Origin of the sequence: Methyloversatilis sp. XJ19-13, from assembly GCF_024580155.1 — a bacterium.
Lineage (GTDB): Bacteria > Pseudomonadota > Gammaproteobacteria > Burkholderiales > Rhodocyclaceae > Methyloversatilis.
Map to the genome: position 1 here is coordinate 251,039 of NZ_JANINH010000004.1, position 100,687 is coordinate 351,725.

General features: G+C 65.3%; 97 protein-coding genes. 41 read left to right on the forward strand and 56 right to left on the reverse strand.

Translation table 11 applies throughout. The features are described 5' to 3' along the window. Positions 1–327: 327 nt before the first annotated feature. A complete protein-coding gene (ylqF, locus tag NMQ14_RS07615; RefSeq protein WP_257094895.1) occupies positions 328–1,248 on the reverse strand; it encodes a ribosome biogenesis GTPase YlqF in 921 nt (306 codons plus the stop codon). Between the two features lie 127 nt (positions 1,249–1,375). Between ylqF and NMQ14_RS07620 the strand changes: the two genes are divergently transcribed. Then, positions 1,376–1,801, forward strand: coding sequence for a BLUF domain-containing protein (locus NMQ14_RS07620; protein ID WP_257094896.1), 426 nt, complete (start codon positions 1,376–1,378; stop codon positions 1,799–1,801). On the opposite strand, the gene NMQ14_RS07625 is transcribed toward NMQ14_RS07620, so the two are convergent. Both NMQ14_RS07625 and NMQ14_RS07630 read right to left on the reverse strand, forming a co-directional pair. Next, positions 1,767–2,573 (reverse strand): thioredoxin family protein, encoded by an 807-nt coding sequence (locus tag NMQ14_RS07625; protein ID WP_257094897.1) that lies wholly within the window; start codon positions 2,571–2,573, stop codon positions 1,767–1,769. The two genes, NMQ14_RS07620 and NMQ14_RS07625, sit on opposite strands and share 35 nt — an antisense overlap. A gap of 67 nt (positions 2,574–2,640) precedes the next feature. Then, complete coding sequence (locus NMQ14_RS07630) at positions 2,641–4,227, reverse strand: gamma-glutamyltransferase family protein (protein ID WP_257094898.1); 1,587 nt, start codon at positions 4,225–4,227, stop codon at positions 2,641–2,643. A 220-nt stretch (positions 4,228–4,447) separates the two neighbouring features. Between NMQ14_RS07630 and NMQ14_RS07635 the strand changes: the two genes are divergently transcribed. Further along, positions 4,448–5,836 carry a chloride channel protein gene (locus NMQ14_RS07635; protein WP_257094899.1) on the forward strand — a complete coding sequence of 463 codons (1,389 nt, stop codon included), beginning with the start codon at positions 4,448–4,450 and terminating at the stop codon, positions 5,834–5,836. 14 nt (positions 5,837–5,850) lie between these two features. Here NMQ14_RS07635 and NMQ14_RS07640 read toward each other — a convergent pair whose 3' ends face one another. The 9 genes from NMQ14_RS07640 to NMQ14_RS07680 form a co-directional block, all read right to left on the reverse strand. Further along, a complete protein-coding gene (locus NMQ14_RS07640) occupies positions 5,851–6,051 on the reverse strand; it encodes a hypothetical protein (RefSeq protein WP_257094900.1) in 201 nt (66 codons plus the stop codon). Positions 6,052–6,378: 327 nt separating this feature from the next. Then, complete coding sequence (locus NMQ14_RS07645; RefSeq protein ID WP_257094901.1) at positions 6,379–7,089, reverse strand: glutathione S-transferase family protein; 711 nt, start codon at positions 7,087–7,089, stop codon at positions 6,379–6,381. A 163-nt stretch (positions 7,090–7,252) separates the two neighbouring features. Continuing rightward, entirely contained in the window at positions 7,253–7,762 is a 510-nt protein-coding gene (gene fae / locus NMQ14_RS07650; RefSeq protein WP_257078844.1) for a formaldehyde-activating enzyme, read from the reverse strand. A 152-nt stretch (positions 7,763–7,914) separates the two neighbouring features. Further along, complete coding sequence (locus NMQ14_RS07655) at positions 7,915–8,799, reverse strand: triphosphoribosyl-dephospho-CoA synthase (RefSeq protein WP_257094904.1); 885 nt, start codon at positions 8,797–8,799, stop codon at positions 7,915–7,917. Continuing rightward, positions 8,793–9,719 (reverse strand): RimK family alpha-L-glutamate ligase, encoded by a 927-nt coding sequence (locus NMQ14_RS07660; protein ID WP_257094906.1) that lies wholly within the window; start codon positions 9,717–9,719, stop codon positions 8,793–8,795. The genes NMQ14_RS07655 and NMQ14_RS07660 overlap by 7 nt, the downstream gene beginning before the upstream one ends. Before the next feature lie 5 nt (positions 9,720–9,724). Beyond that, the gene (mch, locus tag NMQ14_RS07665; RefSeq protein WP_257094908.1) at positions 9,725–10,723 is read right to left on the reverse strand and encodes a methenyltetrahydromethanopterin cyclohydrolase; all 999 of its coding nucleotides are present in this window, start codon (positions 10,721–10,723) and stop codon (positions 9,725–9,727) included. Next, positions 10,720–11,883, reverse strand: a complete 1,164-nt coding sequence (locus NMQ14_RS07670) for an ATP-grasp domain-containing protein (RefSeq protein ID WP_257094910.1) — start codon at positions 11,881–11,883, stop codon at positions 10,720–10,722. Before NMQ14_RS07670 ends, mch begins: the two co-directional genes overlap by 4 nt. Before the next feature lie 25 nt (positions 11,884–11,908). Then, positions 11,909–12,811, reverse strand: a complete 903-nt coding sequence (locus tag NMQ14_RS07675) for an NAD(P)-dependent methylenetetrahydromethanopterin dehydrogenase (protein ID WP_257094913.1) — start codon at positions 12,809–12,811, stop codon at positions 11,909–11,911. Positions 12,812–12,903: 92 nt separating this feature from the next. Next, on the reverse strand, positions 12,904–13,905 hold the full coding sequence (locus NMQ14_RS07680; protein ID WP_257094915.1) for a beta-ribofuranosylaminobenzene 5'-phosphate synthase family protein: 1,002 nt from the start codon (positions 13,903–13,905) through the stop codon (positions 12,904–12,906). A 273-nt stretch (positions 13,906–14,178) separates the two neighbouring features. On the opposite strand from NMQ14_RS07680, the gene NMQ14_RS07685 reads away from it, so the two are divergent. The 9 genes from NMQ14_RS07685 (at position 14,179) to NMQ14_RS07725 (ending at position 27,107) form a co-directional block, all read left to right on the forward strand. After that, a complete protein-coding gene (locus tag NMQ14_RS07685; RefSeq protein ID WP_257094917.1) occupies positions 14,179–15,477 on the forward strand; it encodes a formyltransferase in 1,299 nt (432 codons plus the stop codon). After that, the gene (locus NMQ14_RS07690; protein WP_257094919.1) at positions 15,474–17,144 is read left to right on the forward strand and encodes a formylmethanofuran dehydrogenase subunit A; all 1,671 of its coding nucleotides are present in this window, start codon (positions 15,474–15,476) and stop codon (positions 17,142–17,144) included. The genes NMQ14_RS07685 and NMQ14_RS07690 overlap by 4 nt, the downstream gene beginning before the upstream one ends. A gap of 4 nt (positions 17,145–17,148) precedes the next feature. Beyond that, entirely contained in the window at positions 17,149–18,045 is an 897-nt protein-coding gene (fhcD, locus tag NMQ14_RS07695; protein WP_257078916.1) for a formylmethanofuran--tetrahydromethanopterin N-formyltransferase, read from the forward strand. Further along, on the forward strand, positions 18,042–18,857 hold the full coding sequence (locus NMQ14_RS07700) for a formylmethanofuran dehydrogenase subunit C (protein WP_257094921.1): 816 nt from the start codon (positions 18,042–18,044) through the stop codon (positions 18,855–18,857). Before fhcD ends, NMQ14_RS07700 begins: the two co-directional genes overlap by 4 nt. Continuing rightward, a complete protein-coding gene (locus NMQ14_RS07705) occupies positions 18,857–19,894 on the forward strand; it encodes a DUF6352 family protein (protein ID WP_257094924.1) in 1,038 nt (345 codons plus the stop codon). Before NMQ14_RS07700 ends, NMQ14_RS07705 begins: the two co-directional genes overlap by 1 nt. Before the next feature lie 160 nt (positions 19,895–20,054). Next, entirely contained in the window at positions 20,055–22,787 is a 2,733-nt protein-coding gene (locus NMQ14_RS07710) for a cation-transporting P-type ATPase (protein ID WP_257094926.1), read from the forward strand. Between the two features lie 4 nt (positions 22,788–22,791). Next, entirely contained in the window at positions 22,792–24,432 is a 1,641-nt protein-coding gene (locus NMQ14_RS07715) for a Na/Pi cotransporter family protein (protein ID WP_257094927.1), read from the forward strand. Positions 24,433–24,499: 67 nt separating this feature from the next. Further along, the gene (locus NMQ14_RS07720; RefSeq protein ID WP_257094928.1) at positions 24,500–26,227 is read left to right on the forward strand and encodes a cation:proton antiporter; all 1,728 of its coding nucleotides are present in this window, start codon (positions 24,500–24,502) and stop codon (positions 26,225–26,227) included. Further along, positions 26,211–27,107 (forward strand): universal stress protein, encoded by an 897-nt coding sequence (locus tag NMQ14_RS07725; protein ID WP_257094929.1) that lies wholly within the window; start codon positions 26,211–26,213, stop codon positions 27,105–27,107. Before NMQ14_RS07720 ends, NMQ14_RS07725 begins: the two co-directional genes overlap by 17 nt. Positions 27,108–27,200: 93 nt before the next feature. Here the strand turns inward: NMQ14_RS07725 and NMQ14_RS07730 are convergent, their stop codons facing one another. From NMQ14_RS07730 to NMQ14_RS07745, 4 genes are read right to left on the reverse strand one after another with little or no spacing between them, the layout of a single operon-like run. Then, positions 27,201–29,279: a tetratricopeptide repeat protein gene (locus NMQ14_RS07730; protein WP_257094930.1), complete on the reverse strand. Its 2,079-nt coding sequence runs from the start codon at positions 29,277–29,279 to the stop codon at positions 27,201–27,203. Positions 29,280–29,317: 38 nt separating this feature from the next. After that, positions 29,318–30,589 (reverse strand): glycosyltransferase, encoded by a 1,272-nt coding sequence (locus NMQ14_RS07735; protein ID WP_257094931.1) that lies wholly within the window; start codon positions 30,587–30,589, stop codon positions 29,318–29,320. Between the two features lie 9 nt (positions 30,590–30,598). Beyond that, positions 30,599–31,012 carry a hypothetical protein gene (locus NMQ14_RS07740; RefSeq protein WP_257094932.1) on the reverse strand — a complete coding sequence of 138 codons (414 nt, stop codon included), beginning with the start codon at positions 31,010–31,012 and terminating at the stop codon, positions 30,599–30,601. Next, positions 31,012–31,824: a PEPxxWA-CTERM sorting domain-containing protein gene (locus tag NMQ14_RS07745; protein WP_257094933.1), complete on the reverse strand. Its 813-nt coding sequence runs from the start codon at positions 31,822–31,824 to the stop codon at positions 31,012–31,014. Before NMQ14_RS07745 ends, NMQ14_RS07740 begins: the two co-directional genes overlap by 1 nt. Positions 31,825–32,223: 399 nt before the next feature. Between NMQ14_RS07745 and NMQ14_RS07750 the strand changes: the two genes are divergently transcribed. Continuing rightward, positions 32,224–33,390: a phosphoserine transaminase gene (locus NMQ14_RS07750; RefSeq protein ID WP_257094934.1), complete on the forward strand. Its 1,167-nt coding sequence runs from the start codon at positions 32,224–32,226 to the stop codon at positions 33,388–33,390. Beyond that, entirely contained in the window at positions 33,387–34,064 is a 678-nt protein-coding gene (locus NMQ14_RS07755) for an HAD-IB family phosphatase (RefSeq protein ID WP_257094936.1), read from the forward strand. The genes NMQ14_RS07750 and NMQ14_RS07755 overlap by 4 nt, the downstream gene beginning before the upstream one ends. A gap of 3 nt (positions 34,065–34,067) precedes the next feature. Here NMQ14_RS07755 and NMQ14_RS07760 read toward each other — a convergent pair whose 3' ends face one another. Next, on the reverse strand, positions 34,068–34,520 hold the full coding sequence (locus NMQ14_RS07760; protein ID WP_257094938.1) for a hypothetical protein: 453 nt from the start codon (positions 34,518–34,520) through the stop codon (positions 34,068–34,070). Positions 34,521–34,723: 203 nt separating this feature from the next. On the opposite strand from NMQ14_RS07760, the gene NMQ14_RS07765 reads away from it, so the two are divergent. Further along, the gene (locus NMQ14_RS07765; RefSeq protein ID WP_257094940.1) at positions 34,724–35,275 is read left to right on the forward strand and encodes a hypothetical protein; all 552 of its coding nucleotides are present in this window, start codon (positions 34,724–34,726) and stop codon (positions 35,273–35,275) included. A gap of 16 nt (positions 35,276–35,291) precedes the next feature. Here the strand turns inward: NMQ14_RS07765 and NMQ14_RS07770 are convergent, their stop codons facing one another. After that, entirely contained in the window at positions 35,292–39,227 is a 3,936-nt protein-coding gene (locus NMQ14_RS07770) for an FAD/FMN-binding oxidoreductase (RefSeq protein ID WP_257094941.1), read from the reverse strand. 164 nt (positions 39,228–39,391) lie between these two features. On the opposite strand from NMQ14_RS07770, the gene NMQ14_RS07775 reads away from it, so the two are divergent. Beyond that, positions 39,392–40,468, forward strand: a complete 1,077-nt coding sequence (locus NMQ14_RS07775; RefSeq protein ID WP_257094943.1) for a metal-dependent hydrolase — start codon at positions 39,392–39,394, stop codon at positions 40,466–40,468. A gap of 63 nt (positions 40,469–40,531) precedes the next feature. Here the strand turns inward: NMQ14_RS07775 and NMQ14_RS07780 are convergent, their stop codons facing one another. Next, positions 40,532–42,751, reverse strand: a complete 2,220-nt coding sequence (locus NMQ14_RS07780; RefSeq protein ID WP_257094944.1) for a TonB-dependent siderophore receptor — start codon at positions 42,749–42,751, stop codon at positions 40,532–40,534. Between the two features lie 320 nt (positions 42,752–43,071). Here NMQ14_RS07780 and NMQ14_RS07785 point away from each other — a divergent pair, with 320 nt between their 5' ends. From NMQ14_RS07785 to NMQ14_RS07795, 3 genes are read left to right on the forward strand one after another with little or no spacing between them, the layout of a single operon-like run. Beyond that, positions 43,072–43,338, forward strand: a complete 267-nt coding sequence (locus NMQ14_RS07785; RefSeq protein ID WP_257094945.1) for a FeoA family protein — start codon at positions 43,072–43,074, stop codon at positions 43,336–43,338. Beyond that, positions 43,338–45,206 carry a ferrous iron transporter B gene (locus NMQ14_RS07790; RefSeq protein ID WP_257094946.1) on the forward strand — a complete coding sequence of 623 codons (1,869 nt, stop codon included), beginning with the start codon at positions 43,338–43,340 and terminating at the stop codon, positions 45,204–45,206. The genes NMQ14_RS07785 and NMQ14_RS07790 overlap by 1 nt, the downstream gene beginning before the upstream one ends. Then, positions 45,203–45,400, forward strand: a complete 198-nt coding sequence (locus NMQ14_RS07795; protein ID WP_257094947.1) for a hypothetical protein — start codon at positions 45,203–45,205, stop codon at positions 45,398–45,400. The genes NMQ14_RS07790 and NMQ14_RS07795 overlap by 4 nt, the downstream gene beginning before the upstream one ends. Positions 45,401–45,414: 14 nt before the next feature. Here the strand turns inward: NMQ14_RS07795 and NMQ14_RS07800 are convergent, their stop codons facing one another. The 17 genes from NMQ14_RS07800 to hemP all read right to left on the reverse strand — a co-directional run bounded on the left by NMQ14_RS07800 (position 45,415) and on the right by hemP (position 58,938). Next, on the reverse strand, positions 45,415–46,257 hold the full coding sequence (locus tag NMQ14_RS07800; protein WP_373457184.1) for a heme ABC transporter ATP-binding protein: 843 nt from the start codon (positions 46,255–46,257) through the stop codon (positions 45,415–45,417). Next, positions 46,205–47,254: an iron ABC transporter permease gene (locus NMQ14_RS07805; RefSeq protein WP_257094949.1), complete on the reverse strand. Its 1,050-nt coding sequence runs from the start codon at positions 47,252–47,254 to the stop codon at positions 46,205–46,207. The genes NMQ14_RS07800 and NMQ14_RS07805 overlap by 53 nt, the downstream gene beginning before the upstream one ends. After that, the gene (locus NMQ14_RS07810; RefSeq protein WP_257094950.1) at positions 47,251–48,090 is read right to left on the reverse strand and encodes a hemin ABC transporter substrate-binding protein; all 840 of its coding nucleotides are present in this window, start codon (positions 48,088–48,090) and stop codon (positions 47,251–47,253) included. Before NMQ14_RS07810 ends, NMQ14_RS07805 begins: the two co-directional genes overlap by 4 nt. Further along, positions 48,087–49,151: a hemin-degrading factor gene (locus tag NMQ14_RS07815; RefSeq protein ID WP_257094951.1), complete on the reverse strand. Its 1,065-nt coding sequence runs from the start codon at positions 49,149–49,151 to the stop codon at positions 48,087–48,089. The genes NMQ14_RS07810 and NMQ14_RS07815 overlap by 4 nt, the downstream gene beginning before the upstream one ends. A 35-nt stretch (positions 49,152–49,186) precedes the next feature. Beyond that, positions 49,187–49,834: a PEP-CTERM sorting domain-containing protein gene (locus NMQ14_RS07820; protein ID WP_257094953.1), complete on the reverse strand. Its 648-nt coding sequence runs from the start codon at positions 49,832–49,834 to the stop codon at positions 49,187–49,189. 121 nt (positions 49,835–49,955) lie between these two features. Further along, positions 49,956–50,147 carry a hypothetical protein gene (locus NMQ14_RS07825; RefSeq protein WP_306441147.1) on the reverse strand — a complete coding sequence of 64 codons (192 nt, stop codon included), beginning with the start codon at positions 50,145–50,147 and terminating at the stop codon, positions 49,956–49,958. Positions 50,148–50,294: 147 nt separating this feature from the next. Further along, positions 50,295–50,579, reverse strand: coding sequence for a DUF779 domain-containing protein (locus tag NMQ14_RS07830; protein WP_257094956.1), 285 nt, complete (start codon positions 50,577–50,579; stop codon positions 50,295–50,297). 410 nt (positions 50,580–50,989) lie between these two features. After that, positions 50,990–53,290, reverse strand: coding sequence for a TonB-dependent receptor domain-containing protein (locus tag NMQ14_RS07835; RefSeq protein ID WP_257094958.1), 2,301 nt, complete (start codon positions 53,288–53,290; stop codon positions 50,990–50,992). Positions 53,291–53,515: 225 nt separating this feature from the next. After that, positions 53,516–54,271 (reverse strand): PEP-CTERM sorting domain-containing protein, encoded by a 756-nt coding sequence (locus NMQ14_RS07840; protein ID WP_257094960.1) that lies wholly within the window; start codon positions 54,269–54,271, stop codon positions 53,516–53,518. A gap of 295 nt (positions 54,272–54,566) precedes the next feature. Beyond that, a complete protein-coding gene (gene rpsD / locus NMQ14_RS07845) occupies positions 54,567–55,181 on the reverse strand; it encodes a 30S ribosomal protein S4 (RefSeq protein WP_257094962.1) in 615 nt (204 codons plus the stop codon). A 17-nt stretch (positions 55,182–55,198) separates the two neighbouring features. Then, complete coding sequence (locus NMQ14_RS07850; RefSeq protein ID WP_257094964.1) at positions 55,199–55,444, reverse strand: hypothetical protein; 246 nt, start codon at positions 55,442–55,444, stop codon at positions 55,199–55,201. A 243-nt stretch (positions 55,445–55,687) separates the two neighbouring features. Beyond that, positions 55,688–56,107 (reverse strand): biopolymer transporter ExbD, encoded by a 420-nt coding sequence (locus NMQ14_RS07855; RefSeq protein ID WP_257094966.1) that lies wholly within the window; start codon positions 56,105–56,107, stop codon positions 55,688–55,690. 14 nt (positions 56,108–56,121) lie between these two features. Then, positions 56,122–56,892 carry a MotA/TolQ/ExbB proton channel family protein gene (locus tag NMQ14_RS07860; protein ID WP_069040107.1) on the reverse strand — a complete coding sequence of 257 codons (771 nt, stop codon included), beginning with the start codon at positions 56,890–56,892 and terminating at the stop codon, positions 56,122–56,124. Positions 56,893–56,978: 86 nt separating this feature from the next. Further along, positions 56,979–57,785: an energy transducer TonB gene (locus NMQ14_RS07865; protein WP_257094968.1), complete on the reverse strand. Its 807-nt coding sequence runs from the start codon at positions 57,783–57,785 to the stop codon at positions 56,979–56,981. Between the two features lie 176 nt (positions 57,786–57,961). After that, the gene (bfr, locus tag NMQ14_RS07870) at positions 57,962–58,441 is read right to left on the reverse strand and encodes a bacterioferritin (RefSeq protein ID WP_257094970.1); all 480 of its coding nucleotides are present in this window, start codon (positions 58,439–58,441) and stop codon (positions 57,962–57,964) included. A gap of 88 nt (positions 58,442–58,529) precedes the next feature. Continuing rightward, positions 58,530–58,745 carry a (2Fe-2S)-binding protein gene (locus NMQ14_RS07875; protein WP_257094972.1) on the reverse strand — a complete coding sequence of 72 codons (216 nt, stop codon included), beginning with the start codon at positions 58,743–58,745 and terminating at the stop codon, positions 58,530–58,532. A 7-nt stretch (positions 58,746–58,752) separates the two neighbouring features. Next, positions 58,753–58,938 carry a hemin uptake protein HemP gene (hemP, locus tag NMQ14_RS07880; protein WP_069040110.1) on the reverse strand — a complete coding sequence of 62 codons (186 nt, stop codon included), beginning with the start codon at positions 58,936–58,938 and terminating at the stop codon, positions 58,753–58,755. A 187-nt stretch (positions 58,939–59,125) separates the two neighbouring features. On the opposite strand from hemP, the gene dmeF reads away from it, so the two are divergent. Together dmeF and ppa are read left to right on the forward strand one after the other, a co-directional pair. Then, positions 59,126–60,103, forward strand: a complete 978-nt coding sequence (gene dmeF / locus NMQ14_RS07885) for a CDF family Co(II)/Ni(II) efflux transporter DmeF (protein ID WP_257094977.1) — start codon at positions 59,126–59,128, stop codon at positions 60,101–60,103. A 27-nt stretch (positions 60,104–60,130) separates the two neighbouring features. Continuing rightward, the gene (ppa, locus tag NMQ14_RS07890; protein ID WP_257094979.1) at positions 60,131–60,679 is read left to right on the forward strand and encodes an inorganic diphosphatase; all 549 of its coding nucleotides are present in this window, start codon (positions 60,131–60,133) and stop codon (positions 60,677–60,679) included. Positions 60,680–60,694: 15 nt separating this feature from the next. Here the strand turns inward: ppa and NMQ14_RS07895 are convergent, their stop codons facing one another. From NMQ14_RS07895 to xseA, 4 genes are all read right to left on the reverse strand, one after another. After that, on the reverse strand, positions 60,695–61,885 hold the full coding sequence (locus NMQ14_RS07895; protein ID WP_257094981.1) for a GNAT family N-acetyltransferase: 1,191 nt from the start codon (positions 61,883–61,885) through the stop codon (positions 60,695–60,697). Next, positions 61,886–62,275, reverse strand: coding sequence for a 4a-hydroxytetrahydrobiopterin dehydratase (locus NMQ14_RS07900; protein ID WP_257094983.1), 390 nt, complete (start codon positions 62,273–62,275; stop codon positions 61,886–61,888). A 118-nt stretch (positions 62,276–62,393) separates the two neighbouring features. Further along, positions 62,394–62,981, reverse strand: a complete 588-nt coding sequence (locus NMQ14_RS07905) for a superoxide dismutase (RefSeq protein ID WP_257078774.1) — start codon at positions 62,979–62,981, stop codon at positions 62,394–62,396. A 96-nt stretch (positions 62,982–63,077) separates the two neighbouring features. Beyond that, complete coding sequence (gene xseA, locus NMQ14_RS07910; RefSeq protein WP_257094985.1) at positions 63,078–64,427, reverse strand: exodeoxyribonuclease VII large subunit; 1,350 nt, start codon at positions 64,425–64,427, stop codon at positions 63,078–63,080. Between the two features lie 245 nt (positions 64,428–64,672). On the opposite strand from xseA, the gene NMQ14_RS07915 reads away from it, so the two are divergent. The 9 genes from NMQ14_RS07915 to NMQ14_RS07955 all read left to right on the forward strand — a co-directional run bounded on the left by NMQ14_RS07915 (position 64,673) and on the right by NMQ14_RS07955 (position 72,714). Further along, positions 64,673–65,284 (forward strand): MotA/TolQ/ExbB proton channel family protein, encoded by a 612-nt coding sequence (locus NMQ14_RS07915; RefSeq protein ID WP_257078772.1) that lies wholly within the window; start codon positions 64,673–64,675, stop codon positions 65,282–65,284. 9 nt (positions 65,285–65,293) lie between these two features. Beyond that, complete coding sequence (locus tag NMQ14_RS07920) at positions 65,294–65,722, forward strand: biopolymer transporter ExbD (protein ID WP_257094987.1); 429 nt, start codon at positions 65,294–65,296, stop codon at positions 65,720–65,722. Continuing rightward, a complete protein-coding gene (lpxK, locus tag NMQ14_RS07925; RefSeq protein ID WP_257094988.1) occupies positions 65,719–66,735 on the forward strand; it encodes a tetraacyldisaccharide 4'-kinase in 1,017 nt (338 codons plus the stop codon). Before NMQ14_RS07920 ends, lpxK begins: the two co-directional genes overlap by 4 nt. After that, positions 66,716–66,937, forward strand: a complete 222-nt coding sequence (locus NMQ14_RS07930) for a Trm112 family protein (RefSeq protein ID WP_257094991.1) — start codon at positions 66,716–66,718, stop codon at positions 66,935–66,937. Before lpxK ends, NMQ14_RS07930 begins: the two co-directional genes overlap by 20 nt. A gap of 10 nt (positions 66,938–66,947) precedes the next feature. Then, positions 66,948–67,712: a 3-deoxy-manno-octulosonate cytidylyltransferase gene (gene kdsB, locus NMQ14_RS07935; protein WP_257094992.1), complete on the forward strand. Its 765-nt coding sequence runs from the start codon at positions 66,948–66,950 to the stop codon at positions 67,710–67,712. A 142-nt stretch (positions 67,713–67,854) separates the two neighbouring features. Next, on the forward strand, positions 67,855–68,508 hold the full coding sequence (gene adk / locus NMQ14_RS07940; RefSeq protein WP_257094995.1) for an adenylate kinase: 654 nt from the start codon (positions 67,855–67,857) through the stop codon (positions 68,506–68,508). Positions 68,509–68,513: 5 nt separating this feature from the next. Continuing rightward, a complete protein-coding gene (locus NMQ14_RS07945) occupies positions 68,514–69,770 on the forward strand; it encodes a 6-phosphofructokinase (RefSeq protein WP_257094997.1) in 1,257 nt (418 codons plus the stop codon). A gap of 171 nt (positions 69,771–69,941) precedes the next feature. Continuing rightward, entirely contained in the window at positions 69,942–72,113 is a 2,172-nt protein-coding gene (locus NMQ14_RS07950; protein ID WP_257094999.1) for a sodium-translocating pyrophosphatase, read from the forward strand. Positions 72,114–72,318: 205 nt separating this feature from the next. Further along, positions 72,319–72,714: a DNA-binding transcriptional regulator gene (locus NMQ14_RS07955; RefSeq protein WP_257095001.1), complete on the forward strand. Its 396-nt coding sequence runs from the start codon at positions 72,319–72,321 to the stop codon at positions 72,712–72,714. A 45-nt stretch (positions 72,715–72,759) separates the two neighbouring features. Here NMQ14_RS07955 and NMQ14_RS07960 read toward each other — a convergent pair whose 3' ends face one another. From NMQ14_RS07960 to pip, 5 genes are all read right to left on the reverse strand, one after another. Then, positions 72,760–72,999, reverse strand: coding sequence for a hypothetical protein (locus tag NMQ14_RS07960; RefSeq protein ID WP_257095003.1), 240 nt, complete (start codon positions 72,997–72,999; stop codon positions 72,760–72,762). Between the two features lie 66 nt (positions 73,000–73,065). Next, positions 73,066–73,872 (reverse strand): serine protease, encoded by an 807-nt coding sequence (locus NMQ14_RS07965; RefSeq protein ID WP_257078766.1) that lies wholly within the window; start codon positions 73,870–73,872, stop codon positions 73,066–73,068. 420 nt (positions 73,873–74,292) lie between these two features. Next, positions 74,293–74,931, reverse strand: a complete 639-nt coding sequence (locus NMQ14_RS07970) for a response regulator transcription factor (protein ID WP_257078765.1) — start codon at positions 74,929–74,931, stop codon at positions 74,293–74,295. A gap of 18 nt (positions 74,932–74,949) precedes the next feature. After that, positions 74,950–76,296 carry an ATP-binding protein gene (locus NMQ14_RS07975; protein ID WP_257095005.1) on the reverse strand — a complete coding sequence of 449 codons (1,347 nt, stop codon included), beginning with the start codon at positions 76,294–76,296 and terminating at the stop codon, positions 74,950–74,952. Next, complete coding sequence (gene pip / locus NMQ14_RS07980; RefSeq protein ID WP_257095007.1) at positions 76,293–77,264, reverse strand: prolyl aminopeptidase; 972 nt, start codon at positions 77,262–77,264, stop codon at positions 76,293–76,295. Before pip ends, NMQ14_RS07975 begins: the two co-directional genes overlap by 4 nt. Positions 77,265–77,350: 86 nt before the next feature. Here pip and NMQ14_RS07985 point away from each other — a divergent pair, with 86 nt between their 5' ends. Together NMQ14_RS07985 and pqqA are read left to right on the forward strand one after the other, a co-directional pair. Beyond that, a complete protein-coding gene (locus tag NMQ14_RS07985; protein WP_257095009.1) occupies positions 77,351–78,628 on the forward strand; it encodes a class I SAM-dependent methyltransferase in 1,278 nt (425 codons plus the stop codon). Between the two features lie 80 nt (positions 78,629–78,708). After that, positions 78,709–78,783: a pyrroloquinoline quinone precursor peptide PqqA gene (gene pqqA / locus NMQ14_RS07990; RefSeq protein WP_083224124.1), complete on the forward strand. Its 75-nt coding sequence runs from the start codon at positions 78,709–78,711 to the stop codon at positions 78,781–78,783. A gap of 105 nt (positions 78,784–78,888) precedes the next feature. On the opposite strand, the gene NMQ14_RS07995 is transcribed toward pqqA, so the two are convergent. Beyond that, positions 78,889–79,710: an AraC family transcriptional regulator gene (locus NMQ14_RS07995; protein WP_257095011.1), complete on the reverse strand. Its 822-nt coding sequence runs from the start codon at positions 79,708–79,710 to the stop codon at positions 78,889–78,891. A gap of 123 nt (positions 79,711–79,833) precedes the next feature. Between NMQ14_RS07995 and NMQ14_RS08000 the strand changes: the two genes are divergently transcribed. Then, on the forward strand, positions 79,834–80,262 hold the full coding sequence (locus NMQ14_RS08000) for an organic hydroperoxide resistance protein (RefSeq protein WP_257095013.1): 429 nt from the start codon (positions 79,834–79,836) through the stop codon (positions 80,260–80,262). 44 nt (positions 80,263–80,306) lie between these two features. Continuing rightward, complete coding sequence (locus NMQ14_RS08005; protein ID WP_257095015.1) at positions 80,307–81,257, forward strand: alpha/beta fold hydrolase; 951 nt, start codon at positions 80,307–80,309, stop codon at positions 81,255–81,257. A 179-nt stretch (positions 81,258–81,436) separates the two neighbouring features. Here the strand turns inward: NMQ14_RS08005 and NMQ14_RS08010 are convergent, their stop codons facing one another. Together NMQ14_RS08010 and NMQ14_RS08015 are read right to left on the reverse strand one after the other, a co-directional pair. After that, entirely contained in the window at positions 81,437–82,741 is a 1,305-nt protein-coding gene (locus tag NMQ14_RS08010; RefSeq protein ID WP_257095017.1) for a type II toxin-antitoxin system HipA family toxin, read from the reverse strand. Further along, positions 82,741–83,064 (reverse strand): helix-turn-helix transcriptional regulator, encoded by a 324-nt coding sequence (locus NMQ14_RS08015; RefSeq protein ID WP_257095018.1) that lies wholly within the window; start codon positions 83,062–83,064, stop codon positions 82,741–82,743. The genes NMQ14_RS08010 and NMQ14_RS08015 overlap by 1 nt, the downstream gene beginning before the upstream one ends. A gap of 662 nt (positions 83,065–83,726) precedes the next feature. Between NMQ14_RS08015 and NMQ14_RS08020 the strand changes: the two genes are divergently transcribed. The 5 genes from NMQ14_RS08020 to NMQ14_RS08040 all read left to right on the forward strand — a co-directional run bounded on the left by NMQ14_RS08020 (position 83,727) and on the right by NMQ14_RS08040 (position 92,510). Next, positions 83,727–86,810, forward strand: coding sequence for a S8 family serine peptidase (locus NMQ14_RS08020; protein ID WP_257095019.1), 3,084 nt, complete (start codon positions 83,727–83,729; stop codon positions 86,808–86,810). A 221-nt stretch (positions 86,811–87,031) separates the two neighbouring features. Next, positions 87,032–87,454, forward strand: coding sequence for a hypothetical protein (locus NMQ14_RS08025; protein WP_257095020.1), 423 nt, complete (start codon positions 87,032–87,034; stop codon positions 87,452–87,454). A 123-nt stretch (positions 87,455–87,577) separates the two neighbouring features. Further along, entirely contained in the window at positions 87,578–88,663 is a 1,086-nt protein-coding gene (locus NMQ14_RS08030; RefSeq protein ID WP_257095021.1) for an HlyD family secretion protein, read from the forward strand. Beyond that, a complete protein-coding gene (rbbA, locus tag NMQ14_RS08035; protein ID WP_257095056.1) occupies positions 88,660–91,383 on the forward strand; it encodes a ribosome-associated ATPase/putative transporter RbbA in 2,724 nt (907 codons plus the stop codon). The genes NMQ14_RS08030 and rbbA overlap by 4 nt, the downstream gene beginning before the upstream one ends. Continuing rightward, positions 91,383–92,510, forward strand: a complete 1,128-nt coding sequence (locus tag NMQ14_RS08040; protein ID WP_257095022.1) for an ABC transporter permease — start codon at positions 91,383–91,385, stop codon at positions 92,508–92,510. The genes rbbA and NMQ14_RS08040 overlap by 1 nt, the downstream gene beginning before the upstream one ends. 227 nt (positions 92,511–92,737) lie before the next feature. Here the strand turns inward: NMQ14_RS08040 and NMQ14_RS08045 are convergent, their stop codons facing one another. The 3 genes from NMQ14_RS08045 to NMQ14_RS08055 form a co-directional block, all read right to left on the reverse strand. After that, positions 92,738–93,193, reverse strand: coding sequence for a VOC family protein (locus tag NMQ14_RS08045; protein ID WP_257095023.1), 456 nt, complete (start codon positions 93,191–93,193; stop codon positions 92,738–92,740). Positions 93,194–93,305: 112 nt separating this feature from the next. After that, the gene (locus NMQ14_RS08050) at positions 93,306–94,145 is read right to left on the reverse strand and encodes an SPFH domain-containing protein (protein WP_257095024.1); all 840 of its coding nucleotides are present in this window, start codon (positions 94,143–94,145) and stop codon (positions 93,306–93,308) included. Positions 94,146–94,381: 236 nt separating this feature from the next. Continuing rightward, complete coding sequence (locus NMQ14_RS08055; protein WP_257095025.1) at positions 94,382–94,639, reverse strand: BrnA antitoxin family protein; 258 nt, start codon at positions 94,637–94,639, stop codon at positions 94,382–94,384. Positions 94,640–94,908: 269 nt separating this feature from the next. On the opposite strand from NMQ14_RS08055, the gene NMQ14_RS08060 reads away from it, so the two are divergent. Both NMQ14_RS08060 and NMQ14_RS08065 read left to right on the forward strand, forming a co-directional pair. Continuing rightward, complete coding sequence (locus NMQ14_RS08060) at positions 94,909–95,154, forward strand: Arc family DNA-binding protein (RefSeq protein WP_257095027.1); 246 nt, start codon at positions 94,909–94,911, stop codon at positions 95,152–95,154. Beyond that, positions 95,151–95,546: a type II toxin-antitoxin system VapC family toxin gene (locus tag NMQ14_RS08065; RefSeq protein ID WP_257095029.1), complete on the forward strand. Its 396-nt coding sequence runs from the start codon at positions 95,151–95,153 to the stop codon at positions 95,544–95,546. Before NMQ14_RS08060 ends, NMQ14_RS08065 begins: the two co-directional genes overlap by 4 nt. A 119-nt stretch (positions 95,547–95,665) precedes the next feature. Here the strand turns inward: NMQ14_RS08065 and NMQ14_RS08070 are convergent, their stop codons facing one another. From NMQ14_RS08070 to NMQ14_RS08090, 5 genes are all read right to left on the reverse strand, one after another. Continuing rightward, positions 95,666–96,583: a transposase gene (locus NMQ14_RS08070; RefSeq protein WP_257095031.1), complete on the reverse strand. Its 918-nt coding sequence runs from the start codon at positions 96,581–96,583 to the stop codon at positions 95,666–95,668. A gap of 84 nt (positions 96,584–96,667) precedes the next feature. Next, on the reverse strand, positions 96,668–97,378 hold the full coding sequence (locus NMQ14_RS08075; RefSeq protein WP_257095033.1) for a hypothetical protein: 711 nt from the start codon (positions 97,376–97,378) through the stop codon (positions 96,668–96,670). Positions 97,379–97,398: 20 nt separating this feature from the next. Continuing rightward, on the reverse strand, positions 97,399–98,070 hold the full coding sequence (locus tag NMQ14_RS08080; protein ID WP_257095058.1) for a class I SAM-dependent methyltransferase: 672 nt from the start codon (positions 98,068–98,070) through the stop codon (positions 97,399–97,401). A 2-nt stretch (positions 98,071–98,072) separates the two neighbouring features. Then, positions 98,073–98,693, reverse strand: coding sequence for a hypothetical protein (locus NMQ14_RS08085; protein WP_257095035.1), 621 nt, complete (start codon positions 98,691–98,693; stop codon positions 98,073–98,075). A gap of 122 nt (positions 98,694–98,815) precedes the next feature. Next, on the reverse strand, positions 98,816–99,466 hold the full coding sequence (locus NMQ14_RS08090) for a hypothetical protein (RefSeq protein WP_257095037.1): 651 nt from the start codon (positions 99,464–99,466) through the stop codon (positions 98,816–98,818). Between the two features lie 138 nt (positions 99,467–99,604). On the opposite strand from NMQ14_RS08090, the gene NMQ14_RS08095 reads away from it, so the two are divergent. Then, a complete protein-coding gene (locus tag NMQ14_RS08095; RefSeq protein ID WP_257095039.1) occupies positions 99,605–100,615 on the forward strand; it encodes an integron integrase in 1,011 nt (336 codons plus the stop codon). Positions 100,616–100,687 lie beyond the last annotated feature (72 nt).

Genomic DNA, 100,687 nt, shown 5'->3' on the forward strand with positions numbered 1-100,687 from the left:
GCGTATCGCGGCGAGGCCGCCGCTCCCACAGCAGGCTCCCACAGCAGGCTCCCACAGCAGGCTCCCACAGCAGGCTCCCACAGCAGGCTCCCACAACCCAGGCTCCCACAACCCAGGCTCCCACAGCCCAGGCCCCACGACCCGTGTTCCGAGAACCCGGCATGGCCGCCGGCTGCCAGAGCGGGCGTACTACTGACCGAGCACCTTCTGCACCAGCGGATGCTGCACGCGGCGCTCGGCGGAAATGGCGTAGAAGTGCTCGACCACCTCATCGCNTCAGGAGCACAGCCCGGAACCCTGCAGTACCCTTCGCAGCCCCGGTTCCCGTCAGTCCGCCGACGTGGTGTCGTCGACCGGTGCTTTCTGCATCGCCTTTTCTGCCTTGGCCGCGCGATCGGCGGCCAGCATCCGGGCGCGCGATTCCGGGGTTTCGAGGCTGACGCGGCCGATGGCGCCGTCGCGATAGTCCTGCAGCAGGGTGAACGATGCCTTTTCGTAATCCGGCGCACCGCCCTTGATGCGGTAGCCGCGCCGCGCGGCAATGTGCTGGATGACCGACACGCCGTCCATGTCCGGCGTGCAGCCGTAGCGGGCGGTCATCAGTGCCGGGTACTTCGCCTGCAGCAGGTTGCCGAGAAAGGTCGCGACCTCTTCGTCGATGATGGCGTTGCGGCCGATGGCATGGCTGGCCGCCAGCATCAGGCCGTCGCTTTCATGCTCGATCTTCGGCCACATCAGGCCCGGCGTGTCGTACAGCGTGAGCCGCGGCGTCAGGTGGATGCGCTGGATGCTCTTGGTGATCGCCGGCTCGTCGCCGGTCGCGGCGACATGCTTCTTCACCAGCGCATTCATCAGCGTCGATTTGCCGACGTTGGGGATACCCATGATGATGAGGCGCAGCGGTTTGAGGTTGTCGTCACGATGCGGTGCGAGCGACTGCGCAAGCTGCTCGATGCGTTTTGCGTCGCCCGGCTTGCGCGCCGAAATCGACACCGCCTTCGTGTTCGGCTGGGCGTTGAAATGCTTCAGCCAGGCTGCCGTCGCTTCCGGGTCGGCCAGATCGGCCTTGTTCAGCAATTTCAGGCAGGGCCGGTTGCGATGCGTGCGGATGGCGTGGATCAGCGGATTGCTGCTCGCGTCGGGTAGACGTGCGTCGAGCACCTCGACCACCACGTCGACCGACTTCATCGCGTCGGTCGCGTGCTTGCGCGCGGCGGTCATGTGACCGGGGAACCACTGGATGGACATGTGGGACGGACAGCTGGATAAGGCCGTCATTCTACCGGTCGACCGGCAGCCGGCGCGCCGCTGCACAATCCCCTGTTCCAGCGGCAGGGCGACCGCGATTGAATGACGACGGAACGAGGAGACAACGATGCTAGTCCGACTGATCTACGCCAGCCGCGTCCAGCCCGACGTCGGGCCGGGCGATATCGACCAGATCCTGCAGGTTTCGCAGGCGAACAATGCGCGGGACGGCATCACCGGCGCCCTGTGCTACACCGGCAGCGTGTTCCTGCAATGCCTGGAAGGTGGCCGCGATCAGGTGAATGCTGCCTATCACCGCATCGTGGCCGATGCGCGGCACCGCGATCCGCTGCTGCTGGAGCTCAAGGAAATCGCGCAGCGCGACTTCACCGACTGGGGCATGGGGTACGTCGGCTATACCGCCGAGAACCGGGCGCTCTTCCTGAAGTACTGTCCGCGCCCGGAATTCGATCCCTACACGATGTCGGCCGCGTCGGTCGAGGCGCTGTTTCAGGCGCTCATCGGCGTGGCGCGCTGGAAGTCAGCGCGCTGAGGCGCTCGGGTGCGGCGCACAGTGCCAGGGATGCGCCGAGCCGCGCGGCGCCCGAATCGGCATCGGCCTGCAGCAGTGCCACGCCGAGATCGGCGCGTTTCCACGACGGGTCGAGCGCAATGTCGCGCATCAGGTTGAACCGCCCCTGTGCGTCGGGCGTGAACGGGCCGATCAGGGTGCGCACGACGAAGTCGTGCTGCAAGGTGCGCCCTGCGTTTTCGCCACCCGAAATCTTCGACCCCAGCATGCGTTCATATACGGCGACGTAACCCACCGAGTCGCCCGGCAGCGTGGTGCGCGCATCGACCTTGAGCACCTGGCCGCGCAGATCAAGCGACAGCGTTACGTCGGCGGCCGGTTCCGGCGACTTGCGCGCCAGCATCGAACGCACCGTGTCGGCCGAACGCCAGCCACGGAAGTCGTCTCCAGACAGCCTGACCTGCGGCGTGTAGACCACGCTGCCCCCCTCGGCGCGTGCCAGCCGGCGCTGTCGTGCGGAATGGGCGCCGGATGAGTACGGGTCACGCCAGCCCAGGTAATCCCAGTAATCGACATGGAAAGCCAGCGGCACGACCTGCTGCGCGTCGGCCGCCTGTTTCAGCGAACGCAGCCAGTCGTCGGCCGGCGGGCAACTGCTGCAGCCCTGCGACGTGTAGAGCTCGACCACCGGGACCCAGCTGCGGGTGGCCTGGCAGGGTGGTGCGCTCTGCGCGAGCACGAAGGGAGAAAGCGCGGCAGCCAGCAGGCCGGGCAGGACAGGACGCAGTGACATGGACGGTCTCCGGCAATGAGTATGTGCAGATGACCGGTGTCGGTCCGCTGTCCTTACGGACATACCGTCAGGCGTACTCGACCGAACCATCCGAACGCGGGTCGGCGGCGCCTTCGATGCGGCCGTCGGGGTGGCGCACGATGAGGCCGGCGTGGCCGGCGCTTTCGTCGAATTCGAGCAGAGATTCGACGACATGACCCCGCTGGCGCAGCGCGTCGAACACTTCGGGCGCAAAGCGCGACTCCAGTTTGAGGGTGTCGCTGTCCGAGCCCCAGGTGCGGCCGAGCAGCCAGCGCGGCGCCGCGACGGCGGCCGTCACGTCGTCGCCGAACAGCAGGTGGCGCAGCAGCACGGCGGCCTGGAACTGCGGCTGTCCGTCGCCACCCATCGAACCATAGACGACCGTGCGCCCGTCAGTCAGCTGGGCGATCGGCGGGTTGAGCGTATGGAACGGCTTGCGGCAGGGTTCCAGTGCGTTGAGCGCGCCGGTCGCCAGCGAAAAGCTGATGCCGCGGTTCTGCCACAGCACGCCGGTGTCGCCGGCGATCACGCCACTTCCGAACTCGTGGTAGATGCTCTGGATGAAGCTCACAGCGCGGCCTTCGGCGTCGACCACACCCATCCACACCGTATCGCCCGGCGCGCCGCTGACCCAGCCACCGGCGCGCTGCAAGTCGATGCTGTCGGCCAGCATGTCGAGGCAGTCGTCCGACAGCAGCGACTGCGCGTCCGTGCGCATGCGTGCCGGATCGGTCAGGTGACGGTCGCGGATCACGAAGGCCTGGCGCGTCGCCTCGACCACGCGATGGATGAATTCGGCAGACTGGCCATGCAGTCCGTCGAGCCCGAGGCGGTCGAGCTGACCGAGTATCAGCAGCGACAGCAGACCCTGGGTGGGTGGTGGTGTGTTGTACACATGGCCAAGGCTGTGCGCGAGCTTCAACGGCGTGCGCCATTGCGCGCGATGCGTCAGGAAGTCGGACAGCCGCAACGGGCTGCCTGCGGCGCCCAGCGCGGAGGCCATGCGGCGCGCCAGGTCGCCGCGGTAGAAATCTTCGAGCCCGGCGCGCGCCAGCTGGGCGAGCGTGTCGGCCAGACGTGGCTGGCACAGCACGTCGCCGGCCTGCGGTACCGTTTTGTCCGGCATGAAATGCGCGGCGAAGCCGGGCTGATGGCGCAGTTCGTCCTGCTTCGCGCGCAGGCCGCGTGCCAGGCTGCGCGAAACCGGCGTGCCGGTCCGCGCATGGTGTTCGGCATCGCGCAGCAGGCGCGACAGCGGCAGGTGCCCACCCGCCTGAGCCGCCGCTTCAAGCGCCAGTTGCCAGCCCGACACCGTGCCGGCCATCGTCAGTGCGGCCAGCGGACCGCGTGTCGGCAGGCGGTTGCGCACGTCGTGGTCGGCATACCAGGTACGACTGGCGATCACCGCCGCGGCGCCGCAGGCGTCGATCGCGCGCGGCGGCTGGCCCGGTTCGGCGATCAGCCAGAAGCCGTCGCCGCCGAGCGCGTTCATGTGCGGGTAGACGACGGCGATCGTCGCGGCCGCGGCGATCATGGCTTCGATCGCGTTGCCGCCTTCGCGCAGCACGTCGCGCGCCGATTCGCTGGCCAGGTGATGGGGGGCGACCGCGATGCCGCGGGCAGTGGGTTTCATCGGGGCATCTCCATGGGCGGCCGCGCAGGCGGGTTCTAGTGCCCCCGTATGGTGCATCAAGCGGCATCGCCTGCGCGGTTTTCAATGAATTTCCCAGGCAAACGGCCGCCTGAACACGGTTACAGTCTGCATGCGGGCATCGCGGCTGGCGGCATGCATCTTGCGTCCTGCAATCATCTTCGACGGCGTACTGCGCCATATCTGCATACGGAAAGTATCGATGCGTCACAAGTATTCGCTGTCTGCCTGGCGTAACCGACTGCGGCTTGCCTGGTTCGATTTCAAGTCACCGACCCTGCGCCGGCGCAATCAGGCCTATTTCAAGGTATGGCTCGGCCGTCTCGTGCTGTGGGGCGGTGCGGTCGTGGTGGGCATGCTGGCGGTCGGCTTCGCACAGTTGTCCGACCTGGCCATTCACCACTTCCGTGCCATGGCAAGCGAGAACCCGTGGTGGCCCTTCCTGCTGACGCCGCTCGGCGGCGCGCTGTGCGTGTGGGCGACGCGGCGCTGGTTTCCGGGTGCCGAGGGCAGCGGTATTCCGCAGACCATCGCAGAAATGTCACGACCGGAAGACCGCAGCTGGAAGCCGCTGCTGTCGCTGCGCATCATCGTCGGCAAGATCGTCATCGGCACAGCGGCCGTCGGCAGCGGGTTTTCGCTTGGCCGCGAAGGTCCCACCGTGCAGATCGGTGCATCGATGCTCAATGCGTTGCACCGTCTGTTGCCGGGCGGCCTGCACATTCCGCGCACCCACATGCTGGTCGCCGGCGGCGCCGCCGGCATTGCTGCGGCCTTCAACACACCGCTGGCGGGCATTGTGTTCGCCATTGAAACGCTTTCGCGCAATGTCGAGTCGCGCATGAGCGGTCTCATCATCACTGCCATCGTGCTGGCCGGCATCGTGTCACAGGCCTTTCTCGGCAAGGCAAGTTACTTCGGCCAGATCGCCATCGCCGGTACCGACCGCGAAATGGCGCTTGCCGTGGCCATCACCGCGCTGGTGTGCGGCGTCGCGGGCGGCCTGTTCTCGCGCATGCTCATCATCAGTTCCACGTCGTGGAAGGGACGGATGGCGGAGTATCGACGCGACCATCCGATCCGCTTTGCCGCCGCCTGCGGCGTGCTGGTCGCCGCACTCGGCTACGTCACCGGCGGCAGCAGCTTCGGCAGCGGCTATGGCGAAACCCGTGCGCTGCTCGAAGGCGACACGTCGCTCGAGTGGTACTACGGCCCGGCCAAGTTCCTCGCCACGCTGATTGCCTACCTGTCCGGCCTGCCGGGCGGCATCTTTGCGCCCAGCCTGGCGATCGGTGCCGGCATCGGTCACGATCTCGCGCCGCTGATCGGCCAGCAGGACGCGCCGGGCATGCTGCTGGTGCTGTGCATGGCCGGCTTTCTCGCCGCGGTGACCCAGTCGCCGATCACCTCCTTCATCATCGTGATGGAAATGGTCGACGGCTATTCGGTGGTGATCGGCCTGATGGCGGTATCGCTGCTGTCATCGGGGGTATCGCGCATCTTCAGCCAGCCGCTGTATGAAACGGTGGCGCGGCACATGGTGGCGCGTAACGGCGGACCGATCGTGGCGCCGCGGGAGGAAAAGCCGTAAATGACCTGTCCGGGTCAGTGCGCGGCGTTATCGAACGCGCGTGCCCCGAAAGCGCGCCACCCTGCGGGAACGATGGAACACAGCGCAAAACGCTGTCCGTTGGTCACGATGATCAGGTGCTCCTGGCGGGCTGCGGACATGACGTCGACAACGCGGTCATCGACCGAGATGCTGCGCAGGCGGATGGCTGCAATGGGTTGGATGGCCGGCATCATGTCAGTGGCGGTAGTGCGCCCGCCTGTCTTGCGCCGGTTGCGTCCGGGCTTTTCGATATTTCGTATTGCGCGTTGTGCCGGATGGCGACGTGTTGCCTGGCTCATGCTCGACCCCGCTCAAGTCAGGCCCCGGGCGGATGCCCGGTGAATCCGGACCCGCCGGATCAGGGTGGGCCTGCTTCAGTTAGCGGTCGCCGTGCGCAAAGCCTGAGCGCCGATCTGCATCAATCGACGCTTCGTGACGCATGTTTACATGTCCTCGAACAGAGGTTGCCGGCAACGCTGCGCACGACCGGCCAACTCGCGAGGCAGGCTCAACGCCGTGCGTCAGACGCCGCCCTTGTTCGATCCGCCGGTCTCCACCATCTTCTGCGCGCCGGCCACGAAGGCCCGGGCCTTGTCGTCTTCAGGCTTGGCGAGATCGATGTCGGATGGCGGAATGACCACGCCGCGCCGTGCGGCGGGACGCGCGTCGATGACGTCGATCCAGCGCTTCAGATGCGGCAGTTCGTCGATGTTCAGGCCGGACCACGGATAGGTGCGCACCCACGCCCAGTTCGCGATGTCGGCGATCGAATAGTCGCCGGCGAGGAATTCGTGTTCCTTCAGATGGCTGTCGAGCACGCGGAACAGCCGCATCGACTCGCCCTGATAGCGGTCGATGACCGGTTGCAGCTTCTCCGGGAAGTAGCGGAAGAACACATTGGCCTGACCCATCATCGGGCCGACGCCGCCCATCTGGAACATCAGCCACTGCAGCACGCGCGAGCGGCCCTTCATGTCCGACGGCATCAAGCGGCCGGTTTTTTCCCCCAGATAGATCAGGATGGCGCCTGATTCGAATACCGCGAAGTCGTCCTCCGCGCGATCGATGATGGCCGGAATGCGACCGTTCGGATTGATCGCGAGGAACCACGGTTCCTTCTGGTCGCGCGCCGACAGCGACAGCGCATGCACCGTGTAGGGCAGCGCAAGTTCCTCCAGCGCGATGGAAACCTTGTGGCCGTTGGGTGTGGCGGCGGTATAGAGATCGATCATGATGCTCCCTTCGTTGGAATGGCCGACCTGCGGGTGGTCTCTGCGCCGCAGTGTAGCCTCCACCTTGCAGCGGAGCGAATTGACGGACGCGCTTGTGCGCCGGACAAAAAAAACGCCCCCGGCCAGACGGCCGGGGGCGTTTATCGCAACGAGGCCGTGAGGCTTAGTTTGCGGCGAACGGGTGCGTGGCCGAACCCTTCTTGGCAACCACTTCAGCAGCGGTCGGGGTGCCGGCGACTGCGCGAGCGATCGATTCCTTGACCGCGCGGTAGTTGAAGTCCTGGATCTTTGCGTCGTCTTCGGCCATCCAGTGGATGAACACGCCGACGCAGATGAACAGGTTGTCGGCTTCGTCAGCCGGGATCGTGCCGTCAGCGACGCTGTCGGCAACGGCCATCGCGACGCCGCGCTGTGCCGGGCCGAACATCTGGACAGCCTGCTTGGCGCCCTTGATGGTGACCTTGTTGAACATGACCGTAGCCGGCTTGCACAGCAGGTTCGGTGCAACGACGGCCAGCAGGGACGTGAAACCATCCTTGTTGTTGACCAGGGCGTTGGCGAAAGCGGCTTCTGCAGCGCTGCCACGCGGGCCCATGATCAGGTCGATGTGAGCGACTTCATTGCCGTCACCAACCAGGGATTCACCAACACACAGACCATTAATCTTCGCCATATCGAATCTCCTCATTACTAGGCAAGTTATAGGGGGTTACCCCCTGTGGTAGCCCGCGTTCCGGGGTACGAAACACAGGATAAAAACTTCGTTGTGGTGCGCTTCTGGTGCCTTTGTGATGCTTTCTTGCTTTTGGTTGCATCCTGGCGCCGTCATGCGCCGGCAATTACCAGCGCGCCGGCCAGGAAGGCTGTCACAACCGTCAGGTCTGCGCTCGTTCCGGGATTGATGCCCGCCGTTTTCAGGCGTTCGTCCCATCCCCTCAGTGTGTCTTGCATCATAACCGGATCATCCGCCCGTTCAAACCCGCCCAGCAGACGTATCGCCGTGTTGCGCACCGATAGCGCCGTTTCCGGACCATGTTTGCGCATGATGTGGGTGTCGGGAATCAATGCGAGACAGAACATGAACACTTTGGCCGCCGCCCATGCTTCACTGCACCATCGATCACGCGCCGCCAGATGGACCGGCAACAGGTGGTGGTGCACCAGTTCGTAGCCACTTGCGTACAGCGCGGCGATGCTGTCGCGGTGCGCGGCGAGCTGCATGGCCTGCAGCAGCGTGATCCGTGCTTCGCCCGCCACGTCGTGATCGTCGCGCCGACCCAGCCCGGCCGGCTGCGCCAGACGGATTGCCTCATAGGCGTGTGACGCGTCGGTGACAGTGAGTTCGGCCAGCGTGCGCCGCAGCGAGACGTACAGGCTTTCCTCCGGCTGGCGATGCAGCGCAGCATGGGCGATCGGCGCGCAGCCCAGTACGATGCCCAGATTGGTGTTGCATCCGACCGCCTGCCAGGTGGCGCGCATCGCCCCTTCGATGCGTTCGCCGACTGTCGCGTCCGCGCGACAGATCGGCCCGGCGGCTGCGTCGGCGCTGGCAAGGAAATCGGCCACCTGCATGCGATGACCGGCGCCATGACGGCCGACATTGCCCGGTTTCAGCGCCTCGACGTCGAGCCGGCACGCGTGCAGGAAGGCGCTTTCCAGCGCAGCCTGACGCGCGATCCGGCCGGTGTCGGGCGGCAGCGTCATCAACATGCGATCTCGCCCGCTGCCGGGCAGCGGCGCAGCAGGTCGTCGGCCAGCGCTTGCGCGATGTTCAGGCTGGTGACGCCCTGCAGGCCCTTCCAGGCCGGAATGCTGTTGACTTCAAGTACGGTGAGCCGGCCGTGATCGTCGCGCAGGATGTCGACGCCGGCGTAGTCCATGCCGGTGGCGCGGGCCGCATCGACCGCCAGCCGGGTGAGCGCCTCGTCGGGCGGAATGGCTTCGCAGCGTCCGCCCTGTGACACATTGTTCAGCCAGCTGCGGCCCTTGCGCAGCATGCCGGCCACCGGCTTGCCATCGATCACCATGATGCGCCAGTCGCTCCATTCGCCCAGCGCATCGCGCGAGCGGGCGCTGTAGCGCTGCATGTACCAGACGTGGCCGACGCTCTCTGCGTCGGGCAGCGCATCGCCAGCCGTCAGGCGCACGATACCTTCGCCCTGCGAGCCGAACAGCGGCTTGACCAGCACGTCGTGGCCGGCGGCGAATTCGCGCATCAGCACCGCGCGCGCCTCGCTTTCACCCTCGGCCACCCAGGTCGGCGGCGTCGGAATGCCGGCGTGGTGCAGCAGCACGCTGGTCATCGCCTTGTCCACGCTCTTTTCGATGGCGCGGGCGTGGTTGTAGACCGGAATGCCCAGCTCGCCCAGGTAGTGCAGGAAATCCATGCGCAGCACCACCTGCTGCAGCGTGCCGCCGGCCACGCCGCGCACGAACACGGCCTGTGGCAACGTCTGTTCGAAGCCGGGCATGACGACACCCGACACGCCGCGCTGCAGGTCGATGTGGCACGCGCCCAGACTGACATAGCGCGCCAGCAGGCCGCGCGCCCGGAAAGCCTCGACCAGGCGCTTGCCGTGCCAGCCCGGCTCGTCGGTGACGATGGCGATGTCGGCCTGCTGCGCACCCATGGCGCTTACTTGCCCTCGCCGAACGAACGGCCGAGCAGTTCGGCATTGATCTGGCCGGCACGGAAGCTCTTGCCGGTGCGCAGATTGCTGACGATGACGCGTGCCGGGGCGAACAGCATCGGGTCGATCTTGTAGAAGTCGTACTTCACTTCCTTGAACACCTCGGCGAACGGACGGCCATAGTCGCGCGACGAGGATGACGGCAGTTTCTGCGCCAGATCGGCCGCCGAATCGTCGTCGCTGTCCACATAGAGTTGTGCCACGCCGCCGAACAGGATGGCGTCGTTGGTGCGACCCATGGCGTTCAGGAAGTCGGGCGCCGGCGGCGCGACCGGCGCGCTGGCGGCCCCGTCGACCACCTGGGTCAGAGGAAAGCCCAGCGCATGCACCTTGTGCAGCGCGACTTCGAGTACGCGGCCGACCACCTGCACGGTACCGGCCAGGCTGCGCGTCGGCGTCAGGATCAGCGTCACGGCGTCGTCGGCAACAGCGCAGTCGCGGCGGATCTTGGCCAGCACTTCGGCCGGCGGCTGACGATCGACTTCAAGTACCAGCACGGCGTGCTTCGCATCGTCCTTGTAGCCGAGTTCTGCAAACAGCGGCTCCTTGACGGCCAGCGCACGGCCCGGACCGGACCCGAGCGCATGAAACGCCTCCTTGCCTTCGCCGTGCGACAGGCTCCAGCCGGCGTACTGGCTGGCCAGGCAGGCGACGACCGGATGGGTCGAGTGCACGTTGATGGTCAGCGGCCAGTGTGCATCACGGGTATTGAAAGTTGCGGTGCCCAGACCGCCCATGCAGATTTCGGTGATGCGGCGACCGGCTTCGATGCCGCCGTGGCAGTGGATGCCGGCGTCGATGACGCGGCCGCCGCCGGGCAGGGCATCAACCTTGACGCGCAGCGCATCGGCGTCGCGTACCAGGCCCTCGACCAGATCCATGACGTATCGGCCCACGCTGGGCTGGGCACCGGTCAGGACCGGTCCGTGTTCTGCAGTGCTCATGCGCTTCTCCTCGGAATGACAAGATCGTTGTTATGGTCTGTTGCAACTGCTCCGGCGGACGGTGCGATCCGGTGCAGCACTTCTTCATGGCGTTGCTGCAACTGCGTGCGAACGCTGTTTTCATCATGGCCTGCGGCGTGCGCAGTGCAGACTGGTGTTGCCTTTGCGACCAGGCTGCCGGCAGCCGGCAGATCGGTGCAGCCGCCGGGCCACCGGACGCCGTCGCCGATGACCAGGTCGTGCGGTGCATAGACCACGCGCAGGCCGAGCAGCGTGCGCGACGGTGACAGCACCACATCGTTCAGTTGCCCGGCACAGGCGGCCACATGGGCTGCGAACAGGCCGCCTTCAACCCGGTTCTCGTACAGCGCGAGTGTTGCGGTCGGCCGCGGGTTGATTTCCAGCAGCACGTGACGGCCGCCCCGCAGCACCAGATCGGCACCGTTCAGTCCGCGCAGTCCGAACGCCTGCACGATGGCGTTGACATCGCGCTCCAGCGCGGCCAGCTGCGCGTCGTCGAGCGGCAGGTCACTCACCGCTTCGCACCAGGCGTACGGCCCGGCAATCGCCCCCGGAAACTGCCGGCTGACGCCGACGATGCGGCCGCGGTGGCCATCGGCGAGGAACAGCACCGAAGCTGGAACGCCCGCCGCGTGCGCCTGCGCGTGCCAGCCCGCCGGTATCGCTTCGCCGCCGCGCGCTGGTCGCACATGTGCGCCGCCGCAGGCACCGGTCTGTTTCATCAGCCAGCCCTCGGGCGCCCGACCTTCACTGCGCATCGCCGCAAAGCGCACGCCCGCCCGCTGCAGGCCGGCGGCCAGCGTGTCCGGCGCCTTGCAGTGCTGTACGGTCACCGCAGCGTTGCCGATGCGCGGGGCTGATGCGTGGCGTGCGAGGTCCAGCGCGGAAAGCAGATCAGGCCGTCGCTCGAAGCCCGACCCGGCGACGATGCCGTCGCAGTCTCCGGCCAGTCCGGCGATCAGCGCAGGCAAATCGTCGCCGAAGGCGCCATCGCGAAAATCCGCCCTGACGGTACGTCGGGCCAGCGCCCGTGTGTCGGTGTCGGCGAACGGATCAATCACGTCGCAGGTCCAGCCTGCCGAGACGCACGAGTGCGCCAGCGCGCGTGCGCTGCCCGAAACGATGAGCCAGTGCGGCACCGGCGTGGTTTCCAGCCCGGTACGGTCAGGCCACCAGTTCGCGGGCGGTGGCGAAGGCGTCGCGGAAGTCGAGATAGACCGGCTTGTCGGTATTGATCATGCGCTGGAACAATCCGCGCTGGCACAGGTACTTCACGTTGCCGATGGCCAGTGCGCCGATGCCGACCGCCTTGCCCGAACCGGATTCCAGCGGCTTGCCGTCGTCCATCACGCCCAGACCTTCGACGCCGGCAGGCGGCACCGCGTTGACGTCGGCAGCCACCAGCAGCGAGGTCGCGGACATCAGCTGCGCCTTGCTCAGCACCTGGATGCCGGCCTTTGCCGTGCACAGGATGATGTTGGCCTGCGGCATCAGGTTTTCCTTCTGTTCGTTTGATCCGGCCTCGACCGGCAGCACCGACGAGCCGTAGCGCGTATTCACCACCTCGGAGGCGACGCGGGCGCGCATGGCGCTCGAATGGCTGCCGACCAGCACCTTGGCGCCGGCGCTCGAGGCGAGTACGGCTGCGGCGGTACCCACCGGTCCCGTTCCGCCGAGGACCAGCACGGTCTTGCCTTCGAGTTCGGTGTTGTGCGCCTTGCGCAGCTGGCGTTCGACACAGGCAACCAGCGCGGCCGCGGTGGTGAAGGCGCCGCTCGGATCAGCGAACACCGACACTTCGAACGGCGGCACCATCGCGTTGCGGCAGGCGTCGAGCATGTCGGCCGCCAGACCGATGTCGCGGCCTCCGATGAACAAGCCGGTGCGCTTCACGCCATTGGGGCCGCGCGAAAAGATCGCGTCCTGCGTCAGGCCGTAGATCTGGTCGAGTCCGACGCCGGAATACGGCATCAGAACCTGGTAGCCCGCATCACACGCCATGTTCACGTCGAACGGGCTGATGTTGTTGGTCGGGCTGAACATGTGAAGGATGTAGGGGTTTTCCATGGTCTGTCTCACTCTTTCCGCCCGAAGGCTGCGTACTCTGGTTACGTCGTTGTCAGGTGCGTGCTTGCATGGGCCACAGGGGGGCCCGGTACTTATTCACGGCTGGTTGCGGCAGCAATTGAAGTCTGTCGCGAGGTCCAATGCGCACCTTCATTGCGGGCAGCACAAATCATCAATTCGAGTCCGGCTGCATCCGCGTAGCGTTCGCGCACCGCCCCGACCATGGCCTGCGCATCGGCCTCCGATGCGGCCAGCGCGAAGCCGGTCGGCCCCCAAGAGCTTTGGCCGATGCAGGCTGCGCCCAGTTCCTGCAGGGTCAGCGCGACCTCGCCCACCCGCTTGCTGGTGTAGCGGCCACCCTGTGCCGGCGAAAAATAATCGCCGACGCAATGCTGCAGTTCGTTGATCGCAGCGCCGAACAGGTCGATGTCTTCCTCGGCCAGCGCCGGCAATGCGCGCATCAGTACCAGCCGGCTGAGCCGGTCGGCCACACCCGACGCATAGGGCGGCAGCACGCGGAATGCTTCCTTCTCGGCGCTGCCGTGCAGGCCGCGGCACGCGTGATCGAAAATCAGCACCATGCGCCAGGCAGCCGGAAAACGCATCTGCGCGATGATCGGGGGCGGTGCGTCGACCGCGCCGCGACCGCCATCGACGATGAAGCCGCCGCCATCGAAACTGCCGATGCCGATGCCGGAGCGGGCACCCCGGTCAAGCAGGCTGGCGACTTCGCGTGAATCCAGATTGAGTCCGTACAACCGGGCCAGCGCCATGCCGACCGCGAGGGCGAGCTGGGTACCGGAGCCCAGACCTGAATGCGATGGAATGGCATCGGTCAATGTGATGCGGGCCGGTGGCAGGTCGAAGCGCGTGCTCAGGTCAAGGGCGTAACGATGGGCGCGTTCGGCGTCGTGGCCGGTCACCTGTAGCGTGTCGGAGGGCTCGATCTCGACCACGGTGTTCAGCCCGTTCAACGTCAGGCCGACGCTGCCAAAGCGCCGCCCCATGCTGCCGTCGAGATCGATGAAGCCCAGGTGCAGACGCGCGGGGGCCCGGACGGTCAGGGCAGCGGCGGTTGCGTGTCTTGGGTTCATCGCGTCAATCATGGTCCGAAGAGCGCTGATTATCCCAAATTCGCCCGCTACACAGGGAAGGCTTGGATGTTGTGGTGCAGCGGCGGAGTCCGGTGTTGCCGGGTGACGTCGTTTTCGGATCGTGCTGTATCGCATGTGAAACAGACTGATCTCACGCGTTCGTCGTGACTTCGATGCTGCACTGCGGCACTCGAACGTCAGTCCGCACCCGCTTTTTGCATGTTGTATCGTGGCGAGTGCTGAGTGTGACCCAACTGATGAAACGGATGATTCATGACCCATGAAGCGACTTCGACTGTCGTCACCGAGGTGGCCTGTCCGCTGTGCGGCCACGCCTGCGACGATCTGAGCGTCGATACCGCCGGCGCTGCATTGGCGGTGGTGGCCCATGGCTGCGATCGGGCGGTCAGTGGATTTGCCCGCCTGGGCGCCGGTTCGACTGCCGCGACGCCGCGCATCGCCGGCCGTCCGGCTACGCTGGACGAAGCCTGTGCCGAAGCGGCCCGGCTGCTCGCCGCGTCGGCCCAGCCGGTGTTCGGCGGCATGGCGCTCGATGTGAGTGGCGCACGCGGTGCGATGGAACTGGTCGATCGGGCCGGCGGAGTCATCGACCACATGAACAACGAGTTCGGCTGGCGCGCCAGTCGCGTGGTCCAGGACGGCGGCGGCATCAACACCACGCTGGCCGAAGTGAAGAATCGCGCCGACCTGATCCTGCTGGTCGGCACCGATGCGGTCAGCGCGCAGCCACGCTTCTTCGAACGCTGCGTGTGGGTGAAGGAAACGATGTTCGACCTGCAACCGGCCAGCCGGCGCATCGTCTATCTTGGCGGCGGACTGGACACGCAGCCGGGCCACTCGCCGGACGGGCGTGCGCCCGACGTGTTCGACTTCGAGCGCAGCCGCATGCCCGAAGCGCTGTCGGTGCTCAACGCGCTGGTGGCGCAGCAGCCGGTGGCCGGCGATGCGCCGCTGGGCATTGCGCTGGCGCGCTGGCAGGCACTGGCCGACGCGCTGCTTGGCGCGAAGTACAGCGTGGTCGTGTGGGCCGGACCGGCATTCGAGGTGTCGCAGCTCGACCTGAATGTCGGCGCCATCGTGTCGCTGGTGCGTCGGCTCAATGTAACCACCCGCTGCAACAGCCTGCCGCTTGCCGGCAACGACGGCGACCTGTCGATGGGCGCCGTGCACACCTGGCAGACCGGCTATCCGATGCGTACCAGTTATGCCAGCGGCGCACCGAAGTTCGACCCGCTGCACAACGGCATCGACCGCCTGCTCGCGAATGGTGAAGCGGATGCGCTGGTGTGGATGTCCAGCCTGAACGACCTGCAGTCGCCGCCGGCCACCGGCGTGCCCACCATCGTGATCGCACCGCCGTCGCTGAAGCTGGCCGCCGAGCCGCAGGTCTACATTCCGGTCGCGACGCCTGGCATGCATCACACCGGTCACTTCGTGCGTACCGACAAGGTCGTGACGCTGCCGCTGCAGGCCTTGCGCAGGAGCGCGCTGCCGGCGGCCGGCGAGGTGGCGGTCGCCATCGCCACCCGTTTGAAGGAGGTGCAGTCGTGAGCGTCATCAAGCTGACCGGCGGCCGGGTGATCGATCCGGCAAATGGCGTCGATGATCAGGTACGCGACCTCTATATCCGCGATGGCCGGCTGATCGCCGCGCCGGACGCGAATGACAGGATCAGCGCCGAGTACAACATTTCCGGCCGCATCGTCATGTCGGGCGCGATCGACATGCACAGCCACATCGGCGGCGGCAAGGTGAACATCGCGCGCGAAATGCTGCCGGAAGACCATCGCGGCGATCCGGTCGAGCGCACCGAACTGACGCGTTCCAGCTGCGGTCACGCCGCGCCCGGCACCCTGGCGGCCGGCTACCGTTACGCCGAAATGGGCTACACCGCGGCGTTCGAGCCGGCGCTGCTGCCGGTCAACGCGCGCCAGGCCCACATGGAAATGGGCGACACGCCGATGCTGGACACCGGCGGCTACGCCATGCTCGGCAGCGATGATTTCCTGCTGCGCATGCTGGCGGCGAAGGAAGACCAGCAGGCGATCAACGATTACGTGGCGTGGACGCTGCACGCGACGCAGACGGTCGGCATCAAGGTGGTGAACCCGGGTGCGATTTCCGCCTTCAAGTTCAACCAGCGCAAGCTCGACCTCGACGAGCAGAACGCCTTCTACGGCATCACGCCGCGCGAGATCGTCAAGGTGCTGTCGCGTGCCGTACATGACCTGGGGGTGGCCAAGCCGCTGCACGTGCATGCCAGCAATCTGGGCGTGCCGGGCAATGTGGACACCACGCTGGGCACGATGGATGCGGCCGAAGGCCTGCCGGTCCACCTGACGCACATCCAGTTCCACAGCTACGGCACCGAGGGCGAGCGCAAGTTTTCGAGTGCTGCCGCCCGCATTGCCGAGGCGATCAACCAGAAGAAGAACGTGTCGGCCGACGTCGGGCAGATCCTGTTCGGCCAGACGGTGACCGCGTCCGGCGACAACATGGTGCAGTACCGCAACGCCGGTCACGGCTCGCCGAAGAAGTCGGTCATCATGGACATCGAGTGCGACGCCGGCTGCGGTGTGGTGCCGTTCAAGTACAAGGACCAGAACTTCGTCAATGCGCTGCAGTGGGCCATCGGCCTGGAAATCTTCCTGATGGTCGATGACCCGTGGCGCATCTTCCTGACCACCGACCACCCGAACGGCGCGCCGTTCACGACCTATCCGCACCTGATCAAGCTGCTGATGGACCGCAGCTTCCGCAACGCGATGCTCGACACGATCAACCCGGATGCGCGCGCGATGAGCAACCTGGCGGGTCTCGACCGCGAATACTCGCTGTACGAAATCGCGATCATGACGCGCGCCGGTCCGGCCAAGCTGATCGGCCTCGCCGATCGCGGTCATCTGGCGCCGGGCGCGGCGGCCGACATCGTGGTCTACAAGGAAGATGCCGACCGCGAGCGCATGTTCGAAAAGCCGGAACTGGTGTTCAAGGACGGCGAACTGGTGGTGCGCGACGGGCGCATCGTCAAGGTGGTGCGCGGCGGCACGCATGCCGTGAAGCCCGAATTCGACATCGGCATCGAAAAGAAGATCAAACCCTATTTCGAACGTTTCCATTCGGTGCGCATGAACAATTTCAAGATCAGTGACGACGAACTGTGCGAGTGCGGTGGCGGCTCGAAGCTGATCGCCCATGCCTGCCGGAAGCGGGGTTGAACCGATGATCATCAATGGCGTTGCAATCGACGACACCTTTGCCGAAGCATTCGGCATGCGGGGCATCCGCCTCATCATCACGGCCTATAACGAAACCTGGGCCCTGCATTCGGCCAATGCGCTGACCGGATTCGCGACCTCGGTCATCGCCTGCGGTGCCGAGGCGGGCATCGAACGCATGATGTCGCCCGACGAAACGCCGGACGGCCGTCCGGGCGTGTCGGTGCTGCTGTTTGCCGTGTCGAGCAAGGAACTGATCAAGCAGATCGAACGGCGGGTCGGCCAGTGCGTGCTGACGAGCCCGACCAGCGCCATCTTCGCCGGGCTGGACGAAGGCGACCCGGTGCCGCTGGGCAAGACGCTGCGCTACTTCGGCGACGGTTTCCAGACTTCGAAGCAGATCGCCGGCAAGCGCTACTGGCGCATTCCGGTGATGGATGGCGAATTCCTCGTGCAGGACACGGCGCGCATGGTGAAGGCGGTCGGCGGCGGCAACTTCCTGGTGCTCGCAGATACCCAGGTGCAGGCGCTCGAAGCATGCGAGGCGGCCATCGTCGACATGCGCAAGCTGCGCGAAATCGTCATGCCCTTCCCGGGCGGCGTCGTGCGTTCCGGCTCCAAGGTGGGCTCCAAGTACAAGGCGCTGTCGGCCTCGACCAATGACGCCTTCTGCCCGACGCTGCGCGGCGCGACCAAATCCGAACTCGACGAGCGCATCGGCGCGGTACTCGAAATCGTCATCGACGGTCTGACCGACGCGTCGGTGAAAAAGGCGATGGAGGTCGGCATGCGCGCGGTGTGCCGGATCGGTGCCGCCGGCGGCATCCGCCGCCTGTCGGCCGGCAATTACGGCGGCAAGCTCGGCCAGTTCCAGTACCACCTGCGGGAGATCCTGAAATGAGCGCCCTGACATTCACGCTGCGCAGCGCACCGGCCCAGCGCGTCGATGTCGGCATGCTGACGCCCACCGCACTGGCGGGGCAGCCGGTGTCCGACATCGCGGCCATCATGCTGAAGCTCGGCAAGCGGGCGCTGCGCGCGGACGAGCTGTTCGACATCGCCGGCGACGACGCGACCGACATCGTGTTCCGCGGTGACTGCAGCAAGCTCGAACGCATCGGCGCCGGCATGAAGTCCGGCCACGTCACCGTCGCCGGCGACGCCGGGCCTTACGTCGGCCAGGGACTGCTTGGCGGCACGATCACCGTCTCCGGTTCGGCCGGGGCCTTCTGCGCGACCGGCATGAAGGGCGGTCGCATCGACATCGCCGGCGACGTCGGCGAATCGGCTGGCGGTGCCATTCCGGGCGAGATGAAAGGCATGGCCGGCGGCCTGCTGCTGGTCGGCGGACATGCCGGCGACCGGTTGGGCGACCGCATGCGGCGCGGCCAGATACTGGTCGGCGGCAATGCGGGCGACTACTGCGGCACCCGCATGATCGCCGGCACCATTGCGGTGGCCGGCGCGCTGGGCGCCTATCCGGCGTACGGCATGAAGCGCGGAACGCTCATCCTCAACGCGCTGCCGTCGCAGATGCTGCCCACCATCGTCGATTGCGGTGCGCACCGGCTCGGTTTCCTCAGCCTGCTGTATGCGAGCTGGAAAGGGCTGCCCGGACCGTTCGGCACGCTCGACGCCGGTGCGTGCACGGTGCGTCGCTACATGGGCGACATGGCGGTCGGCGGACGCGGCGAACTGCTCGTACGCGGCTGATGACGGCGGCGGGTTGGTGGCCTGACTCGGCCTTCGGGCGGGTCAGGCGCAACGCAGCCGGGCGTCTGGTCGTGACGGACGCGCTGCTGCGCGAATGGCTGGCAAGGCCCGAACTGGCGCTCGTGGCGGACAGCTGTGACGCCGAACGCGCGCTGCTTTCCAGCCTGCTCGAAGTGCCGGCGCGCATCGTTGATCACGCCGAGATCGCTTCGATTGCCGACGCGGACGCGCGCGACAACTGGTTCGCCTTCATCGCCTTCCGCGACCGCGTGCTCGCCCGGCCGGACATCGAATCGGCGTGGCTCGAACTGTTTCTCGACGGTCTGAGCGGCATCGCGCCACTGTTCGTGCCGCAGCTCACCCAGCTCATCCTGCACGGCCTGCTCGAAGACTGCACCGGCAATGACGGCGCGCTGATGTGGCGCGCCGCCGAATTGTTCTTCCGCAGCCAGCGCGCAACACCGCACGCCGGACGCATCCTGATGGCCGATGCCGAAACGCTGGGCGACTACGCCGAAACCGGCGGCTTCGGCAACATCGGCCGCCTGATCCGGCAGGCCGGGGCGATTCCGCGCGCGGCCGAGCTCGACGTGCTCGACGCCGGCAACGCCGCCGAACTGTATGCGCGCGCCGGGCGCCGCGCCGTGCTGCCGCTGAATTTCGGCCAGCCTGCGCTGGACGCGCTGTGTCGCGTGATGGAGCGCTGGATCGCCCACTTCTACGGTGCTGCCGTCCGCATCACGCCGCAGCCGGACATCCGCGACGAACACTGGGCCTGGCACATCGGACTTGACCGCGAAGCGATGGACCTGCTCAACACGCTGTACGAAGGCGGTGAGCTGGCGCCCGACCGCCTGTCGCGCATCGTCGCGCTGTTCCGCCTCGACTTCCTCGATGCCCGCGACATGCGCGCCGAACTGCGCCGTGACGGCGCGGCGCGCCCGGTCTGGCTGGCACTGGCCATGGATGAAGACAGTCTGGTACAGATGAAGCCGCAGAATCTGCTGCTCAACCTGCCGCTGACAGGCACACACTGACGTCCATCGGGCGTGAGCCGACGCCCTGTTTGTTCCCTCATCCCCACGGGTTTTCAGCTTTTCTTGATCGCCCTCAAGCTTGCCTGCATTTGCTGAGTGCGCAAATGAAATCGTCGCGCAGCGCGTTTAGGATTGTGTCGAAACCCGAAGGAGCCTTGAAATGCGGCAGCCGACAGACACGCCTGCGCGGCCGGAAAACTGGCACGCGCTCACCGGCGCAGCCACCCTGACTTCGGTCGGCAGCGCGCGCGAGGCCGGACTGACCACCGACGAGGCGGCGCGCCGACTCGTGGCGGATGGCGCCAACAGCCTGCCCGTGCCGGCCGGGCGCAGCGTTGTGCAACGCCTGCTTGCACAGTTCGAAAACGTGCTCATCCGTGTGCTGATCGGTGCTGCCGTGGTGACGACGCTGCTCGGGCACCTGCTGGACAGCGCAATCATTGCCGGCGTGGTGCTCATCAATGCATTGATCGGCTTTCTGCAGGAGGGCAAGGCCGAAGCGGCCCTCGATGCCATCCGGAAGATGCTTTCGCCGCGCGCGCAGGTGCTGCGCGGCGGACGCCGGATGGATCTGCCCGCCGCGGAACTGGTCCGGGGCGACATCGTGTTTCTCGCGTCCGGCGATCGTGTTCCCGCCGATCTGAGGCTGCTCGACGTGCGCAGCCTGCGTATCGACGAGTCCGCGCTGACCGGTGAGTCGGTGGCGATCGACAAGCACACCGAGGTGTGCGCGGATGACGCGGCGCTCGGCGATCGCCGATCGATGGCTTTTTCCGGCACGCTGGTGACCTATGGTCAGGGGACGGGGGTTGTCGTCGCGACCGGTGCAAGCACCCAGATCGGCCACATCAGCACGCTTCTCGCCGGCGTGCAGGAACTGGCCACACCGCTGACGCGCAGGATGGCGGCCTTCAGTGCATGGCTGACCTGGACCATCCTCGGGGTTGCCGCACTGGCCTTCGGCTTCGGCATACTCGTCCGTGACTATTCGGTGGCGGACATGTTTCTCGCCGCGGTCGGTCTGGCCGTGGCGGCCATTCCGGAGGGGCTGCCCGCGATCATGACCGTGACGCTGGCCATCGGCGTCCAGCGCATGGCGAAGCGGCACGCGATCATCCGGCGCCTGCCGGCGGTCGAGGCGCTGGGATCGGTCACGGTCATCTGTTCGGACAAGACAGGCACGCTGACGCGCAATGAAATGACGGTGCAGCGTGTCGTCACGGCGCGCGACACCTTCCGGGTGAGTGGTGCGGGCTACGCGCCGCAAGGCGGGTTTGCACGCGGCGACGGTGAATGCGAACTGACCGACTGTCCCGAACTGGTCGAGATCGGCCGCACCGCGCTGCTGTGCAATGACGCCGCGCTGAACCCGGATGGCGAGGGCAGATGGGTACTTGCAGGCGATCCGACCGAAGGTGCGCTGATCACGCTGGCACTCAAGTCCGGCCTCGATGCGCGCCACGAATCGGACAGGCTGCCGCGCATCGACACCATCCCGTTCGAATCCGAACACCGCTTCATGGCAACCCTGCATCACGATCATCAGGGTCATGCCTTCATGCTGCTGAAGGGCGCGCCCGAGCGCGTGTTCGAACTGTGTCGCGAACAGCGCGAGGGCGGTGATGCGCAGCCGATTCAACTGCGCTACTGGCTCGCCAGCAGCGAGTCCGTCGCGGCCGAGGGCATGCGCCTGCTGGCGCTGGCCATCAAGCCGATGGACGCATCGGTGGGCACGCTGACGTTCGCCGACGTCGAATCCGGCGGCTTCACATTGCTTGCGCTGCTCGGACTCGCCGATCCGCCACGCGAGGAGGCGGTTGCCGCGGTGGCGCGCTGCCGCGGTGCCGGCATCGCCGTGCGCATGATCACCGGCGATCATGCCGTCACGGCCCGTGCGATCGGCGAACAGCTGGGTCTGGGCGACACGGTGCGCGTGCTCTCCGGCCCGCAGATCGAACAGATGGATGACGGGCACCTGCGCGCCGCGGTCGGTGGCACCGAAATATTTGCCCGTGCCAGCCCGGAACACAAGCTGCGCATCGTTCAGGCGCTGCAGGCGAACGGCGACGTGGTGGCGATGACCGGCGACGGCGTCAATGACGCGCCCGCCCTGAAACGCGCCGATGTCGGCGTGGCCATGGGTGACAAGGGCACCGAAGCTGCCAAGGAGGCGGCAGAGATGGTGCTGGCCGACGACAATTTCGCGTCGATTGCCGCCGCGGTGGAAGAGGGCCGCACCGTGTTCGACAATATCCGCAAGTCGGTCATCTTCATCCTGCCGACCGGCGGCGGCGAAGCCGGCATCCTGGTCGCGGCCATCCTGCTCGGCCTGACGCTGCCGATCACGCCGGCGCAGATCCTGTGGGTGAACATGGTGACCGCCGTCACCCTGTCGCTCGCGCTCGCATTCGAAACACCGGAAGCAGACATCATGCAGCGTCCGCCGAGAAATCCGGACGAACCGCTGCTGACCGGATTCCTGCTGTGGCGCATCGTGTTCGTGTCGCTGCTGCTGGTGACCGGCGGTCTGTTCCTGTTCCTGCGAATCCTTGATGAGGGTGGATCGCTCGAACTGGCGCGCACGGTCGTCGTGAATACGCTGGTGTTCGGCGAGATCGTGTATCTGTTCAATGTGCGCCACCTCACCGCAAGTTCGCTGACCTTCGAGGGTGTCACGGGCAACCGCTATGTGCTGCTCGCCATTCTCGTGCTGCTGGTGCTGCAGGGGCTGTTCAACTATTTGCCGGCGGCACAGATGCTGTTCGGCACCGCCCCGCCGCAGATGAGCGACTGGTGGCCGGTCCTGGTGTTCGGCGCACTGCTGATGGTCATCATCGAACTGGAGAAACTGGCGGTTCGCTCCTGGGCACGCCGCGGGCGGCAGAGCGGCTGACCTCATGGAATCGCTCTTCCACCTCCTTGGCGGGCTCGGCCTGTTCCTGCTCGGCATGGGGTTCATGACGGACGGACTCAAACTGGCTGCCGGCCCCGCGCTGGAGCGCATCTTGGCCGAATGGACGCGCAACCGGCTGCGCGCACTGCTGTCCGGCGTGCTGGTGACCGGTCTGGTGCAATCGTCGAGTGCGGTGACGGTCGCCACCATCGGCTTCGTCAATGCGGGCCTGCTGACGCTGGGTCAGTCGATGTGGGTGATCTTCGGCAGCAATGTGGGTACCACGATGACCGGCTGGCTGGTTGCGCTGGTCGGCTTCAAGCTGCCGATCGAGCTGTTCGCGTTGCCGCTGATCGGTGTCGGCATGCTGCTGCGTCTGACCGGTGAAGGGTCGCGCCGGGGAGCGATCGGCATGACGGTCGCCGGCTTCGGTGCGCTGTTCCTGGGTATCGATGTGTTGCGGGAGGCATTCGGAGGTCTCGGGTCCGCTGTCAGTTTCGACGCCTGGGCAGCCGGTGGAGCCGGCGGAGTGCTGTCCGCCGTACTCGTCGGGATCGTATTGACCACGCTCATGCAGTCTTCGAGTGCCGCGATGGCCGTCGTGCTGACCGCCGTGGCGGGTGGCGTGGTGCCCTTGTCGGTGGCCGCTGCCGGCGTGATAGGCGTGAACCTGGGTACCACCATCACCGCGATCATCGCCGCACTGGGCGCGACACCGAATGCGCGACGCACGGCTGCGGCGCACGTGGCGTTCAATCTGATCACCGCGCTCGTTGCCCTGCTGTGTCTTCCGGTCTTGCTTGCGCTGGTCGCATGGATGACGGATGTGCTGGAACTCGAGCCGACGGCGACCACCGTTCTCGCGACGTTTCACACCACGTTCAATGTGCTCGGCGTGCTGCTGATGTGGCCCCTTTCCATGCGGCTGGAGCGGGCCCTGTCGGCGCGCTTCGTTACTCCCGACGAAGACGCCGGACATCCGCAGCACCTCGACTCGAACGTGCTTTCTGTGCCTACGCTGGCACTGGATGCACTGGCGCTGGAGGCGCGCCGGGTCGGCGCGATGGCAAGGGGAATGGTGCTGTCGGCACTGGATGGCGCAGCGCCAGCATCGATCGCCCATCAGCGTGATTCATTCGACCGGCTCACCCGGGCAGTCGCCGGATTCGTCGTCAGCATCCACCGCAGCACGATGAGTGCAGCCAGTGGCGAGCGCCTGCCCCGCGTCCTGCGCGAGTTGCGGTACTACGAAACGGTCGCCCGTATGGCATCCCTGATGGCTGAACCGGTTCCTTCGGGACCGCTTCCGGACGACGTGGTGAGTTGCGAGACGCGATTTCGCACGCACGTTCGCGAATGGCTCGCGTTGGTGCTGCCAGCCGGGGATGCGGTAGCTCTGCCGGCTGCCGCAGTGCTGCCCGATGCGCTGGTTACCGCGTATGCCGCCCTGAAGGACGCGATTCTGCGCGCCGCCGCTGCCGACGCACTGGATATCGCGCGCATGGATGCGCTGCTGGAGCGGGCGCGCGCGATGCGTCTTGCTGCAGAGCAGGCCGGGAAGGTGCTGCAACTGCTGCACCGGATCGAAATGAATGACGATGCGATGAGTCCGGATGAAAGCCGGATGCATCTGATTGCAGAGTGAGGCCTTATGTACGCGGCGTCGCGGCGGGGCGACGACGGTCGTTTCCGTCGGCGACCCCCTGTGCCGGATGCGGAATCGACAGGGCGGCAAGGATGCGGGAGAAGAACGCTTCATGGTGACCGAGGGGATGCAACCCAGCGTGTTTTCCGAAATGGCGCTGCTGCTCGGCCTGACCACGGTCGCCGGCGCGCTGGCCGTGCGTCTGCGCCAGCCGGTGCTGATCGCCTATATCGTGGTCGGCATACTGGCCGGGCCGGCGGCATTCGGTTTTGTCCAGGCGCATGACCAGATCGACCTGCTGGCGCAGATCGGCGTCGCGGTGCTGCTGTTCGTGGTCGGGCTCAAACTGGACCTTTCGCACGTCCGGCGCATCGGACCCGTTGCACTGGCAACCGGTCTGGGCCAGCTGTGCTTCACGATACTGTTCGGTTTCATCCTGGTGCTGCTGCTCGGCAGAGGCGCGATGGAAGCGCTTTATGTCGCGGTTGCGCTGACCTTCTCCAGCACCATCATCATCGTCAAGCTGCTGTCCGACAAACGTGAACTCGATTCGCTGCACGGGCGCATTGCGGTCGGCTTCCTGATCGTTCAGGACATCGCGGTCGTGCTCGCCATGATGGCCATGAGTGCGCTGCGCGGCGCCGGCGATGCGGGCGCCACCGAGGTCGTTCTTTCGCTGCTCGCGCGGGTGTCGGGCGCCGCGCTGATGATCTTCGTGCTGATGCGCTACATCCTGCCGCCGCTGGTGCGCACCATGGCGCGCTCGCAGGAACTGCTGCTGCTGTTTGCGATTGCCTGGGGAACCGGCCTTGCCGCACTGGGCGAGTGGGCCGGCTTCTCGAAGGAAGCCGGCGCCTTCGTGGCGGGTTTTTCGCTGGCATCGACCCCTTACCGTGAAGCCATGAGCGCCCGCCTGACCGGCGTGCGCGACTTCCTGCTGCTGTTCTTCTTCATCGACCTCGGCGCCCGGCTCGATCTGTCGACATTGGGGGATGAAGTCGTGCCGGCGATCGTGCTCAGCGCCTTCGTGCTGATCGGCAACCCGCTGATCGTGATGGCCATCATGGGGTATATGGGCTATCGCAAGCGCACCGGCTTCCTGGCCGGTCTGACCGTCGCGCAGATCAGCGAATTCTCCATCGTGTTCGTTGCCATGGGCATTACGCTGGGCCACATCGGCCGCGAGGCGCTGGGGCTGACGACGCTGGTCGGACTCGTCACCATTGCGCTGTCCACCTACATGATCATTCATGCACAGCCGCTGTTCGAGAGGCTGTCGCCCTGGCTGTCGATGTTCGAGCGCACGCATCCGTACCGCGAGGAGAGGGTGGAGAGCGGGGTAGAACCTTCCGGTGCGACCGACGTGATGGTGTTCGGGCTCGGGCGGTACGGGAAACGGCTTGCGCTGCAACTTGCCGACGCCGGGTTGACCGTGCGCGGCATCGACTTCGATCCGGAGGTGGTGCTCGAGTTGCGCGCGCGCGGCGTACAGGTGGATTTCGGCGATGCCCAGGATCCGCACTTCCTCGACAGCCTGCCGCTCGATACCGTCCAGTGGGCCATCAGCACCCTGCCTGACCTCGAGTCGAACCGGGAGTGGCTGGCGGCGCTGAAGGCGCGCAACTTTACCGGCGAGGTCGCGATCGTGGCCCGTGACGATGTGCAGGGTGAGCAGCTCAAGCGCGCGGGTGCTCCGATCGTGCTGTATCCGTTCCGCAACGCGGTGGATTACGTTGTGGAACACCTGTTCGATTTGATACGCAAGAGGGAGGAGCGACATGAAGCCAATCCGTAACATTCTCGCGGCGACCGATCTGTCTGCGCCGGCCCGGGACGCGCTTGCGCGCGCATTTCAGCTCGCTGGGGAAACGGGTGCACAGCTGACGCTGATGCATGCGGTGAGCATCGGCGTGATGGCGGCGTTGCATGAAATGCTCGGCACCGGCGCGCCGACGGTCGAGCAGCGTATCGTCGATGATGCCTGCCGAACGCTGCGTGAGCTCGCCGACGAACTGGGGCAGACGCACGGAGTATCCGCTGCAGTGCGCGTGTTGACCGGTGCGGTCGTACAGGAAATCGTTGACCAGACCGTTCAGCTCGATGCCGATCTGCTGGTGGTGGGCGCGCGCGGAGAGGGTTTCATGCGCCACCTGATGCTGGGCTCAACGGCAGAGCGCATGCTCGGCGTGATGAAGAGGCCGGTGCTGGTGGTACGCCAGCCGCCTGATGCACCCTACCGTCGCGTGCTCGTGCCTATTGATTTCTCGATGGCGTCGGAACCGTCGCTGCAGACCTTACGCGTGCTCGCTCCGCGCGCCGAAATCATTCTGCTGCACGCCTTCGAACTGCCGTTCGAAGGCAAACTGCGCTACGCAGGCATCGACGACGCGGCAATACACGCGCTGCGGATTGCCGAACGCAGCTCGGCTTTCCAGCAGATGGAAGCACTGCAGGCGAGCGCCGGCATTGCCGACCAGTCGCGCATCATCGTTCGCCACGGAGATGCGTGTTCGCTGATCCGCGAGGTGCAGCAGCAGGAGCGCTGCGATCTGATCGCGCTCGGCAAGCACGGTCGCAACCGCATCAAGGAAATGCTGCTCGGCAGCGTGACCCGACATGTACTGTCGGAGTCCGACTGCGACGTGCTGGTCGTCGGTGATTCGATCTCTGGGTGAGCGTCATTCGACACCGGGCGACGCAGCGGCCCACTGATGAAAGCGTGTTGCCATCCTTGCGATCCAGTAGAACACGCGAACGTCGCGTTCCGGTCAGAACCAGGCGTTCAGTGTGATGCTGCCGAAACGGCGCCAGTAGCCGCTGCCGCCACCCGGCGATCCGGCCTCGCTGTCGGACATGCCGGCGGCTGCGCGCAGCTGCCAGCCGGGCCCGAGGTCGTAGGCGACCCAGCCTTCGAGCAGGTAGTTGCGACCGGACGCGCCGTTGCCGTCGCCATCGGTCTCGTCGTAGCGACCGAACGCCGCCTTGGCGTAATAGCTCCACGGGCGGACGTCGTCGTAGATCGACATGAAGGCCCGGTATTCGAGATAGCGGTCAGGATTGTAGTAACCACGGTTGGCACGGTTGACGTCCCACGGCCGGCTGTTTTCGAAGCGGTTGCCCTCGATGCCCAGCCGGATCTGCGGGCGCGTCCACAGCGCATAATCGCCGCGCCAGGCGATGCGGTTGCGCTGGTTGTCGTCGTCGAATTCGAGCCGCGCGACGCTGCCGGCGAAGCTCCAGCGCGGCGTCGGCGTATAGGTCGCACCGATCGACACGTCGCGGAAATTCACTTCGTTGCGCAGCGCACTGATGGTGTCGATGATGCCGCTGCCGGTTTCCGCGTCGATGCGCCAAAGATCGGCCGGGACGTAGCGCAGGCGCGCACGCCACACCGTGCTCTGCCAGCCGTCGTAATCGCGTCGGCCGAGCGTGAAGCTGGGCCACAGCGTGCCGCGGCTGCCCCGCACCTCGCCCATACGCAATCCCCAGGTCGCGCTGATTTCGCGGCCACTGATCCTGCGGCGCGGCGAACGTGTTCCGGTTTCGTAGCCGCTGATCTGCGGCAGACGCACGCCGACCTCAAAAAGTTCTGTCGGCGAACGTCGCCAGCCGGCCAGCGCGAACGGCGTGACGATGCGCAACCGGTCGGCGTCGTCCGACCAGTCGATGCCGGCCGAAGCGTAGTGCTGCGTGTCGCGCCGGATGCGGAAATCGCGCAGCCACAGCGCGCCTTCGTCGGTGACATCGACCAGCAGCGGCAGGGCGTCGTCGGCGTAGCCAGCCCAGTAGAGGGCGCGCGCCTTCGCGACGTTCAGACCGGGGTCCGCAGAGGTGCCCAGCCGGTCGAACTCACCGACTGCGACGCGGTGCCGACCGGAGAAATTCTCCGCCTGCGCAAGACCAAGCTGTGCATCGGCGTCGTCCGGATCGGCCTGCAGCAGGGCGGCGTAGATCGCCCGCGCACCAGCCGGATCGTCCGACCACACCAAGGCGCGCGCCAGGCCGCGTTGCGCCGTGCGGTCGTCCGGCCGGGCGGCGAGCAGCTTGCGCCACGCCTCGGCCGCACAGGGGTGACGGTCCAGCGCGGCGCAGGCCTGAGCAAGGCCGCGCCAGGTTTCAGGCAAGCCGATTCCTTCGGCGTGCGCTTCCGAGAACAGCGTACGGGCCCCCGCGGCATCGCCAGACCACAAGGTCTGCCAGGCCAGCGGCAGCAACCAGTCGGTGCGCCGCTCCGGCGCGAGTTGAAGCGCCTGTCGCCAGGTGAGTGCCGACTCGGCGTTGCGGTCGGCGTAACCCAGCACGCGCGCCACCTCGGCCGTGCGTGCCGCATCCGCGCGGTCGACCTGTGCCAGTTGTGCATAGATGTCCAGCGCACCGGCGTAGTCCTGCGTTGCGGTGCGCGAACGTGCCAGGCCGATCAGGGATTCGATCAGGCCGCGCCGGCTGTCGCTGACCGAGGCTGCGTCGGACCAGCCATTCATCCGCTGCTGGAACAGCGCCGCGGCACGTTCGAAACGACCGGCCCAGAGCGACTGCCAGGCGAGTGAAGGGAGAATGTCTGCCTGCCGGGCAGGTGCCACGTGCAGGGCGCGCTCATACAGGTCGGCGGCGGCCTCGTTGCGGTCGGCAAATCCTTCGACCCGGGCGGCTTCGATGAGCAGATCGGTGTCGCCCGGAAACTGGCTCACCAGCCCGCGGTAGAGCTCGATCGCCGGTGCGTACTCTCGCGCGTCGACCAGCCTGCGCGCTTCCTCTCGCTGCGGGTGAGCGGCGAAAGCGGGCTTCGCTGCGGGCAGCGAAAGCAACAGGGTCAGGGCGAGCGTCAGGGCGGGCAGTGCGCGCGTCATGGAGCGGGACGTTGCGGGCGAGTCGTATAACAAAAGTATCAGGCCTCGCGCCCGGTGCGCGGCGTGTTCCACGTGATGGACTGTCGCGCAGGCGCAACAAACAGGTGGTGCAGCGACATACAGGTGGTGATCGCAAGGAAGGCCCAGTAAACAAGCGGATAGAACACGGCGTACGGAAAATAGCGCCAGATTCCGCGGTCATACCGATGGTCGATCAGCGTGCCCAGGGCGAGCTGCACCAGACACAGGGTGGCGATCACCATGCCCCACAGATTGGGCAATGGGGAAGCGCCGACCGGCGGGAAGCCGATCGCCCACGACGCGATCCACAGGGCAGTCATTGCGACGAATACGATGGCCCAGCAGATCGACAGCACCGATTCGATCAACATCGGCCACATGCGGCGGTAACGCCAGTGCAGGATGACGTCGCGGTGGCGGCGCAGCACCTGCATCAGGCCGCGTGCCCAGCGCAGCCGCTGCCGGAACAGCGCCCGGAAGTGCGTCGGCACGGTCATCCATACGATGGCGTGCGGCTCGTAGCGGATGTCGTGAAAGTGGCGCTGCAGCTTCCAGGTCAGTTCGATGTCTTCGGTCGGCATGTCGGGCGAAAAGCCGCCGACCGACTGCACGGCGCTCTTGCGGAAGGCGGCCACCACGCCCGACACCGTCACGATGCGGCCCCAGATGCGCTGCGAGCGCCGCAGCAGGCTGACGATGGACGTGAATTCGATCGCCTGCAGCCGGCTCAGGAAATTGTCGACGTTGCGCACCCGCGGGTTGCCGGTGACCGCAGCGACGCGGGCGCTCTGGAAGTGCGGGACCAGATGCCACAGGATGTCGGGCTCGGGCTCCGCATCGGCATCCATGATGAGCACGATGTCGCCGCGCAGCATCGGCAACGCATCGTTCAGCGCCATCGCCTTGCCTTCGTTGATGCGCTTGTCGATCAGGCGCACCCGGCCGGTCTGCACGAAGGGCAGCACCTGGCGCACGGTACCGTCGCTGGAGCCGTCATTCACAACCACGATTTCGTAGTCCGGATATTCGACGGCGCACACCGCGACCAGCGAGCGCGCGATCACCGCGTCTTCGTTGTGCGCCGGAATGAGGATGCTGACCGGCGGAGCGAAGCTGCGGTCGGGCGCCGCCGCACCCGGCTCGTCACGTTCCCAGCGAAACACGAAGAACAACGAGGTGGTGATCCACACCAGGCTGGAAATGATGGGGTAGGCAGCAAAGAAAAACAGCGCCACCGCGTAGGTCCCGGTGTACTGAAAGCTGATCAGCAGGCCTTCAATTGCTTGCATGACCGCGGGTCAGCCCTTGCCGAACAGTCGCGACACTCCTGGATCGACGCTGCGCTGCGCGAGACAGCGGTACAGCTTTCGGGAATTGACGACGCCGATAACCGTGATGCGCGCGGTGCGCAGCATCTCCCAGTCGGCCACCACCGGGCGCCCGGCCCAGTCCTGCACGTATTCGGCCTTCGTGTCCGGCAACTGGCGCCGGGGGCCCTTGAGCTTGAAAATCGCCAGATTGTGCAGTACCCAGTACAGCGTCACCGCCGGGCTGATGATCAGTGTAGCAACGATCATCCAGGCCAGTACGCCATAGTCAGGCAGGTCGCGACCGACCAGCAGCCAGGCCCAGCCGAACAGGAGCCACCCCGCGACGACGACGGCGACATGCACCAGCCGCTGGCCCGCGCCGCGCAGCGGTTCACGGCGCATCAGGCACGTCGCCGGGCGGCGACGGCGATCAGGCCCAGCCCGCCCAGCAGCATCCACCAGGTCGCAGGTTCGGGTACCGGCAGCGGCTGTGTCAGGCTGAGCAGGTTCTCGGTCGGCACGAGCGTCCAGTCGGCGGCACCCTCGCGCGACCAGCGCAGGTCGACGACGCCTGCTTCCAGCCGGTTGTAGGCGCCCAGCTGGAAGCGGTACAGGCCGACGTCGAGCAGGATGTCCTGCTCGAAGCCGAGCCGGTCTCGCGGATTCACGCCGTCCTTGACCAGCGACAGCATCGCGCCGTCTGCGCCGTAAAGATTGAAGAAGAAGCCGTCGTCATACAGTACGCCGAAGTTGTAGTGGCTCTTCTCCGTGATGCGGATGTAGCCGTCGAAGCGCGACAGCCAGTTGGTCTCTGACTCGCTCAGCGGCAGCGGCAATGTGCTGCCCCACTGAGACGAATACATGTCGTTGTAGAGCGTGTTGCCGAAATTCACCTGGCTCGCGATGCCGGTCCAGCGTTCGACGATGCCGGACTGGCCCGCCGGCTGGTCGATCAGCGCATGCCAGTCGGCGATGCCCCAGATGCCGGTGCCCCAGGCAAAGTCGGATATCGGTTGTCCGCTGCCATAGGAGAGCGTGGCTTCATCCCACAGGACCGTGCTGCCCTGCCAGTTGTCATCGATCTTGACGAAAAGCGCATCGGCGCCGCCGCCTGTGCCATAGCTTCCAGGCAGTGCAGGCGCAAGGTCGACGGCAAGGGCACCAAGTGGAGCCGACATGACCATTACCAGCAAGGTCGAAAGTGAGTTTTTCATGACTTTGATATCCGAATCGAGCGAAGTCCTGCAGCATCGGACGCATGCGTTACTGCGCCATGACTGCGTTTCAGGGCGATTATGTAATACAACCTAGGTTGTGTGTCTGCCGACAGGCATGACACCTGTCACGGCCTTTTTCATGCAGGCCTCCGGGAATGCCAATTATTGTTACAACCGGCCTTCCGGCGCACCTTGAGGCGCTCCAGGCCCCTGCATGCAGCGCATGCTCGCACGCCCCGTCCGTATCGCACGTTGCGCCTGCCAGGTCCGTTCTGCGCCTCAGCATCGCTGCCGCTATACTTCGCCGCGATTTGCGCTCGTCCGGCGCAGCCAGGCACCGGGCCGGCTCATGTGTCGGTGCCAGTTTTTCGTTCAATGACCAGTGACCGTCACGCCATGACCGCCAAGAAGCCCCTGATCCATCCGTTGCGGCCGTCTTTTTCTTCCGGACCGTGCGTGAAGCGCCCAGGCTGGACGCTGGCGGCGCTGGGCGAGGCATTCATCGGTCGATCGCACCGCGCACCGCAGGGCCTGGCCAGGCTGAAAGAGGTCATCGACCTCAGCCGCGCCGTGCTCGGCGTGCCCGATGACTACCGTATCGCCATCGTGCCAGGCTCGGATACCGGGGCGGTCGAAATGGCGCTGTGGTCGCTGCTCGGCGAGCGCGACGTCGACTGTCTTGCCTGGGAAACCTTCGGTCACAGCTGGGTGACCGACGTCGACAGCGTGCTGAAACTGGCCGCTGCCCGCACATTTGCAGCGCCGTTCGGCTGCCTGCCTGACCTGAGTGCCGTCAGCTGGACGCACGACGTGGTGTTTACCTGGAACGGCACGACCGGTGGTGTGCGCGTGCCGGACGGTGACTGGATTGCCGACGACCGCAGCGGCCTGTCGATCTGCGACGCCACGTCGGCCGCCTTCGCGATGGAATTGCCGTGGCCGAAACTCGACGTGACCACCTGGTCATGGCAGAAGGTTCTCGGCGGCGAGGCGGCGCACGGCATGATCGTGCTCAGCCCGCGCGCGGTCGAGCGGCTCGAACGCCATGTGCCTGCGTGGCCGGTGCCGAAGCTGTTCCGCATGACCAACAAGGCGGGCCTGATCGAAGACCTGTTTGCCGGCAGCACGATCAATACGCCGTCGATGCTGTGTGTCGAGGACCAGATCGATGCGCTGCGCTGGGCTGCATCCATCGGCGGTCTGCCCGGCCTGATTGCGCGCAGCATGGCCAGCTTCGACGTACTGGCGCGCTGGATCGAACGCAGTCACTGGGCGGCCTTCCTGGCTGAAGACCCGGCGACCCGCTCCAACACCTCGGTCTGTCTGAAGATTGTCGATCCGTGGTTCACCGCGCAGCCACAGGCCATGCAATGGGCGCGGGTGCGCCGCATGTGCGCGCTGCTCGAGCTGGAAGAGGCCGCCTTCGACGTTGCGGCCTACCGCGATGCGCCACCCGGCTTCCGCATCTGGTGCGGCGCCACGGTCGATGCCGCAGATGTCGTCGCCCTGACGCCCTGGCTGGATTGGGCCTATGAAACCGTTAAGCAGGAATCCTCCGAATGAACCGTGCCATCCTGTTCGACTGCGACAGCACGCTGTCGACGATTGAAGGCATCGACGTGCTGGCCGAACAGGCCGGCGTGGTCGATCAGGTCGTGCCGCTGACCACCGCGGCGATGGACGGCCGGCTGAAACTCGAAGACGCCTACGCCGCGCGGCTGGACCTGATCCGGCCGGACGCTGCCGCCATCGAGGCGCTCGGCCAGCGCTACATCGATACGCGGGTGGCGGGCGCGTGCAAGGCGGTCGCCGCTCTGCGTGCGCTGGGCTGGCAGGTGCATGTGGTCAGCGGCGGCATCCGGCAGGCGGTGCTGGCGCTGGCACGCCACCTCGGTGTGCCGGACGAGCGCGTGCATGCGGTCGACCTGCAGTTCGACGACGCCGGTGCCTATGCCGGCTTCGACCGCGCATCGCCGCTGGCGCGCAGCGGCGGCAAGGCCGAAGTGTGCAGGGCGGTGCTGGGCGAGGTGGACAGCGTCGTCATGGTGGGCGACGGCATCACCGATCTGGAAGCCGGCGACGCCGGTGCGACGGTGATCGGCTTCGGCGGTGTCGTGCGGCGCGACATCGTGGCGCGTCGCGCGCATCACTTCATCGATCGTGCCGACCTGCGTGAAGTCGTGAAGCTGGTCGCCACGCCGGAAGAATACGACCGCGTCGACCTGCTGCTTCGCTGAGCGTCAGCGCGCCGCGCCGGTGCGGCGCAGCGGCCCGAAGCACTGCTTCACCTCCGGCGCCACGCACACGATGTGCTGGTCGCCTTCAGCGTTGAACTTCACGTACACGGTGTAGAGCCTGTTCGTGTCGTCCTCCTTCGAGCCGGCGCAGTCGGTGCCGCCGTGGTCCTTCAGGATGGTCGCCTCCAGCTTGTAGAAGCCCGTGTCCGATCCCTTCGGATCGAATACATAGGCCATTTCGCTGCGCTCTTCGCCACTCTGCACCGAACCGCTGCCGTCCAGGCGGTACTCGTAGGTTTCGCTGCACTGCGCCGGATCTGTCCAGCTCCATGCACCGGTGAGCTGCGGCATCGGCGATGCTGCGCGCTCGGCATCGGCCGGGACGGCCAGGGCGGTCTGCGCGGCAAGCAGGCCGAAGGACAGCAGGCAGACGAGCTTCAGGGAGGGTGAGGGCATGACGGACTCCGGTGCGGGGCGTGTGAGGGACGGGCTGGATGGCGCATTCTGGCAATGACCGCACATTCCGACACGGGCGCCGTGCCCGAGTTCGTCCGGAGCGGAACGATTTCGCGCGGCGCTGTCGAAATGCGCGGACATCTTTCCACACATGGCGCTGACTGCCCGTATCGGGCATCCCCCGAGCCCCGAAGGACGCACACATGGTTGACAGCGCAATCATCGCCCACCTGTTCAGCGTGGCGGCAGCCCTCTCGGGCTACCCGGCGATAGCCGAACCGGATCGACCGCTGCTGAGGCTGCTGACGCCCGCGGCGCTGGTCGAGGAAGTCTGCCCGGACGCGCCGTCGGACTGCGACAAGCTGGTCGCGCTGTACGATCACGAACGCCATCAGGTGCTGATGAGTTCCGATCTCGACCTGGAGGACGCGGCCGACAATTCCTTCCTGGTGCACGAGTTCGTCCATGTGCTCGAAGCGCGTCAGAAGGGCGCGGCGTATCAGCAGGACTGCGCCGCGACGCTGCGCTCGGAGCGCGAAGCCTACCGCGTGCAGAACCTCTATCTTGGTCGCGAAGGACGCCAGGAGCGGCATGGCGGCATGCTCGCCCACCGCGTCTGTTCGGCCGACCAGCCGGGCGGCAGCGGCACCATGAAACTCGAAATGGCGCCCGCCGGCCCGCGCGACGAGCAGGCGCTCGAAGCCTTCATGCAGGACCTGAACCGGCGCGACGCGTCACCGGCGCGCCGCCGGTGACGGTCGGCCGGCGGCGTTACAGCAGCACGCGCTCGATACCGCCGTTGTTGGCCTGGTCGATGTAGCGCTCCGCCCAGTCGGCGCCGAGCAGGTGGCGCGCCATCTCGACCACGATGTAGTCGGCCTGCGTGGCGCTGTCGTTGTCGTAGCGCGACAGGCCCTGCAGGCAGGACGGGCAGGACGTCAGGATCTTCACGTCCCCCTTGAAACCGTCCGCGCGCTGCACGTCGGCGCCCTTGCGCATCTCTTCTTCCTTGCGGAAGCGCACCTGGGTGGAAATGTCCGGCCGGCTGACCGCCAGCGTGCCACTTTCGCCGCAGCAGCGGTCGTTCAGCGTCACCTTCGAACCGTCCGCCGTGCCGATGAGCTGATTGACCACCTTCAGTGGCGCATGCGTCTTCATCGGCGTGTGGCAGGGGTCGTGATACATGTAGCGCACGCCTTCGACGCCTTCGAGCTTCAGGCCCTTTTCCATCAGGTATTCATGGATGTCGAGCAGCCGGCAGCCGGGGAAGATCTTGTCGAATTCGTACTTCTGCAACTGATCCATGCAGGTGCCGCAGGACACGATGACCGTCTTGATGTCGAGATAATTCAGCGTGTTGGCCACACGGTGGAACAGCACGCGATTCGACGTGCTGATCTGCTGGCCCTTTTCGGCGTCGCCGCCGGCGGTCTGCGGATAGCCGCAGCACAGATAGCCCGGCGGCAGCACGGTCTGCGCGCCGACGTGGTAGAGCATCGCCTGTGTGGCCAGCCCGACCTGCGAAAACAGCCGTTCCGAACCGCAGCCCGGGAAGTAGAACACCGCTTCCTGTTCTTCCGACGCGCGCTTCGGATTGCGGATGACCGGCACGATGGCCGCGTCCTCGATGTCGAGCAGCGCGCGCGAGGTGCGTTTCGGCAACTTGCCCGGCATCGGCTTGTTGATGAAGTGGATCACCTGCGCCTTGATCGGCGGTCGACCGAGTGTCGGCGGCGGATTCTTCGTCTGTCGGTCGATCAGGCCGAGCGCCTTGCCCACCGTGTGGCCGAGCCGCTGCGCCTTGTAGCCGATACCCATCATCGCCACGCGCAGTGCCTTGATGGTGGCCGGATCGGTCGCGTTCAGGAAGGCCATCGACGCGGCCGTGCCCGGGTTGAACTTGCGCTTGCCCTGCTTGCGCAAGGCGTTGCGCATGGCAATCGACACGTCGCCGAAGTCGATGTCGACCGGACAGGGATTGGCGCACTTGTGGCACACGGTGCAATGGTCGGCGACGTCGCTGAATTCGTCGAAGTGGCGCAGCGACACGCCGCGCCGCGTCTGTTCCTCGTACAGGAAGGCCTCGATCAGCAGCGACGTGGCGAGGATCTTGTTGCGCGGCGAGTACAGCAGGTTGGCGCGCGGCACATGGGTCGAACATACCGGCTTGCACTTGCCGCAGCGCAGGCAGTCCTTGATCGACGTGGCGATCTGGCCGACGTCGCTCATTTCCATGATCAGCGATTCGGTGCCGAGCAGCGAGAAAGACGGCGTGTAGGCGCGCGACAGGTCACCGCCCGGCAGCAGCTTGCCGGCGTTGAAATGGCCATCCGGATCGACGCGCCGCTTGTAGTCGATGAAAGGTGCCAGTTCGTCGTCGGTCAGGAATTCCAGCTTGGTGATGCCGATGCCGTGCTCGCCCGAAATGACGCCGCCGAGCGAACGCGCCAGCGCCATGATGCGGGCGACCGCCGCATTGGCTTCCTGCAGCATGTCGTAGTTGTCGGAGTTCACCGGAATGTTGGTGTGCACATTGCCGTCGCCGGCATGCATGTGCAGCGCCACGAACACCCGGCTGCGCAGAACGGTTTTCTGCTCGGCCTCGATGCGTTCCAGGATGGGCCGGTACATCGCGCCGTCGAAAATCTCTTCCAGCAGCGGCTTCAGTTCGCGCTTCCACGACACGCGCACGGAATAGTCCTGCAGCCGGTGGAACAGCGTCGGCGACGCCGCGCGGTTGAGCAGCGGACCGACTTCGACGCCGAGCGAGCGGGCGATCGCTTCGGCCCGCTCCAGCGGCATGTCGAGGTTGTCGCGCAGCCACTGCCAGCGTCCGCGCACCGCGGCCACCTGCTGCAGCGCCTGCGTGCGGCGGTCGCCGAGCAGCTGGTCGGCGTCGATGTTGGCATCACCCGCGTGCAGCGGCAGCTCGCCGCGCAGCAGCGTCACCAGCGCATCGCAGAAGCGCAGCTTGCTGGCGATCGACAGTTCGATGTTGATGCGTTCGATGCCGTCGCAGTAGTCGCCCATGCGCGGCAGCGGAATCACCACGTCTTCGTTGATCTTGAATGCGTTGGTGTGGCGCGCGATGGCGGCGGTGCGTGCGCGGTCGAGCCAGAAGGTCTTGCGCGATTCGGCCGACACCGCGATGAAGCCTTCGGCGCCGCGCTGGTTGCACAGGCGCACGACTTCCGACGCGGCGGCCATCACGGTCGTTTCGTCGTCGCCGACGATGTCGCCGATCAGCACCATCTTCGGCCGGCCGTGGCGGCGCGCCTTGGTGGCGTAACCGACGGCACGCACATAGCGCTCGTCGAGGTGCTCGAGGCCCGCGAGCAGCACGCGCGCATTGCCGGCCTTGGGCAGGGCGTCGAGGTAATCCTTGATTTCGACGATCGCCGGCACTGCCTCGCGCACCTGGCCGAAGAATTCCAGACAGACGGTGCGGGTGACCGGCGGCAGCTTGTGCAGGATCCAGCGCGCGCTGGTGATCAGGCCGTCGCACCCTTCCTTCTGCACGCCGGGCAGGCCGGACAGGAATTTGTCGGTGACGTCCTTGCCCAGCCCTTCCTTGCGAAAGCGCGCGCCCGGCACTTCGAGCGTTTCAGCGTCACCGCGCGGTGTTCTGCCGTCCGCCTCGAAGTGCTGGATGGCGAAGCGCACGCGCGCCGCGTCATGGATCTTGCCGAGATTGTGGTCGAGCCGGGTAATTTCGAGCGGAAAGCCGTCGGCATCGACCATGCGCCAGCTCGCGAGGTTGTCGAGCGCGGTACCCCACAGAACGGCCTTCTTGCCGCCGGCATTGGTCGCGATGTTGCCGCCGATGCATGAGGCGTCGGCCGATGTCGGATCACAGGCGAATACAAGTCCGGCGTGTTCCGCTGCATCCATCACGCGGCGCGTGACCACGCCGGCGCCGGTGCGGATGGTGGCGTAGGGCGTTGCCAGACCCGGCAGCACGGTCGATTCGACCGGTCCGATATCGATCAGCTTTTCGGTGTTGATGACCGCCGATGTCGCGGTCAGCGGCACCGCGCTGCCGGTGTAGCCCGTGCCGCCGCCGCGCGGAATGATGGTCAGCCCGAGTTCGATGCAGCCGCGCACCAGCGGCGCGACTTCCTCTTCGGTATCCGGATACAGCACGACCATCGGGTATTCGACCCGCCAGTCGGTGGCGTCGGTCACGTGCGACACGCGGGCCAGGCCGTCGAAGGCGATGTTCGCTTCGCGCGTGTGGCGGCCGAGCACCTTGACGATGCGCCGGCGCAACTCGCGCACGCTGGCAAAATGGGCCGCGAACGCGTCAACCGCGGCGCGCGCGGCCACCAGCAGTTCGCCGACCTTGCGGTCGCGTTCCAGTGCTGCCGCATCACCGCTGCGCTGGCGGCGCTGTTCGATTTCGCCCAGTCGATGGTGCATCGCACCGACCAGCGCAGCCTGGCGCTTCGGATTGTCGAGCAGGTCGTCTTCGAGATACGGGTTGCGCTGCACGACCCAGATGTCGCCCAGCACCTCGTACAGCATGCGCGCGGAGCGGCCGGTCAGACGTTCGCCGCGCAGGCTGGCGAGGGTGTCCCACAGGGGCGCCCCCAGCAGCCGGATGACGATTTCGCGGTCGGACAGCGAGGTGTAGTTGTACGGTATTTCGCGCAGTCGGGTAGGTTCGCGCGAAGCTTGCAAATCGATGAGCGCGGTGGCGGATTCCATCAACAAGCCGTGTAGAGGTTCGGGGAGGCATTATACGTCCGCCGGTTGTGCACTGCGCCAGACCGGAAACGATATGCGCCGATAACCGTCCACCGGCAGTCGGCATTCCTTCCCGGACCGAACTTTCGCCGGTCCGCCACATCACCTCCTGTTCAGGACGTCTCTTGGATACCGTCACACACGCCTTGTCCGGCGCACTGCTCGGACGCTTGATTGCCCGCCCGCCCGGCCCGGCGCATCGGGGGCCGAAACCGTGGCAGATGGTGGTCGCCGGCGCCGCGGCCGCGACCTTTCCCGATCTCGATTTCGTGCTCGGCTATGTGTCGGAGCTGACCTATCTGCGCGGCCACCGCGGTGTGACCCACTCCGTTGTGATGTTGCCACTGTGGGGGCTGCTGATCGCCTGGCTGCTTGCGCGGGTGCCGAAGATGCGTGCGCCGGGCATCGACTGGCGTTCCTTCTACGTCGTGGTGTGCGCCGGCATCGGCATCCACATCCTCGGCGACCTGATCACGCAGTTCGGCACGATGATCCTGGTGCCTTTTTCCGATCGTCGCTTTGGCTGGGGCACCACGTTCATCATCGACCTGCCACTGACCGGGCTGCTCGTTTCAGGGCTGGTGGCGAGCGCGCTGTGGCGGCGCAGCCGCGCGCCGGCCGCATTCGGGCTGGCGGCGGTGTGCGCATGGGTCGGCGTCGGCGCAGTCGGAAAGTCGGAAGCCATCGATGCCGCGCGGCGTCATGCCGCCGAGCAGGGCATCGCCGCGGTCGCGATCGACGCGATTCCCCGTCCGGCTTCGCCTTTCAACTGGACCGCGGTGATCGACGACGGCGAGCGCTTCCATACTGCGCACATCAATACGCGGCGAGAGGAGATTCTTCAGGCCGGGCCGGACGACAACCTCATTCGTCGCCTTTCGTCGCATTACCGGCCGGTGGCGATGGCGCAGTGGCAGGTGCGCGAACGTTTCGGAAATGGCGGACAGGGCGAGCTGCGGGAACAGGTGCGCGCCGTCTGGTCAGCGCCGGACTTCGCCTTCTTCCGCTGGTTCGCGATGTTTCCGGTGCTCGACAGCGTCGGTGGCTCAGCAAGCGGGGCCTGCATCAGCTTTCGCGACCTGCGCTTCGAGACGCCCGGGCGCGACAACCTGCCGTTCCGCTATGGATTGTGCGAGAGCGGCGCCGGATGGGCGCTGGTCGAGCGGACGATGGCGGGCTGGCGCGCGTTGAGCGGTCGCTGAGCACTAAAAAGCCGGGCCGGCAGTCGACAGACCACCGGCCCGGCAATCGTCGCCATCGGGCGATCAGTACTTCAGGGTCATCGTCAGCTGGAAGGCACGCTCGGTGCCGGGCACGGCGAAGCCGCCGTTTTCGTACAGCGCCTCGTAATAGCGCTTGTTGAAAACGTTGAGTACGTTCAGACGAACATCATAGCGCCGCTGTTCGTAGGCCAGCATCAGGTCGGCGCGCACGAAGCTCGGCGCCTGTGCGATGGCGACCGGGGCGGTGCCGCCCGTGCCATACGCGAGACGGTTGCCTTTGGCCTCGATGCCACCGCCGACACGCCAGGCCGGGGTGATGCGGTAGGTGGTCCACAGATTGCCCGTGTAGCGTGGCGTGTTGCGCGGACGCAGGCCCAGGATGTTCGGGTTGTTCGCCGCGAACACTTCGTCGATTTCCGCCCGCATCAACGCAATGCCGCCAAACACATCCCACTGCGGCGTGATGCGGCCGGCTGCCTCGATTTCGAAACCGTCGGTGTGGCGTTCCTTCGACAGCACGGCAGTGTTCGCCTGCTCGAGGTCCGTGTTGCGTTCGTTGAACTTGGTGGCGCGGTACAGCGCGGTACGCAGCGACAGCGCACCGTCGAGCAGTTCCCACTTGGTGCCCAGTTCCACCGTGCGGCTGCGCTCGGCGTCATAGCGGATGCCGTTGTTCAACTGGTACAGGTCGGCCGTCGGGTTGAACGAATCACTCCATGCAAAGTAGTAGGTTTCGACATCGCTGGGCTGGAACAGCAGGCCGCTGCGATAGCTCCATTCGCTGTACTTCAGGTTGAAAGCGGTCGACGCCAGCGTGGTCGAATTCAGCGTGTGGTAGTCGGCGTCCATGTGGTCATGACGCAGTCCGAGCAGCAGCTTCCAGTTCGGCATGAATTCGATCTGGTCCTGCGCATAGACGCCGATGGAGTCGCCTTCATAACCCGCCGGGTTGAACCGGACGCGGTTGCCGTAGGCGGCCGGCACCGCCACATCCGGGTCGGGGTTGCCGACGGTAGTGGTGGGTGCCGTGACATTGACCGAAGTGTAGGACCAGCGATCCGCCTTTTCGCGCAGCAGTTCGAGTCCGAACAGCGCCTCGTGCTTCATGCCGGCCAGCGCGAATTTCGTCGTCAGGTCGCTCTGCACCGTGTACGTGCTTTCCTCGCCGCCGCGCGCCTGACGGCCGCGCGTGATGACGGTGGCGTCATTCACCGTGGCGGTGGTCGTACCGCCCGGCAGACGCGGTGCCACCGCCCACAGGTCGCGCTTGTAGTCGGCGTAGCGGGCGACCGTGCGCAGTTCGGTGTCGGATGAAAAACGGTGCGTCCAGATGCCGGTGGTGATGTTGGTGTCGTTCTGCTCGTAATCGGACGACGTGCCGTAGAAGCGGCTGGCTGATACGTCGAGTGGCGAGCGGGTGACCTGCGAGCGGGTGATGGTGCCCGGACGGGCGATGAAAGGTACGCCGTAGTCGGGCACGTTCTTCGTCGTGTAGTAGAGGTGACCGATCGAGAATTCGTCGGCGGTGCCGATGCCCCAGCGCAGCGTCGGCGCGATGCCTTCGCGGTCCGACTCGACGCCGTCGCGAGAGCTTTCGGCATCGGTCTTCATCGCGCTGATGCGAAATGCCATGTTTTCACCGAGCACCTTGTTCACATCCGCCGTGACACGACCGTACTCGTAGCTGCCGACCGTGGCCGACACTTCGGTGCGATCGACCAGCCCCGGCTGCTTGCTGACGCGGTTGATGACGCCGCCGGCCTGACCGCGGCCGAACAGCATCGCGGCCGAGCCGCGCAGCACATCGATCTGCTCGACGTGAAACACTTCGCGGTTGTACTGGGCCACGTCGCGGATGCCGTCCAGATACAGGTCGCCGAAGGAATAGAAGCCGCGCAGCATGATGTTGTCGCCGATGCGGCCGCCTTCGCCCGAATTGAAGGTGAGGCCGGCAACATGGCGCAGCGCGTTCTTCATCGTGTCGGAGTTGCTGTCCAGCATGAGCTGTTCGGTCACGGTGGTGATCGCCTGCGGAATGTCCTTGGACAGCTGATTCGTCCTGGCCGAGCGGACGATGCCCGACTGGTATCCGTTGTTAGGCGAATTCGGGCGTTCGCGCGTGTCGCTCACCTGAACTTCAGGCAGTACGGGGGTCGTGCCGGCTGGGGTCGTCTGTTGTGCCTGGGCCACATTGCCGGTCGACAGCGCCATCAGCATGGCGGCCGCCAGCGACAGCGGCTGCTGCGGAGGAGTGCGGGTCATCTGAGTCAGTCCTGGAGTGAAGTTGTCGGGACTGGCTTGCAGAGAGGCTGGCTGGTCCGCGGTCTGTCCGGTGAAAACACCCGGCAGCGACGCGAAGCGGACTATAATCGAGAATGATTCTTGTTACAATTAGCGTTGTAATCATTTGATGCGTGAGCGCAACACTTCACCGACCGGCGTCGGCGGCGCGGCCGCCATCGATCCGGGTCTCCCGTTCGCGTCATTCGCCAGGGGGCGCCCGAAACGCGCCAGAATGGTGCGCTTCGCCGCACACTGTGCAACCTGCGCCTGTCGTCTGCGCCCGGACCCGGATGCCCTGAATGACCCTGCCTGAGAATGAACTGCGCCTGAGCGATGCCGAGACCGGCGCGCCCATGGTGGTGATCGGCCTGGACGACCAGGCCGGACTGCCGGATCTGCAGATGCGCCTGCGCGAGCTCGGCTTCATGGAGGGAGAGCCGGTGTGCGTGCTGCGCCGGGGGCAGCCGGGGGGCGAGCCGCTGGCCGTGCGCATCGGCGCATCGACCTTTGCACTGCGCCGCATCGAAGCCGCCTGCGTGCGCGTCGCCGCCAGGCACGGTGCGTGATGACGGCACTGCCCGTCGACAGCAGCCGCCTTGCACCGCCCATGCTGGCGCTGGTGGGGAATCCGAATTGCGGCAAGACGGCGCTGTTCAATCTGCTGACCGGCAGTCACCAGAAGGTGGCCAATTACGCCGGCGTCACGGTCGAGCGCAAGGAAGGCTGGCTGCGCACGCCAGCCGGCAGACGCCTGGCCGTGCTCGACCTGCCGGGCACCTACAGCCTGGCGCCGAATTCACCCGACGAACAGGTGACCTGCGATGTGCTCGCCGGCCGGCTGCCGGGTGAGCGTCGCCCCGATCTGGTGCTGGCGGTGGTCGATGCGACCCAGCTGGCGCGCCAGTTGCGGCTTGTGCTGGGCCTGCGACGGCTCGGTCTGCCGCTGGTCGTCGTGCTCAACATGACCGACCTCGCACGAGCGCGCGGTGTCGATGTCGATGTCGAGGCGCTGTCGCGCGCGCTTGGCGTCCCGGTCGTATCGACCGTCGCGGTGCGCGGCGGCGGCGCCGATGCGCTGTTCAGGTTGCTCGATGCGGCGCTGCCTTCGGCGCCGCCCGCAGCCTCCGCCGGCAGCGTGGTCGATGACTACCGGCAGGTGAAGGACATCCTGACAACGCTGGGCCTCGATCGCTTGCCGGCACACGCCTTCACCGATCGCGCCGACCGTGTGCTGCTGCATCCACTGGTCGGTCCGTTGTTGCTGTTCGCGCTGCTGTTCCTGATCTTCCAGGCCGTGTTCGCGTGGGCCGAAGCGCCGATGGGCTGGATCGAATCGGCCACGGCACTGCTCGGCGATGCCGTCGGCCGTGTGCTGCCGGACGGCCTGCTGCGCAGCCTGCTGGCCGACGGACTGATTGCCGGACTGGGCGGCGTGCTGGTGTTCCTGCCGCAGATCGTCATCCTGTTCTTCTTCATTCTGGTGCTGGAGGAGTCCGGCTACCTGCCGCGTGCCGCCTTCCTGCTCGACCGGCTGATGGGCGGAGTCGGGTTGTCCGGGCGTGCCTTCATTCCGCTGCTGTCGAGCTTCGCCTGCGCCATTCCCGGCATCATGGCCACGCGCACCATCCAGAATCCGCGCGACCGTTGGGTCACGATCTTGATTGCGCCGCTGATGACCTGTTCCGCCCGGCTGCCGGTGTATGCGCTGCTGATCGGCGCCTTCATTCCGGCGCGCCGCGTGGCCGGCGGACTCGAACTGCAGGGGCTGGTGCTGTTCGCGCTCTATCTCGCGGGCATCGTGTCGGCCGTGCTGGTGGCCTGGCTGCTCAAGCGGCTCGGCTCGAAAGACCGGCAGCACACGCTGCTGATGGAACTGCCGGACTACCACTGGCCGTCGCTGCGCAATCTGGCGATCGGACTGTGGCAGCGCGTGCTCATATTCCTGCAGCGGGTTGGCGGCATCATTCTCGCGCTCACCGTGCTGCTGTGGTTTCTGGCCAGCTTTCCGGGCGCGCCGGCTGACTTCGCAGGCGCGCCGATCGAATACAGCTTCGCGGGCCGGCTCGGCCATTTCCTGCTGCCGCTGTTCGAGCCGATCGGTTTCAACTGGCAGATCGCGGTGGCGCTGGTGCCCGGCATGGCGGCGCGTGAAGTCGCCGTCAGTGCGCTCGGCACCGTCTATGCGCTGTCGGCCACGGCCGACGATACCGCGCAGGCCCTGGTGCCGTTGATCGTCGCCGGCTGGAGTTTGCCGACCGCGCTGTCGCTGCTCGCCTGGTATGTGTTCGCGCCGCAGTGCCTGTCCACGCTCGCCACGGTACGGCGCGAAACCGGCGGCTGGAGTGCGCCGCTCCTGATGGCGGGCTATCTGTTCGCGCTGGCGTATGCGGCCTCGTTCGTCACCTACCGCATTGCACTGGCCTGCTGCCCATGATCCTTTCCGTGACCGATCTGCTGGCGCTGGTGATCGTCGGGCTGGCCGCGTGGAAGGTGATGCGCGTCGCGCGGGCGCGGCTGAGTCCGCCTGCCGAGTCGGGAAGCAAGCCGGATGCAGACGCGGGCAGCGATGGACGCGATGACGGCTGCAATCGCTGCCGTCAGTGCCCGGGGCGCGCGTCACGCCGCTGAGCGCACGCCGCGCGTCAGGCGGCCGGCTCGGCCATCAGCAGCGGGCGCGAAGTGTGTGGGTCGATCCAGACGCGGCAATCCAGTCCGAAGGCGTCCGCCAGCGCGGCCGACTGCAGCACTTCGAACGGCGAACCGTCGGCCCGGATGCGGCCGTCGGCCAGCAATACCAGACGGTCGGCATAGCGGGCGGCGAGATTGAGGTCGTGCACGATGGCCAGCACGCCGGTCATGCGGCTGTGTGCGCGATCGCGCGCGCAGGCCAGCACGCGGTGCTGCCAGGCGATGTCCAGGGCGGCGACCGGTTCATCGAGCAGCAGGAAGTGGGCGCCGGGTGTGCCGCGCCAGATCTGCGCCAGCGCGCGCGCCAGATGCACGCGCGCCTGCTCGCCGCCGGACAGCGTGCTGCACAGCCGGTCGGCCATCGCGTCGCAGCCGGTCAGTGCCATCGCGGCACGTGCGATGGCGCGGTCGTCGGCACCCGGCCGGCCGCCGTGATGCGGGAAGCGGCCGAGGGCGACCACCTGCTGCGCGGTGTAGTCGAGATCGCTGCGCTGGTGCTGGGCGTGCACCGCGCGCAGCGTGGCCAGCTCGGCTGCGGGAATGTGGCGCAGCGGGCGCCCGTTGCACGACACGGCATCGCAGGCGGCGTCGATGTCGCCGGACAGCGCACGCAGGAGCGTGGTCTTGCCGGCGCCATTCGGGCCGATCAGCGCCAGCATTTCGCCGGGTCGCACGTCGATCGACACATCGTCGATCAGCCTGCGCTGACCGGCCGTGACGGTGAGGTGGCGGGCGCTCAGCATGTCAGTGTTCCTGCGCGGCGCGCCGGCGCAGCAGCAGCATGAAGAAGGGCGCACCGAACAGTGCGGTCAGCACGCCGATCGGCAGTTCGGCCGGACTGACCCAGGTGCGTGCGGCACTGTCGGCCAGCACGACCAGCAGGGCGCCAGCCAGCGCACTGGCCGGCAGCAGCAGGTGATGCGATGGTCCGGCGAGGCGGCGCGCCAGATGAGGGGCAATCAGGCCGATGAAACCGATGGTGCCGGTCAGTGCGGTGGTGGCGCCGACCGACAGCGCGATCAGTACCACACAGGCGCGGTTCAGCGTACCGACCGCCACGCCCAGGTGCGCCGCCTGCGCTTCTCCCAATGCCAGCGCATCGAGCGGTCCGGCCTTGCGCAGCAGCAACGCGAGTGCCGCGCCGACCGCCGCGGCGGCTGCGATGACACCCGGCCAGGTGGCGCCGGCCAGACTGCCCAGCGTCCAGAACGTGAATTGCCTGACCTGGGCGTCGCTGCCCATGAACAGCAGCAAGCCGATGCCCGACATGGCGAGCGCGTTGATGGCGATGCCCGACAGCAGCATCAGCGTGACCGAACTGCGGCCATTGCGGCGCGACGCGGCATAGACCAGCGCCGTGGTCAGCGCGGCACCGGCGAAGGCGGTCAGCGGCAGCAGCGCACTGGCGGCCCAGCCACCCGTGCTCATGGCGCGCTCGCCAAGGATGACGACGGCGGCCGCGGCCAGTGCGGCGCCGCTGCTGACGCCGACCAGACCGGGGTCGGCGAGCGGATTGCGCATCAGGCCCTGCATCGCGGCACCGGCGATGCCCATGCCGGCGCCGGCGATCACGCCGAGCAGCACGCGCGGCAGACGCAGCGTCCAGATCACCAGATCGGCGTCCGACCCGACCTGCTGCCCGAGCAGTGCGCTGACGACGGTGGCCGCCGGCAGATCCACTGCACCACTGGCCAGCGCATGGACGACGGCGCCGATCAGCGCGGCCGCCAGCAGCCAGAGCGTCAGGCTGGCGGGCGGGCCGATGCGCGGCAACTCGACACTGCGCAGGTTCATGGCGTGCGCATCCGCTGCGCCAGATCGAGCACCGCAGCCGGCAGACGCGGCCCGAAGCCGAGCAGGCGCAGCGCGTCCAGCGTCACCAGCCGGCCGGCACGCGCGGCGGGCAGGGCGGCCAGACCGGGTCGGGCGAGGAAGGCGGCGCGGCCGCCGGCGGTGGCGATCGCCTCGTCGGTCGTGACGATGATGTCGGGTGCCGCCGCCAGCGCCGCTTCCAGCGTCAGCGGGCGGTAGCCGTTGAAGCGGCCGGCCATGACGTTGGCGGCGCCTGCATAGTCGATCATGGCTGCGGCGGCCGTGCCGTCGCCGGCGACCATCGGACTGGCACCGCCATGATCGAGAATGAACAGGGCACGCGGACGCCCCGGCAAGGTAGCGACCTGTTGCCGCGCCGCCGCCCAGTCGGCGTCGAAGCGCTCCGCCAGCGTGCGCCCGGCGTCGTCCAGCGCGAGCGACGCGGCGATGGCACGGATGGCGCCGCCGACCTGATCGGCACGGTGGCCGGCGTCGAGCTGCAGCACGTGCACGCCGGCACCCCGCAACTGGGTCAGCGCGACCGGCGGGCCGGCGTCGGCGGTGGCGATCAGCAGAGTCGGGCGCATCGACAACACGCCTTCGGCCGCCAGCGCACGCTGATAGCCGACACGCGGCAGTGCCTGTGCCGCCTCCGGCCAGGTGCTCGTGGTGTCGGTGGCGACCACGCGGGCGCCCGCGCCGAGCGCATAGACGATTTCGGTGACCGCACCGCCGACCGTGACCAGACGCTGTGCACTGTCGGCCAGCGCCGGGCCGCACAGCGCGGCCAGAACGCTCAGCAGGGCAAGACGCTTCATGCGGCGACGCGGTCGGTCGACTGGCAGACCTGACGCAGCAGCGCACGCCAGTCTTCGCGTTCCGGCTTGCCCGGTTTGCGTTCGCCGAAGAACAGCGCAATCGTTTCGCCGCTGGCGTCGAGCAATTCGACCGACGTGACGATGCCATCCGAGGTCGGCTTGCGCACCAGCCAGGTTTCCGCCACCAGATCGTGCCGCAGGTGCAGGTTGAATCCGGGGTCGAGCACGTTCAGCCAGTTGCCCATGACTTCGATGCGATGCACCGGCCCGGTGTGGATCTGGATCATGCCGGGGTTGCCGACGAAGCACATGATGGACACCGACTGCGCTGCCGCCTGTTCCAGCAGCGGGCGCGACAGGGCGTTGTCCAGCCGTTCGGCATGGCCGTCAGGCGCCAGCCGCATGGCCTGTCTGCGCGACACCTTGTGACGGCGCAGCAGCGGGAAGAAGTCGTGCGTGTCCTGCATGGCCAGCCAGTCGCGCCGGAAGGCGTCGGCGTCGATCGCGGCCAGCGGCGTTTCCGCGTCCGGTTCCGTGCTGCGCGGTTCGACCTGTTCACCAGCCTGCTGGTCCTCGGCGGTGCAGGTCGCCACCAGTGCGTGCCAGGCGTCGAACTTCGTGCCGGCGCGCGAGAACACCTTGTGCACGGCGTCGCCGTGGCGGTCGTAGAACTGGAAGCTGAGCGAGGTGCCGCGCGGCGTCTCGTCGGTCACGGCATAACCATGCGCCCATTGACCGTAGAAGATGCGCAGGTCGATCACGCTGCCCAGCGCCAGTCCGACGTGGGCGTTGCCGGACATCTGTTCGAAGCTGCCGGTCTTTTCATGCACCGCGGCTTCGTTGCGGGTCAGCACCATGACTTCGCCCAGTTCCGGCATGCGCTGGAACAGCGCATCGAACGGGCCGTGCAGACGTATGGCATCACGGCCGACGCCGCAGGCAATGGCTTCTCCTTCGCTGATGCCCAGTACCGCTGCGGCGTCGCGGTTGCGCAAGCGCCGTTCGGCTTTCAGGGCGTGGAAGGTGTGGTACAGGCTTTCGGGATCGGCAATGCGGGTCATGGAAGTCTCCGGCTCGGGGTGGGCGGGGCGGCGCATCAGGCGCTGCGGCGGGCGAGGGCGCCAAGCAGGCCGAGGCCGGCCAGCAGCGACAGCCAGGTGGCGGGTTCGGGCACCGGTGCCGCGAGCACGGCCAGCTGGTCGAGGCTCAGGTGGGCGGCCGGGCTGGCGAAGGCGAACTGCAGCGCGAGCGGGTCGGTGACCGTCCAGCGCCACCAGGCCTCTTCCTCGCTGCCACCGAAACCGCCCAGCGCAGCGCTGAACGACACGACCTTGCCGGCGGCGACGCCATTGAGCGTTGCGATTTCGTTGGCCGCCGTGCCCTGGGTGGCGATGCGCAGCCACACGTCGTAGGTGCCGGCGGCCGGGGCGGCGAGATCGACGATGAAGTTCGCAGCGCCGCCGCTGCTGTACAGGTTGCCGCTGCCGGTCAGGAAGGATCCGGCGGCCGGATGGGTCTGGCTCAGCGAGCCGCTGCCGGCGATGTCGGGGGTGGCGTCAAGGCTGGTGCTGTCGAATACATTCCATTCGGCATAGATGTCAGCGCTGGCCCAGGGCGTGGCGGAGGTGGCGCCGTTGCCGTCGAAACCGGCGAGCGGGGTATCCCAGACCGCACCGGCGGCGAAAACGGAAGAAGAAGACAGCACGCACAGCGCGCCGGTCGAGCACAGACGACGGAAAGACATGATGGGCCTCGTTCAGAGCCATGCATCCCTTCCCCGCGAAGGCGACTGCTCAGGTGTTGTTTCTGATGATGTGAGTCCGCGGCCCCGCGCCGCCGGACGGTGCTGCACGAACGGTTCCGGTTCAGCCGGCGGCGAAATCGATCACGTAGCGGTACTGCTTGCCGCAATCGATGATCACTTCCTTCTGCCCACGCTTGAGCAGGCGCACTTCCACGCTGAGCGACCCGAAGCCGTCATGCCGGATCAGCTCGTCGAGCAGGCCGGCAAGGCGGGATTTCAGGGCGTCCGACGACGAAGCGTTCAGACCTGACATGGCGTCGTGCATGGTGACCGGAATGTCCGGCGCGGCTGGGCCGCGCTGTGTTGAACCCGATCAAATAATAATGATTCTCAGTTCGGTGTCAAGCGAATCGCGCTGCAGAGGAAGCGGGCATGAGCTGCTCGCGCGCAGTGCGGGGCGTCAGCCTGCCTGCGGACGCAACACGAAGCGGTCGGTCAGCGCGGGCGTGCCGTGCGGCGTGACCGAGGGGTTGAGGACATCGAGGAGATACGCGCCTTCGCCCAGCCGCGCAAAAGTCGATGCGTCGATCCAGTATTCGCAGCCGGCGATTTCGCCCAGCTTCACGTCGGACTCGCCGAGCGCGATCGAGCCGATGGGCCGGCACAGCGGTTGCACGCTTTCGGCCATCGCACCGTGGCGGAACATCAGCGGGCCGTAGCGCGCTGACAGCCGGATGATGAGCATGACGGCGTCAACGCTGGCGGTCAGCGAGACAGCCCGAATATGACCGGTACGGTGGAGCGAGCATTCGGGATCGGATGAATGTGGCATGTGCGGATGTCGTGGCGCGACGTGTGGATCATGTGCAATGGTTCGTGTGCGTCGCATTTGCAGGCCTGCGTACACAACGGTTGAATCAGCAAATCCCGCGCCATATCAGGCGATCCGCTGCAGGACACGGGCGGCAAAGGAAAACTGCGCAATTCTCCGGTTGGTCGTTTGGGAGGGTGTCCAGTAACGGTGCACCGGACTGTCCATGGCTGAAACGTCACGTTGATGAAATGTCGGTGCGCGCGCGGATTCTGTCAGGCTCGCACGGCAGTCGGAATATGAAAAACAGTTCCGGTTTGTGTCCCGAAAAGCCATCGGCACGTTCAGAAGCGCAGCGTCAGCGACAGCTTCGCGCTGCGGCCCGGCGCCTGCACGCCGACTGCGCCGGCGAAGCCGTCCTGCAGGCAGTACACCTCGTCGGTCAGGTTGTCGATGTTGAGCCGCAGCAAGGCGTCCGGCGTGACGCGCCAGCTGGCGAACAGATCGAACACCCGCGCACCGAACTGGGTGCCGATGCGCCCGACGCCGTCGATGAACAGCGTGCCGGGGCGCGAGCACACCGTGGGTTCGGTGCCGGCACTGGCGCGCCGTTCGCCGATGTCGCGCATGCGCACACCTGCTTCGACGCGTCCCTCGAAGCCGCGCACGCCGGCACTGGCGCTGAGCGTGTCGCCCGGCACGCCGTAGATCGCGTAATCCGTGCCGGCGACCGGGTTCGTGATGCGGCCGTCGATCTGCGACCAGGCGAGCGTGGCGAAGCTGCGCAGGCCGTCGTAGGAGACTTCCAGTTCGGTGCCGGTGCGCCGTTCGCGACCCGGCTGGGCGACCCGGCCGCCCACGTTCGAGATCGATTGCAGCAGATGGCGGGTGTGGATGTCGTACCAGGTCGCGCGCGCCTGCCAGCGCCCGTCGGCGGCGCTCGCCGGCTGCGGCGACCAGGCGATCGTCAGTTCGTGGTTGGACGATTCCTGCGGCCGATCGAGACCACCGCAGATTTCGTTTCCCGGCGCCAGATCGAGCGACGGGTCGTACGGAAGACCGATACCCGATGGGTCGTAGAGCGGATTCGCGTCGTTGACCAGATTGCCGGGCGCCAGCGGATTGCCGGTGGTCTTCGCGCAGCGGCTGGCGAAACCGCCGCGTGCAAAGTACTCATCGACCAGTGGCGGCCGGAAGGCTTCGTTGTAGCGTGCGGTCAGCGACACATCGCTGGCCGGAATGCGCCAGGTCAGCGCCAGTGCCGGCGACACCTTGACGAAGCGCAGGTCGGGCGACTGGCCGGCGGCAATCATGTTGGTGCGCGTCTGGCCTTCGGCGCTCACGTGGTAGCGGTCGATGCGCGCGCCCGGCGTCAGCGTGAAAGCGCCGTAGGTCATCGCGTTCTCGACGATCAGCGCGTCGGAAACCTTGTCGCCGGGCGGCTGTGCTTCGTTGAAACCGCCGGGATGGTTGTTCGCATTGGTGTTGGCGTTCGACGTCACGCGCACGATGTCGCGGCTGTTGCGGATGCCCTGGTAACCCACGGTCAGCACGCCGCGCAGCTCGGCCAGCGTGTAGCGCAGGTCATTGAACAGTTCGCCGGTCCAGATGGCATAGCGCCAGTCGTCGTTGCAGCGGTCGACCCGGAAGGCGGCCGGCAGCAGTGGTGACGGTGACACGCAGATGCGGCTCTGGCCGATCAGGTGCAGGTCGGCCAGTTCGGTCGTTTCGTAGGCCAGCGTGCCGCGCAGTGCGATCCAGGAATCGGGTGGCAGATAGCGCAGCGACAGATTGGTCGTGGTGTCGTCGATGCTGCGCTGGACGATGCCGAAGCCGCCGGAGCCGCTCGCCGTCGCGTCGTACGGTGCGCGCTCAGGCCCGCCGGTGTAGCGCGTCTGGCTCAGTTCGATCACCAGATCGTCGGTGGCGTAGAAGCTCGCCTTGACGAAGCGGCTTTCCGACGACGTGGCGGTCAGGTCGAGGCGCTCGCCGTCGGGCAGGCGGAAGTCATCGGAATCGCGCCGGGCGACCGACACGATGAGGTCGAGGTGGGCGTTCGGCCGGCCATAGATGGTCACCATGCGCAGCCGTTCGTGACTGTTCCAGTTGTAGCCGTACTTCACTTCGCTGCCGAAGGTCTGGCCCGGCTTCAGGAAATCGGACGCCGACTTGGTGGTGGCCGATACGGTGCCGCCGAGCGCGCCGGACCCGGCGGTGACCGACGGGCCGCGCTCGACCTGCAGCGCCTTCAGCAGTTCCGGCTCGATGAACACGCCGCTGCCGAAGCGGTACTTCTCGAAGCCCTTGACCGCGCCGTCGACCTTGAACAGCACGTCCTCGTTGTCGGAGAAGCCGCGCAGATTGAATTTCATGCCGCTGGCGCGCGGTCCGCCATCGACCGCCACACCCGGGATGTCCTTCAGGATGTCGAAAATGGTGCTGGCCTGACGCCGCTCGATCGCGGCGGCATTGATGACCGTGACCGGGCGGTCCGGCGGCAGTTCGATCTCGACCGGGCGCTGCAGCTCGCGTTCGTCGGTCACCTCGACTTCGGGCAGCACGGTCGCGTCGGTGTCGATCGCCTCGCCGAGGTCCTGCGCGCCGGGCAGTGGCTCTGGTGGTGTACGCGCTTGAGTGTCCTGCACCGGCGCGACGCGGTCAGGCGTGTGCGTGCCTTGTGCTCCGGCCGCCGAGGCGGCGAGGCAGGCGAATGCGCACAGTCCGGCTGCAGGCCAGCAGGCGGAGCGGCGGAGAGGATGCCTTGCGGCTGTGGAGGGCTGGGGTGTCACGGGAAGTCTGCAACGGATGCGGTGCGCCGCGCGCACCGCAGGGTGGACCGCCGGACCTGATCGTCCGGCGGTGGGCGGCAATCAGCCCTTGTTGATGCGGCGATGTGCGCTCAGCGTGATCAGCCCGAGGCCGCCCAGCATCAGGGCCCACGTTTCCGGTTCCGGCACCGGTGCCGCGACCAGCTGGTCCAGCTGGAAGGCTTCGGTCTGCGAGTGGGTGTCGGTGCCGAAGGTGATGCGGAAGCTGTCGACCGGCACAGTGACGCCCAGCGCCGCGAGATTCCACGTGAAGGTGGCGTGGTTCGGGTTGTTCGGGTCGGACGCCACGACCTGACCGGTGAAGAAGTCGGTGTAGCTGAGGTTTTCCGTCTCGACCAGCGACGCGGTCAGGAACTGCGTGCCGTTGTTGTAGCTCAGGCGGGGCGCGTAACCGGTTTCGAACAGCCCGTCGACGCCATTGGCGCCGCGGCTGATGTTGATGTAGCTCTGGAACACGATGCTGGTCAGGCCGTCGGCGGCGTCGGCAACCGCCATTTCGAAGGTCGAGCCGGCACCGCTGAACTGGTACAGGCCGGCCGATGCCGGGTAGGCGCCACCCGACATCTTGCGGAAGATCGTGTCGCCGGCGCTGCCGTCGACATTGGCGGCCAGGCCCGCGCTCAGTTGGGCGGCCGTGATGCGGCCCGCAGTCAGGTTGTTGAAACCGTCGCTGGCGACCGAATCGGCCGGTGAGCTGAACGATTCATGCGCGGTGGCGGCGACTGCCTGACCGGCGACGGCAAACGACAGCAGCGCGGCGGCGCTGATTACTGCACGGGGCAGAAGTGACGTGATCATGATTGACCTCTCGAAGCGGGTTGAAGACGTGGAGCCGGCGCGGTTGCGCGGCCATTGACAGGAGACGCGCCTGGTTGCGGCAGGGCAGTGAAGCGAACCGGCGATGCAGATCGATGATGCGAACAGCGACATGTCAGCGTCTCCTGAAGAAGCGTGACTGGCTGGATCGCGTGAGCGGATCTGGCTGGCAGCCCCGGCCGCGGCGCGGGCGGGGGAAAGTGGAAAAACAGCAGCGAAGCAAAAGGGGCAGGCAGATCGGCGCAGGGCACCCGATCGACCGCTTACCAGTGTGTGATCAGACGCGCAGGGCGTAGAACTCGACCACCTTCTGTGCTTCGAACGCAAAGGGTGTGGCATCGCCCGGTGGAAGATGGGCGAGGCGCAGGCTCAGCGTCGCCGCGTCGAAGACGAGCCAGTCAGCCCGTTCGAGCGGCGGTGTCTGCAGCGCATCGACCACGCTCTGGACGGTGCGGCCCTTGTCGGTCAGCGTGATGGTGTCGCCGACACGCAGCCGGATCGACGGAATGTTCACCCGCCGTCCGTTGAGCAGCACGTGCTTGTGGCGTACCAGCTGGCGTGCCGCCGGAATCGTCGGCGCCAGACCGCCGCGGAACACGATGTTGTCGATCCGCCGCTCCAGCAGTTCGACCAGTTTTTCGCCGGTCGGCAGCTTCGAACGTTCGGCTTCGCGGAACACGCTGCGCAACTGGGTTTCGTTGAGACCGTAGTTGTAGCGCAGCTTCTGCTTTTCCATCAGCTGGGCGCCGAATTCCGACTTGCGGCGGTTCGGGCGCGCGCCATGCTGGCCGGGCGGCGAGGTGCGGTTTTCGATGTTCTTCCGGGTCAGACCGGGCAGGTCGGTGCCGAGTGCGCGCAGCACGCGCAGGCGGGGGCCGGTGTAGCGGGACATCTTCGGGGTTCTCCGGATCAGTGGGCGGCGCGCAGGCCTGCATCGCCGACGGCATGCAGGCTCCAGCGGCCAATGAGCGCGTCGCACACCTCACGCATCAGCGGATCGGCGCGCTCGTCCTCGGCCACGACTTCGAGATGGCGGATCACCATCTGCGCAACTTCCGGGCACGGGCGTTCCGCAAACCGGGTCATGACGAACAGCGTGGCAGCCGCCAGCATGTTCGGACTGGCGTCGCCAGTGGCACTGTGTTCGGTCGTCATACCTGCTTCCTCCGGCGGTCTGGGCGTGCGGGGCACGGGGTGGCTGGCGGATGGCTGCCGGGGCAGCAGGCTGGCGCATGTCCTGTTCAGTGATGAATAGGAATGATTCGCATTCAAACACGCAGGGTGTGGCGTGTCAAGCGTCGCTGCGCGCGCAGCCGGTGAAGGAATGTGTCGGCAGCCGGACGGTCAGGACGAAAAAAAACCGCCGGTCAGGGCGGTCTTTTGGGGAGCCGGGGCGCCTTACTTCGCGGTGGAAGGATCCGTCACGAAGCCAATGCGGGTCAGCCCGAGCCGTGCTGCCTCGCTCATGACGTGTGCCACCGAGCGGTAGGGCACGTTCTGGTCGGCGCGCAGCTGAATCTCCGCGGTCTTGTCGCGCGCGGCCGCTTCCTGCAGCTTCACCTTCAGCGTTTCCTTGTCGATCTTCTCGCCCGACCAGAACAGCTGCTCGTCGGCACCGATCGCGATCTGGATGTTCTCTGGCGGCAGTTCGTTCGCGGCGGTCGATTCTTTCGGCAGATCGACCTTCACCGCATGGGTCAAAAGCGGCGCGGTCACCATGAAGATGATCAGCAGCACCAGCATCACGTCGATCAACGGAATCATGTTGATTTCCGCCATCGGTCCGTCGTCGTCCTGTTCGAAGCTTGCGAAGGCCATCTGTCTGCTCCCGCTCAGTGCGCCGGACGCGCAGCGTCGCGGCCGTGCTCGACCAGTGACAGCACGCGGTCGCCGGTGGCTTTCGGGTCATTCGTGCCGACGTCCTTGATGCCGGTGGACAACATGACGAACACGTCGTGCGCGAAGCTGTTCAGCTCCGCCATCACATTGCGCGTCGAACGTGCAAAGAAGTTGAATGCCAGCGCCGCCGGGATGGCGGTGGCCAGACCGATGGCAGTCATGATCAGCGCCTCGCCGACCGGCCCGGCCACCTTGTCCAGCGTGCCCTGACCGGACATGCCGATCGCCAGCAGCGCGTGGTAGATGCCCCATACGGTGCCGAGCAGGCCGATGAACGGCGCGCTCGATGCGACCGATGCAAGGAAGGTCTGGCCGTACTCCATGCGGCTGCGGTCGCGCTCGATCGAACGCTTCAGCGCACGGGTCAGGAATTCGTCGGCACTGCCGGTGGCGATCAGGCCGCGCGCGCCCGCCTTGCCATTGCGCAGCGTTTCGACGGCGCTGAACCCCTCATGTACAAGATGCGAGAACGGATCGGTGACGCCGTTGGACCGCATGTCGCGCGCCACGTCTTCCAGCGACGAAGCGTTCCAGAAGCGATCCATGAACTGGCTGCTGGCACTGCGCTGACGCAGCGCAACGATGCCCTTGAGCACGATCAGGAACCAGGTCCCGATTGACGCAAGCGCCATCAGCACGACGATGGTGATTGCGACAGCATCCGCATTCGACAGGAAGTGCGCAAAACCCAGTGATTCATTCATCAAGACTCTCCATGTGAAGCCAGATCAAAGCCATAGTGCAAAAAAGGATCGCTGCGCAGTGTACGCCAGCGGTCGTGCCGGTCAAATCATCGCGGCAGTCTGAAGCTGAGCGGGACCACGACTGATTCGGCGACGGCTTCGGTACCGCGTCGTGCCGGCACGAACTTCCATTTCTTCACCGCGTCCAGCGCGGCCTCGTCGAGTCGGGGGAATCCGCTCGACTTTTCGATATCGACCTTCGACGGCATGCCGTTTGCCTCGACCATCACCCGCAGCATCACCCGACCTTCTTCGCCGGCGCGGCGCGACAGCATCGGGTAGGCCGGTTTCGGGTTCGACAGGTAGGCAGCGTCGAAGCGGGGCGGTTCCAGTGTTGGTGGCGGCGCGGCGACAGGAGCTGCCGTGACCGCGGCAGGCGCTGGCGCGGTTGCGGGTATGGCGTCGATCGCAACCGGTTCCGGCGGTGCAGGCTCCTGTACCGGCGCACTCTCCGCGCTGGGCGCATCGGCCGCCGCTGTCAGCTTCGGCAAGACGACTTCCTTGCGTCGGGGCACCGGTTTGGTGACCGGCTTCGGTGGCTCGGGCTCCACCTTCGGCTGCTCGCGCGCCGGCTCGATATCTGCCATCGGCAGCGGTTCGGGCGCAATCAGTGTCGCCAGCATGACCGTGGTGGGCGCGCTGGGCAGCGGCAGCTGGACATGCATCAGCCAGAACAGCGCAAGGCCATGCAGCAGCAGTACCGTGCCGAGCGAAAAGATGCGCGCCAGCGCGCCGGCATCGGGCGGCCCTGACCAACGCCCCGGTTGGGTATCCGCAGTGACCGGAAGGCGGAAGACGGGTGGAAACTGCGGTGGCAGGGTTCCGGCTCCGCCTGCCAGCGCCGCGCTGCTCATGGCGCCCATACCGATGACGACAGGTGGACGCGGCGCGTCGATGGGAAGGAGGGAAACGTCACGGCAGGCAGTGTGGGAAGGAACATCCGTGCTACTTCAACTTCGGGTGAGGGCCATGGTCGTGACGGTGAGGGGACGGCCGGCACCCGACTGCCGGTCCTGCCCCGACCGGCAGCTCAGCTGCCGATTTCTCCCATCGCGGCCTGCGTGTAATTCTGCAGTCCCATCTTGTCGATCAGGTCAATCTGGGTTTCCAGCCAGTCGATATGTTCTTCGGTGTCCGCCAGGATCGAACGGAACAGGTCACGTGAGACATAGTCGCCCGCGGTTTCGCTGCAGGCGATTGCTTCCTTCAGCGTCGTGTGCGAGATGTGCTCGATTTTCAGGTCACAGCCGAGCATTTCCGGCACGTTCTCGCCGATCAGCAGCTTGTGCAGATCCTGCAGGTTGGGCAGGCCTTCGAGCAGCAGGATGCGTTCGATCAACGCATCTGCATGCTTCATTTCCTCGATCGACTCGTGGTGCTCATGGTCGCCAAGCTGCTTCAGGCCCCAGCTCTTGTACATCTTCGCGTGCAGGAAATACTGGTTGATCGCCGTCAGTTCATTCACCAGCTGCTTGTTCAGATACTGCAGAACCTTCTTGTCGCCCTTCATGTGCCGTCTCCTGTTCAGGCGGTGTCACTGGCGTGACGCCTGACCGTATTCTAGGCCACACGAACGCTTGTGTTGCACAGCATCAATTTCAGGCGGCGCAGCCCGACGCCAGCTGCGCGTGCGCGACGAGTGCCCGCAGATCAGCCCGGGCTTCGTCGATCACTTCCTTTGCGGCGCGCACACATTTGCCGCAATCCCGGCAGCAGCCGAGCTGTCCGGCCACGTCACGCACAGTGCGGCAACCGGTGCTGACCGCAGCCTTGATATCCCGGTCGGTGACCGGTTCGCACAGACAGATGTACATGGCGACTCTATTTGGTGAGTATCAATTTGCCATTGCGCGTCAGGCGCAATGAGTAAAGTTCGCCACCGTGATTGATGGCGACCTGTTTGCGGCCACCCAGCAACTGCGCCGAATCAAGTGTTGGCGACGGAGTGGGTGACGCGGCGGGAGCGTTGGCGGGTGTCTGCGGCAGCGGCAGTGCAGGCGTATTCATGTGCCAACAAACAAATAATAATGAGAATGGTTCGTATTAATACAGAAGCCCGAGCCGGTGTCAAGTGTTCGCTGCGCGGGTTGTCGACACCAGCGGCCGACAGGTTCGTGCGGCACGCTTGTCTCCGCGGGCTGCCTTTGCGGCAGCGTGACGTCACAGCGTAAGCGTCGCACCCTACAATTGCCCGATGAACATACCTCCACGCGACGCACAGGACACGCAAGCGCCGTCCTGCCCTGTACATCAGCCCGACTTCCTGCGGGCGCAACGTCAGGCTGAAAAGGCGGTCGGCCATGTGCTGTGGCTGAGTGCGATCGCCATGCTGACGGAAATCGTCGCCGGCCATCTGACGGGATCGATGGCGCTGCTGGCCGACGGTTGGCACATGGCGACACACGTGGCAGCAATGGGCATCAGCGCATTTGCGTACGTGTATATGCGCAGGCATGCCGGGCAGGCGCATTACAGCTTCGGCCCGGGCAAGGTGTCCTATCTGGCGGCCTATTCGTCCAGCCTGCTGCTCGCAGGCGTCGCGCTGGCCATGCTGTACGAGGCGGCGTCGCGGCTGCAGGCGCCGCAAGACATCCATTACGACGAAGCGCTCGCGGTCGCTGTGCTGGGGTTGATCGTCAATCTGCTCAGCGCATGGCTGTTGCACGGCAATGACCATGACCATGACGGAGACGAGCACGCGCACGAACATGCGAACGGGCACGCCGACCAGAATCTGCGCGCCGCCTATGTTCACGTGCTGGCTGACGCGATCACGTCAGTCGCCGCCATCGTGGCGCTGATCGCCGGCAAGTGGGCCGGCATTGCCTGGCTCGACCCGGTCATGGCGGCGCTCGGCGGCGTGCTCATCCTGCGCTGGGCCTGGCGACTGGCCGGCGACAGTGCCGGCGTGCTGCTCGACCGTCAGATCGACAGTCACCTGCTGCACGACATCCACGCCTGCCTCGCACGACACGGCGTACGCGCGCTCGACCTGCACCTGTGGCTGCTTGCCCCCGGTCGCCATGCGTTGCTGCTGACGCTCGCCGGGTCGCCGGAGCTGGATGTCGACCGCCTGCGGCATGAACTGGGTGCCATGGCGACGCTGGCCCATGTGACACTGGACATCGTGTCGCGGGATACATCTTCTGTTGCGCCGCAACAATCGCTATAATCGCGGGCTTTTCAAAAGGAGCGAGACATGGGTCTGGAACGAGTTCCGTCGGGCAAGGATCTGCCCAACGATTTCAACGTGGTCATCGAAATCCCGATGCATTCGGACCCGGTCAAGTACGAAGTGGACAAGGATTCCGGCGCCGTCTTCGTCGATCGCTTCATGTCGACTGCGATGCACTACCCGTGCAATTACGGCTACATCCCGCATACCATCGCTGGTGACGGCGACCCGGTCGACGTGCTCGTGCTGGCGCAGTTCGCGCTGCCGCCGGGCGTGGTGGTTCGCTGCCGTCCGATCGGCATGCTGAAAATGGTCGACGAAGCCGGCGAAGATGCCAAGCTGCTGGCCGTGCCGGTGGACAAGCTCACGCCGATGTACCGCTCGGTGCAGAGCCCGCGCGACCTGCCGCAGATCCTGCTGGACCAGATTTCGCACTTCTTCGAGCACTACAAGGATCTGGAACCCGGCAAGTTCGTCAAGGTTCAGGGCTGGGGCGACATCGAAGATGCCAAGCGCGAAATCATGTCGGGCGTCGAGGCCTACCAGAAAGCCGCCGACAAGCCGGCGTTCTGACCTTTCGGCGTTCGCTCACGGACTGTCGACATCGATCGCGCCCGGTGCGCGATCTGCTGTCGTCAGCGCCTGAGCCGTCTGCCGGTAAGGCGTGCGCTCTTCCAGTTCGTCAATGTGCATCGCCATGCCGGCGCGTTCCCGCTCCAGATAGCGCGCCACAGCGTCGGAAAAATCGGCGTCGCGCAGCCAGTGCGCCGACCAGGTCGTTTCCGGCACGAAGCCGCGTGCCATCTTGTGCTCGCCCTGGGCGCCGCCTTCGAACACCTCGAGCTTGCGCTCGATCGCGTATTCGATCCCCTGGTGGTAGCAGGCCTCGAAGTGCAGGCAGGGCAGATGTTCGAGCTCGCCCCAGTAACGACCGTACAGCCGCCTGTCGTCGCGCAGGTTCAATGCGCAGGCGATGTCGTGCCCGCCTGCACTGGCCACGACCAGCATCAGCGCGTGCGGCACACGTTCCCGCAGCAATTCGAAAAAGCGGAAGTTCAGATACGGGCGCTGGCCGCGCACACGATAGGTGTTGCAGTAGCACTTGAAGAACAGCGCGAGCTCGGCGTCGCGGATGTCCGGTCCGTCGATGCGCCGCAGCATGATGCCTGCATCGGCCACACGGCGCCGCTCCTGGCGGATTTTCTTCCGCTTGTCGCGCGCCAGCGATGACAGGAAAGTTTCGTAGCTGTCGTAGCCCGCGTTGGTCCAGTGGAACTGCACCGACTGGCGCAGCAGCAGCGACGTGTTCCCGAGCGCGGCCAATGATTCAGCATCCGGGAACAGCAGGTGGGCGGACGACACGCCGCTGTCACGCGCATGGGCCAGCCAGGCGTCGAGCAGCGCGGTGCGCGCCGGCGCATCGCGTGCCAGCAGCCGCGGGCCGGGTACCGGAGTGAATGGAATGGCACTCAGCAGCTTGGGGTAGTAGGGGCGGCCGGTCCGTTCAAGCGCCTCGGCCCATGACCAGTCGAACACGTACTCGCCATAGCTGTGCAGCTTGCGGTAACCCGGCAGCGCGGCGATCAGTCGTCCGCCCTCGTGGATCGAAAGGTGGTCCGGCTGCCAGCCGGATGCATCGGTGACGCAGCCCGAACTTTCGAAGGCGTCCAGCAGCGCGTGCGACAGCGTGGCATGGCCGCCGGTCAGCGCGTCCCACTGGGCCGCGTCGAGATCGGCGATCGCACCATGGTGCTCGACGCGCAGTTCCGGTCCGGTCACTCAGTCGTACTTGATGTACTTGAAGCGCGGGTCGTCCGGCGTGCCGGCCAGGGCCGAGCCTTCAGCCAGCGCCGGCTGCCACATGACGACCTCTTCGATCTTCTTCGCCAGCTGGAAGTCGCGCTCGGTCACGCCCTTGGCTTCGTGGTTCATCGGCTTGACGATCACGAAGGCGTAGGACACCGCGAGATCCGGGTGGTGGAAGGCCGCTTCGGCCAGATGGCCGACCGTGTTCACGACCATCAGCGTGCCTTTCCAGCCGCTGGTCTTGTACTTGCGGCGTATCCAGCCGTCCTCGTAGTACCACTTGGGCAGTTCGCCCTTCAGGCGGGCGTCGATCTCTTCCAGCGTGAAGGCCTCGTTCGGCCCGGCGGTTCTCCACTGCGTCATGTCGCTACCCCTCGGAGTGTTCGGTCAAACCATGAAAAACGCGCTGTCCCGCCCGGCCAGGGCCGGATGAGGCAGCGCGCATCTGCGTCGCATGCCGGAGGCGGACTCCGGCGGGCGATCAGGCCGCGAAGTTCTTCGCCGCGAAGTCCCAGTTGGCGAGGCTGGCGAGGAAGGTATCGACGAAGTCCGGACGGCGATTGCGGTAGTCGATGTAGTAGGCGTGTTCCCACACGTCGAGCGTCAACAGCGGCTTGGCGTCGGAATTGAGCGGCGTGCCGGCGCCGCTGGTGTTGACGATGTCCAGCGAGCCGTCCGGCTTTCTGACCAGCCAGGTCCAGCCGGAGCCGAAGTTGCCGACAGCAGATGCCTTGAACGCCTTCTTGAATTCGTCGAAGCTGCCCCACTTGGCATCGATCGCTGCCGCCAGCGCGCCGGTCGGTGCACCGCCGCCTGCAGGCTTCATGCTGCTCCAGAAGAAACTGTGGTTCCACACCTGTGCGGAGTTGTTGAACACGCCGCCGGCCGGTGCCTTCTTGACGATGGCTTCCAGATCGAGGTTTTCGAACTCGGTGCCCTTGATCAGGTTGTTCAGGTTGGTGGCGTAGGTCTGGTGATGCTTGCCGTAATGAAACTCGAGGGTTTCGCGCGAAATGTGCGGGGCCAGAGCGTCGAGTGCATAAGGCAGCGGGGGCAGCGTGTGTTCCATGGTCTCTCCCAGTCGAGTCGGTTCAAAGTCAGGTAAGCGAGTTTAGGGTTGCCCAAGTCCGAGCACAAGGCAAAGCTTGCAGGCAGAAGGGCTCCCTCAGGGTCCTGGTGTTTCATCGGCGGCAGCCTGTACGTCGACGCGATCGACCGTCACGCCGGCCGCACCGCGTCCGAACTGCAGTTCAAGGCCTTGTCCCGCTGAAAGCGCAGCCGCGTCGCGAACGATGCGGCCGTCGCCGTCGCGCACGATGGAAAAGCCGCGCGCCAGCACGGCCGCCGGGTCGAGCTGCGCCAGTTGGGCTGCGTTGAGACCGCTGCGGTGGCGCGCGGTTTCAAGCAGCCAGCGCGCCGAGGTTCGAAGTCGCTCGGTCAGCCGCAGCAGTGCGACCTGACGACGCGCGACATCGGGGCGTCTGTCGTGCAGGCGTTGGGCCAGGGCATCTGCTTGACGGCGCTGCTGCGCCAGGCCGACATCGCGGGCGCGGCGCATGCGCGCATGCAGCGCATGCAGCCGTTCGCCTGCCCGCGTCAGCTGTCGTGCCGGCGCGTGCAGCCGCGACGACAGGTCATCCAGCCGCTGGCCGCGCCGCTCGACGCGGGCGCGCATGGCGCGGGCCAGCCGCTGCGCCAGTCCGATCAGCCGTGCAGCTGCCTCGACATGGCCGGCGCTGACCAGTTCGGCGGCGGCGGTCGGCGTGGCGGCCCGGATGTCCGCCACGAAGTCGGCAATCGAAAAATCCGTTTCGTGCCCGATGCCGGTGACTACCGGAACCGGGCTGGCTGCAATGGCGCGTGCCACCGCCTCGTCATTGAAGGCGGCGAGGTCTTCCGCCGATCCGCCGCCGCGTACCAGCAGCAGGGCGTCGCAGCCAAGGCGCCCGGCCCGCGTGACGGCGGCGGCGATCTGCGGCGGCGCCTCTGCGCCCTGCACGAGACAGGGCAGCACGGTCACCTCGATATGGCGGGCGCGCCGCGCCAGCGTGATCAGCACGTCGCGCAGTGCTGCACCCGACGATGAGGTGACCACAGCCAGCCGGGCTGGCAACGCCGGCAGCGGCCGCTTGCGCGCAGCGTCGAACAGGCCCTCCTGTTCGAGCTTTGCCTTGAGCCGCAGAAAAGCGTCGTGCAGCGCACCCTGGCCGGCCGGCCGCATTGCATCGACGGTCAGCTGAAAGTCGCCGCGCGCCTCGTACAGCGACACCTGGGCGCGCACCTCGACGCGCAGGCCGGCGCGCACTTCGAACGGCAACAGCTGGCTGCGGTTGCGGAACATGACGCAGCGCACCTGAGCCAGTTCGTCCTTCAGCGAAAAGTAGAGGTGCCCCGACGCAGCGCGCGTCACGCCCGACAGCTCGCCGCTGACCCACAGCACCGGAAAGCTGCGCTCCAGCGTCAGGCGGGCGCGTCGCACCAGTTCGGATACCGGCATGCCGGGTCCGGCCGGCATCGGTGATTCAGTGACCATCGTTCACCACGCTGTCATCGAAGCTTAATTTTTGATCGCTGCAAGAAAAACGCCTGTGCCGGCCGCGATTTCCCGCTGTCGTCCGGCCGCTACCCACACGGTTATCCACAAGTTCTGTGGATAACCCCGCCCGGCGGCATGCTGCGGTGCGCAACGACATCGGGTCAGGGTTGCCCCGGCTGGTGTCGCAGGCTACAGTTCGCCGCTTGCTGACGAGGGGAGCGCACGTGTTTGACATCATCCGGGCGGCCGGCTGGCCCATCTGGCCGCTGATCGCGGCGTCCATCATTGCCCTGGCGCTGATTTTCGAACGTCTGGCGAGCCTGCGACGCAGCAAGGTGGTGCCACCGGCGCTACTTGATTCCGTGCTGGCCGATCTCAAGGGCGGTCTGCCGAACGCCGACATGATACGCCGCGTTGCCGCCCACTCGCCGCTCGGCCGCGTGCTGGCGGCCGGTCTGCGCAACGTGCGCAACCCGCGCGAAATCATGAAGGAAGCAATCGAGGAAGAAGGGCGTTCGGTGGTGCATCACCTCGAGCGCTATCTGACGACCCTGGGCACGATCGCCGCCGCCGCGCCGCTGATGGGGCTGTTCGGGACGGTCGTCGGCATGATCGAAATCTTCGGTTCCCAGACGGCGACCGGCAGCAATCCGCAACAGCTCGCGAGCGGCATTTCGATCGCGCTCTACAACACCGGCTTCGGTCTGCTGGTGGCGATACCTGCACTGATCTTCCACCGCTACTTTCGCGGTCTGGTCGATGACTTCGTGGTCGAGATGGAGCAGCTTGCGATCAAGCTGGTCGAGGTCGTACACGGCGAGCGTTCGGCAAAGTAGGGCGCCCAGATGAATTTCCGACGCGGACGCGCACGCGAAGAGCTGGAAATAAACCTGATTCCGCTGATCGACGTGCTGCTGGTCATCCTCATCTTCCTGATGGTGACCACGACCTACTCGAAGACGGCCGGCCTCGAAATCACGCTGCCCAGCGCGCAGGCGCCGGAAGCCGAGCCGGTGGCGCGCGAAATCAATGTGATGATCACGGCTCGTGGCGACATCCTTGTCGATCGTCAGCCGGTGCCGGCAGGTGACATCGAGCGGCTGCGCAGTGCGCTGGCGGGCGCTGCGTCGGGCAAGGAAGATCCGGTGGTGATCATTTCGTCCGACCGCGACGCACGGCTGCAGTCGTCGATCGATGTCATGCAGGCCGCACAGAAAGCAGGCATCGCCGGCATTTCCTTCGCCACCCAGTCCGACGCGCCGGCCGGTCGATGAGCGCAGCGCGGGCGCTGCCCGAAGCGTGGCAACGGCGTGGGTGGCTGGCCTGGCTCCTGTGGCCGCTGTCGCTGCTGTACCGCCTGGTCACCGCGCTGCGCCGCGCCGCTTTCCGCGCGGGCGTGTTGCGCGCCGACCGGCTGCCGGTGCCGGTAGTGGTCATCGGCAACATCATCGCCGGCGGCGCCGGCAAGACCCCGCTCACCCTCTATCTGGCGCGTGCCCTGACCGCGCGCGGCCACCGTCCGGTCATCGTGTCGCGCGGCTACGGCGGGACCGTGCAAGGGGTGCGCGAGGTCGCGGCGGAGGATGACCCGGCGCTGTGCGGCGACGAAGCGCTGTTGCTGGCGCATCGCAGCGGTGTGCCGGTATGGGTCGGACGTCACCGTGCAGAGGTCGCTCGCGTGGCACTCGCGCGCCATCCGCAGTGCGACGTCGTGCTGTGCGACGATGGTCTGCAGCATTACGCGCTGGCGCGCGACATCGAGATCGCGGTATTCGACCGGCGCGGTGTCATGAACGGACTTCATCTGCCGGCCGGCCCGCTGCGCGAGCCACCGTCGCGTCTGGCAGCGGTGTTTGCGCAGGTGCTCAATGGCACACCGGACACACCGCTGACCGGCCCGCCGCGCTTTTCGATGCGTCTGCGCGGCGAACGCTTCCACCGGCTTGGTCATCCGGAAGACAGTGCAGGTGTCGCCGACCTTCAGGGTCTGCGCCTGCATGCCGTGGCCGGCATCGGCGAGCCGGCGCGCTTCTTCGACCACCTGCGCACGCTCGGACTGGTGTTCGTTGCGCATCCGTTTCCGGATCATCACGCGTATTCGGCTCGGGACCTGATTTTTCAGGACTGCGATGCCTTGCTGCTGACCGAGAAGGACGCGGTAAAATGTCACGGATTGTCGGACACCCCTGTGTGGGTATTGCCGGTCGAGGCACACCTCGATCCTGATCTGGCGGGCCGGGTATCCGACCGCCTTGCGGAGCTGAAGCATGGACCCCCGACTACTTGAGATTCTCGTCTGTCCGCTCACCAAGGGACCACTGGTGCTTGACCGTGCACGCAACGAGCTGCAGTGCAAGGCGAGCCGCCTTGCCTACCCGATACGCGATGGCATTCCGGTCATGCTGGAAGACGAAGCGCGCGAAATGACCGAGGACGAAGTGGCCGCCCTGCGCGACACGGCGCCGGGTCGCGGTACGGCGTCCATCTGAGGCTTCGATCATGTTCAAGGTGGTGATTCCCGCCCGCTTCGCCTCGACCCGCCTGCCCGGCAAGCCCCTGCTCGACATCGGTGGCCTGCCGATGGTCGTGCGTGTCGCGCAGCAGGCAGCGCGCAGCGGCGCCGACGCGCTGGTGGTGGCGACCGATCATGAAGGCATCGCCGCCGCGGTCAGCGCCCACGGTTTCCAGGCGGTGATGACACGCGCTGACCACCCGACCGGTACCGACCGCATCGCCGAAGTCGCGGAGCAAATGGGCTGGTCGCCCGCGACCGTGGTGGTCAATGTGCAGGGCGACGAACCGCTGATCGATCCGGACCTGATCCGTGCCGTCGCGCTGGCGCTCGATCAGGATCCGGAATCTTCGATCGCGACCGCCAGCAGCGCCATCACGGAGGCGGCTGATTTCTTCAGTCCCGGCGTGGTGAAGGTGGTGTGCGATGCCCAGGGCCGCGCGATGTACTTTTCGCGCGCACCGATCCCGTGGGCGCGCGACGATTTTGCCGTCACGCGCGACGTGCTGCCGCCCGGTCTGGATGCGCAGCGCCACATCGGCATCTACGCCTACCGGGTACGCTTCCTGCAGAAGAACGCCCGTCTCTCGCCGGCGGCAGCCGAGCAGTGCGAGGCGCTGGAACAGCTGCGCGCGCTGTGGCACGGGCACCGCATCCGCGTTGTCGGCAATGTCGCCATGCCGCACGCCGGTGTAGACACCGAAGACGATCTGGCGCGCATGCGTGTGCTGTTCGCGAACGGCATTGCGTGACGCACTGCGGTTTGACCGCGCCGCGCATTGGCGGTAAGTTCGCGCCCGCTGACACCGGACGGTAACGTAGCCGGTGCGGCCTGCAGAAGAAGAATCCGGACATCACATCAACCCCGACAACAACACCACATCAGGAGCGGACATGCGCCTCATTCTTCTGGGCCCGCCGGGCGCCGGCAAAGGTACTCAGGCCACCTTCATCAAGGAACGCTTCAGCATTCCGCAGATTTCGACCGGTGACATGCTGCGTGCCGCGGTGAAGGCCGGCACCCCGCTCGGCATCGAAGCCAAGAAGGTGATGGATGCCGGCGGCCTGGTGTCGGACGACCTCATCATCGGACTGGTCAAGGACCGTCTGCTGGCCGACGACTGCAAGGCCGGCTACATGTTCGACGGCTTCCCGCGCACGATTCCGCAGGCCGACGCGATGAAGCAGGCCAGGGTGGCGATCGACTTCGTGCTGGAGATCCAGGTACCCGATTCGGACATCATCACCCGCATGAGCGGCCGCCGTGCGCATCTGGCATCGGGCCGCACCTATCACGTCGTGTTCAATCCGCCCAAGGTGGAGGGCATCGATGACGTGACCGGCGAGCCGCTGGTTCAGCGCGACGACGACCGCGAAGAAGTGGTGAAGAAGCGTCTCGAGGTGTATCACTCGCAGACCCGTCCGCTGGTCGATTACTACTCCGGCTGGGCGCAGCGCGGCGAGCCGGGCGCACCGCAGTACCGCGCCATCTCGGGCGTCGGTCCGGTCGACGAGGTGATGAAGCGCGCACTCGAGGCACTGCGCTGACACTGATGGCCGCAAACCTGTTCTACGCGCAGTCCGGTGGCGTCACCGCGGTCATCAACGCCACCGCCTGCGGTGTCATCCAGGCGGCACGCGAGCAGGGCGGTCGCATCGGCAAGGTGTTTGCCGGACGCAACGGCATCCTCGGCGCACTGCATGAAGACCTGATCGACACGTCGTTCGAAAGCGACTCGGCCATCGCCGCCTTGCGTCACACGCCGGGCGGCGCCTTCGGTTCGTGCCGCTACAAGCTGAAGGGGCTGGACGAAAGCCGCGCCCATTACGAGCGGCTGATCGACGTGTTCCGCGCGCATGACATCCGCTACTTCCTGTACAACGGCGGCAACGACTCGATGGACACCGCATGGAAGGTGTCGCAGATCGCCGAGCGTCTGAACTACCCGCTGGTGTGCGTCGGTGTACCGAAGACGGTCGACAACGATCTGGTCGGCACCGACAACTGCCCCGGCTTCGGTTCGGTGGCGAAGTACGTCGCCGTGTCGATGATGGAAGCCGGTCTCGATGTGGCGTCGATGGCGCGTACCTCGACGAAGATATTCGTCATGGAAGTGATGGGCCGGCACGCCGGCTGGATCACCGCGGCAGCCGGACTGGCTGCGCGCAATGCGGGCGACGCGCCGCACCTGCTGCTGTTCCCCGAAATTCCCTTTGATCAAGCCGCCTTCATGGCGCGCGTCGATGCCTGCGTGCGCGAACACCAGTTCTGCGCCATCGCGGTGTCGGAAGGCCTGCGTGGGCCCGACGGCAAGCTGCTGGCCGAATCGGGCACGCGTGACGCGTTCGGTCATGCCCAGCTGGGTGGCGTCGGCCAGCAGGTGGCCGAATTGATCAAGGCGCAACTCGGTCACAAGTATCACTGGGCGCTGCCCGACTACCTGCAGCGCAGCGGCCGCCACATCGCGTCGGCGACCGATGCCGCCCAGGCGCACGCGCTGGGTCGCCGTGCAGTCGAGCTGGCGCTCGAAGGACGCAATGCCGTGATGCCGGCCATCGTGCGTACCGCCGACAGTCCCTACCAATGGGAAATCGGCGTCGCGCAGCTGGCGGATGTGGTCAACCACGAAAAGATGATGCCGCGAGATTTCATTTCCGACGACGGCTTCAGCATTACCGATGCCTGCCGGAGATACCTGCAGCCGCTGATTGCGGGCGAAGACTATCCGCCCTATGTCGACGGCCTGCCGGCCTACGTGAGTCTGAAGAACGAAAGCGTGGCAGCGGTACTGCCTGCGTTCGGAGGCTGACACAGACCACGTGCAACCGCTTGTTGCAGTCCGCTCTCCCGCGGGCTGCCGATTTACCAGGGCAGCGGCCGGGATGGCGCCGCCCGGCGATCCACAAGATCGCTGCAGCTTTCGGATGTCCTGCTCACGCGGGGTGTCCATCTGGCGCAGTAAAACAAGGGGGGAGGGGTGATGTTGTCGTCCGGTCTGATATTCGCACTCGTGTGTTCGGTGGTCGCCATCGCGTATGGCGCCGTATCCAGCAAGTGGATTCTTGCTCAACCCAGCGGCAATGAGCGCATGCGCGAAATTGCCGATGCAGTGCAGGTGGGCGCCCAGGCCTATCTGAACCGGCAGTACCGAACGATTGCCATCGTCGGCGTCATCCTCACCGTGGTCCTGTGGCTCACGCTCGGCACGTCGACCGCCGCCGGTTTCGTCATCGGCGCGGTGCTGTCGGGGGCGGCCGGCTACATCGGCATGAACGTGTCGGTGCGCGCGAATGTGCGTACGGCGGAAGCCGCGCGCAAGGGCATTTCAGAAGCGTTCGACGTCGCCTTCCGCGGCGGCGCCATCACCGGCATGCTGGTGGTCGGCATGGGCCTGCTGGGGGTGGCAGGCTATTACGCGATCCTGAAAGGCTCGGCCGCGCATGACGCGACGATCGATCAGATCATCCATCCGCTGATCGGCCTGGGCTTCGGTTCGTCGCTCATTTCGATCTTCGCGCGCCTCGGCGGCGGCATCTTCACCAAGGGTGCAGACGTCGGCGCCGACCTGGTGGGCAAGGTCGAAGCCGGCATCCCGGAAGACGACCCGCGCAACCCGGCAGTGATCGCCGACAACGTGGGCGACAACGTCGGCGACTGCGCAGGCATGGCGGCCGACCTGTTCGAAACCTATGCGGTGACCATCGTGGCCACCATGCTGCTCGGCTCGCTGCTGCTCAAGTCCAATGCCGAAGCGGCGGTCATCTACCCGCTGGCGCTGGGCGGCTTTTCGATCATTGCGTCCATCATCGGCTGCATCTTCGTCAAGGCGAAACCGGGCCAGAAGATCATGGGCGCGCTGTACCGCGGCCTGATCGTGGCCGGCGTGCTGGCGACCATCGCCTTCTATCCGCTGACCACGTCGCTGATTCCCGACGACGCGCTGAATGCCGTCATGGGCATCGACGGGGGCGCGCAGATGCGGCTCTACCTCGCGGCACTGGTGGGTCTGGCGCTGACCGGCCTGATGGTGGTGATCACCGAGTACTACACCAGTACCGAATTCAAGCCGGTGCGCCACATCGCCGAAGCGTCGACCACCGGTCACGGCACCAACATCATCGCCGGCCTCGGCGTGTCGATGAAGTCGTGCGCCTGGCCGGTGCTGTCGGTGTGCGCCGCGATCTGGGCCGCCTACACGCTGGGCGGTCTGTACGGCATTGCCATCGCGGCGACGTCCATGCTCAGCATGTCCGGCATCATCGTGGCACTCGATGCCTACGGTCCGATCACCGACAACGCCGGCGGCATCGCCGAAATGTCCGATCTGCCCGCTTCCGTGCGTGCAGTGACCGATCCGCTGGATGCCGTGGGCAACACGACCAAGGCCGTCACCAAGGGCTATGCCATCGGCTCCGCCGGTCTGGCCGCACTGGTGCTGTTCGCCGACTACACGCACGCGCTCGAAGCGGTCGGTCACAGCGTCACCTTCGATCTGGCCAACCCGGCGGTCATCATCGGCCTGTTCATCGGTGGCCTGATTCCCTATCTGTTCGGCGCCATGGCGATGGAGGCGGTGGGTCGTTCAGCCGGTGCGGTGGTGGTCGAAGTGCGCCGCCAGTTCAAGGAAATCCCCGGCATCATGGAAGGCACGGCCAAGCCGGATTACTCGAAGGCGGTCGACATGCTGACCGTGGCGGCGATCAAGGAAATGATGATCCCGTCGCTGCTGCCGGTGCTGGTGCCGGTCATCGTGGCCTTCGGCATGGCTTTCCTGATGGGGCCGGAAGCCGGCGTGCAGGCGCTCGGCGGCCTCCTGATGGGCACCATCGTGACCGGTCTGTTCGTCGCGATTTCCATGACCACCGGTGGCGGCGCGTGGGACAACGCGAAGAAGTACATCGAGGACGGTCACTTCGGCGGCAAGGGTTCCGAAGCGCACAAGGCCGCGGTGACCGGCGACACGGTCGGCGATCCGTACAAGGACACCGCCGGTCCGGCGGTCAATCCGCTGATCAAGATCATCAACATCGTCGCGCTGCTGATCGTGCCGCTGCTGCCGTCGGCGACGGGTTCGGTGGTCAGTGCCGCCGAACCGACTGTAGCGGTGGCTCAGGTACAGCAGGTTGCGCAGCAGGTCGAACAGGCGCGCTGAGCATTCAGTGAGCTGAAAAGGCCGTGCCGGAGTTCCGGCACGGCCTTTTCTTTTGGTTCATTCCGGTCATTGGTCAGCCTTGATTCCGGGCGCATCCACATACGATCGAGTCGTTTTCACCGGAAGTACTTGTCGGCTGACTTGCACGTGACGACCTGAGTACGTTCGTCTCGCAGCCGGCGGACTTCCGGAAAACGGACATGGCTTGAGTGTTCTTGTCGCATCATTTCCGCCCGCAAGGCCAATCAGAGGGAAGTTCGACGCTATGAAGACAATACGAGTGACGATTGACCCTGCCCAGCCTGAGTCGCTGAAGCAGGGGCGCATTGATGCCGAGCGGGTGGATGCAACAACCGAGGACGACATCGCTGCGCAGGCTGCGGTCGACGACGCGCTGTCACTGCAGGATGCCGGCAGGTTCGTCCGCCGCGTGCGCAAACGTCTCGGGCTGAGCCAGGCCGAGTTCTCCGCGAGCATCAATGTGCCGCTCGAAACGATAAGAAACTGGGAGCAAGGCAAGCGCAGCCCCACCGGAGCGGCGAAGGCCTTGCTGAAGGTGCTGGACAAGGCGCCAGAGGCGGCGCTGGCGGCGTTGAGCTGACCGTCGGTACCCGCCGTTCGAGCCGGATTCAGGAGGCGGGGCCGCTCAGGTCGGGCAGGCTTGCGGCCCGATGCACCGTTGCCGCTTCATGCGCAACTGACCGGGCATTTGCGCTTGCGCATTCTTGATGTCACCTGGACGCCGCACAGCTGGATCGGCCCAAAAGGTCTTCCAGGACGTCGCGTCGCTCGAAAGCTTTGGTGAGGCTTTCCCGGATAACTCGTCCGGCATCGCATCCCGCATGACAGCGAAGAAGTTGGGGTTGGTTTGTTTGGCGGCTTCCAATCTGCCAGCCTCCGGATCGCCAACCACTGTTTCTCCCCGTTCGCGTGATGATTTTTTCGGATGCAGTCAGCGCGGCGGCAGACGGCTGGCGCGCACCGCGGCTTCGATCGCCGCACCATTGCGCGGCTCGGCTTCGACCCATTCCTGGGTGACGGCCTGCAGGCGGTCCCATTCCTGATCGTTTTCGTGCTGGATGGCGCGCAGGAAGAACGGCTTGTCCGCTTCGGCTGCGGCCCAGAAGGGCGGCGTCGTGGCGGCGACCGGCAACTCGACGTCCTGGGCATTGTCCAGCCCGGCCTGCATCCATTCGGTCGGCACCGCGAAATGGCGCTTCATGCCCGGGATGAAGAAGGTCAGCACGCCGACCAGACGGCCTTCGGCGTCGAACAGTGCGCCACCGGATGCGCCTTGCTGGAACTGGGCGTCGGTTTCGATCACCACGGCGTTGTCCATCTCGTGCAGTGCGGTCACCTGCCCGACGCTCATCGACAGCGCCTTGCCGCCGGAAAATCCCATGGCATGGACTTCGTCGCCGATCTTCAGTGTGCGCGACGACGACACTTCGACCGGACGCGCCATCGGCTGGGCAATGCTCAGCAGACACAGGTCGTGCCGCGTATCGACCGAGCGCGCCTGCGCCGGCACGCCGGTACTGCCGCGCGCGACGATGACGTTCTGCGCGCGGCCGACGACGTGGCAGTTGGTGATCACATGTTTCGCATCGAGCTGCACGCCGGTGCCGCTGTTGATGCGGCCGTCCGGTGCCGCGGCAAGGATTTTCACCATGTGCATCGAAAGCTGTATGTAGCGCTCGGCGCTCGCCTGGGCGCCGGTGGCAAACAACAGCATCAACAGCAATCCGGGGATGCGCATGATGATTCTCCTTGCAGCCGTCCGGCCCTGGATGAAGGCTGGCGGCGATGAATGGACTAACGGAACATGTGGTGGAACCTTGTGGGTTTTTTAGCCGTGGTGCGGTGCACAACACTAAGCGTAAATCGTGCCAAGTCCTCGTGTCTGTGCGCGAGGGCACTCACGTACGGGTCCTGTAAACACGGTCTTTGTGGCAGAAACGACGTCACAGGGCGCAGCGCAGCCGGTTTTGTGCGCTGCCGCATGATTGACGTGTCGGACAAAGGATGACGATCGCCCCGCTGGAGCGTTGAAGTCTGCGACGCTCAACCCTCGGACGTTGCAGATTGCCACTCGGTACAGGCGGGAAAACGGTGCAGCGGACGCTGCACCGTGAGGCAGAGTGCCCCGTTGTGGTGCGGTTGCCGCGTCAGGCCGGATTCAGGCTTCGATCAGCCCGTTGCGCAGCGCAATCAGCGTCAGCTCGGCCTGGTTGGACGCGCCGAGCTTCTGCTTCACGTTGTACAGATGGGTGCCGATGGTCGAGGTCGACAGGTGCAGGGTTTCCGCGATCTGGTTCACCGACTGGCCGCGCGCGAGGTGAATGAACACTTCGAATTCGCGTTCCGACAGCGCCTCGACCGGGTTCTGCGCGCCGGTCACGTCCTGCATCGCCAGCTTCTGTGCGATTTCGGCGTCCAGATACATGCGTCCGGACGCCACCGTGCGCACCGCGTCGATCAGCGCTTCCGGCGCACCGCGCTTCGACAGGTAGCCGGTGGCGCCCGCCTTGAGCACGCGCTTGGGATGCGCCGTGTCTTCGTGCGCCGACAGCGCCAGGATGCGAACGCCCTTGTCGCGCGCCGTCAGCCGACGCACCGCCTCGATGCCGCCCATGCCGGGCATGGACAGGTCCATCACCACAACATCCGGCTTCAGTTCGGCGTAGCGCACATAGGCGGTTTCGCCGCTGTCCGCCTCGCCGACCACCTCGATGTCCTCACACGCGGCCAGCAGCAATTTGAAGCCCATGCGCACGACGGCATGGTCATCGACCAGCATCACCTTGATCGGACCCATCCTGTTGTCTCCCCTGTCTTATTCGAGTGGCAGCCGGGCCACGACCTGCGTGCCGCCGCCGTCACGCGCCGTCACGTCCAGTTCGCCGCCGAGCGCCTGCGCGCGTTCGCGCATGCCGCGCACGCCGTGATGACCGCGCTTGAGCGCCCAGCCTTCGGCCAGCCCGCTCCCGTCATCCTCGACTGTCAGATGCAGGAACTGTTCAGTACCGCGCAGCGAAATCATGATTTTCCCTGCATTGGCGTGTTTCAGCGCATTGGTCACGGCTTCCTGCACGATGCGGTAGGCCGCCAGCTTGAACGAGTCGCCCGGCGCTTCCGGCAGATCGGACATCTGCAGTTCGAACTGCATGTGCGGGTGGTGACGCCGCCACTCGGCGACCAGATCGTCGAGCGCGTCTTCCAGCCCGAGATTGTCCAGCGCCAGCGGACGCAGGCGCGGAATGATGCTGTGCATGACGTCGTAAAGATGATCCGCCGTGTCGACGATGAGTTGCGCCGCCTCGGCACTGCGCGGGTCGCTCTGCACATCACGCCGCGCGATCGACAGGCCCATGCTCTTGATCGCCGTGACCGCCTGACCCATTTCGTCGTGCAGCTCGCGCGCGATGTCGCGTCGTTCCTCCTCGATGCGGCTCTGGATGAACTGCGTCAGTTCGCGGTTCTCTTCCAGATGGCTGCGCGCCTCGAGCGCTTCCTGCCGCGCCGTCATGTTGTCTTCGATCGACTGCGCCATGCGGTTGAACGCCTGCGCCATCGAGCCCGCCTCGCGCCCGGGCAGCTCTTCCAGCCGCGTGTGGTAGTCACCGGCGCGCATCTGTTCCAGCCCGCGCACGATGCGGTTGAACGGCCGCGTCGCGCGCCCGACCAGCCAGAACACCAGTGCATTGCCCAATACCAGCGCGATCGTGCCGGCGATCAGCAGGCGCACGGCTTCGTCCCAGCCGTCGAGAATGGCGCGCGACGCGTCGGCCTCGACCACCAGTTTCGCATCGTCCACGAGCGTGATCTCCTGTCTCGGCTTGCGCGGCAGGATGGCGTTCGAATACCAGTCCGGCGCTTCGCGTCCCGCCTTGTAGGGCGACGGCGGCGACGCATACAGTTCGGTGCCGCTGCCGTCGACCAGGCGGATTTCGGTTGCGCGCACGCGTCCCAGCCGGTGCAGGAAGTCCACCAGGGCGGGCGAGCCGGTATTGGCATAGACCAGCGTGACGCGCGACAGCAGTTGCGTGGCGACCCGGTTCGCCGCCTCGATCTCTTCGCTGACAGCGCGTCGCGTGCCCATCAGTTCCAGCGTCAGCATCGTGCTGGTGAAGGTCAGGATGACCAGCGCGATCAGCAGATTGAGCTTCAGGCGCAGGCTCATGCGGACGCTCCCGGCCAGGTCGCGAAGTCGCCCGCGCGCGCATGGGCGTCGACCGCCGACACCAGCAGCGCCGCACTGGCCGGATGGAAGGGGTCGTGCCCAGCCCCCTGCGCCCAGGCCAGTTTGCTGCCGTGCGCGGTGTGGTGCGCGCGCCAGGCGTTCTGCGGCCGGCACACCAGATCGTGGCTGCCATGCACGATGGCCACCGGCAGTCCGTGCAGATGCGCGATGGCATCGAGCACCTTCGCCTCGCCGAGAAAGCAGCGGTGAGCGAGGTAGTGCGCCTGCACGCGATAGCGGTTGCGCAGCGCCGGCCATTCGTCGTCGGTGGGCTCAGCCGGCACTCCGGTGTGCGGCCAGCTGCCGAGGGCGTGTTCCCAGTTGCGCCAGGCCAGCACGGCGTGATCGACGCGGGCCGCATCGCCCGACGACAGCGCGCGGTCGAGCCACACGACGATGCGGTCGCGCCAGCGCGCCGGCACCGCCTGCATCAGCGCGCCGTGCGCCTGCGGGGCGAGGGCCGCCGCGCCGTGGAAAAACCATTCGAGATCGGCGCGCCCGGCGAGAAACACACCGCGCAGGATGAGCCCGCTGCACGCCGCACGGTGGCGTGCCGCCCAGACGGCAGTAAGCGTCGAGCCCCAGGAACCGCCGAACACCAGCCAGCGGGCTATGCCCAGATGGGCGCGCAGCGCCTCGATGTCGGCCACCAGTGCATCGGTGTGGTTGTGGGCGATGTCGCCGCCCGGTGTGCTGCGGCCGCAGCCACGCTGGTCGAACAGCACGACGCGGTCGCGTTCCGGATGGAAGAAGCGGCGCTGGCGCGGCGAGCAGCCCGAACCCGGACCGCCGTGTACATACAGTGCGGGCAGGCCGTCCGGATTGCCGCATTGTTCGTAGTACAGGCGATGTCCATGCCCGACGTCGAGCCAGCCGGTGTCGTACGGTTCAATCGGAGGATGCAGCATGGGCGGCGCGTGGTCGGGCGATTCGGTCGGGCGTCGATGTTAGCCCATGCATGCCTGCACGACACCGGCCATGTGACAATCGCGCCATGGACGACCGCAACCATCGGGTGGAACAGTACGGGCAGGTGTTCACCCGCGACGATGTCGTGGCGCAGATGCTCGCGCTGCGTCGCAACGCCGGGCGGGTGCTCGAACCTTCGGCGGGCGATGGCGCGTTCTCGTCGCGCCTGCCCGGCTGCACCGCAATCGAACTCGATCCGTCGGTGGCGCCGGCCGGTGCGCAGGTCATGGATTTCTTCGACTACCCGCTGACTGAGCGCTTCGACACCATCATCGGCAATCCGCCCTATGTGCGGCACCAGGACATCCTGCCGGCGACGCGCGCCCGGCTGGCGAGCGAACTGTTCGACCTGCGCAGCAACCTCTACCTCTTCTTCATCGAGAAGTGCGTGCGCCACCTGAACCCGGGCGGCGAACTGATCTTCATCGTGCCGCGCGAATTCACCAAGCTGACCGCCGCCCGTCGGCTGAATGCCTGGCTGTTCGAGCAGGGCAGCATCACCGACTTCATCGAAACCGGCGACGCGCGGGTGTTCGGCGCCTATGTGCCGAACTGCGCGGTGTTCCGCTTCGAGAAGGGACGCGCGGACCGCCGCATGCACGACGGCCGGCGCTTTCATTGCGAACAGGGGCAGCTCATGTTCCTGCGCGGCGACTACGGCGTGCCGCTGTCGGCACTGTTCGACGTGCGCGTGGGCGCCGTGTCCGGTGCGGACGACGTGTTCGTGCACCCGGAAGGCAATATGGAATTCGTCTGTTCCAGCACCGTCGACACCGGCCGCACGCGGCGCGCCTTCTTCGATGTGCGCAACGACTGGCTGGAACAGCACAAGGCCCGATTGCTGGCGCGCCGCGTGCGGCCGTTCGGCGAACACAACTGGTGGCGCTGGGGCAGGGTGCATCACCGCTCGGACGCTGCGCGCATCTACGTCAATGGCAAGACGCGCAAGCCGCGGCCGTTCTTCCTGCATGANGGTGGCGCTGGGGCAGGGTGCATCACCGCTCGGACGCTGCGCGCATCTACGTCAATGGCAAGACGCGCAAGCCGCGGCCGTTCTTCCTGCATGACTGCCCGCATTACGACGGCGCCGTGCTCGCGCTGTTCGCGCGCTCGCCGGCGCTCGACATCGCGCGGGCCGCAAGCCTGCTCAACGATGCGGTCGACTGGGAAGAACTGGGCTTCGTGTGCGACGGGCGTTTCCTGTTCACGCAGCGCAGCCTGCAGACCTGTGTGCTGCCGGACGACTTCCGCGCCTTGCTCTCATGAAAATCCTGAGCCTTCTTTCGTGACCGGCCCGAGGTGACGCGCCGGCGGTCGGCGCAGTATTCGATCCATGCACAGCGCGTTGCTGTGAAGCGAAGCGAAATCATCGAGGAGACACACATGAACTGGCAAACCCCGAAGGCGACCGACCTGCGTTTTGGCTTTGAAATCACGATGTACATCGCCAACCGCTGAACTCGGCGTTGCGACAGGAAAAAAGCGGGCATTGCCCGCTTTTTTCTTTGGTGCGTCGCGAATGCCGCATCAAGACATGCGCCGACGCATGTCCAGCCCCCTTCGTCACCGCTTGTGCGCCTCGCGCCACTGCCGCGGTGACAGCCCGGTCTGTGCCTTGAAGGCACGCGACAGCGCGGCTTCTCCTCCATAACCGACTTCATCGGCGATCAGCGCCAGCGTTCGCCCCCGACGCAGTGCCTGCTCGGCCAGGCCGATGCGCCAGCGCTGCAGGTAGGCACCCGGCGTGCAGCCCACGGTGTCGCGAAACGCATTCGCAAAAACGCTGCGCGACATGCCGGCACGCGCAGCGAGCGCCTCCAGCGACCAGTCCTGCGCCGGGTTCTCGTGCATCGCCACCAGCGCAAGGCGCAGGCGCGGGTGCGACAGTCCGGCCAGCATGCCCGCGCCGGTCCGGCCCGCTTCCATCAGGTGTCTGAGCACCTGCACCAGCAGCACTTCGAACAATCGATCCAGCACCGCCTGACGGCCGCAGTACTGATTTGACGCCTCGTTGAACAGCAGATCCAGCACCGGTCCCGCACCGAGGATGTCGTCCAGCGCCAGACAGGTGAAGTCCGGCAGCGCCGCGGCGATCGGATTGGCGGCGCCGCCGGAGAAGTGCATCCGCGCGCACGCAAAGTCGGCGCCGCGTGTCGGCTCGGTGACGAAACGGTAGGCGACCGGTCGCGGAAACAGCAGCAGGCTGGGCCGGGTCACGCGCTCGCTGCCGCCCGGATGATGCACATCGGCTTCGCCTGCGCGGATCAGGTGCATGCGGCCGCTGTCACCGGCGTCCAGTTCGGTGAGGCCGCACAGCGCGCCGGTGTTGAACACGCGCGCGCTGACCGAAAAATGCGCCAGCAAGGCTTCAAGTCTGTCGGTCATGGTGTGTTCGATACTCCAGGTGAAGTTTTCAGGACTATACGTTGCGTTCGGTATCTCGTGCAGGCGCAAAGTTCGTCCTGCCAACCGGCATTGCCTCATTCACCCCATGCACAGGAGTTGATCATGTCCATCGAAAAAGTCCTCTACACCGCCCAGGCCACTGCCACCGGAGGCCGCGAAGGCCGTGCCGTATCGTCCGACGGCGTGCTCGACCTGCAGTTGTCGACCCCGCGCGAACTGGGCGGCGCCGGCGGTGCCGGCACCAATCCCGAACAACTGTTCGCCGCCGGCTATTCGGCCTGCTTCCTCGGCGCGCTGAAGTTCGTCGCCGGCCAGAACAAGGTCGCGCTGCCGGCCGCCACGCAGATCACCGGCCGCGTTGGCATCGGCGCCATCCCGACCGGCTTCGGCATCGAGGTCGAGCTGACCATCGCCGTGCCCGGCCTGCCGCGCGAACAGGTCGAAGCGCTGGTCCAGAAGGCGCACATCGTGTGCCCGTACTCGAACGCCACCCGCGGCAACATCGACGTGACCCTGGTCATCGCCGACTGAACTTCCCGAACCGACATCGTCCCCGACACAGAAAGGAAACCATCATGAAAGCCATTCGCCAAGCCCTCGCACTGACCGTGCTGGCCGCTGCCCTCGCAGCACCGACCCATGCCGCCGAGCCCGTCAAGGCCGCGACCCGCGCCGCTGCCGTGGTCAAGAAGACCGAAAGCTACGTCACCACACGCGACGGCGTGCAGCTTTACTACAAAGACTGGGGACCGAAGAACGGCCCGGTCGTCACCTTCAGCCACGGCTGGCCGCTCAGTTCCGACAGCTGGGAATCGCAGATGCTGTTCCTCGCGTCGCAGGGCTACCGGGTGGTCGCCCACGACCGGCGCGGCCACGGCCGCTCCAGCCAGCCGTGGGACGGCAACGACATGGACCACTACGCCGACGATCTGGCCGCCGTCATCAAGGCGCTCGACCTGAAGGACGTGACCCTGGTCGGCTTCTCGACCGGTGGCGGCGAAGTGGCGCGCTACATCGGCCGTCACGGCACGTCGCGGGTGAAGAAGGCGGTGCTGGTCAGTTCGGTGCCGCCGATGATGCTGAAGACCGCCGACAACCCGGGCGGCCTGCCGATCGAGGTGTTCGACGGCATCCGCAAGGGCTCGCAGGCAAACCGCTCGCAACTCTATCTGGACATCGCATCGGGCCCGTTCTACGGCTACAACCGCCCGGGTGCCAAGCCGTCGCAGGGGCTGATCCAGTCCTTCTGGGCGCAGGGCATGCAGGCGGGGCACAAGAACACCTACGACTCGATCGCGGCGTTCTCGGCCACCGATTTCCGCGCCGACCTGAAGAAGTTCGACGTGCCCACGCTGGTGATCCACGGCGACGATGACCAGATCGTGCCGATCGACCTGTCCGGCAAGGCATCGGCGGCGCTGATCCGCAACGCCGAACTGATGGTCTATCCGGGAGCGCCGCACGGCATCACGGATACGCACAAGGACAGGCTCAATCAGGACCTGCTGGACTTCGTGCGCAAGTAAGGCTGCGTGAAACCCGGTTCCGCGAAGCGGGCCGGGTTTCGTCGTTCAGTGGCGGGTCAACCGGAGTGGTGGCAGATGGATCGGGCAGGCGTTGAGGAAAGGATCGCCTTCGACGCGCGGCCTGTCACCACGTCCACGGACAGTGCCTCTCCGCGTCACTTTTCACCCACCGCCGGGGCCTACAGGCCGAGCAGCACGGCGCTTGCCTCCATCTGGGCGTGCTCGAAAGCCGGCGCGAAATCGTCCAGCTCGTCTGCCTGCAGTCCGACGTCCGGGGCCAGCGCAACGTGCCTCCATCGACAGACTGCCGCGTGCACCTCTTTCAGTACCGACAAGGCCTCTTCCTTGTCCAGCGCGAAGTAGGACGCGCGGGCCAGCAGCATCTGCACGTCGGTGATCGGTCCGTCCTGCTCCGACAGCCAGGTCTTTGATTCCCGGTCCTTGTCCGGAAACGGGTTGATGTCGAAAGCGGGCGCGAGGCGCCATTGGCCGTGAGCCACGTGCAGGAAGCCGTGGTTCTGCAGGTGGTCGTCCACGTTGGTGATCAGCAGATTGAACGCCATGCGGCGCCAGAGCTGCTGCACGTCCTGCGTGGGTGCGTGGCCGTGGGTGCGGAGGGCGTCGGCGATCTCGCTGTAACTGCGATCCTCCTCGCGCGAGGCCTGCAGCAGGGATGCCGCCGACTGGTAGGGGATGCGGCCGTCGGCGCCATCGCGATCGAAGCGGCCGATCACGGCCACAGGCACTTCGTTTCCCTCGTCGCCCAGCAGAACGATGCGAGCGGGCGCAGCATAGATGCCCGCGCGCGCTGCCAGCTTCAGCGCCAGTACCTCGCCGCGGCTGACGCTGCGCGTATCGCTGACACTGGGAAACTTGCCGATGGCGAGCCGGCCGTCTTCGTCCACCAGGGTGCACTTGGGTCGCATGCCGCCGAGCGAGGTGCCCTTGCCTTGCAGGTAGCGCAGGTCCTCGGCCGTCTCCTGTCCGCGCTCGACGGCGCGGCTGGCCTGGTAGATGTGCTGCAGTTCGATCAAGGGCGGGGTGCTGCGCAGTCCTTCGGGCGTCGTTCGGTGCCAGTCTCCATCCGGATCGCGCAGGCGTAGCGCGCCCACGCGGCTGAAGTCGTCCACCGCCAGCAGGTAATCCAGTTCGGTGAGGGCCGGCAGTTGCGGATCGGTCTTGCGGCGCTTGGCGTGGGCGCGGGCGATGACGCGCCGCCCCCAGGCGTCGGGCGCGGTATCGGCGATGGCGCCATGAAAGACAGAATCGTGCGGCGAGCGCGCCTTGTGCGGCTGGTAGCCCGGCATCAGTTGCAGGTCGGCCGACACGTTGAAGCGCGCCGGCGTATCCAGCCAGGATGGGTCATAGGCAAAGGTGCTGTGCTCGCGCCGACCCTGCCGCACATAGACCAGCGAGCCAACAGGCAGACCGGCTTTGCCGATGCATACCTGAATCTGCCGGCGGGTCGGCGCGGTTGCCGTCATCAGAGCGCCCCCGACGTACCGGCCTTGCTGCGCACGCGCTTGGGCAGGTTCTCGTCCATCAGGGTCAGGCCGATGTCGTCCTTCGCCGTGTCCAGCAGGTTTTCCAGCGTCTGAATTTCGCCGAAGACGTGAAGCGCGCGGGCGAAGAAGTGAATGGGAACCCGCAGGTCGCCTTTCTCCATGCGCCGCACGGTGGACAGCGACGCGCCCATGCGCTCGGCGAGCGAGGCCTGTGAAATGTGCCGCCGACGGCGGGCAAGGGAGATGTCGCCGCCAAGCTTCCGGATCGCCCGCTCGACTGGCAGAGGAACTGGGGATTCCATGTTAAGTGTCCCAACGGGATTGCTTAAGTTTTACAAGTGTTTCTATTGGGATGATTGTAGTCGACCGGCGCAGTGCGAGAGAGCTGCACTTCTCGTGAGCGTCTTGACGACACCGAAAGGCGGGTTCGGTCCGCGGCAAGGACGTCCCGTCGGCGCTGCCAGCGACACCTAGACGGGGGCGGTCGGACGCTTACGTCCCTTTGGCATGGTGCCTCTCACATATTTGTCATCACTCGACGCTAGCGTGATGGCATTGCCATGTTCAGGAGGTTGTGTCCATGTTACCCCGTCAGTGTCTTGCTGCTTTGCTACTGCTCAGCACTTCTGTGCTCGCACAAGAGCCCACTACGTCCGCGCCTTCGGTCCAAGAGTTTCGGATCAGCTATCGAGCACGAACCGCCGCTTCTGCAAATGAGCGCCTACGCGGCGTACAACGCGCCGCTGAGCTTCAACCCGTATCCGGGACGTCGCTTACACACCAACGCACGTTGGATGACGGTGCTCTTGAGGTTCGCGCCTCTCGTCCGATGACGCGGGCTGAAGCTTGGGCGTTCGCCGAAGAACTGCAGAAAGCCAACCCTGGCGTAGGCCGGATCGAGCCCATCGACCCTGAAGCGGATCTGGTGCGGGGCGCAGCCCCTGCAGGGGCAGGGAGATAAGCCATGAAAAATCTTGCTCGTAAGCTTCCTTTGAGTTTGCTGGTTGTTGCACTTACGGCATCGAATGTCGCTGAAGCCCAACCCTTGGAGATCAGGCCCGGACCCTCGAATCCACCGGTTGAACCCTCCAAGCTGCCGTACGTGGAGTCCGTATCGATTGGTGTGACTCCTGGGCACGAACCTGCTGCCGATAAACCCCTTTCGGCCACGTTCCTCAACGAACTTTCCAGACTTGCCGGCGTTCGCCTGGTCTATGGCCGTAATGGCACGATTTACCACCAGCTGAACCTTCCCAAGAAAAAATACGAATCGGAAGCCCAAGCTCTGTGTGAAACGCTCAAGAGTGACCGTCGCGTAAGGTGGTGCACGCCGGACTACATGACAGTCGGGCAATCGGCCACAGCACCCAATGACCCGATCTTCCAAAGCGGATTACAGTGGAACCTGGGGAATCAATCTCCAGCGGGGATCAACGCAGTGGATGCTTGGGCAAGCCACTCTGGCTCGGCCGGCACCGTCATCGCCGTGTTGGACGGCGGCATCATTCCTCACACGGACCTTGCCACGGGTCGTGTCCTGTCTGGGTACGACTTTGTTTCCAATGCGGCCAATGCTCCGGACGGCACCGGACGAGACGCGGACCCAACCGATTTAGGAGACGCTAGCGTGGCAGGAGGCTGCCCGACCAGTTCTTGGCATGGTGTTGGTGTCACAGGGATCATAGGCGCTAGCACTGATAACAGTTTCGGCATTGCTGGCATCAACCAGGCCGCCAAGCTTCTTCCTGTACAGGTCTTAGGCAAGTGCAAGGGCGGGTCTCAACCTGACCTGATCGACGGGATTCGCTGGGCGGCAGGGCTCACGGTCTCTGGCGTGCCAACAAACACAAATCCGGCGAATGTACTGAATGTGAGCATTTCGATCAGCGCGCCGTGCAGCACACTTCCCATACTGCAGGCAGCCATCGATGAAGTACGCAAGAAAGGTGTGACGGTGGTCGCCGCAGCGGGCAACGACGATGGTGTGGATACCAGCCAGCGGTCCCCTGCAAGCTGCAATGGCGTTCTCACAGTGGGTGGCGTCACCCGGTTTGGCGGCAAGGGCTTGACGACGACAGGATCGCGCATCGATATTGCTGCCCCTGGGGCGGCGGCCAGCAACGTAGCCTTGGATCAGATTCCTTCAACCAGTGACGGAGGTAGCACGACTCGCATCGGAGACAATTCGATTCGCGCCTACTACGGGACAAGCGTCGCTGCGCCGCATGTGACCGGGATCGTGTCATTGATGAAAGGGGCTCGATCGCAGCTTAGTCCAAACCAGATTACCCGGATCGTCAAGGCAACCGCCCGGCCGTTCCCAAGCGGAACCGGTGCTGATTGCTCAACCGCTATCTGCGGGGCCGGGATACTCAACGGGGCGGCTGTTGTTGCCGCAGCACGTTCGCGCGCAGATGGCGGGCTGTACCACACGGCTGCAGTGAAAGCAGATGGGTCTGTCCTAGTTTGGGGATTCAATGGCAACGGGCAAATCGGGTCAAACGCCGTCGCTGTGGGCGCCAGCGTATCCGCTCCTGTGCCTATTCCGGGTCTTTCGGACATGACCAGTGCCACCGCCGGCGGCTATCACACGGCCGTGGCCAAGCAGGACGGTACGGTCTGGGTCTGGGGCTACAACGGGAACGGCCGGCTTGGGGATGGGACGACATCGCAAAGGACGACACCGGTGCAGATCAGCAGTTTGACCAATGTAATCGAGGTCGTAGCCGGGGACGCCCATACCTTGGCGCTGAAAAGCGATGGCACGGTCTGGGCGTGGGGGTACAACTTCTACGGGCAGTTGGGGGCAGGTTCATTCGACTTCACGGATCGAAGCGCACCGGTTCAGGTCATGGGGCTATCCAATGTCGTGGCGATTGCAGCGGCCGGCAAGAGTTCTATGGCACTTAAATCGGACGGCACCGTATGGGTATGGGGCGGTTTCAAGCTGAACATGAAGGCCGAAGCCATATCCGACGCTCAGTGGTCGGCTACAGGCGGTGCGAGCGGTCCGTTCCAGGTGCCGGGGCTCGCCAATGTTGTCATGATCGTCGCTGGGGGAACTTCCGCTTCCGGGCAGGATGACGATGTGGGGCTTGCGCTGAACGCGGACGGAGCACTCTACTCGTGGTCCTGGAGTAGCAACGGGACTGGGACGGGCAGTGCGAGTGTGCTTCCTACCTTCGTATCCGCTTTTTCTGGCAAAACCATTCTTTCCATAGCTACAAGTGGGGCTCATTCCGTTGTGCTTACCGATGACGGTCAGCAATGGTCATGGGGGCAAGGCGGCTCCGGACAGCTTGGGGACGGCTTGAGCGGCAACGAGCCAGGGCAACAATACCTCCATTATTCCGCTACGCCCATTCCCTCGGCTGCCGTGCCATCAGATGTGCTCGATATTGCAATCGGCCGAAGCCACACGCTCGCCCTTCGTTCCGACCTGACTTACCTCGCGTGGGGGTCGAATGCTGGCGGCCAGCTTGGTAACGGGGACTTCACGCAACAAAGCGCGCCCGCTGTGATTCTTGGTGTCAGTGGTGCTGGTGTGTACTCAGCGCTGGAATCCACGTCAGCCAAGACTGATCTGTTGATCAGCGTGGACAGCGCTCCGGCGACGGTGCAGGCGGGACAGGTCATTTTCTATACTTTGAGCGTGGTCAATGCGGGGACGGCTGCCGCGAGCAACGTACAAACGTCTCTCGTCTTGCCTGCTGAGGCCAGTTTCGTGTCAGCGGACCCCGGATGTATCTTCAACGCGAATGTGGGCGCGGTCACTTGCACCATCACTGGCCTAAACCCAGGTAACAACGTGAACTTGCATATCTCGGCCGTGATCAGCGCGGCAGGCAGTTATACGGCTGTCGCCAACGTGGTGTTAGACGGGACAGACTCAGCAACGGCAAACAATGTCGCAGGGGACATCGTGGCCGTGACCGCAGCTACTGGTGGAGAGGACGGGGATGTTCCTCTGCCGCTTTGGGCGTTGGGTCTCCTCGGTGCATCCGTGCTGGGAAGCGTTGTTCGTGGTCAACGCAGGAATTCAACTTAGTCCGAGTGGCGAGCCGAGCAGGTGCAGCGCGCTGTCGGTCAGACCACGGCTTCCAACGGCGGTGCGGCTGTGGACATCTCGTGTGCCTGTGACTAGGCCAGCGGCAATCACGTGCTTCGCGGCTTATTGCAGCGGAAGCCCGACGAATGCCCAGGCAGGCAACTGCGCCACGGAGTAAATTGCGGTCCTTTCCGCACGCGCCCCGCATCGCCGTCGCCCTCATGACTACGTCCTACCCCTCACCCCTCCACACCGAATGGGCCACGCTGCAGCAGGACCACGAGCGCCATGAGCGTTGCGCGGTCGGGATCAAGATTGCGGCGGTGGCGCTGACCGCGGGTGCCGCGCTTTTCGGTTTTCCGTTAGAGCTGGCGGCGCCGCTGATCGCCATCGTCTGGGTGATCGAGGCGATGCTGCGCACGGTGCAGGGGCGCCTGGGTCAGCGATTGCTGAAGGTGGAAACGCTGATCGCCGACGGGGCGTCGGAGTACGCGGCGTGCCAGTTGCACACCGAATGGCAGGCGACGCGTCCGGGCGCGGTCGGGCTGCTGATGGAGTACGCGAAGAGTGCGCTGAAGCCGACGGTGGCCTTCCCTTACCCGCTGCTCATCATCCTGTCGTTCGTGCTGTCGCTGCCGGGCTGAAGCCTGAATCGTCGCGGCGGCTTGCCGAAGGTCAATACACGCGCGCCGGAGACGCGCACTATGGGGGCGAGGCCGTATGCCGGCCGCCTGCAGTGATCCCTCGCTTGTTTCCGGACCGCCCGAATGTCAGAACCCCGTTCACGCCCCTGGCTTGTGCCGATCGCCATTGCGCTGCTGGCCATCGCAGCCTTCTTCGCGTGGAAGCACTTCCAGTCGCCACCGCCGATCGACGCCTTCGCTTCGGGCAACGGTCGCATCGAAGCGACCGAAATCGATGTCGCCAGCAAGACCGGCGGGCGCCTGGCCAGCGTGACGGTGCGCGAAGGCGATGATGTGAGCGCCGGGCAGACCCTTGCCGGCATGGATGTGCGCGCACTCGAGGCCGAACTGCACATGGCCGAAGCCCAGGTCGCGCAGGCGAAGGCGGCGCATGTGGCGGCGATCGCGGCGGTCGCCCAGCGGCGCAGCGACGTCGCCACCGCCGGCGCGGTGGTGGCGCAGCGGCAGGGCCAGATGGCGCTGGCTGAAAAGGACATCGAACGCACGCAGCAACTGGTCGACAAGGGGTTCATTTCAGCGCAGAAGCTCGACGTCGACCGCACCGCGAAACAGACGGCGCAAGAGGTGACCCGAGCCGCCGTGTCGCAGTTGCAGGGCGCGCAGTCGTCGATCGAGGTGGCCCGTGCGGCGGTGGCGCAGGCGGCGGCGGCGGTCGAGGCCGCGCAGGCGCGGGTCGAGCGCATGCGGGTGGACCTGCAGGACGCGGTGCTGGTCGCGCCGGCCGATGGCCGCGTGCTGTACCGGCTCGCCGAGCCGGGCGAAGTGCTGCCCGCCGGTGGCAAGGTGCTGACGCTGCTCGACATCACCGACGTCTACCTGACGCTGTTCCTGCCGACCTCGCAAGCCGGGCGCGTGGCGATCGGCAGCGAGGCGCGCATCGTGCTCGACGTGCGGCCCGACATTTCGATTCCGGCCAGCGTGAGTTTTGTGTCGCCGCAGGCGCAATTCACGCCGAAGTCGGTGGAGACGCGCACCGAGCGCGAAAAGCTGATGTTCCGCGTGCGCGTGAAGATTCCGCCCGAACTGCTTCGGGCGTACGCCAAGCAGGTCAAGACCGGTCTGCCCGGCGTGGCTTGGGTGAGGCTGGACGCCAATGCGCCGTGGCCGGCGACCGTGCCGCCCCCGGTGACCGTGCCCGCGCAGCCATGACCGGCACCGGCGTCGCCCGGCTGGCCGGCGTGGGCCTGCGCTATGGCGATACGGTGGCGCTCGACGCGATCGATCTGGACATTCCGTCGGCCTGCATGGTCGGTCTGATCGGACCGGACGGCGTCGGCAAGTCCAGCCTGATGGCGCTGGTCGCCGGCGTGCGCGTGATCCAGCAGGGCACGGTCGAAACCCTGGGCGGCGACATGGGCAGCCGCGCTCATCGGGAAGCCGTGTGCCCGCGCATCGCCTACATGCCGCAGGGGCTGGGCAAGAACCTCTACATGACGCTGTCGGTGTTCGAAAACGTCGACTTCTTCGGCCGCCTGTTCGGCCAGTCATCGGACGAACGCGGGACACGCATCGCCGAACTGCTCGACAGCACCGGGCTCACGCCCTTCCGCGACCGGCCGGCGGGCAAGCTGTCCGGCGGCATGAAACAGAAGCTCGGCCTGTGCTGCGCGCTGATCCACGACCCCGACCTGCTGATACTCGACGAACCGACCACCGGCGTCGATCCGCTGTCGCGCCGCCAGTTCTGGCAGCTGATCGACCGCATGCGCGCGCGTCGCCCCGGCATGAGCGTGCTGGTGTCCAGCGCCTACATGGCCGAGGCGGAGCGCTTCGACTGGCTGGTGGCGATGGACGACGGCCGCGTGCTGGCCACCGGCAGTCCGGCCGACCTGCTGGCGCGCACCGGCACGACGGATCTCGACGCCGCCTTCATCGAACTGCTGCCGCCGGACAAGCGCCGCGGCCACGCCGCGCTGGTCGTGCCGCCGCGCGTCGTGCAGGGCGACGGCCCGGCCATCGTCGCCGAAGGGCTGACCATGCAGTTCGGCGATTTCACCGCGGTCGATCACGTCGATTTCGAAATCGGTCGCGGGGAAATCTTCGGTTTCCTCGGGTCGAATGGCTGCGGCAAGACGACGACCATGAAAATGCTCACCGGCCTGTTGCCGCCCACCTCGGGCAGGGCGCTGCTGTTCGGCCATGAAGTCGATGCCGGCGATCTCGATACGCGCCGCCGCGTCGGCTTCATGACCCAGGGCTTTTCGCTGTACGGCGAACTGAGCGTGCGCCAGAACCTGGTGCTGCACGCCCAGCTGTTCCACCTGCCGGCGGCGGAGGTGGCGCCGCGCGTGCAGGAAATGGTTGATCGCTTCGGACTGGCGGGCTACGTCGACGCGCAGGCCGCCGGCCTGCCGCTGGGCATCCGCCAGCGCCTGTCGCTGGCCGTCGCGGTCATCCACAAGCCGGAAATGCTCATCCTCGACGAACCGACTTCGGGGGTCGATCCGGTCGCCCGCGACGGTTTCTGGCGCTTGCTGATCGATCTGTCGCGCAAGGACGGCGTGACCATCTTCGTGTCGACCCACTTCATGAACGAAGGCGAACGCTGCGACCGGATATCGCTGATGCATGCCGGCCGCGTGCTGGCCAGCGGCAGCCCGGCGGCACTGGTCGCCGAGCGCCATGCGGCGTCGCTCGAAGACGCCTTCATCGCCTGTCTCGAAGAAGCCACCGGCGAGGCGGACCGGCCTGCCGCAGCGGCGGGCGAGGCCGTCGCCGCCCGCGCGGTGAGCACCGAACGCCGCGCCTTCAGCCTGATGCGCCTGTTTGCCTACGCGCGCCGCGAGTGGCTGGAAGTGGTGCGCGATCCGGTGCGCCTCACGTTCGCGCTGCTCGGTTCGGTCATTCTCGTACTGATACTCGGCTACGGCATTTCGATGGATGTCGAGGACCTGAAATTCGCCGTGCTCGACCGCGACCAGTCGCCTGAAAGCCGTGCCTATGTGGAGAACATGGCCGGCTCGCGCTACTTCCTCGAACAGCCGCCTCTGGCCGGCAGCGCCGAACTCGACCAGCGCATGAAGGCCGGCGAACTGAGCGTGGCGCTCGAAATCCCGCCCGATTTCGGACGCGACCTGCGCCGCGGACAGGCGGTGGAAATCGGTGTCTGGGTCGATGGCGCCATGCCCTTCCGTGCCGAAACGACGCTGGGCTACGTGCAGGGCCTGCATGCCGACTTCCTGCAGCAGGCGGCCCGCCGGCAGGTCGGCGCGGTGCAGGAGGCGCCGGCGCGGCTCGACATGCGCTACCGCTACAACCAGGACTTCAAGAGCGTATATGCCATGGTGCCGGCGGTGATTCCGCTGCTGCTCACCTTCATTCCGGCCATCCTGATGGCGGTCGGCGTGGTGCGCGAGAAGGAGCTGGGGTCGATCACCAATCTGTACGCCACGCCGGTGACCCGGCTCGAATTCCTGCTCGGCAAGCAACTGCCCTACATCGGCGTCAGCATGATCAGCTTCTACGGGCTGGTCGCGCTGGCCGTGTACGTGTTCGGGGTGCCGCTCAAGGGCAGCCTGTTCACGCTGAGCCTGGCGGCGCTCATCTTCGTGACGACGACCACCGGCATCGGCCTGCTGATGTCGTCCTTCGCGCGCACGCAGATCGCCGCGCTGGCCGCCACCGCCGTGGTCACCATGCTCGCCACCGTCACCTTCTCCGGCCTGACCCATCCGGTGTCGTCGCTCGAAGGGGCAGGGCGCACGATAGGCACCTTCTTTCCGGCGACCTACTTCCTGAACATCAGTCGCGGCCTGTTCACCAAGGCGCTCGGCCTGCGCGACGTCTACACGGACTTTCTCGCGATGCTCGCCTTCGTGCCGGTGCTCACGCTGCTCAGCGTGCTGTTGCTGAAGAAGCAGGAGCGGTGATGAAGGTGCGCCTGCTCAATGCCTGGCGGCTCGGCATGAAGGAACTGCTCAGCCTGTGGAACGACAAGGTGCTGCTGATCATGATCGTGTGGGCGTTCAGCGGCGGCATCTACACGGCGTCGACGGCGACCTCGCAGGAACTGCACAACGCGCCGATCGCCATCGTCGACGAAGACCAGTCGGTGCTGTCCTCGCGCATCGCGGGGTCGTTCTACGGGCCGTACTTCAAGCCGCCGGACATGATCACGGAATCGCAGGTCGACGCCGGGCTGGATGCCGGCATCTACACCTTCGTGCTGAACATCCCGCCCGATTTCGAGCGCGACGTGCTGGCCGGGCAGCAGCCGGTGATCCAGGTGAACATCGATGCGATGCGCGTCAGCCAGGCCTTCATCGGCGCCGGCTACATCCAGAACATCGTGCTCGGCGAAGTGGGCGAATTCGTGCAGCACCGGCGCAGCGAGGCGGCATCGCCGATCACGCTGGCACCGACCGTCATGTTCAATCCGAACATGACCAGTTCGTGGTTCGGCAGCGTGATGGAAATCATCAACAACGTGACCATGCTGTCGGTCATCCTGACCGGCGCGGCGCTGATCCGCGAGCGCGAGCACGGCACGCTGGAACACCTGCTGGTGATGCCGCTCGGCGCCTTCGAAATCATGCTGGCCAAGGTGTGGTCGATGGCGCTGGTGGTGTGGATCGCGGTCGGACTGTCGCTGTATTTCGTCGTCGGCCGCGTGCTCGACGTGCCGATCGCCGGTTCGATTCCGCTGTTCATGGCCGGCACGCTGGTACAGCTGCTGGCCACCACCTCGCTCGGCATCTTCATCGGCACGCTGTCGCGCAACATGCCTCAGCTCGGCCTGATGATGATTCTCGTCGTGCTGCCGCTGCAACTGCTGTCCGGCGGCATGACGCCGCGCGAAAGCATGCCGGAGGTGGTGCAGAACATCATGCTGTTCGCCCCCACCACGCATTTCGTCAGTCTCGCCCAGGCGGTGCTCTACCGCGGCGCCGGTCTGGACGTGGTGTGGCCCAGCCTGCTGGCGATGGCCGCGATCGCCGCCGCCTTCTTCGTTGCGTCGCTGCTGATGTTCCGGCGCAGCATCGCGGCGCAGGGCTGAAGTGGATGAGGGATTCGGGTCGTGGCGCCTCCTTTGGTGGCGGCGCCTCCGCTGCGACCTTCACCCGGCGATTGGCCCTTACCGCACTGGGCCCTCACCGCACCGGGCCCTCACCGTACTGATCGCGGCGAGGGCGCCGCGCCCGCCGGGCATTCCGCCCGCCGTTCGATCGGCCGCATCCTCATTCAACGCGCAGAGGGGTTGGGCCTCACGGTGGGTGGCTTGGCTCACGGGGTGTAGGGTGCTTCAACAGTGCGTTGTGAAATCCACCAGATATTGCCGTGGGTATCTCGAACGCCGCCTTGTCTGTCGCCGTACGGCATGTCTCCGATTTCCATTTCCAGGCTCGCTCCGTTTTCGAGTGCGCGCCTCATGGCGGCTTCGGCATCTGACACGTACAGGTAGAAGGCCGCCGCCATTGCGGGATAGTGTTCCGTGGCTTCGCTCACCATCACGGTGGATGTTCCGAGTCTTACCTGAACATTCTGGATGCGCCCGTTGCCGCGCATGGTGCGGCAGGTCTCTTCACCGCCGAGGCCACGGACAAGAAATGACACAAAGGACTCAGCATCCTTGACGAAGCAGTACGGCGTGACAGTGTTGAATCCAGGGGGTAGGTACACGACTCGCTCCGAGGTTGGTGTTCGCTCAGGACGCGGCATGATGCCGCCCTGCAAGGACATGCACTCGCGCCGCGATCACGATCTGACGATGCTGTAGAAAAACGCCGTTCCGGGGCAGGGTGCCGTGGAATCAATGGGGTTTGACCCCATCAATTCCTTGATTCCCGCCTGCCTACTTGCCGGTGTTGATCAGCGGCGTCACCGTCATGCCCGAGGGCACGACGATGGTGTTCGAATTGCCCTTCTCGGCGAACTTGAGCAGCGCCATGTTCGCCTCGTGCTGCAGATACTCGCGCGTGAGCGAGCCCGCGATGATCTGGTTCGACTCGGCGATGCCGCGGGCCTCGGTCACCTTGATGTCCGCTTCCTTCTTCGCGATCTCGGTCTGCACCTGCATCGCCTCCAGCTTCTTCTGGTTGGCGACCGCCTGCTGTATGGATTGCTCGATCGACGGGTCGGTCTGCACCGAACGGATCACCGCGCGCGACACCACGAACACGCCCGGATCATTCTTGTCGAGTTCCTCCTGCAGCTTCTTCTCGATCGCCTGCCCCAGCTGTTCCCGTTGCGTGTGGATGACCAGCGAGTCGAGCTTCGCGATCTCCTCGTAACAGGCATTGCGCGCGATGCGCCACACCAGTTCGTAGGCCGGCATGAGGTAGCCGTCATCGTGGCGCGCGGACTGCGACGCGTAGCGCGCCGACAATTCGGCGATGCTGCTCGCGTTGGCCCGGTAATAGATCGAAACGTCCATGTCGCGCAGCGACAGATTGTCCTTCGCCTTCGGTGTCAGATCGGACAGGTCGATCACGATGTCCTTGCCGGAAAACTCATGCACCGTGGAAATGAACGGCCACTTGAAATACACACCCGGCCCGATCTCGTCGGTCGAAATGACGCCCAGCGTGGTCCGTATGCCCACATTGCCGGTCTGTATCGTGCCCGCGATCGACATCAGCGCTCCCGCAGCCAACGCCACCCCGACCGGCACCAGAATCTTGCGCACATCCATCACTCAGTCTCCTCACGCAATCGGTGGCATCGCCGCCACCGCGGCCGGACACCTGTCCTGTCAGCCTGACCGTACCGCATGCCGGACAAGTTTCAGACAGGCTCCGGAGCGCATGTGATCACGGCGACGTTGCAGAGAGTGGTGAGACGGACAGAGCAAGTCAAGATGGTTGTCGCCTGGTTCATGCAACCCGGCCGCGCATGCTTTCGGGATTCGTCGCCGCATTGACGATGGCGTCACGTTCGGGGTCGAGGGTCACGAGGCCGATGTGCGACCCGTCGCGACTGCCACCCCTCGCCCGTAGACTTGAAGTACGCCACCACCTCCGGGCCATACCTCACAGACACGAGCAACTTCTTGTTCTCGGACTTCGGCCGCCCGCGCAGGGCCGGCATGGGAACCATGGACTTCAGTTGTTCCGGAGTCAGTGGCTGCGCATCGGGATCGCCCCTGGCTGCAGCGGCAATGGCCTTGTCTTCCTCGACCGCAGGCATGACAACGGCAGGACGCTCAAGGGCTTTCGGCAGAGTGCTTCACCTCTCGACGATTGGCACGGCGCAGCGTCCGGTCAAGCGAAGTGTTGAGGCTGTAGAAAAACCTGTTCTCCTGATAATTGGACCATGGCGAATCAAGTGCTTACAGCGCGATAAATCCGCCCAAACCGGGTGTTTCTACAGCCTCGTCAGCCCGCAGCGCTCGGGTGGCGGTACGCACTCGTGTATGCCACAATGGAACCACTTTGGTTGCATTTTGGTGCACGAACATGCCAACTACCCTGACCCTGAAGAACATACCCGATGCGGTGTATGAGCGGCTGAAGAACGCCGCGGAGATGCACAGGCGTAGCCTGAACAGTGAGGCGATCGTTTGCCTCGAGGCCGTGCTTCTGCCAACGAGGCTGGCGCCCGGCGAGCGGCTTGCCAGGGCAAGGGAACTGCGTGCTGCGTTGCCGACACAACGATTTACGACTGAAGACATTGATGCCGCCAAGCGGGATGGACGGCCATGATCGTTGTTGACACCAACGTGTTGGCATACCTGTACTTGCCAGGAGAGCAAACCGCTGCCGCCGAGGCACTGTTGGAACGTGATCCGGAATGGATTGCACCGATTCTGTGGCGCAGCGAGTTCCGAAACATCTTGGCCGGGTATGTTCGAAGAAACATGATTTTGTTCGAGCACGCCGTGAGTCTGCAGGCCGAGGCGGAGAGCTTGCTGGCAGGCGGCGAGTACGAAGTTGAATCACGGGCTGTACTTGAACTTGTGCGTGACAGCGACTGCTCTGCATACGACTGTGAGTTCATTGCATTGGCGGCGAAACTGGACACGAAGCTGTTCACGATGGACAAAAAGCTCTTGCGGGCTTTTCCGAATCGCGCGCTCTCACTTTCTGCGCTCTAACGACGCTGTAGAAAAACCCATCCCGGGGCAAGTTGCTGCGTCCGGCCATTGCCGGCTTGAATTCATTCTTCATCGCATCAATCCCGTTTCAGCGGTTTCATCCTCGTCTCCTGACGCCCTCACAGGGCGACTTCTGCGTGGGCCGATCGGGGCGCTTGTATCCGGTAGCAGTTGTCGCAGATCCAGGCGGGGATGCCGCGCGTGTCCAGTTCGGCCAGGTTCTTCTCGGAGTGATAGCCGGCATCGGCGCAGATCGCCGTGTCGGTGTGGCGCTGTGGTGCGCAGGCATCGACCAGCGGCAGCAGCAGTTCCTGCTCGGAACCGGTGCCGTGCGCTTGTGCGTCGACGACGATCTGGTGCGCGGCATCGACCGCCGCCACGCCGGTATAGCCCTGGATCACGCCCTTGCCGGTGGCCATCTTGGCCGACTCGTCGGTGAGCCGCTCACGGGTGCGCGCTGCGCGCGCCTCGTCGTCGTCACAGCCGGAGACGTCACGCGCCTTCTGCTCGCCCATCATGCGCTGCACGGCCGCCTCCATCTTCGCCGCCTCGCGCTCGAAGTCAGCGCGCGTGCCGCTCTTCGCCTTCGATGCATTCGACGGCAACTTCACACCGTCGATGGCAAAGAGCTCGCGCCCGATCAGGCCTTGGCGATCGCACACCAGCAGCACCTGGGTGAAGAGGGCTGCGGCTTCGTCGCCCAGCTCGGCCACGAAGCCTGCAATCGTCGTGAAGTGCGGGGCGCTGTCGCCGGAGACGGCCATGAACAGCACGTTGTTGCGGCACGCGCCGGCAATCGAACGCGAACTGATGAGCCCGCGAGAGTAGGCGAGCAGCACGATCTTGAGCAGCACCGCCGGATCAAAGGCCGGCGCGCCGCCGGCGTCGTTGGTGTAGCGGGAACGGAGGGTGGAGAGCTTGAGTTCGTTGTCGACCAGATGGCAGAGCGCGAACTCGAAGGTGCCGGGCAGCACCTGCTGCGCGAAATCGACCGGGATCATCTTCAGGTCGTAGTCGGGCGTCTTGAAGCGCGGCATCGCAGGGCTCCGTTGAAGCGATGCCCGATCATAACAACGGCATGTAAACGGACGATTAAACGGGTTTTTCTACAGCCTCAACGTTCAAGGTGAGGGGCGCGTAGCAGGCGGCAACGCCGCTTGCGGAGCGTCCCTCTCAACCGCAATGTTAGGTTGCTGCGGTTTCTGTTGAAGGAGAGGAACGAGACTAAGGACGCCAAAAAATACAGTAAGAATTGCGCTAACGACAGTTACGATAAATGACGTGGTGTTTTTCTTTCCCTCTGTTCTTAACTTGCTCTCAAGAACTTCGAGCTCCTCTGCCAATTGCATAATCGAGCGCTCACCCAATTCCTTGTTGCCGGACTCCAAAGTCCCTAAGACAGTTTGCAGAAGGTTGGCTTCTTTGCTTGATATGAGGGAGAAGGGATTAACGCGCTTCAGTTCCGCAAGGCAAGAGATGAGTTTCGCCCGATATGCAGTTGGCTTTTCCGCTTTATACAGTTCCTTGAATTCTGGCTCTGAAAGCGTGTCCACTTTGACGATTAGCTCTTCGATCAGCTCGATTGGCGAACGAAAACTGCGGGCGAGATAGGGTTGCTTTTCGCTTAAGCGGCGGTAAAGCATGCCTATTTGAGCAGTGTATTCATCCGGTGCAGATGAGTTGTCGATTACAGCCATGACACCCTGATAAAAGCGTCGTTCGGCGCGCCGGAGTTGGCTTCTGCCGCGAATCTTGAAAGCCAGCCAAATGTACAAAGGCAACACTGTCAGATACGTGGCTACGATTACATAATCAAGTAGTGACTCATCCATGAGTGGGAAGCAACCTAACGTCAGGCGTCATTCGCTCCGCGCTTGAGCACCAATAGGTGGTAGATGATATCGGTGGCCCCCTTTTTGTACGAAACATACTCGCAGTGCGAGATTGGATTGAGTCCATTCGCGCAGCATAGATCAAGAATATCGAGAAGGTTGCGCCTGTAGGTCACGAAATCCGTAGGTGCTGGCGTACCAGTCGCTGTCAATGACGGGGTTGATTGGCGGCTACTCTGGATCTGGTGACACTCGATGAGTGGTTCAAAGGTAAAGAATAGATGCGCGCCCGGATTCATCATCAAGGCACATTTTTCAAAGAATGCGCCAATATCTGAGATGAATTCAGAAGTGCCTGAGCACACAAGTGAGTCGAACGACGAGACTTCCGGGGTGAAGTCGTCGAGAAAGTCGGCGTGGTGAAGGCGAAGTGCTGGATACTTTGTCCTACAACGATCCAGCATCAGTTGGGACACGTCTACTCCCTCGATGTGTTTGATGCCTGCCGTCATGAGTGGTGGCACATCCTGACCAGTTCCAATGCCAACCACCAAGGTTGACTTGCCAGGGCTAAACCTGGAAATGGCGTTTGCCAGTTGCGCCGGTGCGTTCCATACGCCTGCTGGAGCAGTAACCTCATCATACTTCTGGGCCAAAGTGTCGTAGTAGATCTCGGTGCCGCTTTGAGGCATATTCAAGTCCTTCTTAGGCACATTAGTGCAGCTGTGGAGGGGTTCTCGATGCACTTGGAAATTGCTCGCTTGGCGGCATCTTCAGACAGATCGGATTTTGTCAGAAGGAGTGCCCCGGCGGTGATGTCGCCATCGTGATCGTAACCAAGCCAAATGGCGCAGAGTTCGTTTGACACTTTACCTAGCGGGTTCCGGAGGCGAACAACCAAGCTCTCCTGATGATCGGTTGAATCAAAGTAGACCAGAATCTGATCCTTTTCTATCTGGACCCGGCCCTTGTAATGCAACTGACTATCAATGTTCTCCTTTAACTGCACAACGTACGGATGAAGAAGGCCGCGGCGTATTTGAACGAAGGATTTGACAATCCCAGGTTTCGATCTGACATATGTCCAGTGATACGCGTTCCAATCGCCAACCAATGCAGACTTCTTGAAGAAGAACTTGTAGAGAAAGACGGGGAACAGAAGTAGCTTGGGGGCGTGACTCCACGCTATTGTTAGTACTAAACCTGACAGCGCACCCAGTATCATGGACCAGTACCAAGTCGGCTGATTGGTTGTCGCATCCCAGAAGCGAGCGATGTCGATCTGTTGTAGCTTTGCCCAAAGGTCTGAATTCATCTCTGACGCTGGCCTTCCTTGATGGTGCGACGAAGTTGTTGCCTATGACGCCTAGCGTTTGAATTCAGCGGACGGCAAAAAGCGCAGCTTTTTGACGGTCCGCTGGAATAATTTGTTAGCCCTTATAACCATTTTTTAGTGAGTATCTTAAATGTGCTCATAGGCTCTTGGAAGCATGATGCCGTTGCTTGCTCTAGGCGCTCTTGAATTGCCTTGAGTTGAATCCGAATTTCGTCTGTGTCGCTACCGATGTCCCAGAAAATCCCCTCGTGTCGGTGCATTTCGTCAAGGTGTTTTTGGAATTCGTCTTTCTCCATTTGTACACGCCCTTGGCGCTGCCAGTAATGCGTGGCCAACATACGTGCTGAAACGAAGATTGAATTGAGAGCCTTATTTGTGTCGATGAAAATTTGCTCTGTTTCCGGACCAAAGGAGGCCATGAATTTGTATTTCAGTGTGTTGAAATCGGCGAAGACATTTTCTTTTTTTGAATACCGCTCAACTACGATGTACCCGCGATCGAGCAGATCCGACTCTGCGGTTGTTTCGCCATCGCGTCTTTGTCTGGTTTTTCCTTCGTCAGAACTAGCAAATGGGTTTCGAATATATGCAATTGCATCTTTGACTTCAAAGAATTTTTCCAACACTTGCTCTGCAAGTTCAATTTGCCTCTTGCCGATAAATTCACGTTTCCATGCGCCAACACCAGAAATGATTGCCCAGCAGGCGGAAATTACAGCGACCATTTGTGCAATTGTTGCAAGCTCGATCATTGGTGCCTTCTGGGGCTAACGTGAAGTAGCCGTCATAAACGACAGCGAAAAGTTTATCGGACGACTGATGAAAAGTCGCATTTTCATCCCTTCATGCATGATCTATAAAGCATAAATCGAAACGACTTATACACCAAAGTGTCCGATAAGACATTCAGCGCGCCGGATGATCTCGCGGCGAAGCCGCCGAAGCTGCTTGATCAGGTTGTCAACCGGTTGCGGGTGAAGCATTACAGCTTGCGGACCGAGCAAGCTTACGTCGGCTGGATAAGACGGTACATATTTTTTCATGACAAGCGCCACCCGGCCGAGATGAGAAAGGACGAGCTCGAAGCCTTTCTGACGTCGCTCGCGGTGGATCGAAACGTCAGTGCTTCGACGCAGAACCAGGCCTTGTCGGCGTTGCTCTTTCTGTACCAGGAGGTCATGGGTCAGGAGCTGCCGTGGCTGGATGACGTCGTGCGCGCGAAGAAACCGCGCCGCCTGCCGGTCGTTCTCACCCGGGAGGAAACGGCGAGCTTGATCAATGCCGTTGACGACGCTCAGTGCGCCTTCATCGCGCGTCTCCTGTACGGCACGGGCATGCGCGTACTTGAATGCCTGAGGCTGCGCGTCAAGGATGTCGATTTCGCGCGGCGCGAAATTGTGGTGCGTGACGGCAAGGGCGGCAAGGATCGGGTAACCATGCTGCCGGTTTCGCTGCAGGAAGGATTGCGGGCGAAAGTCGCCAGCGCCATCGTGCAACACAAGCTCGATCTGGCCAATGGTTACGGTGAGGTCTGGCTGCCGGACGCGCTGGCCGTGAAATACCCGAACGCGGCCAAGGCGTCCGGCTGGCAGTACGTGTTCGCGGCGCCTTCGTTTTCGCGTGATCCGCGCTCCGGTGTGGTGCGTCGTCACCACATCGATGAAAAGCGCATCCAGCGCGCCATCCGTGCGGCTGCGCTCAAGGCAGCCCTGCACAAGGTCGTGTCGCCGCATACGCTGCGCCATTGTTTTGCGACCCATCTGCTCGAATCGGGCTACGACATCCGTACCGTACAGGAACTGCTTGGCCACGCCGACGTCAGCACCACGATGATCTACACCCACGTCCTCAACCGGGGTGGGCGAGGGGTGGTTTCACCGCTGGACGCAGTCCAGCGGTGAAACGCGAAGCACTGCTTCGCGAACCCCGAGCCGGGAGCCGCAGCATGCGGCGAACCGTGGGTCGAGGGGGTG

Coding starts and splice junctions, on each gene's coding strand:
- NMQ14_RS07905 (WP_257078774.1), bottom strand. CDS start 62,981: ATGGAACACACGCTGCCCCCGCTGCCTTATGCACTCGACGCTCTGGCC.
- NMQ14_RS07645 (WP_257094901.1), bottom strand. CDS start 7,089: ATGATCGATCTCTATACCGCCGCCACACCCAACGGCCACAAGGTTTCC.
- NMQ14_RS07630 (WP_257094898.1), bottom strand. CDS start 4,227: ATGAAACCCACTGCCCGCGGCATCGCGGTCGCCCCCCATCACCTGGCC.
- NMQ14_RS07760 (WP_257094938.1), bottom strand. CDS start 34,520: ATGCCCTCACCCTCCCTGAAGCTCGTCTGCCTGCTGTCCTTCGGCCTG.
- NMQ14_RS08020 (WP_257095019.1), top strand. CDS start 83,727: ATGAAAAATCTTGCTCGTAAGCTTCCTTTGAGTTTGCTGGTTGTTGCA.
- NMQ14_RS08025 (WP_257095020.1), top strand. CDS start 87,032: ATGACTACGTCCTACCCCTCACCCCTCCACACCGAATGGGCCACGCTG.
- NMQ14_RS07785 (WP_257094945.1), top strand. CDS start 43,072: ATGACCCTGCCTGAGAATGAACTGCGCCTGAGCGATGCCGAGACCGGC.
- NMQ14_RS08055 (WP_257095025.1), bottom strand. CDS start 94,639: ATGCCTGCGGTCGAGGAAGACAAGGCCATTGCCGCTGCAGCCAGGGGC.
- NMQ14_RS08000 (WP_257095013.1), top strand. CDS start 79,834: ATGTCCATCGAAAAAGTCCTCTACACCGCCCAGGCCACTGCCACCGGA.
- NMQ14_RS07825 (WP_306441147.1), bottom strand. CDS start 50,147: ATGTCAGGTCTGAACGCTTCGTCGTCGGACGCCCTGAAATCCCGCCTT.
- NMQ14_RS07740 (WP_257094932.1), bottom strand. CDS start 31,012: ATGCGCCGTGAACCGCTGCGCGGCGCGGGCCAGCGGCTGGTGCATGTC.
- bfr (WP_257094970.1), bottom strand. CDS start 58,441: ATGAAGGGCGACAAGAAGGTTCTGCAGTATCTGAACAAGCAGCTGGTG.
- lpxK (WP_257094988.1), top strand. CDS start 65,719: ATGAGCGCAGCGCGGGCGCTGCCCGAAGCGTGGCAACGGCGTGGGTGG.
- NMQ14_RS07945 (WP_257094997.1), top strand. CDS start 68,514: ATGGCCGCAAACCTGTTCTACGCGCAGTCCGGTGGCGTCACCGCGGTC.
- NMQ14_RS07840 (WP_257094960.1), bottom strand. CDS start 54,271: ATGATCACGTCACTTCTGCCCCGTGCAGTAATCAGCGCCGCCGCGCTG.
- kdsB (WP_257094992.1), top strand. CDS start 66,948: ATGTTCAAGGTGGTGATTCCCGCCCGCTTCGCCTCGACCCGCCTGCCC.
- NMQ14_RS08060 (WP_257095027.1), top strand. CDS start 94,909: ATGCCAACTACCCTGACCCTGAAGAACATACCCGATGCGGTGTATGAG.
- NMQ14_RS07680 (WP_257094915.1), bottom strand. CDS start 13,905: ATGAACCCAAGACACGCAACCGCCGCTGCCCTGACCGTCCGGGCCCCC.
- xseA (WP_257094985.1), bottom strand. CDS start 64,427: ATGCCGGCCGGACCCGGCATGCCGGTATCCGAACTGGTGCGACGCGCC.
- NMQ14_RS07865 (WP_257094968.1), bottom strand. CDS start 57,785: ATGAGCAGCGCGGCGCTGGCAGGCGGAGCCGGAACCCTGCCACCGCAG.
- NMQ14_RS07820 (WP_257094953.1), bottom strand. CDS start 49,834: ATGTCTTTCCGTCGTCTGTGCTCGACCGGCGCGCTGTGCGTGCTGTCT.
- NMQ14_RS07765 (WP_257094940.1), top strand. CDS start 34,724: ATGGTTGACAGCGCAATCATCGCCCACCTGTTCAGCGTGGCGGCAGCC.
- NMQ14_RS07675 (WP_257094913.1), bottom strand. CDS start 12,811: ATGGAAAACCCCTACATCCTTCACATGTTCAGCCCGACCAACAACATC.
- NMQ14_RS07815 (WP_257094951.1), bottom strand. CDS start 49,151: ATGACCCGCATTGCCGATCCCGAAAGCCTGTACCACACCTTCCACGCC.
- NMQ14_RS07640 (WP_257094900.1), bottom strand. CDS start 6,051: ATGATGCCGGCCATCCAACCCATTGCAGCCATCCGCCTGCGCAGCATC.
- NMQ14_RS07745 (WP_257094933.1), bottom strand. CDS start 31,824: ATGAAAAACTCACTTTCGACCTTGCTGGTAATGGTCATGTCGGCTCCA.
- NMQ14_RS08090 (WP_257095037.1), bottom strand. CDS start 99,466: ATGATCGAGCTTGCAACAATTGCACAAATGGTCGCTGTAATTTCCGCC.
- NMQ14_RS08050 (WP_257095024.1), bottom strand. CDS start 94,145: ATGGATGTGCGCAAGATTCTGGTGCCGGTCGGGGTGGCGTTGGCTGCG.
- NMQ14_RS07715 (WP_257094927.1), top strand. CDS start 22,792: ATGGAATCGCTCTTCCACCTCCTTGGCGGGCTCGGCCTGTTCCTGCTC.
- NMQ14_RS07975 (WP_257095005.1), bottom strand. CDS start 76,296: ATGAGCCTGCGCCTGAAGCTCAATCTGCTGATCGCGCTGGTCATCCTG.
- NMQ14_RS07795 (WP_257094947.1), top strand. CDS start 45,203: ATGATCCTTTCCGTGACCGATCTGCTGGCGCTGGTGATCGTCGGGCTG.
- NMQ14_RS07780 (WP_257094944.1), bottom strand. CDS start 42,751: ATGACCCGCACTCCTCCGCAGCAGCCGCTGTCGCTGGCGGCCGCCATG.
- NMQ14_RS08085 (WP_257095035.1), bottom strand. CDS start 98,693: ATGAATTCAGACCTTTGGGCAAAGCTACAACAGATCGACATCGCTCGC.
- ppa (WP_257094979.1), top strand. CDS start 60,131: ATGGGTCTGGAACGAGTTCCGTCGGGCAAGGATCTGCCCAACGATTTC.
- NMQ14_RS08065 (WP_257095029.1), top strand. CDS start 95,151: ATGATCGTTGTTGACACCAACGTGTTGGCATACCTGTACTTGCCAGGA.
- NMQ14_RS07635 (WP_257094899.1), top strand. CDS start 4,448: ATGCGTCACAAGTATTCGCTGTCTGCCTGGCGTAACCGACTGCGGCTT.
- ylqF (WP_257094895.1), bottom strand. CDS start 1,248: ATGTCCATCCAGTGGTTCCCCGGTCACATGACCGCCGCGCGCAAGCAC.
- NMQ14_RS07725 (WP_257094929.1), top strand. CDS start 26,211: ATGAAGCCAATCCGTAACATTCTCGCGGCGACCGATCTGTCTGCGCCG.
- NMQ14_RS07950 (WP_257094999.1), top strand. CDS start 69,942: ATGTTGTCGTCCGGTCTGATATTCGCACTCGTGTGTTCGGTGGTCGCC.
- mch (WP_257094908.1), bottom strand. CDS start 10,723: ATGAGCACTGCAGAACACGGACCGGTCCTGACCGGTGCCCAGCCCAGC.
- NMQ14_RS07730 (WP_257094930.1), bottom strand. CDS start 29,279: ATGACGCGCGCACTGCCCGCCCTGACGCTCGCCCTGACCCTGTTGCTT.
- NMQ14_RS07930 (WP_257094991.1), top strand. CDS start 66,716: ATGGACCCCCGACTACTTGAGATTCTCGTCTGTCCGCTCACCAAGGGA.
- NMQ14_RS08040 (WP_257095022.1), top strand. CDS start 91,383: ATGAAGGTGCGCCTGCTCAATGCCTGGCGGCTCGGCATGAAGGAACTG.
- NMQ14_RS07790 (WP_257094946.1), top strand. CDS start 43,338: ATGACGGCACTGCCCGTCGACAGCAGCCGCCTTGCACCGCCCATGCTG.
- NMQ14_RS07700 (WP_257094921.1), top strand. CDS start 18,042: ATGAGCGCCCTGACATTCACGCTGCGCAGCGCACCGGCCCAGCGCGTC.
- NMQ14_RS07995 (WP_257095011.1), bottom strand. CDS start 79,710: ATGACCGACAGACTTGAAGCCTTGCTGGCGCATTTTTCGGTCAGCGCG.
- NMQ14_RS07860 (WP_069040107.1), bottom strand. CDS start 56,892: ATGAATGAATCACTGGGTTTTGCGCACTTCCTGTCGAATGCGGATGCT.
- NMQ14_RS07755 (WP_257094936.1), top strand. CDS start 33,387: ATGAACCGTGCCATCCTGTTCGACTGCGACAGCACGCTGTCGACGATT.
- NMQ14_RS07625 (WP_257094897.1), bottom strand. CDS start 2,573: ATGTCACTGCGTCCTGTCCTGCCCGGCCTGCTGGCTGCCGCGCTTTCT.
- NMQ14_RS08070 (WP_257095031.1), bottom strand. CDS start 96,583: ATGCCGCGCTTCAAGACGCCCGACTACGACCTGAAGATGATCCCGGTC.
- NMQ14_RS08045 (WP_257095023.1), bottom strand. CDS start 93,193: ATGTCCTTGCAGGGCGGCATCATGCCGCGTCCTGAGCGAACACCAACC.
- hemP (WP_069040110.1), bottom strand. CDS start 58,938: ATGAATACGCCTGCACTGCCGCTGCCGCAGACACCCGCCAACGCTCCC.
- rpsD (WP_257094962.1), bottom strand. CDS start 55,181: ATGTCCCGCTACACCGGCCCCCGCCTGCGCGTGCTGCGCGCACTCGGC.
- NMQ14_RS07875 (WP_257094972.1), bottom strand. CDS start 58,745: ATGTACATCTGTCTGTGCGAACCGGTCACCGACCGGGATATCAAGGCT.
- NMQ14_RS07900 (WP_257094983.1), bottom strand. CDS start 62,275: ATGACGCAGTGGAGAACCGCCGGGCCGAACGAGGCCTTCACGCTGGAA.
- NMQ14_RS07660 (WP_257094906.1), bottom strand. CDS start 9,719: ATGGGTGCGCAGCAGGCCGACATCGCCATCGTCACCGACGAGCCGGGC.
- NMQ14_RS07710 (WP_257094926.1), top strand. CDS start 20,055: ATGCGGCAGCCGACAGACACGCCTGCGCGGCCGGAAAACTGGCACGCG.
- NMQ14_RS07770 (WP_257094941.1), bottom strand. CDS start 39,227: ATGGAATCCGCCACCGCGCTCATCGATTTGCAAGCTTCGCGCGAACCT.
- NMQ14_RS07735 (WP_257094931.1), bottom strand. CDS start 30,589: ATGCAAGCAATTGAAGGCCTGCTGATCAGCTTTCAGTACACCGGGACC.
- fhcD (WP_257078916.1), top strand. CDS start 17,149: ATGATCATCAATGGCGTTGCAATCGACGACACCTTTGCCGAAGCATTC.
- NMQ14_RS07810 (WP_257094950.1), bottom strand. CDS start 48,090: ATGAAGCGTCTTGCCCTGCTGAGCGTTCTGGCCGCGCTGTGCGGCCCG.
- NMQ14_RS08015 (WP_257095018.1), bottom strand. CDS start 83,064: ATGGAATCCCCAGTTCCTCTGCCAGTCGAGCGGGCGATCCGGAAGCTT.
- NMQ14_RS07750 (WP_257094934.1), top strand. CDS start 32,224: ATGACCGCCAAGAAGCCCCTGATCCATCCGTTGCGGCCGTCTTTTTCT.
- NMQ14_RS07970 (WP_257078765.1), bottom strand. CDS start 74,931: ATGGGTCCGATCAAGGTGATGCTGGTCGATGACCATGCCGTCGTGCGC.
- NMQ14_RS08010 (WP_257095017.1), bottom strand. CDS start 82,741: ATGACGGCAACCGCGCCGACCCGCCGGCAGATTCAGGTATGCATCGGC.
- NMQ14_RS07830 (WP_257094956.1), bottom strand. CDS start 50,579: ATGCTCATCATCCGGCTGTCAGCGCGCTACGGCCCGCTGATGTTCCGC.
- dmeF (WP_257094977.1), top strand. CDS start 59,126: ATGAACATACCTCCACGCGACGCACAGGACACGCAAGCGCCGTCCTGC.
- NMQ14_RS07805 (WP_257094949.1), bottom strand. CDS start 47,254: ATGAACCTGCGCAGTGTCGAGTTGCCGCGCATCGGCCCGCCCGCCAGC.
- NMQ14_RS08075 (WP_257095033.1), bottom strand. CDS start 97,378: ATGGATGAGTCACTACTTGATTATGTAATCGTAGCCACGTATCTGACA.
- NMQ14_RS07720 (WP_257094928.1), top strand. CDS start 24,500: ATGCGGAATCGACAGGGCGGCAAGGATGCGGGAGAAGAACGCTTCATG.
- pip (WP_257095007.1), bottom strand. CDS start 77,264: ATGCTGCATCCTCCGATTGAACCGTACGACACCGGCTGGCTCGACGTC.
- NMQ14_RS07920 (WP_257094987.1), top strand. CDS start 65,294: ATGAATTTCCGACGCGGACGCGCACGCGAAGAGCTGGAAATAAACCTG.
- NMQ14_RS07965 (WP_257078766.1), bottom strand. CDS start 73,872: ATGCGCATCCCCGGATTGCTGTTGATGCTGTTGTTTGCCACCGGCGCC.
- NMQ14_RS07685 (WP_257094917.1), top strand. CDS start 14,179: ATGACCCATGAAGCGACTTCGACTGTCGTCACCGAGGTGGCCTGTCCG.
- NMQ14_RS08005 (WP_257095015.1), top strand. CDS start 80,307: ATGAAAGCCATTCGCCAAGCCCTCGCACTGACCGTGCTGGCCGCTGCC.
- NMQ14_RS08080 (WP_257095058.1), bottom strand. CDS start 98,070: ATGCCTCAAAGCGGCACCGAGATCTACTACGACACTTTGGCCCAGAAG.
- fae (WP_257078844.1), bottom strand. CDS start 7,762: ATGGCGAAGATTAATGGTCTGTGTGTTGGTGAATCCCTGGTTGGTGAC.
- rbbA (WP_257095056.1), top strand. CDS start 88,660: ATGACCGGCACCGGCGTCGCCCGGCTGGCCGGCGTGGGCCTGCGCTAT.
- NMQ14_RS08030 (WP_257095021.1), top strand. CDS start 87,578: ATGTCAGAACCCCGTTCACGCCCCTGGCTTGTGCCGATCGCCATTGCG.
- NMQ14_RS07620 (WP_257094896.1), top strand. CDS start 1,376: ATGCTAGTCCGACTGATCTACGCCAGCCGCGTCCAGCCCGACGTCGGG.
- NMQ14_RS07850 (WP_257094964.1), bottom strand. CDS start 55,444: ATGACGACCGAACACAGTGCCACTGGCGACGCCAGTCCGAACATGCTG.
- NMQ14_RS07655 (WP_257094904.1), bottom strand. CDS start 8,799: ATGTTGATGACGCTGCCGCCCGACACCGGCCGGATCGCGCGTCAGGCT.
- NMQ14_RS07855 (WP_257094966.1), bottom strand. CDS start 56,107: ATGGCCTTCGCAAGCTTCGAACAGGACGACGACGGACCGATGGCGGAA.
- adk (WP_257094995.1), top strand. CDS start 67,855: ATGCGCCTCATTCTTCTGGGCCCGCCGGGCGCCGGCAAAGGTACTCAG.
- NMQ14_RS07705 (WP_257094924.1), top strand. CDS start 18,857: ATGACGGCGGCGGGTTGGTGGCCTGACTCGGCCTTCGGGCGGGTCAGG.